This window comes from Amycolatopsis bartoniae, assembly GCF_014191255.1.
GTDB classification, from domain to species: Bacteria; Actinomycetota; Actinomycetes; order Mycobacteriales; family Pseudonocardiaceae; genus Amycolatopsis_E; species Amycolatopsis_E bartoniae.
In genome coordinates this window covers 392,275-504,117 of the sequence record NZ_JACHWH010000002.1, presented here as the reverse complement: position 1 = coordinate 504,117, position 111,843 = coordinate 392,275, and the positions used below count along the sequence as shown (strand labels likewise).

At 71.3% G+C, this 111,843-nt stretch carries 114 protein-coding genes and 1 riboswitch (2 of these 115 cut by a window edge); of the genes, 63 read left to right on the top strand and 51 right to left on the bottom strand.

Annotated elements, in window-relative coordinates; genetic code table 11:
• The 4 genes in view from FHX82_RS14295 to FHX82_RS14280 are tightly spaced (at most 33 nt apart) and all read right to left on the bottom strand, a layout consistent with a single transcriptional unit that may run on beyond the window.
• On the bottom strand, positions 1-40 hold the 5' end (the start) of the coding sequence (locus tag FHX82_RS14295; RefSeq protein ID WP_145936830.1) for an amidohydrolase family protein. Its footprint begins 1,106 nt before the window's first position; only the first 40 of its 1,146 coding nucleotides appear in the window; its start codon is at positions 38-40; its stop codon lies off the left edge, out of view.
• Positions 41-49: 9 nt separating this feature from the next.
• On the bottom strand, positions 50-469 hold the full coding sequence (locus tag FHX82_RS14290; protein WP_229880897.1) for a hypothetical protein: 420 nt from the start codon (positions 467-469) through the stop codon (positions 50-52).
• Positions 462-1,373 carry a DNA polymerase III subunit beta family protein gene (locus FHX82_RS14285; RefSeq protein WP_145936828.1) on the bottom strand — a complete coding sequence of 304 codons (912 nt, stop codon included), beginning with the start codon at positions 1,371-1,373 and terminating at the stop codon, positions 462-464. The genes FHX82_RS14290 and FHX82_RS14285 overlap by 8 nt, the downstream gene beginning before the upstream one ends.
• Before the next feature lie 33 nt (positions 1,374-1,406).
• The gene (locus tag FHX82_RS14280) at positions 1,407-2,426 is read right to left on the bottom strand and encodes a LacI family DNA-binding transcriptional regulator (RefSeq protein WP_145936827.1); all 1,020 of its coding nucleotides are present in this window, start codon (positions 2,424-2,426) and stop codon (positions 1,407-1,409) included.
• Between the two features lie 149 nt (positions 2,427-2,575).
• Here FHX82_RS14280 and FHX82_RS14275 point away from each other — a divergent pair, with 149 nt between their 5' ends.
• From FHX82_RS14275 to FHX82_RS14260, 4 genes are read left to right on the top strand one after another with little or no spacing between them, the layout of a single operon-like run.
• On the top strand, positions 2,576-3,850 hold the full coding sequence (locus tag FHX82_RS14275) for an ABC transporter substrate-binding protein (RefSeq protein ID WP_373308641.1): 1,275 nt from the start codon (positions 2,576-2,578) through the stop codon (positions 3,848-3,850).
• 17 nt (positions 3,851-3,867) lie between these two features.
• On the top strand, positions 3,868-4,836 hold the full coding sequence (locus FHX82_RS14270) for a carbohydrate ABC transporter permease (protein ID WP_145936825.1): 969 nt from the start codon (positions 3,868-3,870) through the stop codon (positions 4,834-4,836).
• Positions 4,833-5,660 carry a carbohydrate ABC transporter permease gene (locus FHX82_RS14265; RefSeq protein ID WP_145936824.1) on the top strand — a complete coding sequence of 276 codons (828 nt, stop codon included), beginning with the start codon at positions 4,833-4,835 and terminating at the stop codon, positions 5,658-5,660. Before FHX82_RS14270 ends, FHX82_RS14265 begins: the two co-directional genes overlap by 4 nt.
• A 2-nt stretch (positions 5,661-5,662) precedes the next feature.
• On the top strand, positions 5,663-7,036 hold the full coding sequence (locus FHX82_RS14260) for a GH1 family beta-glucosidase (protein ID WP_145936823.1): 1,374 nt from the start codon (positions 5,663-5,665) through the stop codon (positions 7,034-7,036).
• 37 nt (positions 7,037-7,073) lie between these two features.
• Here FHX82_RS14260 and FHX82_RS14255 read toward each other — a convergent pair whose 3' ends face one another.
• From FHX82_RS14255 to FHX82_RS14235, 5 genes are all read right to left on the bottom strand, one after another.
• Complete coding sequence (locus FHX82_RS14255; protein WP_145936822.1) at positions 7,074-7,775, bottom strand: PP2C family protein-serine/threonine phosphatase; 702 nt, start codon at positions 7,773-7,775, stop codon at positions 7,074-7,076.
• A gap of 83 nt (positions 7,776-7,858) precedes the next feature.
• The gene (locus tag FHX82_RS14250; RefSeq protein WP_145936821.1) at positions 7,859-9,700 is read right to left on the bottom strand and encodes a glycosyltransferase family 39 protein; all 1,842 of its coding nucleotides are present in this window, start codon (positions 9,698-9,700) and stop codon (positions 7,859-7,861) included.
• Positions 9,697-10,947 carry a bifunctional glycosyltransferase family 2/GtrA family protein gene (locus tag FHX82_RS14245; RefSeq protein ID WP_145936820.1) on the bottom strand — a complete coding sequence of 417 codons (1,251 nt, stop codon included), beginning with the start codon at positions 10,945-10,947 and terminating at the stop codon, positions 9,697-9,699. Before FHX82_RS14245 ends, FHX82_RS14250 begins: the two co-directional genes overlap by 4 nt.
• A gap of 122 nt (positions 10,948-11,069) precedes the next feature.
• Complete coding sequence (locus FHX82_RS14240) at positions 11,070-12,983, bottom strand: glycosyltransferase family 39 protein (protein WP_145936819.1); 1,914 nt, start codon at positions 12,981-12,983, stop codon at positions 11,070-11,072.
• Positions 12,980-14,479 (bottom strand): sensor histidine kinase, encoded by a 1,500-nt coding sequence (locus FHX82_RS14235; RefSeq protein WP_229880895.1) that lies wholly within the window; start codon positions 14,477-14,479, stop codon positions 12,980-12,982. Before FHX82_RS14235 ends, FHX82_RS14240 begins: the two co-directional genes overlap by 4 nt.
• 143 nt (positions 14,480-14,622) lie before the next feature.
• Here FHX82_RS14235 and FHX82_RS14230 point away from each other — a divergent pair, with 143 nt between their 5' ends.
• The 6 genes from FHX82_RS14230 (at position 14,623) to FHX82_RS14205 (ending at position 18,550) form a co-directional block, all read left to right on the top strand.
• Positions 14,623-15,162, top strand: a complete 540-nt coding sequence (locus tag FHX82_RS14230; RefSeq protein WP_145936818.1) for a hypothetical protein — start codon at positions 14,623-14,625, stop codon at positions 15,160-15,162.
• A 3-nt stretch (positions 15,163-15,165) separates the two neighbouring features.
• Positions 15,166-15,393, top strand: a complete 228-nt coding sequence (locus FHX82_RS14225) for a hypothetical protein (RefSeq protein ID WP_145936817.1) — start codon at positions 15,166-15,168, stop codon at positions 15,391-15,393.
• A complete protein-coding gene (locus FHX82_RS14220; protein WP_145936816.1) occupies positions 15,393-16,301 on the top strand; it encodes an FAD:protein FMN transferase in 909 nt (302 codons plus the stop codon). Before FHX82_RS14225 ends, FHX82_RS14220 begins: the two co-directional genes overlap by 1 nt.
• Before the next feature lie 298 nt (positions 16,302-16,599).
• Positions 16,600-17,163, top strand: coding sequence for a ferric reductase-like transmembrane domain-containing protein (locus tag FHX82_RS14215; protein ID WP_145939369.1), 564 nt, complete (start codon positions 16,600-16,602; stop codon positions 17,161-17,163).
• Positions 17,160-18,344: an NADH-ubiquinone oxidoreductase-F iron-sulfur binding region domain-containing protein gene (locus tag FHX82_RS14210; RefSeq protein ID WP_145939370.1), complete on the top strand. Its 1,185-nt coding sequence runs from the start codon at positions 17,160-17,162 to the stop codon at positions 18,342-18,344. Before FHX82_RS14215 ends, FHX82_RS14210 begins: the two co-directional genes overlap by 4 nt.
• A complete protein-coding gene (locus FHX82_RS14205) occupies positions 18,341-18,550 on the top strand; it encodes a ferredoxin (RefSeq protein ID WP_229880893.1) in 210 nt (69 codons plus the stop codon). Before FHX82_RS14210 ends, FHX82_RS14205 begins: the two co-directional genes overlap by 4 nt.
• 463 nt (positions 18,551-19,013) lie before the next feature.
• On the opposite strand, the gene FHX82_RS14200 is transcribed toward FHX82_RS14205, so the two are convergent.
• A complete protein-coding gene (locus tag FHX82_RS14200) occupies positions 19,014-20,615 on the bottom strand; it encodes an FAD-binding oxidoreductase (protein WP_229880890.1) in 1,602 nt (533 codons plus the stop codon).
• A 194-nt stretch (positions 20,616-20,809) separates the two neighbouring features.
• Between FHX82_RS14200 and tig the strand changes: the two genes are divergently transcribed.
• From tig to FHX82_RS14175, 5 genes are all read left to right on the top strand, one after another.
• A complete protein-coding gene (gene tig, locus FHX82_RS14195) occupies positions 20,810-22,207 on the top strand; it encodes a trigger factor (RefSeq protein ID WP_145938485.1) in 1,398 nt (465 codons plus the stop codon).
• Positions 22,208-22,228: 21 nt separating this feature from the next.
• Positions 22,229-22,963: a ClpP family protease gene (locus FHX82_RS14190; RefSeq protein WP_261377265.1), complete on the top strand. Its 735-nt coding sequence runs from the start codon at positions 22,229-22,231 to the stop codon at positions 22,961-22,963.
• A 27-nt stretch (positions 22,964-22,990) separates the two neighbouring features.
• Entirely contained in the window at positions 22,991-23,614 is a 624-nt protein-coding gene (locus FHX82_RS14185) for an ATP-dependent Clp protease proteolytic subunit (protein WP_145938487.1), read from the top strand.
• Positions 23,615-23,834: 220 nt separating this feature from the next.
• Positions 23,835-25,130: an ATP-dependent Clp protease ATP-binding subunit ClpX gene (clpX, locus tag FHX82_RS14180; RefSeq protein WP_145938488.1), complete on the top strand. Its 1,296-nt coding sequence runs from the start codon at positions 23,835-23,837 to the stop codon at positions 25,128-25,130.
• Positions 25,131-25,374: 244 nt separating this feature from the next.
• A complete protein-coding gene (locus FHX82_RS14175; RefSeq protein ID WP_145938489.1) occupies positions 25,375-25,773 on the top strand; it encodes a hypothetical protein in 399 nt (132 codons plus the stop codon).
• A gap of 6 nt (positions 25,774-25,779) precedes the next feature.
• Here the strand turns inward: FHX82_RS14175 and FHX82_RS14170 are convergent, their stop codons facing one another.
• Together FHX82_RS14170 and fdhD are read right to left on the bottom strand one after the other, a co-directional pair.
• On the bottom strand, positions 25,780-26,673 hold the full coding sequence (locus FHX82_RS14170; protein ID WP_229880888.1) for an alpha/beta hydrolase: 894 nt from the start codon (positions 26,671-26,673) through the stop codon (positions 25,780-25,782).
• A 38-nt stretch (positions 26,674-26,711) separates the two neighbouring features.
• Positions 26,712-27,554 (bottom strand): formate dehydrogenase accessory sulfurtransferase FdhD, encoded by an 843-nt coding sequence (gene fdhD / locus FHX82_RS14165; RefSeq protein ID WP_145938491.1) that lies wholly within the window; start codon positions 27,552-27,554, stop codon positions 26,712-26,714.
• Positions 27,555-27,663: 109 nt separating this feature from the next.
• On the opposite strand from fdhD, the gene FHX82_RS14160 reads away from it, so the two are divergent.
• The gene (locus FHX82_RS14160) at positions 27,664-29,031 is read left to right on the top strand and encodes an L-lactate MFS transporter (protein WP_145938492.1); all 1,368 of its coding nucleotides are present in this window, start codon (positions 27,664-27,666) and stop codon (positions 29,029-29,031) included.
• Positions 29,028-29,147 (top strand): MFS transporter small subunit, encoded by a 120-nt coding sequence (locus tag FHX82_RS38165; protein ID WP_444541923.1) that lies wholly within the window; start codon positions 29,028-29,030, stop codon positions 29,145-29,147. The genes FHX82_RS14160 and FHX82_RS38165 overlap by 4 nt, the downstream gene beginning before the upstream one ends.
• Before the next feature lie 760 nt (positions 29,148-29,907).
• Here FHX82_RS38165 and FHX82_RS14155 read toward each other — a convergent pair.
• Positions 29,908-30,567 (bottom strand): GntR family transcriptional regulator, encoded by a 660-nt coding sequence (locus tag FHX82_RS14155; RefSeq protein WP_145938493.1) that lies wholly within the window; start codon positions 30,565-30,567, stop codon positions 29,908-29,910.
• Positions 30,568-30,639: 72 nt separating this feature from the next.
• On the opposite strand from FHX82_RS14155, the gene FHX82_RS14150 reads away from it, so the two are divergent.
• A complete protein-coding gene (locus tag FHX82_RS14150; protein ID WP_145938494.1) occupies positions 30,640-31,059 on the top strand; it encodes a VOC family protein in 420 nt (139 codons plus the stop codon).
• Positions 31,056-31,814 carry an SDR family NAD(P)-dependent oxidoreductase gene (locus tag FHX82_RS14145; protein ID WP_145938495.1) on the top strand — a complete coding sequence of 253 codons (759 nt, stop codon included), beginning with the start codon at positions 31,056-31,058 and terminating at the stop codon, positions 31,812-31,814. The genes FHX82_RS14150 and FHX82_RS14145 overlap by 4 nt, the downstream gene beginning before the upstream one ends.
• On the opposite strand, the gene FHX82_RS14140 is transcribed toward FHX82_RS14145, so the two are convergent.
• From FHX82_RS14140 to FHX82_RS14110, 7 genes are all read right to left on the bottom strand, one after another.
• Positions 31,804-34,113 (bottom strand): FdhF/YdeP family oxidoreductase, encoded by a 2,310-nt coding sequence (locus tag FHX82_RS14140; RefSeq protein ID WP_145938496.1) that lies wholly within the window; start codon positions 34,111-34,113, stop codon positions 31,804-31,806. The genes FHX82_RS14145 and FHX82_RS14140 overlap by 11 nt on opposite strands.
• A gap of 4 nt (positions 34,114-34,117) precedes the next feature.
• Entirely contained in the window at positions 34,118-35,449 is a 1,332-nt protein-coding gene (locus FHX82_RS14135) for an MFS transporter (protein ID WP_229880946.1), read from the bottom strand.
• Between the two features lie 265 nt (positions 35,450-35,714).
• Complete coding sequence (locus tag FHX82_RS14130; protein ID WP_145938498.1) at positions 35,715-36,149, bottom strand: MarR family winged helix-turn-helix transcriptional regulator; 435 nt, start codon at positions 36,147-36,149, stop codon at positions 35,715-35,717.
• A 37-nt stretch (positions 36,150-36,186) separates the two neighbouring features.
• Positions 36,187-37,149: a hypothetical protein gene (locus FHX82_RS14125; protein WP_145938499.1), complete on the bottom strand. Its 963-nt coding sequence runs from the start codon at positions 37,147-37,149 to the stop codon at positions 36,187-36,189.
• Between the two features lie 423 nt (positions 37,150-37,572).
• Positions 37,573-38,439: an SGNH/GDSL hydrolase family protein gene (locus FHX82_RS14120; protein WP_145938500.1), complete on the bottom strand. Its 867-nt coding sequence runs from the start codon at positions 38,437-38,439 to the stop codon at positions 37,573-37,575.
• 61 nt (positions 38,440-38,500) lie between these two features.
• Complete coding sequence (locus FHX82_RS14115) at positions 38,501-39,667, bottom strand: acyl-CoA dehydrogenase family protein (protein ID WP_145938501.1); 1,167 nt, start codon at positions 39,665-39,667, stop codon at positions 38,501-38,503.
• A gap of 10 nt (positions 39,668-39,677) precedes the next feature.
• A complete protein-coding gene (locus tag FHX82_RS14110; protein ID WP_145938502.1) occupies positions 39,678-40,535 on the bottom strand; it encodes an oxidoreductase in 858 nt (285 codons plus the stop codon).
• 63 nt (positions 40,536-40,598) lie between these two features.
• Between FHX82_RS14110 and FHX82_RS14105 the strand changes: the two genes are divergently transcribed.
• Positions 40,599-41,177, top strand: a complete 579-nt coding sequence (locus FHX82_RS14105) for a TetR/AcrR family transcriptional regulator (RefSeq protein WP_145938503.1) — start codon at positions 40,599-40,601, stop codon at positions 41,175-41,177.
• On the opposite strand, the gene FHX82_RS14100 is transcribed toward FHX82_RS14105, so the two are convergent.
• A complete protein-coding gene (locus tag FHX82_RS14100) occupies positions 41,140-41,763 on the bottom strand; it encodes a class I SAM-dependent methyltransferase (protein WP_145938504.1) in 624 nt (207 codons plus the stop codon). The genes FHX82_RS14105 and FHX82_RS14100 overlap by 38 nt on opposite strands.
• Positions 41,764-41,805: 42 nt before the next feature.
• On the opposite strand from FHX82_RS14100, the gene folC reads away from it, so the two are divergent.
• The gene (gene folC, locus FHX82_RS14095) at positions 41,806-43,260 is read left to right on the top strand and encodes a bifunctional tetrahydrofolate synthase/dihydrofolate synthase (protein WP_229880887.1); all 1,455 of its coding nucleotides are present in this window, start codon (positions 41,806-41,808) and stop codon (positions 43,258-43,260) included.
• A 29-nt stretch (positions 43,261-43,289) separates the two neighbouring features.
• The gene (locus FHX82_RS14090) at positions 43,290-43,649 is read left to right on the top strand and encodes a DUF4233 domain-containing protein (RefSeq protein ID WP_145938512.1); all 360 of its coding nucleotides are present in this window, start codon (positions 43,290-43,292) and stop codon (positions 43,647-43,649) included.
• Here the strand turns inward: FHX82_RS14090 and FHX82_RS14085 are convergent.
• Positions 43,644-44,207, bottom strand: coding sequence for a TetR/AcrR family transcriptional regulator (locus FHX82_RS14085; RefSeq protein ID WP_145938506.1), 564 nt, complete (start codon positions 44,205-44,207; stop codon positions 43,644-43,646). The genes FHX82_RS14090 and FHX82_RS14085 overlap by 6 nt on opposite strands.
• A 122-nt stretch (positions 44,208-44,329) precedes the next feature.
• On the opposite strand from FHX82_RS14085, the gene FHX82_RS14080 reads away from it, so the two are divergent.
• From FHX82_RS14080 to FHX82_RS14055, 6 genes are all read left to right on the top strand, one after another.
• Positions 44,330-45,862 (top strand): alkaline phosphatase D family protein, encoded by a 1,533-nt coding sequence (locus FHX82_RS14080; RefSeq protein ID WP_145938507.1) that lies wholly within the window; start codon positions 44,330-44,332, stop codon positions 45,860-45,862.
• Between the two features lie 53 nt (positions 45,863-45,915).
• Positions 45,916-46,326 (top strand): nucleoside-diphosphate kinase, encoded by a 411-nt coding sequence (ndk, locus tag FHX82_RS14075; RefSeq protein ID WP_145938508.1) that lies wholly within the window; start codon positions 45,916-45,918, stop codon positions 46,324-46,326.
• A 59-nt stretch (positions 46,327-46,385) separates the two neighbouring features.
• The gene (locus FHX82_RS14070; protein WP_145938509.1) at positions 46,386-47,144 is read left to right on the top strand and encodes an IclR family transcriptional regulator; all 759 of its coding nucleotides are present in this window, start codon (positions 46,386-46,388) and stop codon (positions 47,142-47,144) included.
• Positions 47,145-47,204: 60 nt separating this feature from the next.
• The gene (locus FHX82_RS14065) at positions 47,205-48,116 is read left to right on the top strand and encodes an ABC transporter ATP-binding protein (RefSeq protein WP_145938513.1); all 912 of its coding nucleotides are present in this window, start codon (positions 47,205-47,207) and stop codon (positions 48,114-48,116) included.
• 1 nt (position 48,117) lies between these two features.
• Complete coding sequence (locus tag FHX82_RS14060; protein WP_145938510.1) at positions 48,118-48,918, top strand: ABC transporter permease; 801 nt, start codon at positions 48,118-48,120, stop codon at positions 48,916-48,918.
• 297 nt (positions 48,919-49,215) lie between these two features.
• The gene (locus FHX82_RS14055; RefSeq protein ID WP_145939024.1) at positions 49,216-50,037 is read left to right on the top strand and encodes an ABC transporter permease; all 822 of its coding nucleotides are present in this window, start codon (positions 49,216-49,218) and stop codon (positions 50,035-50,037) included.
• Here the strand turns inward: FHX82_RS14055 and FHX82_RS14050 are convergent.
• A complete protein-coding gene (locus FHX82_RS14050; protein ID WP_221216015.1) occupies positions 50,015-51,373 on the bottom strand; it encodes a S8 family peptidase in 1,359 nt (452 codons plus the stop codon). The genes FHX82_RS14055 and FHX82_RS14050 overlap by 23 nt on opposite strands.
• Positions 51,374-51,858: 485 nt before the next feature.
• On the opposite strand from FHX82_RS14050, the gene FHX82_RS14045 reads away from it, so the two are divergent.
• The 5 genes from FHX82_RS14045 (at position 51,859) to proB (ending at position 58,512) form a co-directional block, all read left to right on the top strand.
• Positions 51,859-55,095 (top strand): Rne/Rng family ribonuclease, encoded by a 3,237-nt coding sequence (locus tag FHX82_RS14045; protein ID WP_145939025.1) that lies wholly within the window; start codon positions 51,859-51,861, stop codon positions 55,093-55,095.
• Between the two features lie 154 nt (positions 55,096-55,249).
• Entirely contained in the window at positions 55,250-55,564 is a 315-nt protein-coding gene (gene rplU / locus FHX82_RS14040) for a 50S ribosomal protein L21 (RefSeq protein WP_145939026.1), read from the top strand.
• 15 nt (positions 55,565-55,579) lie between these two features.
• Complete coding sequence (rpmA, locus tag FHX82_RS14035; RefSeq protein WP_145939027.1) at positions 55,580-55,837, top strand: 50S ribosomal protein L27; 258 nt, start codon at positions 55,580-55,582, stop codon at positions 55,835-55,837.
• Between the two features lie 108 nt (positions 55,838-55,945).
• Positions 55,946-57,406, top strand: coding sequence for a GTPase ObgE (obgE, locus tag FHX82_RS14030; RefSeq protein WP_145939028.1), 1,461 nt, complete (start codon positions 55,946-55,948; stop codon positions 57,404-57,406).
• On the top strand, positions 57,403-58,512 hold the full coding sequence (proB, locus tag FHX82_RS14025) for a glutamate 5-kinase (protein ID WP_145939029.1): 1,110 nt from the start codon (positions 57,403-57,405) through the stop codon (positions 58,510-58,512). The genes obgE and proB overlap by 4 nt, the downstream gene beginning before the upstream one ends.
• A gap of 248 nt (positions 58,513-58,760) precedes the next feature.
• Here the strand turns inward: proB and FHX82_RS14020 are convergent, their stop codons facing one another.
• Both FHX82_RS14020 and FHX82_RS14015 read right to left on the bottom strand, forming a co-directional pair.
• Positions 58,761-60,050, bottom strand: a complete 1,290-nt coding sequence (locus tag FHX82_RS14020; protein ID WP_145939030.1) for an MFS transporter — start codon at positions 60,048-60,050, stop codon at positions 58,761-58,763.
• 342 nt (positions 60,051-60,392) lie between these two features.
• Complete coding sequence (locus tag FHX82_RS14015; RefSeq protein WP_145939031.1) at positions 60,393-62,498, bottom strand: RecQ family ATP-dependent DNA helicase; 2,106 nt, start codon at positions 62,496-62,498, stop codon at positions 60,393-60,395.
• Between the two features lie 261 nt (positions 62,499-62,759).
• On the opposite strand from FHX82_RS14015, the gene nadD reads away from it, so the two are divergent.
• The 7 genes from nadD to FHX82_RS13980 all read left to right on the top strand — a co-directional run bounded on the left by nadD (position 62,760) and on the right by FHX82_RS13980 (position 69,205).
• Complete coding sequence (gene nadD, locus FHX82_RS14010; RefSeq protein WP_145939032.1) at positions 62,760-63,353, top strand: nicotinate-nucleotide adenylyltransferase; 594 nt, start codon at positions 62,760-62,762, stop codon at positions 63,351-63,353.
• Between the two features lie 50 nt (positions 63,354-63,403).
• Positions 63,404-63,784, top strand: coding sequence for a ribosome silencing factor (gene rsfS, locus FHX82_RS14005; protein WP_145939033.1), 381 nt, complete (start codon positions 63,404-63,406; stop codon positions 63,782-63,784).
• A complete protein-coding gene (locus FHX82_RS14000; RefSeq protein ID WP_145939034.1) occupies positions 63,781-64,392 on the top strand; it encodes a histidine phosphatase family protein in 612 nt (203 codons plus the stop codon). Before rsfS ends, FHX82_RS14000 begins: the two co-directional genes overlap by 4 nt.
• A 2-nt stretch (positions 64,393-64,394) precedes the next feature.
• The gene (gene octT, locus FHX82_RS13995; RefSeq protein WP_145939035.1) at positions 64,395-65,129 is read left to right on the top strand and encodes a diglucosylglycerate octanoyltransferase; all 735 of its coding nucleotides are present in this window, start codon (positions 64,395-64,397) and stop codon (positions 65,127-65,129) included.
• Positions 65,130-65,138: 9 nt separating this feature from the next.
• Positions 65,139-65,996 (top strand): DegV family protein, encoded by an 858-nt coding sequence (locus FHX82_RS13990; RefSeq protein ID WP_145939036.1) that lies wholly within the window; start codon positions 65,139-65,141, stop codon positions 65,994-65,996.
• A 96-nt stretch (positions 65,997-66,092) separates the two neighbouring features.
• The gene (locus tag FHX82_RS13985; RefSeq protein ID WP_145936700.1) at positions 66,093-66,839 is read left to right on the top strand and encodes a ComEA family DNA-binding protein; all 747 of its coding nucleotides are present in this window, start codon (positions 66,093-66,095) and stop codon (positions 66,837-66,839) included.
• A complete protein-coding gene (locus FHX82_RS13980; protein ID WP_145936699.1) occupies positions 66,839-69,205 on the top strand; it encodes a ComEC/Rec2 family competence protein in 2,367 nt (788 codons plus the stop codon). Before FHX82_RS13985 ends, FHX82_RS13980 begins: the two co-directional genes overlap by 1 nt.
• 3 nt (positions 69,206-69,208) lie before the next feature.
• Here the strand turns inward: FHX82_RS13980 and thrC are convergent, their stop codons facing one another.
• The gene (gene thrC / locus FHX82_RS13975) at positions 69,209-70,468 is read right to left on the bottom strand and encodes a threonine synthase (protein WP_145936698.1); all 1,260 of its coding nucleotides are present in this window, start codon (positions 70,466-70,468) and stop codon (positions 69,209-69,211) included.
• A gap of 12 nt (positions 70,469-70,480) precedes the next feature.
• Positions 70,481-70,613: riboswitch (SAM riboswitch) on the bottom strand.
• Positions 70,614-70,728: 115 nt separating this feature from the next.
• Here thrC and holA point away from each other — a divergent pair.
• Positions 70,729-71,709 carry a DNA polymerase III subunit delta gene (holA, locus tag FHX82_RS13970; RefSeq protein WP_145936697.1) on the top strand — a complete coding sequence of 327 codons (981 nt, stop codon included), beginning with the start codon at positions 70,729-70,731 and terminating at the stop codon, positions 71,707-71,709.
• A gap of 265 nt (positions 71,710-71,974) precedes the next feature.
• Here the strand turns inward: holA and rpsT are convergent, their stop codons facing one another.
• A complete protein-coding gene (rpsT, locus tag FHX82_RS13965; RefSeq protein ID WP_145936696.1) occupies positions 71,975-72,235 on the bottom strand; it encodes a 30S ribosomal protein S20 in 261 nt (86 codons plus the stop codon).
• Positions 72,236-72,536: 301 nt separating this feature from the next.
• On the opposite strand from rpsT, the gene FHX82_RS13960 reads away from it, so the two are divergent.
• Entirely contained in the window at positions 72,537-73,538 is a 1,002-nt protein-coding gene (locus FHX82_RS13960) for an EamA family transporter (RefSeq protein WP_145936695.1), read from the top strand.
• 12 nt (positions 73,539-73,550) lie between these two features.
• Complete coding sequence (locus FHX82_RS13955) at positions 73,551-73,934, top strand: VOC family protein (RefSeq protein ID WP_145936694.1); 384 nt, start codon at positions 73,551-73,553, stop codon at positions 73,932-73,934.
• Here FHX82_RS13955 and FHX82_RS13950 read toward each other — a convergent pair.
• Entirely contained in the window at positions 73,931-74,509 is a 579-nt protein-coding gene (locus tag FHX82_RS13950) for a class I SAM-dependent methyltransferase (RefSeq protein ID WP_145936693.1), read from the bottom strand. The genes FHX82_RS13955 and FHX82_RS13950 overlap by 4 nt on opposite strands.
• 111 nt (positions 74,510-74,620) lie before the next feature.
• Between FHX82_RS13950 and lepA the strand changes: the two genes are divergently transcribed.
• The gene (gene lepA, locus FHX82_RS13945) at positions 74,621-76,468 is read left to right on the top strand and encodes a translation elongation factor 4 (protein ID WP_145936692.1); all 1,848 of its coding nucleotides are present in this window, start codon (positions 74,621-74,623) and stop codon (positions 76,466-76,468) included.
• A 234-nt stretch (positions 76,469-76,702) separates the two neighbouring features.
• Here lepA and FHX82_RS13940 read toward each other — a convergent pair whose 3' ends face one another.
• Positions 76,703-77,146 carry a pyridoxamine 5'-phosphate oxidase family protein gene (locus FHX82_RS13940; RefSeq protein WP_145936691.1) on the bottom strand — a complete coding sequence of 148 codons (444 nt, stop codon included), beginning with the start codon at positions 77,144-77,146 and terminating at the stop codon, positions 76,703-76,705.
• 34 nt (positions 77,147-77,180) lie between these two features.
• Between FHX82_RS13940 and FHX82_RS13935 the strand changes: the two genes are divergently transcribed.
• Positions 77,181-78,227 (top strand): NAD(P)H-dependent flavin oxidoreductase, encoded by a 1,047-nt coding sequence (locus tag FHX82_RS13935; protein ID WP_145936690.1) that lies wholly within the window; start codon positions 77,181-77,183, stop codon positions 78,225-78,227.
• A gap of 60 nt (positions 78,228-78,287) precedes the next feature.
• On the opposite strand, the gene FHX82_RS13930 is transcribed toward FHX82_RS13935, so the two are convergent.
• Both FHX82_RS13930 and FHX82_RS13925 read right to left on the bottom strand, forming a co-directional pair.
• On the bottom strand, positions 78,288-79,262 hold the full coding sequence (locus FHX82_RS13930) for an alpha/beta fold hydrolase (protein ID WP_145936689.1): 975 nt from the start codon (positions 79,260-79,262) through the stop codon (positions 78,288-78,290).
• 113 nt (positions 79,263-79,375) lie between these two features.
• On the bottom strand, positions 79,376-80,341 hold the full coding sequence (locus tag FHX82_RS13925) for a zinc-binding dehydrogenase (RefSeq protein ID WP_145936688.1): 966 nt from the start codon (positions 80,339-80,341) through the stop codon (positions 79,376-79,378).
• A gap of 43 nt (positions 80,342-80,384) precedes the next feature.
• Here FHX82_RS13925 and FHX82_RS13920 point away from each other — a divergent pair, with 43 nt between their 5' ends.
• The 3 genes from FHX82_RS13920 (at position 80,385) to FHX82_RS13910 (ending at position 81,571) form a co-directional block, all read left to right on the top strand.
• Positions 80,385-80,585: a hypothetical protein gene (locus tag FHX82_RS13920; protein WP_145936687.1), complete on the top strand. Its 201-nt coding sequence runs from the start codon at positions 80,385-80,387 to the stop codon at positions 80,583-80,585.
• 205 nt (positions 80,586-80,790) lie between these two features.
• The gene (locus FHX82_RS13915; RefSeq protein ID WP_145936686.1) at positions 80,791-81,195 is read left to right on the top strand and encodes a guanyl-specific ribonuclease; all 405 of its coding nucleotides are present in this window, start codon (positions 80,791-80,793) and stop codon (positions 81,193-81,195) included.
• 13 nt (positions 81,196-81,208) lie between these two features.
• Entirely contained in the window at positions 81,209-81,571 is a 363-nt protein-coding gene (locus FHX82_RS13910) for a barstar family protein (RefSeq protein ID WP_145936685.1), read from the top strand.
• Positions 81,572-81,573: 2 nt separating this feature from the next.
• On the opposite strand, the gene FHX82_RS13905 is transcribed toward FHX82_RS13910, so the two are convergent.
• From FHX82_RS13905 to FHX82_RS37980, 13 genes are all read right to left on the bottom strand, one after another.
• On the bottom strand, positions 81,574-82,347 hold the full coding sequence (locus FHX82_RS13905) for an enoyl-CoA hydratase family protein (RefSeq protein WP_145936684.1): 774 nt from the start codon (positions 82,345-82,347) through the stop codon (positions 81,574-81,576).
• Between the two features lie 51 nt (positions 82,348-82,398).
• On the bottom strand, positions 82,399-82,992 hold the full coding sequence (locus FHX82_RS13900; protein WP_145936683.1) for a Uma2 family endonuclease: 594 nt from the start codon (positions 82,990-82,992) through the stop codon (positions 82,399-82,401).
• Between the two features lie 100 nt (positions 82,993-83,092).
• The gene (locus FHX82_RS13895) at positions 83,093-83,923 is read right to left on the bottom strand and encodes a TIGR03854 family LLM class F420-dependent oxidoreductase (RefSeq protein ID WP_145936682.1); all 831 of its coding nucleotides are present in this window, start codon (positions 83,921-83,923) and stop codon (positions 83,093-83,095) included.
• On the bottom strand, positions 83,920-84,621 hold the full coding sequence (locus FHX82_RS13890; RefSeq protein ID WP_145936681.1) for a sirohydrochlorin chelatase: 702 nt from the start codon (positions 84,619-84,621) through the stop codon (positions 83,920-83,922). The genes FHX82_RS13895 and FHX82_RS13890 overlap by 4 nt, the downstream gene beginning before the upstream one ends.
• A complete protein-coding gene (locus FHX82_RS13885; protein ID WP_145936680.1) occupies positions 84,621-85,493 on the bottom strand; it encodes an ABC transporter permease in 873 nt (290 codons plus the stop codon). Before FHX82_RS13885 ends, FHX82_RS13890 begins: the two co-directional genes overlap by 1 nt.
• Positions 85,480-86,277 carry an ABC transporter ATP-binding protein gene (locus tag FHX82_RS13880; RefSeq protein WP_145936679.1) on the bottom strand — a complete coding sequence of 266 codons (798 nt, stop codon included), beginning with the start codon at positions 86,275-86,277 and terminating at the stop codon, positions 85,480-85,482. The genes FHX82_RS13885 and FHX82_RS13880 overlap by 14 nt, the downstream gene beginning before the upstream one ends.
• Positions 86,278-86,302: 25 nt before the next feature.
• Complete coding sequence (locus FHX82_RS13875) at positions 86,303-87,352, bottom strand: ABC transporter substrate-binding protein (protein WP_229880882.1); 1,050 nt, start codon at positions 87,350-87,352, stop codon at positions 86,303-86,305.
• A gap of 31 nt (positions 87,353-87,383) precedes the next feature.
• A complete protein-coding gene (locus FHX82_RS13870) occupies positions 87,384-88,685 on the bottom strand; it encodes a sulfate adenylyltransferase subunit 1 (RefSeq protein WP_145936677.1) in 1,302 nt (433 codons plus the stop codon).
• Positions 88,685-89,608 carry a sulfate adenylyltransferase subunit CysD gene (gene cysD / locus FHX82_RS13865; protein WP_145936676.1) on the bottom strand — a complete coding sequence of 308 codons (924 nt, stop codon included), beginning with the start codon at positions 89,606-89,608 and terminating at the stop codon, positions 88,685-88,687. The genes FHX82_RS13870 and cysD overlap by 1 nt, the downstream gene beginning before the upstream one ends.
• 9 nt (positions 89,609-89,617) lie before the next feature.
• Positions 89,618-90,322 carry a phosphoadenylyl-sulfate reductase gene (locus FHX82_RS13860; protein ID WP_145936675.1) on the bottom strand — a complete coding sequence of 235 codons (705 nt, stop codon included), beginning with the start codon at positions 90,320-90,322 and terminating at the stop codon, positions 89,618-89,620.
• Positions 90,319-90,471: an Insertion element protein gene (locus FHX82_RS36965; protein WP_145936674.1), complete on the bottom strand. Its 153-nt coding sequence runs from the start codon at positions 90,469-90,471 to the stop codon at positions 90,319-90,321. Before FHX82_RS36965 ends, FHX82_RS13860 begins: the two co-directional genes overlap by 4 nt.
• The gene (locus FHX82_RS13855) at positions 90,468-92,165 is read right to left on the bottom strand and encodes a nitrite/sulfite reductase (protein ID WP_145936673.1); all 1,698 of its coding nucleotides are present in this window, start codon (positions 92,163-92,165) and stop codon (positions 90,468-90,470) included. Before FHX82_RS13855 ends, FHX82_RS36965 begins: the two co-directional genes overlap by 4 nt.
• Before the next feature lie 124 nt (positions 92,166-92,289).
• Positions 92,290-92,490, bottom strand: coding sequence for a putative leader peptide (locus FHX82_RS37980; protein WP_145936672.1), 201 nt, complete (start codon positions 92,488-92,490; stop codon positions 92,290-92,292).
• Between FHX82_RS37980 and hemW the strand changes: the two genes are divergently transcribed.
• The 3 genes from hemW to FHX82_RS13840 are packed head-to-tail and all read left to right on the top strand — an operon-like array spanning position 92,452 to position 95,064.
• Complete coding sequence (hemW, locus tag FHX82_RS13850; RefSeq protein WP_145936671.1) at positions 92,452-93,600, top strand: radical SAM family heme chaperone HemW; 1,149 nt, start codon at positions 92,452-92,454, stop codon at positions 93,598-93,600. The two genes, FHX82_RS37980 and hemW, sit on opposite strands and share 39 nt — an antisense overlap.
• Positions 93,601-93,652: 52 nt before the next feature.
• Complete coding sequence (locus FHX82_RS13845) at positions 93,653-94,141, top strand: SigE family RNA polymerase sigma factor (protein ID WP_145936670.1); 489 nt, start codon at positions 93,653-93,655, stop codon at positions 94,139-94,141.
• Entirely contained in the window at positions 94,141-95,064 is a 924-nt protein-coding gene (locus FHX82_RS13840) for a hypothetical protein (protein ID WP_145936669.1), read from the top strand. The genes FHX82_RS13845 and FHX82_RS13840 overlap by 1 nt, the downstream gene beginning before the upstream one ends.
• A gap of 18 nt (positions 95,065-95,082) precedes the next feature.
• On the opposite strand, the gene FHX82_RS13835 is transcribed toward FHX82_RS13840, so the two are convergent.
• The 3 genes from FHX82_RS13835 to FHX82_RS13825 are packed head-to-tail and all read right to left on the bottom strand — an operon-like array spanning position 95,083 to position 96,684.
• Positions 95,083-95,391, bottom strand: a complete 309-nt coding sequence (locus FHX82_RS13835) for a HigA family addiction module antitoxin (protein WP_145936668.1) — start codon at positions 95,389-95,391, stop codon at positions 95,083-95,085.
• 22 nt (positions 95,392-95,413) lie between these two features.
• Positions 95,414-95,692: a type II toxin-antitoxin system RelE/ParE family toxin gene (locus FHX82_RS13830; protein ID WP_145936667.1), complete on the bottom strand. Its 279-nt coding sequence runs from the start codon at positions 95,690-95,692 to the stop codon at positions 95,414-95,416.
• A 56-nt stretch (positions 95,693-95,748) separates the two neighbouring features.
• Positions 95,749-96,684: a LysR family transcriptional regulator gene (locus FHX82_RS13825; RefSeq protein ID WP_145936666.1), complete on the bottom strand. Its 936-nt coding sequence runs from the start codon at positions 96,682-96,684 to the stop codon at positions 95,749-95,751.
• 102 nt (positions 96,685-96,786) lie between these two features.
• Between FHX82_RS13825 and FHX82_RS13820 the strand changes: the two genes are divergently transcribed.
• From FHX82_RS13820 to FHX82_RS13785, 8 genes are all read left to right on the top strand, one after another.
• Entirely contained in the window at positions 96,787-97,662 is an 876-nt protein-coding gene (locus FHX82_RS13820; RefSeq protein ID WP_145936665.1) for an FAD binding domain-containing protein, read from the top strand.
• Entirely contained in the window at positions 97,662-98,144 is a 483-nt protein-coding gene (locus FHX82_RS13815) for a (2Fe-2S)-binding protein (protein WP_145936704.1), read from the top strand. Before FHX82_RS13820 ends, FHX82_RS13815 begins: the two co-directional genes overlap by 1 nt.
• Positions 98,141-100,519: an aerobic carbon-monoxide dehydrogenase large subunit gene (locus FHX82_RS13810; RefSeq protein ID WP_145936664.1), complete on the top strand. Its 2,379-nt coding sequence runs from the start codon at positions 98,141-98,143 to the stop codon at positions 100,517-100,519. Before FHX82_RS13815 ends, FHX82_RS13810 begins: the two co-directional genes overlap by 4 nt.
• On the top strand, positions 100,516-101,397 hold the full coding sequence (locus FHX82_RS13805) for an XdhC family protein (protein ID WP_145936663.1): 882 nt from the start codon (positions 100,516-100,518) through the stop codon (positions 101,395-101,397). Before FHX82_RS13810 ends, FHX82_RS13805 begins: the two co-directional genes overlap by 4 nt.
• Positions 101,390-102,247 carry an AAA family ATPase gene (locus tag FHX82_RS13800; RefSeq protein ID WP_145936662.1) on the top strand — a complete coding sequence of 286 codons (858 nt, stop codon included), beginning with the start codon at positions 101,390-101,392 and terminating at the stop codon, positions 102,245-102,247. The genes FHX82_RS13805 and FHX82_RS13800 overlap by 8 nt, the downstream gene beginning before the upstream one ends.
• Positions 102,244-103,329 carry a vWA domain-containing protein gene (locus FHX82_RS13795; RefSeq protein WP_145936661.1) on the top strand — a complete coding sequence of 362 codons (1,086 nt, stop codon included), beginning with the start codon at positions 102,244-102,246 and terminating at the stop codon, positions 103,327-103,329. The genes FHX82_RS13800 and FHX82_RS13795 overlap by 4 nt, the downstream gene beginning before the upstream one ends.
• Positions 103,330-103,400: 71 nt before the next feature.
• Positions 103,401-104,144, top strand: a complete 744-nt coding sequence (locus FHX82_RS13790) for an ABC transporter ATP-binding protein (protein ID WP_145936660.1) — start codon at positions 103,401-103,403, stop codon at positions 104,142-104,144.
• 214 nt (positions 104,145-104,358) lie between these two features.
• Positions 104,359-106,140, top strand: coding sequence for an FtsX-like permease family protein (locus FHX82_RS13785; protein ID WP_145936659.1), 1,782 nt, complete (start codon positions 104,359-104,361; stop codon positions 106,138-106,140).
• A 24-nt stretch (positions 106,141-106,164) separates the two neighbouring features.
• On the opposite strand, the gene FHX82_RS13780 is transcribed toward FHX82_RS13785, so the two are convergent.
• Positions 106,165-106,980, bottom strand: coding sequence for a siderophore-interacting protein (locus FHX82_RS13780; RefSeq protein WP_145936658.1), 816 nt, complete (start codon positions 106,978-106,980; stop codon positions 106,165-106,167).
• Between the two features lie 97 nt (positions 106,981-107,077).
• Between FHX82_RS13780 and FHX82_RS13775 the strand changes: the two genes are divergently transcribed.
• A complete protein-coding gene (locus FHX82_RS13775; RefSeq protein ID WP_145936657.1) occupies positions 107,078-108,295 on the top strand; it encodes a serine hydrolase domain-containing protein in 1,218 nt (405 codons plus the stop codon).
• Here the strand turns inward: FHX82_RS13775 and FHX82_RS13770 are convergent, their stop codons facing one another.
• Positions 108,296-108,991, bottom strand: coding sequence for an SDR family oxidoreductase (locus FHX82_RS13770; RefSeq protein WP_145936656.1), 696 nt, complete (start codon positions 108,989-108,991; stop codon positions 108,296-108,298).
• Positions 108,992-109,073: 82 nt separating this feature from the next.
• On the opposite strand from FHX82_RS13770, the gene FHX82_RS13765 reads away from it, so the two are divergent.
• On the top strand, positions 109,074-110,090 hold the full coding sequence (locus FHX82_RS13765; protein WP_145936655.1) for an Lrp/AsnC family transcriptional regulator: 1,017 nt from the start codon (positions 109,074-109,076) through the stop codon (positions 110,088-110,090).
• A gap of 29 nt (positions 110,091-110,119) precedes the next feature.
• On the opposite strand, the gene FHX82_RS13760 is transcribed toward FHX82_RS13765, so the two are convergent.
• Positions 110,120-110,299 (bottom strand): hypothetical protein, encoded by a 180-nt coding sequence (locus FHX82_RS13760; RefSeq protein WP_229880881.1) that lies wholly within the window; start codon positions 110,297-110,299, stop codon positions 110,120-110,122.
• A 232-nt stretch (positions 110,300-110,531) separates the two neighbouring features.
• Here FHX82_RS13760 and FHX82_RS37690 point away from each other — a divergent pair, with 232 nt between their 5' ends.
• The gene (locus tag FHX82_RS37690) at positions 110,532-110,852 is read left to right on the top strand and encodes a winged helix-turn-helix transcriptional regulator (RefSeq protein WP_261377199.1); all 321 of its coding nucleotides are present in this window, start codon (positions 110,532-110,534) and stop codon (positions 110,850-110,852) included.
• Here FHX82_RS37690 and FHX82_RS13750 read toward each other — a convergent pair.
• Entirely contained in the window at positions 110,849-111,436 is a 588-nt protein-coding gene (locus tag FHX82_RS13750) for a TetR/AcrR family transcriptional regulator (protein ID WP_145936654.1), read from the bottom strand. The genes FHX82_RS37690 and FHX82_RS13750 overlap by 4 nt on opposite strands.
• A 44-nt stretch (positions 111,437-111,480) precedes the next feature.
• Between FHX82_RS13750 and FHX82_RS13745 the strand changes: the two genes are divergently transcribed.
• Positions 111,481-111,843, top strand: partial view of a class I SAM-dependent methyltransferase gene (locus tag FHX82_RS13745; protein ID WP_145936653.1) — the 5' end (the start) only. 432 nt of this gene lie beyond the right edge of the window; 363 of the gene's 795 nt are visible here — the first part of the coding sequence; the start codon lies at positions 111,481-111,483; the stop codon falls past the right edge of the window.

Below are 111,843 nucleotides of genomic sequence, written 5' to 3'. Positions count from 1 at the left end.
GCGCCGTCCCGTCGAAGAGTTTCGCCGCTCGCAGCCTCATCGGGAAATGCTACTCGCGAATCGCTCGTTCCACGTTCTCGATTCCGGTGCGGACTGTGGTGCCGTACGCGTCGTCGGCGAGTGCGTCCAGCCGCGCGCGGGCCTCCTCCAGATGCCGTCGGGCCGCGTCGATCGCGCCGAGCCTGCGGTAGTCCTCCGCCAGGTTCAGGTGCAGCGAGGGGTAGAAACCGCGCACCCGCAGCCCGTCGTGGTGGGCTCGCAGGCGTTCGTCGGTCAGCCGGCCGGCGGCGTCGAGGGCACGCACGTTCCACGCCAGTGACTCGGCGGGGTGCTCGCACAGGTCGGCGAGGTGGTGGGCCACCGTGCAGCGGTGCAGCGGGTCGCCGTCGGGTGTCCACAGCGCCGTCAACCGCTCCCGGTCGCCCGCCCGGACCGCTTCGGTGATCGCGAGCATCGTTTCGTCAGCCACGGCACGGCTCCAGTGGCATGGCCAGCGTGGTGGCGGTGCCATCGGTGGCGGAGCGGATCACGACGGGCAGGTCCGGCGCGGCGACCTCACACAGCAGCTCCGGGCCGACCGCGGTGGCGACCGCGTTCCGCAGGGTCGCGGCTTCGAAGGTCAGTCCCAGCGCGGCGACGTGGACCCGCCCTCCGGCTGCCTCCGGCAGCTCGTCACGGCGGAGCACGACCCTCCGGGAGGCCGGCGGCAACGCCGACAGCATCAGGCGGTAGTCCGGGAACGCGGGGTCGATCGTGGCGCAGCGGCGCCGTTCCGGGTCGGCCGACAGCGTGAGCGCGCCGGGGGTCAGTACCGGCGTCACCGACGGTTGCCCGGCGAGCCAGGGGAGGACCGCGGCGAGGCCGGATCGCGCCACCACGGCGGAGCCACGCTCGCCCTGCCGGATCGCCAGCGTGCGGGTGGCCAGCCGGTACCGGTCGGTGGCGGTCAGGGTGAGCTCGTCCGGAGCCAGTTCCACGAAGACCCCGGCCAGTCCGCCGGAATCCCCTGCCGCGGGCAGGACCTGCGCGAACGCGGCGGCCAGCGCCCTGCCGTCGACGACAGGGGCCAGCTGCCGTTTGATCGCGTCGGCGGCCTCGGCCGCGCGCGTGGCCCGCGCGGACAGCTCACGCACGTGCTCGTCGAGCAGCTCGTGTTCGCCGTCCAGGATGCGGGCCACCGCGTCCAGCGGCACGTCGATCTCGCGCAGCTGCCGGACGAGCCGGGCGCGGGCGCTCTGCTCCCGGCGGTAGTAGCGGTAACCGGTGGCCGGGTCGACCCGGGCGGGCACGAGCAGGCCGCAGTCGGCGTAGAAGCGCAGTGCGCCCGGGGTGAGGCCACTGGCCCGGGCGAGCGCTCCGATGGTGATCAGCACCCGCCCATCATGAAGTCTCGGGGAACCCGAAGGTCAAGCCGATTCCCGCAGCCGCAACGAGACCGGAAGCACGTGCCGCTGCGGGCGGACCGTCTCGCCGGCCAGCAGCGCCATCAGCGTGGCGACCATGTGCTGCACCTGCGCGGCCGGGTCCTGGTGCACCGTCGTCAGCGGCGGGTGCATCGCGGTGGCGAGTGCGGGGTGGTCGTCGAAACCGATCACCGCGACGTCGTCCGGCACGCGGCGGCCTGCTTCGTGCAGCGCGCGCAACGCACCGGCGGCCATGAGGTCGCTGGCCACGAACACCCCGTTCAGGAACGGGTCTCGCTTCAGCAGCCGGGTCATCGCGGCGCGTCCGCCCTCGAAGGTGAAGTCCGCTTCCTCGGACAGACCTGACATACCCGCGCGGATGAGGGTCTTGCGCCAGCCCTCCAGCCGGTGCACCGCGGCTGTCTGGTCCTGCGGGCCCGCGACCGTCGCGATCTGGAGTCTTCCACTGTCCATCAGGTGCTCCACAGCCAGTCGCGCGCCGTCGCAGTTGTCGAAGTCGACCACGTGCACCCCGCGCGTGATGTTGCCGGGCTGTCCGCCGTACACGATGGGGATCCGCAACAGCCGCAGCGCGCGGGGGAGGGGATCCGCCTTGTGCGGGGCGAACACGAGCGCGCCGTCCACGTGCCCGCCCTCCAGGAAGCGCAGCGTGCGGGCGTGGTCGTCGCGACCGTCGTTGAACATCAACACCATCTGGCTGCCCGACGCGGCCAGCTCCCGGTAGCCCGCGCGCATGACGGCGGTACGGTACGGGTCGCTCAGCACGACCTCCTCCGGCTCGGACAGCACCACCGCGACCGCGCCGGTCCGCCGCGTCACCAGCGAACGGGCCGCCTGGTTCGGGGAGTAGCCGAGATCGCGCGCGGCCGCCAGCACGGCGTCCCGGGCGCGGGAGCTGACGTTCGCGTCGCCGTTCAGGGCCCGCGAAGCGGTGGAACGGGAGACCCCGGCGAAGGCCGCCACGTCCTCCAGCGTCGGCCTCTCGTCCTGGCTGCTCGTCACTGTGCGTCCTTTCGCTGGGAGCGCTTCCAACCCTATCGCACCTTGACACCAACGGTGACAACGAACACACTGGGCCGCGTTCTGGGAGCGCTCCCAGTTTTCTCAGACCTCCAGAGCAAGGGGTTGACGTGCGACACCTTCACAAGGGCGTGAGCTTCGCGATCGGACTGGCGGTGCTCGGCGCGAGCCTGACCGCCTGCGGTGGCGGTGGCGGCTCGGCCGGAGCGGGGGACGCCGGTGGGCAGATCGAACTGACCATCGGCACGTTCACCGAGTTCGGCTACGAGAGCCTGCTGCCCGAGTACGAGCGGCTGCACCCGAACATCAAGATCACCCACCACAAGACCGGCGAGGGCGGTCCCTACCACCAGAACCTGATCACCAAGCTGGCGGCGGGTTCCGGGCTGGAGGACGTCGTCGCCGTGGAGGAGGGCCACTTCTCCGACATCGTCGACAAGGGCAGCAAGTTCAACGACCTCACCGAGATCGGCCCCAAGGACGCGAGCGCGGACCGGTGGCTCCCCTGGAAGTACGACGGCGGCAAGGACAAGGACGGCCGTCTCATCGGCTACGGCACGGACATCGGCCCGCTCGCCCTGTGCTACCGCAAGGACCTGCTGGCCGCGGCGAACCTGCCGTCGGACCCCGAGGGCGTGAAAGCGCTCTTCGCGAGCTGGGACACGTACTTCGCGGCCGGACAGTCCTATGTGGCCAAAACCGGGAAGCCGTGGTTCGACGCCTCCTCGCAGCTGTACAACTCGATGGTCAACCAGCTCGACGTCGGCTACTTCGACCGCAACGACAACCTGACGATCGACAGCAACCCGGGCATCAAGCAGGCGTGGGACCGCGTGACCACCGCGATCCAGCAGGGGCAGTCGGCCAAGCTGATCGCGTTCGGCAACGAGTGGAAGACCGGCTTCGCGCAGGGCGCCTTCGCCACCACCGTGTGCCCGTCGTGGATGCTCGGCGTGGTCAAGGAGGACGCAGGCCCGGCGAACGCGGGCAAGTGGGCGGTCACCGACGCGTTCCCCAACGGCGGCGGCAACTGGGGCGGCTCGTACCTGACGGTGCCGAAGCAGAGCAAGCACCCGAAGGAGGCCGCCGAGCTCGCGGCCTGGCTCACCGCGCCCGAGCAGCAGCTGAAGGCGTTCCAGGCCAAGGGAAACTTCCCGAGCCAGACGCAGGCGCTCACCTCACCGGAGCTGCTGAACGCCACGGACGACTACTTCGGCGGCGTCAAGGTCGGCGAGCTGTACGCCGAGCAGGCGCGCAAGGTCACGAAGGCGCAGTACAAGGGCCCCGGTGACGGCCAGATCCAGGAGAACGTCACGAGCCCGGCGCTGCAGGGCGTCGAACAGGGCAAGTCACCCGCCGAAGCCTGGCAACAGGTCGTCGACGGCGCGAAGAAGATCGCGAAGTAGGGATCGGGGGGGACAGGATGACGAGTACCGTGCTCGAACCGCGGCAGCGGGCGTCGCGGCCGGGGCCGGTCAAGCCGACGCTGCGGGAACGGCTCGCGCGGTGGGACGTGAAGGTTTCGCCGTACCTCTACATCGCGCCGTTCTTCGTGGTGTTCGGGATCGCCGGCCTGTTCCCCCTGCTCTACACGGCGTACGTGTCGCTGTTCGACTGGGAGGTCGGCGACGACCACCCGAAGTTCCTCGGCCTCGGCAACTACGTCGACCTGATGGGCGACGGGCAGTTCTGGCACGCGCTGGGCAACACGTTGTCCATCTTCGTGCTCTCCAGCGGCCCGCAGGTGGTGATCGCCGTGCTGCTGGCCGCCCTGCTGAACACCCGGCTGCGCTGGCCCACCGGCTGGCGCATCGGGGTCCTGCTGCCGTACGCGGCGAGCCTCGTGGCGCTGGGCATCATCTTCGCCAACCTGTTCGGGCCGAACTACGGGCTGGTCAACTCGATCCTCGAAGCATTCGGGCTGGACCGGGTCGACTGGCAGGCCAACCGGTTCGCCAGCCACGTCGCGATCGCGACGATGGTCAACTGGCGGTGGACGGGCTACAACGCGCTGATCGTGCTCGCCGCCATGCAGGCGCTGCCGAAGGAAGTGATGGAGGCGGCGGTGGTCGACGGCGCCGGCGCGATCCGCCGGTTCGTCAGCGTCACGCTGCCCATGCTGCGGCCCACGCTGGTGTTCGTGGTGATCACCTCGACCATCGGCGGGCTGCAGATCTTCACCGAGCCGAAGCTGTTCGACGCGATGCCGGGCTCGAACAACGGCGGCTCCTCGCACCAGTTCCAGACCGTGACGCTCTACCTGTACCAGTCCGGGTTCGAGAGCTTCGACCTCGGCTACGCGTCGGCGATCGCGTGGGTGCTGTTCCTGCTCATCATCGTCATCGCGTTGCTGAACTTCCTGCTCACCCGGCGGATGGGACGGATCCGATGATCGCCAGGCTCGGCCGCGCGAACCCGCTCGTCTACGTGGCGCTGGGCGTGTTCGTGCTCGTGTCGTTCTTCCCGTTCTACTGGCAGTTCCTGGTCGCCAGCCGGGACGCCTCGATGCTGTCCGACCACCTGCCGTCGCTGCTGCCGGGCGGGAACTTCTTCGCCAACGCGGCGCGGGTGTTCGACGTGGTGGCGTTCTGGAAGGCGCTCGGCAACAGCCTCATCGTGTCCGGCACGGTCACGCTGACCACGGTGCTGTTCTCGTCGCTGGCCGGGTTCGCGTTCGCCAAGCTGCGCTTCCGCGGCAGCAACCCGCTGTTCGTGTTCATCGTGGTGACGCTCGCGGTGCCGACCCAGCTCGGCGTGATCCCGCTGTTCATCGCGATGGCGAAGTTCGGCTGGGCCGGGCACCTGCAGGCGGTGATCGTGCCGAACCTGGTGACCGCGTTCGGCGTGTTCTGGATGCGACAGTACACAGTGGACGCCGTCCCGTACGAGCTGATCGAGGCGGCGCGGGTGGACGGCTGCAGCGTCTTCCGCACCTTCCTCAACGTGTGCCTGCCCGCAGTGCGCCCGGCCGCCGCGGTGCTGGCGATGTTCACGTTCATGATGTCCTGGAACGACTTCCTGTGGCCGCTCATCGTGCTCGACGCGGAGAACCCGACGGTGCAGCTCGCGTTGGAGCGGCTGCAGAGCGGCTACTACGTCGACTACTCACTGGTCCTGGCGGGCACGACGCTGGCCACGATCCCGATCCTCATCGTCTTCCTGCTGCTCGGCCGCCAGATCGTGGCCGGGATCATGCAGGGCGCTGTGAAAGGTTGAGCATGTCCGTACTCGGTGCACAGGTGGCGGCGGCGCTGGAGTTCCCGCCGGGGTTCCGGTGGGGCGCCAGCACCGCCGCGTTCCAGATCGAAGGCGCGACCGCGGAGGACGGGCGCACCGACTCGATCTGGGACGCCTTCTGCCGCCGTCCCGGCGCGGTCGCGGGCGGCGACACCGGCGAACCCGCGGCCGACCACTACCACCGCCCCACCGAGGACGTCGCGCTGATGCGGGAGCTCGGGTTCGGCGCCTACCGGTTCTCCGTCGCGTGGTCGCGCGTCCGTCCCGACGGCGGCGCGGCCAACCCGCGGGGCTTGGACTTCTACGACCGGCTGACCGACGAGCTGCTCGCCAACGGCATCGAGCCGTGGGCGACGCTGTACCACTTCGACCTGCCGCAGGCGCTGGAGGAGACCGGCGGCTGGGCGAACCGGGACACGGCGTACCGGTTCGCCGAATTCGCGGCCACGACGGTGGAACGGCTCGGCGACCGCATCCCGTTCTGGTCCACTTTGAACGAACCGTGGTGCTCGGCGTTCCTCGGCTACGGGTCGGGGGTGCACGCGCCGGGACGCCGGGAACCGGCCGCGGCCGCGGCGGCCGCGCACCACCTGCTGCTGGCGCACGGGCTCGCGATGCCGGAGCTGCGCCGGTACGCGCCGTCGGCGCAGTCGGGCATCACGCTGAACCTGTACCCGGTGTCGGGGGCGGACGAGGAAGCGGTGCGGCGGATCGACGGCCTGCAGAACCGGCTGTTCCTCGACCCCGTGCTGCTGGGCCGGTATCCGGACGACCTGCTGGCGGACCTGGCGCCGTTCGGTTTTCCGGTGCGCGACGGGGATGTGGAGCTGATCGGCGCCCCGATCGACGTGCTGGGCGTCAACTACTACCGCGGTTACGAGGTGACGCGCGACCCGGCGCTGGGCGAACCCGCGGGCCCGGAGTGGATCGGCGCGCGGGACGTGCGGTTCATCCCCGACCCGCACGCCGAACGCACGGACTCCGGGTGGCAGGTGGAGCCGGCGAAACTGACGGACACGCTGCTGCGCGTGCACCGCGACTATCCGGCGGTTCCCTTGTACATCACCGAAAACGGGGCGGCCTACCCGGACGCGGTGGGCCCGGACGGCGAGATCGCGGACACCGGCCGGATCGCGTTCCTGGAGAGCCACCTGCGCGCGGCCCACGCGGCGCTCGCGCAGGGCGTGGACCTGCGAGGGTTCTTCTACTGGTCGTTGCTGGACAACTTCGAATGGGCCGAGGGCTATGCGAAACGCTTCGGACTGGTGCACGTGGACTACGAATCCCAGCGGCGGACGCCGAAGCGCTCCGCCGCCTGGTACGCCCAGGTCATCGCGGCGAACGGACTGGGCTGAGCGGGCCGGGGCGGCGCGGGCCGGAGACCCGCGCCGCTCAGGCCGCCACGTGGAAGGGCACCGTCGCCACGTCCGCCGCCACCGGCGGGCACTCGACGAACAACGCCGTCGCGTTGTCCGAGCCGCCCTCGGCGAGGGCCGCCGCGGTGAGGGCGTCCGCCGAGTTGGCCGGGCGCCGCAGCAGTTCCGCCATCGCCGAGAGGCCCAGCGTCTTGTGCACGCCGTCACTGGTCAGCAGCAGTCCCGCCGGGCCGGGCACCTCCGCCGAGCCGAACTCGGCCGCGTCCGCCGTGCGGACGCTCGTCGTCACGAGGTGCTCCATGCGCGGGCTGGGCGCCTGCCCGTGGTCGCGGAAGTACTGCGCCACCGTGTGGTCACGGGTCACCTGGCGCAGGCACGTCCCGTCCCACGCGTACGCCCGGACGTCCCCGACCCACGCGACGCCGTAGCCGTGCTCGCCGGCCACCGCGACGACGAGCACGCAGTCACCCGCCGACGCGTCGGCGCGGACGGCCTCCTGCGCGGCGAGCAACGCGGCTTCGGGACCATCCGGATAAGGGGAACGGGTCGCCGCCGCGACGGCGATCCGGGCGGCGTGGGCGGCGCCGGGAGAGTCGCCCACGCCGTCGGCCAAGGCGAACACAGCCCGGCCGGGCGAGACGGCGACGGCGTCGACGTTCACGCCGCGCGGTCCCTGGACGCTGGCCGCGTGCCAGCCGGGGGCGGAAGTGCGGTTCATGCGGCCCTCCTTCGGCCTGTGGTGCCCAGTCTCACCCGCCGGGCTGTGCTCCGCCTGAGGAACGGGTGAAGTGATCCTGTGCTTCACCCGTTCAACACGTAGACGGTGGTGTTTCCTACCGTCGTCGCTGTGAAGTGCGCCTCGACCCACGACTGGATCTCGCTCGCGGACGAGTCGCTCCCACCCGTTCCGCCGCCCTGGCCGCCGGAGATGTAGTACGTGATCTCCCCGTCGGCGACGTAGGACTGGAACTGCGCGAGCGTCGGAGAGTCGTCGGTTCCGCTCCAGCCGCCGATCGCGATCACGGCCTTGCCGCTGGAAAGTTCCAGCTCCGCGGCGGTCTGCGAGCTGCTCACCGCGGCCGCCCACTGGGTCGTGGTGCCGGACAGCAGCGTCGAGAGTCCGGTACTGGAAGCGCTCCCACCCATGCCCGTGCCCATGCCGCCCATGGCGCTGGTCGACGGCCCGGAGGTGGGGATCGAGCCGGTGTGCGCGGTGCCCGCGGTGGTCACCGCGTAGGCCGTGCTGCCGAGCCCGAGCGTGAGCACGGTCGCGGTGAGCACCACCGCCGCCGCGCGCCGGAACTGGTGCACGCCCATCCCGATGCAGGTCGCCGCGAGCAGACCCAGCACGGCGACGACGAACTTGAGCCACGGCAGGTAGTCCGCGGTGCGCGCGAGCAGGATGTAGTCCCAGATCGCGGTCACGGCGACCATCGCGGCCAGCACGACGCGGGCGGGCAGGTGGTGGCGCCCGAGCCACAGCGCCCGGCCCGAAATCGCGACCAGCGCGGCGATCGCCGGGGCCAGCTGGACCGAGTAGTACGGGTGCACGGTGCCGCTCATGAAACTGAACACCAGCCCGGTGACCAGCAGCCAGCCGCCCCACACCACGAGAGCCAGCCGCGTCCGGTCGGTGCGCGGGGCGTGCCGGGTGAACCACAGTCCGGCGCCGAGACCGATCAACGCGGCGGGCAGCAGCCACGAAATCTCGGTGCCGAACGAGGAACCGAACATCCGGAACAGCCCGGTGCCGCCGCCGAAGCTCGTGTTCCCGCCACCGCCCGTACCGCCGCCACCGGCATTGCCCTCGCCACCGAAGATCCGGCCGAGGCCGTTGTAACCCAGCGCCAGCTCCAGCAGGCTGTTGTTCGTCGACCCGCCGATGTACGGCCTGCTGTCCGCGGGCCAGAGCTCCACGAGCGCGACGTACCACCCGGCGGAGACGACCACCGCGACCGCGGCGCCGAGCAGGTGCAGCAAACGCTTGCGCAGGCTCGTCGGTGCGACGATCAGGTACCCGATCGCGAACGCGGGCAGCACCAGGAACGCCTGCATCATCTTCGTCAGGAAGCCGAACCCGATCGCCACGCCGGCGAGCGCGAGCCACTTCCCGCTGGCCTTCTCCGCGGCCCGCACGGTGCAGTACGCGGCCGCGACGAGCAGCAGCACGAGGAACGCGTCCGGGTTGTCGAACCGGAACATCAGCACGGCCACCGGCGTCAGCGCGAGCGCCGCCCCGGCGACCAGTCCGGCCACCGGGCCGGAGGTGCGTTTGACGGTCGCGTAGAGGAGGCCGACCGAGCCGATGCCCATCAGCGCCTGCGGGGCCAGGACGGTGAAGCTGGAGAACCCGAAGGTCCGCGCGAACGCCACCGTCACCCACAGCGCGGCGGGCGGTTTGTCGACGGTGATCGAGTTGCCGGAGTCGAGCGAGCCGAACAGCCAGGCCTTCCAGTTCTCGGTACCGGCCTGGATCGCGGCGGCGTAGAAGCTGTTGCCGTAGCCGGAAGCCGTGAGGTCCCACAGGTACAGCACCGCGGTCAGGCCGAGCAGGGCGAACACGGCGGGCCGCTGCCACTTCGGCCTTGCGGGCGGCGCTTCGGCGCGGTGCTGCGCGACCGGTCGCGTGAGGACGCTGGTCATCGGTTGTCCCCGATCTTGACGTTCGCCTGGCGCCGCGGGTGGAACACCCAGCCACGCAGCAGGACGAAGCGGAGGATGGTGGCGGCCAGGTTGGCCACCACCAGTACGGTCAGTTCGAGCGCGACGTTCGCCGTGCTCAGCAACGCCAGCGAACCGCTCGTGAGCACGAGCCCGAGGCCGAACACGAGCAGGCCCTCGAACTGGTGCCGCACGGCCCCGGCGGACCCGCGGACGCCGAACGTGAGCCTGCGGTTCACGGCGGTGTTCGCGATCGCGGTGACCCCGAGCGCGAGGAAGTTCGCCGCCTGCGCGCCCATGCCCAGGCGCAGCAGGAGGAACAGCACGAGGTAGGCCAGCGTGCTGCCGGCACCGACGGCCGCGAACCGCACCAGCTGCGTGGCGAGTTTCGGCGGCACACCCGGGGTGGACACGCCGATCGGCGTACGGCCCAGCTGGGCCCGCAGCTCGGCGACTGGGAGCGCTCCCGTCGCGAAGCCGCGGATCATCCTGGCGACGCCCTTGAGGTCCGCGGTGGCCGTCGCGACGATGTCCACGGAGGAATCCGGATCGTCCACCCAGTCGACCGGAACCTCGTGCGTGCGCAGCCCCGCGCGCTGCGCCAGCACCAGCAGCTCGGTGTCGAAGAACCAGCCGGTGTCCTCGACGAGCGGCAGGAGCTGCTTCGCGACGTCGGCGCGGATCGCCTTGAACCCGCACTGCGCGTCGGAGAACTTCGCCGCCAGCGTGCCGCGCAGGATCAGGTTGTAGCAGCGGGAGATGAACTCCCGCTTGGGCCCGCGCACCACGCGTGCCCCGCGGGCGAGCCGGGAGCCGATGGCCAGGTCCGAGTGCCCGGAGACGAGCGGTGCGACGAGCGGTCCCAGCGCGGCGAGGTCGGTCGACAGGTCGACGTCCATGTAGGCCAGCACCGGAGCGTCCGAAGTGGACCAGACCGCTTTCAGTGCCCGCCCACGGCCCTTCTGGTCCAGGTGGTGCACCTCGACCTCGGCGAACTCGCGGGCCAGCCGTTCGGCGACGGGCAGGGTGGCGTCGGTGCTCGCGTTGTCGGCGATGGTGATCCGGAAGCGGTAGGGCAGCGTGGCCGACAAGTGTGCGTGCAGCCGGCGGATGCCCGGTTCCAGGTCGGTTTCCTCGTTGTACACGGGAATGACGACGTCGAGGACCGGGCCTGTGGTGCGCGTGTCGACCGGAGTCGTGCCCGGGCGGGGAATCATCGTGGCTGTCATGCCTCCACGGTTCCCGTCCGCGCTGGGGTGTCCTTGTGCTTGCCCTGTGGCGCTTCTGTGAGGGAAAAGAAGAAGGGCTCCTTCCGCGGGATGGCACGGAAGGAGCCCTTCGGGAACGGCGGTCAGGTGGTCAGGTCGTAGACGGTAGTACCGTCCACAGTGGTCGCCGTGAAGTTCTGCGCGACCCATTGCGCGATCTCCTGCGCGTCGTCACTGCCCGAGCTGCCGCCCATCTGCGAGCCCGAGCCGACGAAGTAGTGGATCTCCTTGTCCTTCACCAGTTCCTGGAACTGCGCGAGCGTCGGGGCGGGGTCGGTGCCGTTGAACCCGCCGACCGCCATCACGGGCACGTCCGCCGCGAGCTGGTAGCTGGCCGCGGGGTTCGACCCGACGGTCGCCGCCGCCCACCTGTACGAGCCGCTGTTCTGTTGCAGCAGGGAAACCAGCGCCTGGCTCGGCGTGGAGGTGGTGAGCAGGCTGCCGATACCGCCGCCGCGACCGCCACCCTGGCCACCACCCGGCATGCCGCCGGTGAAGTTCCCACGCGGCCCGCCGCCTCCGCCACCGCCGAAGCCGCTGCTGTTCGGCCCCGCGGACGGGATCGCACCGGTGTGCGAGGTGGCGGCGGTCGCCACTGTGTAACCCGCGGGACCGGCCAGCGCCGCGACGAGCGCGAGCACCGCGACGCCACGGGCCGCCGGGCGGGGGAGCCGGTCGGCGACCACCACGAGCGCCGCCGCCCCGAGACCGAGCACGAGCGCGAAGTACTTCAGCCAGGGCTGCCAGTCCGAGTTCAGCAGCACCAGGTACGCGGTCAGCCCGCTGAGCGCGACGCCGCTGGACAGCAGCCCGGCCGCGATGGGATGGGAGCGCTCCCGCCACAACCGGTCCGCCCCGGCACCCACGAGCGCCGCCACGGCCGGAGCCAGCGCGACCGTGTAGTACGGGTGGATGATGCCGCTCATGTAGCTGAACACGCCGCCGGTGATGACGAGCCAGCCGCCCCAGACGATCGCCGACGCCCGCGTCAGGTCGGTGCGCGGGGCACGCCACGTCAGCCAGATCAACGCACCCAGTGCGAGCACCGCCGCGGGCAGCAGCCACGCGATCCCGCCCGCCATCTCACTGCCGAACAGCCGCGCCCAGCTGCCGCTGCTCTGCGCGCCGCCGAGGCTGCCGACCTCGTCACCGGTGATGCGGCCGAAACCGTTGTAGCCGAAGGCGAGTTCGAGGATGCTGTTGGTCTGAGAACCGCCGATGAACGGGCGGCTCCACGTCGGCCACAGCTCGACGACGGCGATGTACCAGCCCGCGGAGACGAGCATCGCGACGAGCGCGCCGAACAGGTGCAGAAAGCGCTTTCCGAGCGATGCCGGCGCGGCAACCAGGTAGGCGAGGCCGAACGCGGGCAGCACGAGGAACGCCTGCAGCATCTTCGCGAGGAACCCGAACCCGACGGCGACCCCGGCGAGCGCGAGCCACTTCGGGCTCGCCTTCTCCGCGGCCCGCAGGGTCGCGTAGGCCCCCACGATGAGCAGCAGGACCATCAGCGCGTCCGGGTTGTTGAACCGGAACATCAACGCCGCCACGGGAGTCAGCGCCAGCACGCCGCCCGCGAGCAGCCCGGCCCGCGGCCCGCTGACCCGCCGCACCGTCACGTACAGCAGGCCCACCGACGCGACGCCCATCAGCGCCTCGGGCACCAGGATGCTCCACGAGCTGAGCCCGAAGATCCGCACCGACAGGCCCATGACCCACAGCGAGGCCGGGGTCTTGTCGACCGTGATCGCGTTCGACGGGTCGCTGGAGCCGAAGAACAACGCCTTCCAGCTCTCGCCGCCCGCCTGCGCCGCGGCCGAGTAGAACGCGTTCGCCCAGCCCGAGGAGCCCAGGCCCACCAGGTAGAGCAGCGCGGTGGCCGCCAGCAGCCCGAGCAGGACCGGCCGCACCCAGCGTGGGTCGCCGGGACGGCCGCGCAACGGGTGGCGGCGGGAGTTGGGAGGGCTCTCGGAAACGGGCCGGGCCAGTACTGTCATGAGCCCACCTTCTCGACCCGACCTTGGCCGTCCTTGTGCCGTTCCTGTGGAAAACCTGTGCGTGGCAGCCGCACCTCGAACTCCGTGCGGCCCGGCCTGCTCTGCACGTGCACCAGCCCGTGGTGGGCGCTCACGACGGCCGCGACGATCGCCATCCCGAGCCCGGTGCTCCCGGCCGCGCGCGAACGGGAGGAGTCGCCGCGCGCGAACCGTTCGAACACGTGCGGCAGCAGGTCGGGCGCGATGCCGGGACCGTTGTCGGTCACCGTGAGCACGGCGCTGCCGTCCGCCGAGACGGCCAGCCGCGTGGTGACCGTCGTGCCCGGCGGGGTGTGGGTGCGCCCGTTCGCGAGCAGGTTCGCGAGGACCTGGTGGAGCCGCTGCGCGTCGCCGGCCACGGCGACCGGTTCGTCCGGCAGCTCCAGCCGCCAGCGGTGCTGGGGACCGGCGATGTGCGCGTCGCCGACGGCGTCCGCGACCAGTCTCGCGAGGTCCACTTCGGACCGTTCGAGTGGTCGTCCGGCGTCGAGGCGGGCCAGCAGGAGCAGGTCGTCGACGAGCGTCGTCATCCGGGCGGCCTCGGACTCGACGCGGTTCATGGCGTGCGCGATCTCCGGTGGCACCCGGCCGTTCGAGCGGCGGGTCAGCTCGGCGTAGCCGCGGATCGCGGCCAGGGGAGTGCGCAGCTCGTGGCTGGCGTCGGCGACGAACTGCCGGACCCGCATCTCGCTCGCCTGCCGCGCGTCGAGCGCGTTGTCGATGTGCACGAGCATGCGGTTGAGCGCGTAACCGACCTGGCCGACCTCGGTCGTGGGATCGGTATCGGTCACCGGCACGCGGACCGACAACGCGACCTCACCGCGGTCGAGCGGCAGTTCCGTCACGCGCGAGGCCGCGGCGGCGACCCGGTCGAGCGGGCGCAGCGTGCGGCGGACGACGAACGCGCCGACGACACCCGCGCCCAGCACCGCGACGGCCGCGACCCCGCCGAGGATCAGCCCGACGGTGAGCAGGGTCGTGTTGGCTTGGTCCAGCGGCAGCCCGAACACCTCGACGCCGCTGTTCGTGGAGATCGCGAGGACGCGGTACTCGCCGTAGCTGAGCGAGACGGTTTGGGGACTGCCGCCCACGGCCACCTTGTCGAGCGTGGTCAGGTCGTCGTCGCCGAGCTCCTGCGGCACGGGCACGTGCGAACCCGGTGCGGTGTCGAGGATCTCGCCGTGCGGCTGGCTGCCGGAGACCCAGGCGTGCACCGTCCCGGCGGTGGTACCCGAGGCGTCGAGCGGGTCGCCGTGCTCGGGGCCGCCGTGGGTGAACACCTGCGACCGGTTCACCGCGTCCCGCAGCTGGTCGTCGACCTGCCGGGTGAGGAAGGCGTTCAGGGCGAACTCGCTGATCACGCCGATGACCAGGCACACCACGGTGAGCAACGCGACCAGCGCGGCGATGAGCCTCGTCCGCAGCGGCCGCACCCGGGCAGCTCTCGGCAGTTTCACAATGCCGACGATCGCCGGTGTTCGTGTGGGGTCCTTGTGCGCTTCCTGTGAGGCGGCTGTGTGATTGCCGGTACCGGACAACCACAGCAAGCCTTCATGCCGGCCACAGAAACCGCACAGACTGTGCTTGAAAGCTGAACGGCATGACTACCGAACAGCTTCCCCAGACCGAGCAGCAGTGGGGCGCCCCGCAACAGCGGCCCGCCCTGCGCTGGTCCCCGCGCAAGACCATCGCCGCCGTCGCGATCGCGGTCGGGGTGGCCGCCGCCGGCGGTGCCGCGATCTACGCCGCGAGCGGCTCGTCCGACGCCTCGACCTCGATGCAGGGCGGGCCGGGTGGTGGGCAGATGTCCGGACCGGGCGGGCAGTCATCGGCGCTCACCAGCGCGCTGCACGGCGAGTTCGTGGTGTCCGACGGCAACGGCGGCTACACCACCGAGCTGACGCAGACGGGCAAGGTGACGGCGATCAGCTCGACCTCCGTGACCACCCAGAGCAGCGACGGCTACAGCAAGACCTACACGATCGGCAGCGGCACGGCGGTCAGCGACATCACGACGGGCGACACGGTGACCGTGGTGGCCACGGTCTCCGGGAACAACGCCACCGTCGAGTCACTGACCGAAGGCACCGCGGCCGGCCAGCAGCAGGGCGCCCTGCCGCGCCGCGACGAGGAGAGCTGAGCCGTGGGGCTGCGGGAAACGGGGGTGCGGCGCATCGCGCTGGTGACCACTGGGATCGCTCTCACCGGCGTGGCGGGGGCGACGGTCGTGGCGATGGTGGTGGACGACAACGCGACGGCGTCGACGTCGTCTTCGTCTTCGTCCACATCGGACAGTCAGTCGGGTTTCAGCGACGACAGCGGCCTGTCGAGCGGCAGCGGCCCGGCGCACGGCTCGTCGGGAGGATCGTGATGAACGTTCTGCTGGAGGGGGACACGGTCGCGCAGTGGCCGGTGTGGAGCACGACGGCCTGGGTGGTCGTCACGGACCCGGCGGCGCTGGCGGACGCGCGGGAGCTGGTGGAGGTCGAGCTGGCGGCTGTGGACCGGGCGTGCAGCCGGTTCCGCCCGGACTCGGAGCTGGCGGCCGTCGAGCGCGCGGACGGGGAAGTCGAGGTCAGCACCCTGCTGGCGGACCTGATGGCCGCCGCACTGGAAGCGGCACACCGCACGGACGGCGACGTCGATCCGACGCTGGGCAACGCCCTGGTGCAGCTGGGCTACGACCGGGGTCTGCCGCCGGTTCCGGGCCCGCCGATCCCGGTGCAGGTCCGCCCGGCGCCGGGCTGGCGGCGGATCCGGCTGGCAGACCGCAGGCTGATGGTGCCTTCGGACGTGCACGTGGACCTGGGCGCGACGGCGAAGGCGTGGACGGCGGACCGCTGCGCGCGGCTCGTCGCGGGCGCGCTGGGTGTCGGAGTGCTGGTCGAACTGGGCGGCGACCTGGCCACGGCGGGCGCCGGTCCGGCCGAGGGGTGGCGGATCTTCGTGCGGGACCAGCCGGGCGATCCGGCGTGCGTGGTGACCGTGCCGAGCGGCGCCGCGATGGCGACGTCCAGCACGTCGAGCCGCACCTGGCGCAGCGGCGACCGGTTGTTGCACCACGTGCTCGACCCGCGCACCTGCCAGCCCGCCGACCGGGTGTGGCGCAGCGCGACGGTGGTGGCGGACCGCTGCGTGGACGCGAACACCTGGACAACGGCGGCGCTGGTCCGGGGCAAGGCCGCCCCGCCCTGGCTGGCGGACCTCGGAGTCCCCGCACGCCTCGTCGACCAGTCCGGCAAGGTCCACTCCCTGGGCGGCTGGCCGGAGGAGCCGTGAAGCACCACCCGGTCCCGCCACCCACCCGACGGCTGCCACCGACCTCCGGTGGCGCGCGAAGCCGCACCCGCCCAACCACCCGCCCAACCACCCGCCCAACCACCCGCCCAACCACCCGCCCAACCACCCGCCCGGCGGCCGCCCCGCGCCCTTTCGCGGCGACCGGAGGCTTCCACCCGCTTGCGGCAGCTGCGGATCACCGGCCGCCGCCTGGGCCGCCCCCCGATCCATACCGACCGCTGCTCCCACCCCACCTCGGCCGCCGCGAGCCACCACCCACCCCAATCCCGGAGGAGTCATGACCGCCACCGCACTGTGGGACTTCGGCCGGGCCACCGGCGTCGTCGCGCTCGTGTTGCTCACCTTGTCGATGGTGCTCGGCGTCGCGACGCGCTCCGGGCGGCCCGCGCCGTGGCTGCCGCGCTTCGCCGTCACCGAGGTGCACCGCAACGTCAGCCTCCTGTCCTCGGTCTTCCTCGCCCTGCACGTGGTCCTGCTGCTGTTCGACCCGTACGCGATGCTGCGCCTGTTCGACTTCGTCCTCCCGTTCGCCGGGAACTACCGCCCGTTCTGGCAGGGCCTCGGCACCGTCGCGCTCGACGTGCTCCTCGCGCTCGTCGTCACCAGCCTGCTGCGACACCGTCTCGGCCGGCGTACGTGGCGCGCCGTCCACTGGGCCGCGTACGCGCTCTGGCCGATCGCCCTCGCCCACGCCCTCGGCACGGGCACCGACAGCTTCTCCCCCTGGTTCCTCACCCTCGCGGTGCTCTGCGTCCTCGCGGTGGCCGGCGCGCTCTGCTGGCGCCTGTCCGCCCGCTTCGCCGAACGCCGCACCCCCGCCCGCCTGGAGACCGCCGTATGACCGCCGTTGTCACCGTCACCGGGCTGCTCGACGCGGCCGCCCCGGACCTGCCCGCGCACCTGGCCCGCAGCGGGCCCATCCCGTGGCGCCGCCCCCTCGTCGAGCACCTCCGGCAGGCGGGGCTCACCGGACGTGGTGGTGCCGGATTTCCCGTGTGGCGCAAGCTTTCCACCGTCGCCGAAGGGGCCTCGCCCGTCGTGGTCGCCAACGCCGCCGAGGGCGAACCCGCCAGTGCCAAGGACCACACGCTGCTCACCCGCGCCCCGCACCTCGTGCTCGACGGGCTGCAGCTCGCCGCCGAGGCCGTCCGCGCTGCGGAGGCATACCTCTATGTGCCGCGCGGCCCAGCCGCCGATGCTGTCCTGAGAGCGCTCCCAGAACGGTCAACTTGGGACGCCCTGCCCGTGACCGTCGTGACCGCGCCGGACTACTTCGTCGCGGGACAGGAGTCGGCCGTCGTCGCCGCGATCGAGGGCCGACCCGCGCTGCCCGCCGACCGGCTCGACCTCACCGCCCGTTCGGGTGTGCGCGGCAGGCCGACGCTCGTGCAGAACGTCGAGACCCTGGCGCACGTCGCGCAGATCGCGCGGTACGGGCCGGAATGGTTCCGGCAGCGCGGAACCGCCGCGGAACCGGGCACGTTCCTCGCCACCGTCAGCGGTGCCGTCCGGCAGGGCGGTGTGGTCGAGGCGCCCCTCGGCATCCCGCTCGACGACCTGCTCGCCCGTGCCGGTGGCCCGGCGCGGAACCTGCGGGCGGTGCTCGTCGGCGGCTACCACGGCACCTGGATCCCGGCGTCCGACGTCCGGATCCCGTTGTCCCGCGCGGCACTCGGCCCGCTCGGTGGTTCCGTCGGCGCCGGGGTCGTGGTGGCGCTGGACGACGGCCAGTGCGGACTGGAGGTGGCCACGGGGATCGTGACCTACCTCGCGAACCAGAGCGCCCGGCAGTGCGGGCCCTGCCTCAACGGCCTGCCCGCGCTGGCGCGGACCATGACGGCGCTCGTGCGCGGCGAGGGCCGGCCCGAGCAGGCCCACCGGCTCGCGGACCTCGTCGAACGGCGGGGCGCGTGCCACCACCCGGACGGCGCGGCGCGGTTCGTCCGCAGCAGCCTCGCCGTCTTCGGCGACGAGATCGCGTGCCACCTGCGGGGCGGCTGCGCGGCGAGGAGGACGGCGTGAAACTGCACATCGACTGGACCGCGTGCGACGGCCGCGGCCTCTGCACGGAACTGCTGCCGGAGACGCTCACCCGCGACCCGTGGGGCTACCCGGTGCCCCGCGACGGCGCCCGGGAGCCCGCGATCCACCCGGAGCTGCAGGCACACGCCGAACGAGCGGCCCGCCTCTGCCCGACGCTCGCCCTGCGCCTCCGGTCGGGGGAGTAGCCCACCCGGCCAGTGGACGACACGGCTTCGCGAGGCCGGGCCTGCACTCTCACCGGCCCCGCGACCCGGCTCGACCCGCCGCCGGTGGACGGCACGGCTCCACGACCCGCCGCCGTGCCCCGCCTCGTGGGATCCCGCGACCCGGCTCAACCCGCCGCCGCCGGTGGACGGCACCCGGCTCCACGACCCGCCGCCGTGCCTCGCCTCGTGGGATCCCGCGACCTGGCTCGATCCGCCGCCGGTGGACGGCACGGCTCCACGACCCGCCGGCGTGCCTCGCCTCGCGGGACCCCGCGACGCCGCTCGACCACCCGCCACCACCACCGGTGACGGCACCCGGCTTCGCGACCCGCCGCCGTGCCCCGCCTCCCGGGCCCCGCGCCCCGGCTCGACCCACCGCCGGTGGACGACACGGCTTCGCCAGTCGCTCCCGAAACAAAGGCACCCCGGCACAAGGCCCGGCTCACCCCGCCAGGTCGTGCGCCTCCGCCGGCACCGAGAACTCCTCGCTCCGTACCGCGGGCTCCGGCACGTGGTGCTCGGCCAGCACCGACCGCACCACGCGTGCCATCGGCCGCGGCGCGCACACCAGCCACTCGTCCACCTTGGCCGGGTGCAGGCGGCACGCCAGCAGCGCCCGCAGGCGCCGCGCGTCGAGGCCGCCCGCGTGGTAGCGCTCGAAGCAGATCGCCAGCGCCGAGCCGACGCTCTCGAACAGCCGGGCCGGGTGCGGCGACCGCAGGTCGGGGTCCTGCTCGTCGGTCCGGAAGTGCTCGATCCGCAGCCGTCCCTCGAACCGGCGGGCGAGCGCGGTCAGCTCGTCGGCGAACATCGTGCTCGTGCCGCAGCGGTTGGTGTACAGCAGCGTCGCCCGGCTCCTCGGCGACGTGGCCAGCTCGTGCGCCAGCATCGGCAGCAACGGCGCGATCCCGACGCCCGCCGCCACCGCCACCACGTGCTTCCCGCGCCGCGACGGCCCCAGCACGAACTGCCCCGCGGGCGGCCGCACCGCCAGCCGGTCACCGGCCCGCAGCTGCGTCGTCGCGTACGTCGACAGCTGACCGCCCGGCACCCGCTTGATCGCCACCCGCAGCTCCGCGTCACCGGGGCATGAGCTGATCGCATACGGCCGGGTGACGGGCTCTCCCTCGATGGTCGCGCGTAGCACCACGTGCTGTCCGGGGGTGAAGCGGAACTCCTCACCCAGATGAGCCGGCACGGTGAAACCGACCTCGACCGCCTGCTCCGTGAGCTGCCGCACGCTCGACACCACCAACGAGTGGAAGACGCCGGGGCAGGCCGGCGCCGGGGGAGCGCTGCGCGGCGGCTCGTGGTCGGCCCGCCACGCCTGCGGGTACAGGTAGAACGGCAGGTTCGGGTACCGGCTGTGCACCCGGTGGTAGCTGCGGGCGTCGGGCGGCAGGTTCCGCGGGAACCAGTCGAACCACCACGCGGACAGCCCGAGCGCGATCCGCTGCGGCAGCAGGTACACCACCACGAGCTCCCAGCCGTGCCCCGTCACGGCCACCGCGGCCAGCGTCCCGGGCACCAGCAGGAGCAGCCCCAGCGACTCGGCCACCTCCAGCTGCGGCCGGTCGGCGATGCGCTTGAAGTACGCCCACAGGTGCCACAGGTCGGTGACCATCCAGCGCAGCGGCAGCTGCCACGCCGGGCCGCGCACGTTCCACTGCGTCAGGTGCCCCTCGCTGCGCCGCCGGTGCTGCTCCAGGTGCAGGTACCGGCCCGAGGCGAACGCCCCGACGGCCGACACGAACGGCATCGCCAGCCGCCCCACCACGTCGTTGAGCCAGGTCAGCCGCCCGGCCGCGTGGTGGGCGCACTCGTGCACCACCACGAACATCGCGAACATGGCGGCGACGTGCAGCGGCACCGTGACCCACGGGGACGCCACGTGGGTGAGCGAGAGCCAGGCCACCGCCGCGCCGAGCGCGAGGGCGCCGGCGAACAGCAGGAGCGTGGGGGTGACCACGGCCGGCATCCGCACCCGGAGCCGGGGCAGTGGCACTGCGGCCGCGGAGGCCGGCACCGCCTGTACTCCAGTCACGACCGGCTCCTCGCCGATAGGGGGACCGTGCTGCTGGAAGAAGGTAGACAAAAGCAGGGGAGATGTAAACTTCCGCTTCGGTCCCGGCCCTGCTTGCAGGCCCGACCCCGGCCTGGCTGGTCGCTGGCCTAGACTCGGGACTTCGGGCACGCGTGTGTCCACCACCAACCCCTGTACGGCTCGAGGAGAACACGTTGAAGAGCACCGTCGAGCAGCTCAGCCCGACGCGAGTCAAGATCAATGTCGAGGTGCCGTTCGACGAACTCAAACCGAACTTCGACCGCGCCTACCGCAAGATCGCCCAGCAGGTGCGCATCCCGGGCTTCCGGCCCGGCAAGGCGCCCGCTCGCGTCCTGGAAAGCCGGATCGGCCGCGCGCCGGTGCTCGATGAGGTCGTCAACGAGGCCATCCCGGCCAAGTACCTGGAGGCCGTGCGCGCCGGCGAGGTGCGCACCCTCGGCCAGCCCGACTTCGAGGTCACCAAGCTCGAGGACCGCGAGGTGCTGGAGTTCACCGCCGAGGTGGACATCCGCCCGGAGATCGCGCTGCCCGAGCTGGACGGCCTCACCGTGTCGGTCGACGACGTCGAGGTCACCGACGAGGAGGTCGACGCCGAGCTGGACAACCTGCGCGCGCGCTTCGGCACCTTGACCGGCGTCGACCGCCCGGCGCAGGACGGCGACTTCGTGTCGATCGACCTGTCGGCCACCGTCGACGGTGAGGAGGTCGAGGAGGCCGCGACGCAGGGCCTGTCCTACGAGATCGGCTCCGGCCAGCTCGTCGAGGGCATCGACGACGCGATCATCGGCGCGAACGCGGGCGAGACCAAGACCTTCACCACCAAGCTGGTGGCGGGCCAGTTCGCCGGCCAGGACGCCGAGGTGTCGGTCACCGTGCAGAGCATCAAGCAGCGCGAGCTGCCCGAGGCCGACGACGAGTTCGCCCAGCTGGCCAGCGAGTTCGACACCATCGACGAGCTGAAGGCGGACCTGCGCGAGCGGCTCGCGAAGATGAAGAAGGTCCAGCAGGGCGTGCAGGCCCGCGACAAGATCCTCGAGCAGCTGCTCGAGAACGTCGAGGTGCCGCTGCCGGAGAAGGTCGTCGAGGCCGAGGTCGAGAGCCGCAAGCACGACGCCGTCCACGACCTGGACCACAGCGAGGAGGCGCTCGCCCAGCTGCTGGAGTCCCAGGGCCGCACCCTCGACGAGTTCAACGAGGAGGTGCGCGCGGAGTCCGAGAAGGCCGTGCGCACGCAGCTGCTGCTGGACACGATCGCCGACGCCGAGCAGACCAGCGTCAACGACGCCGAGCTGACCGAGCGGATCATCTACCAGGCGCAGCGCTTCGGCATCAGCCCCGACGAGTACGTGCAGCGGGCCCAGCAGTCCGGGCAGCTCTCGGCCATCTACGCGGACGTGCGCCGCGGCAAGGCGCTGGCCTCGGTCGTGCGCCGGGCGACGGTCACCGACGCCTCCGGCGCCGAGGTGGACCTCGAAGACCTGTTCGGCAGGGACGAGGACGAGGCGGCTCCCGAGACCCCGGCGAATGAGACCGAGGTCACCGAGGCCGCGGAGTCCGCGGACGAAAAGTAAAGCTCTGAGCGAACTCGGGCGGTGTCAGGACTTCTGCGCCGCCCGTGTTCGTTAGGGTCGAATGCAAGATCTCAAACTTCGAAGGACGTCCACAGTGGATCTCCGCGCCGGAGGTCCACGGCGGCGAAAAGGCAGGCAGACGTGACGCAGCACATGCCCGAGGCGCGGACCAGCACCGCGGGGCTCAACCTGACCGACTCGGTGTTCGAGCGGCTGCTCGCCGAGCGCATCGTGGTGCTCGGCTCCGAGGTCAACGACGAGGTCGCCAACCGGATCACCGCGCAGCTGCTGTTGCTGTCGGCGGAGGACTCCGAGTCCGACATCCGGTTCTACATCAACTCGCCCGGTGGCTCGGTCACCGCCGGCTTCGCCATCTACGACACGATGCAGCTCATCGAGCCGGACGTGGCGACGTACGCGATGGGCCTGGCCGCCTCGATGGGGCAGTTCCTGCTGTCCTCGGGCACGCCCGGCAAGCGGTACGCGCTGCCGCACGCCCGCATCCTGATGCACCAGCCCTCCGCGGGCGTCGGCGGCACCGCCTCCGACATCGCGATCCAGGCCGAGGTCTTCGGCAAGTGGAAGCAGGAGCTGGCGCGCATCACCGCCGAGCAGACCGGCCAGACGATCGAGCAGATCATCCGCGACGGCGACCGCGACCGCTGGTTCACCGCCGAAGAGGCCCGCGAGTACGGGTTCGTCGACCACGTGCTCAGCCGGGAGAACCAGCTTCCCTCGCCCAACGGCAGCCACTGACCGGGCGCGGACAAGGAGACAAGACAAATGAGCAACTTCCAGCTTCCGCAGTCCCGGTACATCCTGCCGTCGTACGTGGAGCGCACCAGCTACGGCATCAAGGAGTCGAACCCGTACAACAAGCTGTACGAGGAGCGGCAGATCATGCTCGGCGTGCAGGTGGACGACGCGTCGGCCAACGACGTGATGGCCCAGCTGCTGCACCTCGAGCACGAGGACCCGGACCGCGACATCACGATCTACATCAACTCGCCCGGTGGCTCCTTCACCGCGCTGATGGCGATCTACGACACGATGCAGTTCGTGCGCCCGGAGATCCAGACCGTCGTGCTGGGCCAGGCGGCCTCGGCGGCGGCGGTGCTGCTGGCGGCGGGCACCAAGGGCAAGCGGCTCGCGCTGCCCAACGCCCGCGTGCTGATCCACCAGCCCGCCACCGAGGGCACCTACGGTCAGGTCTCCGACCTGGAGATCCAGGCCAACGAGATCCAGCGCGTGCGGCGCCTGATGGAGACCACCCTCGCCCGCCACACCGGCAAGAGCGAGGAGGAGGTCCGCCGCGACGTCGAGCGCGACAAGATCCTCACCGCCGAGCAGGCCAAGGAGTACGGGATCATCGACGAGGTGCTCTCGTACCGCAAGCTCGCGGGCTGAGACGGGTCCCGGCGGCGGCCCGGTGCGTGTCCTTGCGACCCGGCACCGGTCCGCCGCACTAGGGTCCTTCGGGCGTGCCTCGGGGACCGATGGTCCTCCCGTCCGGGCCCCGAGGCGGGTACCGTCAGGGGCGAGGTTCGATTCCGCTGTCTCGGCGGCGAGGGCAGGTAGACGATTCAGGTGCGCCATCCGGTGCACCGGAGGGGACAGGTCAACGGTCATGGCACGGATCGGCGACGGCGGGGACCTGCTGAAGTGTTCTTTCTGCGGGAAGAGCCAGAAACAGGTGAAGAAGCTCATCGCCGGCCCCGGCGTGTACATCTGCGATGAGTGCATCGATCTGTGCAACGAGATCATCGAGGAGGAGCTGGCGGAAGCCGGCGAGGTGAAGCTCGACGAGCTGCCCAAGCCGCTCGACATCCACGAGTTCCTCGACCAGTACATCATCGGCCAGGCCGACGCCAAGCGGACGCTCGCGGTGGCGGTGTACAACCACTACAAGCGCATCCAGTCCGACGACAAGACCGGTCCCAAGGACTCCAAGGACGAGCCCGTCGAGCTCGCCAAGTCCAACATTCTGCTGCTGGGCCCCACCGGCTGCGGTAAGACGTACCTCGCGCAGACGCTGGCGAAGATGCTGAACGTGCCGTTCGCCATCGCCGACGCCACCGCGCTCACCGAGGCCGGGTACGTGGGCGAGGACGTCGAGAACATCCTGCTCAAGCTCATCCAGGCCGCCGACTACGACGTCAAGCGCGCCGAGACCGGCATCATCTACATCGACGAGGTCGACAAGATCGCCCGCAAGTCGGAGAACCCGTCGATCACCAGGGACGTCTCCGGTGAGGGCGTGCAGCAGGCGCTGCTGAAGATCCTCGAAGGCACCACTGCCTCGGTGCCGCCGCAGGGCGGGCGCAAGCACCCGCACCAGGAGTTCATCCAGATCGACACCACGAACGTGCTGTTCATCGTGGCGGGCGCGTTCGCGGGCCTGGAGAAGATCATCAACGACCGGATCGGCAAGCGCGGCATCGGTTTCGGCGCGGACATCCGCACCCGGACCGAGATCGAGGAGAGCGACATCTTCTCCGAGACCATGCCCGAGGACCTGATCAAGTTCGGGCTGATCCCGGAGTTCATCGGCCGGCTGCCGATCGTGGCGAACGTGACGCACCTGGACAAGGACTCGCTGGTGCGGATCCTCACCGAGCCGCGGAACGCGCTGGTCAAGCAGTACAAGAAGCTCTTCGAGATGGACAACGTCGAGCTGGAGTTCACCAAGACGGCGCTCGAGGCGATCGCGGACCAGGCGGTGCTGCGCGGCACCGGTGCCCGCGGGCTGCGCGCCATCATGGAGGAGGTCCTGCAGCCGGTGATGTACGACATCCCGAGCCGCAACGACGTCGCCAAGGTGGTCATCACCGAGCAGACCGTGCGGGAGAACGTGAACCCCACCATCGTGTCCCGGCAGCCGTCCCGCCGCCGCAGCACGGAGCGCGGCGAAAAGACGGCGTAGAGGCGAAACGAGTACCGGCTCGCGCTCGCTTCGCATCCCGCTCGCCGGGCTCGTTTCGCCTGTCTTCTGGGGTCGAACCCCAGGCCCCGCCGGGGGCAAGCCCCCTGGACCCCCGCCGTGGTTCCGTTGTGTAGGGAGCTGCGGCTGGGCACGGGGTGGCTGCGATCTAGGTTCTGATTGCCGTGCCGGTGCGTAATCGGCCGTTGCCCGAAAGGGTTTCCGGGCGGGCGGATAAGCTACTCGAATGAGCGTCGAGGGGGCAGGTCCCGGTCAGGGGACCGAAACCGCCACGGCCGGTACCGCGGACCCGGACACGGTCGTCCCGGAGGGCCGGGGAGATGTACGCGGGATCAGCGATCTCACGTACCGGATCATCACGCCGTACCTGAGCCACGCGCGCCTCCAGCGCGCTGTGCTGGTGGTGCTGGTCGTGCTCACCGCGGTGTGCCTGCTCGCCACCGGCGTGCGCTTGTCGCCGTTGCCGCTGCTGCCCATCCCGCTGTTCGGGTTCGGCTACTACGCCCTGCGCCGCGTCCGCGCCGCGGGCACCGCCGACCGGCCCCTGCTGCTCTGGTCGTCCCTCGTCCTGGCCGCGATCCTCGTCGGCTTCTGGGCGTTGTCGAGGGTGTCCAGCTGGCTCTGACGCCCGCTACACCCGCGGCACGTGCTTGCCGAGGAAGCTGATCACACTGGGCACCACGGTCCGGTTGAACGAGTCGCCGTGCTTGCCCCGTGCCGTGAACGCCACGGCGGGATGGGTCGCGGCGATGAACTGCCGCACCCCCTGGATGAACTGGTCCTCCGTGCCACACCACACGCCCGTCGGGACGGCGCTCGTCGCCGAGAGGTGCTTCAGCGGGTCCATCGAGGCCCAGTCCGCGTCGCTGTGGAACGCGTTCCGCTTCGACATCTCCTGCCACGACAGGATCAACGCGGGCGCCAGCAGCGCGAGCCCGCCCAGCGGCTGCCGCCGCTCGGCGCGGCGCCGCGCGTAGAGCAGCCCGCCGAACCCGCCCATCGACATGCCCAGCACCGCGAACGGCCTGCCGTCGGTCCCGCCGAGCCCGCGCCGCCGCAGCCACTGCGGCACCTCGTCGAGCAGCATCCGCATCGGGTCGTCGCCGGGCTGGTTCTCGTGCCAGTAGTTGTCCCCGCCGTCCACCGCGACCAGCCCGAACGGGGGCACCGCGTGCCGCGCGACCTGCCCGGCCAGCTCGGTCAGCGTGCCGGTGGGCGCGGCCGTGCGGGCCCGTCCGTGCAGGCCGTGCAGCACCAGCACCATCGGCAGGTTCCGTGGCGGCGACTTGCTCGGCAGCAGCGTGACGAAGTCGATCTCACGACCCCGCGCCGCCGACCACACGCGCTCCACCCGCGCGGACCCGACCTGGCTGACCGGCGTGGTCGACGTGACGCCGAGCGCCCGCTGCACGGCCTCGCTCACCGGCAGCACCCCGGTCGCCGTGCCCGCGGTGAACGCGGCCACCCCCAGCCCGGACGCGCCGGCGATCAGCAGCGACCGGCGGGTGAGGCGAGGCTTGTCCACTGGATCATTCAAGCGTACGGAACCGCCCACGGGAACGGTCAGGAGGCCGCGGCGGCCTTTTCGAGCACGCGCTGCTCACCGGTGTACAGGTTCATGCTCGCCCCGCGCAGGAACCCGACGAGCGTCATCCCGTTCTCCTCGGCCAGCTCCACCGCCAGCGACGACGGCGCCGACACCGCGGCCAGCAGCGGGATCCCGGCCATCGCGGCCTTCTGCACCAGCTCGAACGACGCGCGCCCGGACACCAGCAGCCCGGTGTCGCCCAGCGGCACGCGTCCCTCCAGCAGGGCCCAGCCCAGCACCTTGTCGACGGCGTTGTGCCTGCCCACGTCCTCGCGCACGGCGAGCAGCGTGCCGTCGGCGCGGAACAGGCCCGCCGCGTGCAGCCCACCGGTGCTGGCGAACACCTTCTGCTTCTCGCGCAGGGCGTCAGGCAGCTTCGACAGCACCTCCGGCGTCACCGCGAACCGTGACTGCCCGGGCGGGAACCGCGTCTTCAGTTTCACCGCATCGAGCGCCGCCTTGCCGCACACGCCGCACGACGAGGTGGTGTAGAAGTTGCGCTCCACCCCGGTCTCCGGTGGTGCGACACCCTCGGCGAGTGTCACATCCAACACGTTGTAAGTGTTGCGGCCCTGGTCGTCGACGCCGTCGCAGTAGCGGGCGCCGTACACGTCGTCCGGCGAGCCGAGCACACCCTCCGACAGCAGGAACCCGTGCGCCAGCTCGACGTCGTGGCCGGGTGTGCGCATGGTCACTGCCAGCGCTTTTCCGCCGACCCGGATCTCCAGCGGCTCCTCGGCGGCCAGCGAGTCCGGCCTGCGGCGTTGCCCGGTCTCGGTCAGCATGCGCACCGGCCGCCGCACGGTCACTCGGCCCATGATCCGTCACTCCCCGCCGGGTCTTGCCGAAAGTTCGACAATTAGTTGCTGCATCAACACACTTTCGGTACTACATTGCTGTCACCATCCAGCCTAGGGGAGCATTGCAGTGGCCGTCACCTTCCTGGACCGTTCACACACGGTTGCGCCCGCGAACTGGAGTCGCTGGCTCATCCCACCCGCCGCGCTCTCGGTGCACCTGTCGATCGGGCAGGCGTACGCGTGGAGCGTGTTCAAGCCGCCGCTCGAGAAAGCGCTTCACCTGTCGGGCACGCTGAGCGCGTTGCCGTTCCAGCTGGCGATCGTGATGCTGGGCCTGTCGGCCGCGTTCGGTGGCACACTGGTCGAGCGCAACGGGCCGCGCTGGGCGATGTTCGTGTCGACGAGCTGCTTCTCCGCCGGGTTCCTCATCTCCGCGCTCGGTGCCGCGACGTCCCAGTACTGGCTGATCGTGCTGGGCTACGGGCTGATCGGCGGGATCGGGCTGGGCATCGGCTACATCTCGCCGGTGTCGACGCTGATCAAGTGGTTCCCCGACCGGCCGGGCATGGCGACCGGGATCGCGATCATGGGCTTCGGTGGCGGTGCGCTCATCGCTTCACCGTGGTCGAGCCAGATGCTCGAGTCGTTCGGCGGTACGCCGGGCGGGATCGGCGCGTCGTTCCTGGTGCACGGCGTGGTGTACGCGGTGTTCATGTCGCTCGGCGTGTTCCTGATCCGCGTGCCCGCCGACGACTGGCGCCCGAAGGGCTGGACGCCGCCGCAGACGAACGGCAACGCGCTGATCACCACCGCCAACGTCTCGGCGGCGAACGCGCTCAAGACGCCGCAGTTCTGGTGCCTGTGGATCGTGTTGTGCTTCAACGTGACGGCGGGCATCGGCATCCTGGAGAAGGCGTCGCCGATGATCACGGACTTCTTCAAGGGCACGTCGGTGCCCGTGGGCGCCGCGGCGGCCGCCGGGTTCGTGGCGTTGCTGTCGCTGACCAACATGCTCGGCCGTTTCGTGTGGTCGTCCACTTCGGACTTGATCGGCCGCAAGAACATCTACCGCGGTTACCTCGGGATCGGCGCGGTGCTGTACCTGATCATCGCGCTGACCGGCAATTCGTCCAAAGTGGTCTTCATCCTGTGCGCGATGGTGATCCTTTCCTTCTACGGGGCGGGTTTCGCGACGCTGCCCGCGTACCTGAAGGATTTGTTCGGTACTTATCAGGTGGGTGCGATCCACGGCAGGCTGCTCACCGCCTGGTCGGTGGCCGGTGTGGCGGGGCCGCTGATCGTGAACGCGATCGCGGACAGCGAGAAGCAGGCGGGCAAGCAGGGTCCGGACCTCTACACGACGTCGTTCTACATCATGATCGCGCTGCTGGTGGTCGGTTTCGTCGCGAACGAGTTCGTGCGGCCGGTCAAGGAGCGCTACCACGAGCCGCCGGCCGAGCAGGCGGGCGTGGCGGCCGGAAAGGAAGCGGCATGACCGACGAAACCCGTCGCCCGTGGCTGATGACGCTGGCGTGGCTGTGGGTGGGGCTCCCCTTCGCCTACGGGGTGTACGAACTGATCCGCAAGGTGATCCAACTCTTCGGCGGCTGACGCCCGGGTGGGGTGGCTTTCGGTGGCTGGGGCGGCTTCCGGAGGCCGGGGCAGTTGTCGGTGGGGCTTCCGGTGGCCGGGGCGCTGCCTAGCTGCCTGCGGCGGGGCCGCTGCCCGGTGCGGCTTCTGGGGGCCGGGGCAGCTGCCGGTGGCGGGGCAGCTGCCGGTGGGGCTTTCGGTGGCCCGGGCAGCCACCGGTGGCTGGGATGGACGGTGAGCTGACAACTGCCGGTGGCAGGGATGGCCTGGTGGGGTTTCGGACGTCGAACCTGCCGCCGACTTCCGGTGGCCGGAGGAGATCTTCGGCGAAGGCGATGGCCGTAGTGACCGGTCACCGCCTCCGCTGAGGGATCGCCTCGGTGGCGGAAGCCCTGCGGCGACCGACGCCCCTCTGGTGGCTCTGCCGGGCCAAACCCTCCAGTCGCCGAGCGGAACCTTCCGGCCACCGAGCCAGTCCTCCGGCCACCGAGCTAACCCCTCTGGCCACCGAGCTAACCCCTCTGGCCACCGAGCCAGCCTTCCGGCCGCCGAGCCGAACCGTCCGGTCACCGAGCCAGCCCTCCGACCGCCGAGCCAACCCCTCCGGCCACCGAGCCAGCCCCTCTGGCCACCGAGCCAGCCTTCCGGCCGCCGAGCCGAACCGTCCGACCACCGGAGCCAGCCCTCCGACCACCGGAGCCAACCTTCCGGCTGCCGAGTCAGCCCCCCGCCGCCGTCGAGCCAGCCCCCCGCCTGCCGAGCCGAGCCCGCGGCCACCGAGTCAGCGCTTCGGGGGGCCGGTCAGCTTCTCGATCAGCGCCCGGCGTGCCGAGTGTGCGTGTTCCTCCGCAGCGTCGGCCAGGGGGCCCACATCACCGGAGCGGATGAGGGTTGCCAGCCTCTTGTGCTCGCCCCACGCGGCGGCCCGGTAGCGGTCCCTGCCGAGGCGGATGCGGTGCGACTGGAACAGGTGGACCTGCCACCGCACCGCGCGCCACGCGTCGAGCAGCCTGCGGTTGGCCGCCGCCTGGTAGATGAGCTCGTGGAACTCCAGGTCGAGGGCCAGCACCTGCCTCGCGTCGATCTCCCTGGCCATCCGGGCGACCAACCGGTCCAGCTCGTCCAGCTGCTCGGCGGTGGCCCGCACCGCCGCGGTGACCGCCGCGAGCCGGTCCAGTGCGGCGCGCACCGCGTAGACCTCTTCGACGTCGGCCACGGTCAGGCCGATCACGTGCGTGCCCTTGTGCCACACGCTTTGCACGAGCCCCTCACGCTCCAGCACCGCCAGGCCCTCACGGACCGAACCTCGGCTGACCTGCAGCAACTCCGCGAGCTCGACCTCGCGCAGCGGACTGCCCGGCTCGATCCGCCCCTCGAGGATCTCCTCGCGGATCCGGTCGGCCGCCTCGTCGGCGAGACCACGGCGCTGCGCTGGCTGCATGTTCTAAATGTTGACATTCGGAAGTTTCAAAGGTCAAGCTGAGGACATACGAACAAACCGAAGGAGCAGCCGATGACCCGCCCCGGCTTCCACCTCGCCATTCCGGTGGACGACCTCGCCCGCGCCCGCGAGTTCTACGGGGGTGTGCTCGGCCTGCCCGAGGGACGGTCGGACACGGCCTGGGTGGACTGGAACTTCCACGGCCACCAGGTGGTCACGCACGTCGTCCCCGGTGCACGCCCCGAGTCCGGGCGCAACCCCGTCGACGGGCACGACGTGCCGGTGCCGCACTTCGGGCTGATCCTGAGCGTCGAGGACTTCCACGAGCTGGCGGACAAGCTCCGCGCCGCGGGCACGCGGTTCGTGATCGAGCCGTACCAGCGGTTCGCGGGCGAGCCGGGGGAGCAGTGGACGATGTTCCTGCACGACCCGGCGGGCAACGCGCTGGAGTTCAAGGCCTTCCGCGACGAGTCCCAGTTGTTCGCCAAATGAGCCGCGGAATCCTCGTCACCGGTGCGGCGGCCGGCCTCGGGCGGGCAGTGGCGCGGGCGTTCGCCGAGCGGGGCGAACGCGTCGCCGTGCACTACAACTCGAACTCCGCCGACGCCGAAGCCACGCTGGAATCCTTGCCGGGCAACGGACACGTGCTCGTTCAAGGCGACATCACCGCCGAGCCCCAGCGCATCGCGGACACCGCGGAGGAGGCGCTCGGCGGCGTCGACGTGCTCGTGAACAACGCCGCCGTGGTCACCACGACCGCTACCGCACACCCGCCCGCGGAGACTACTTTCGAGCACTGGCAACAGGTGTGGCGCGACTCGGTGGCCGTCAACCTGCTCGGCGCCGCGGACGTGACGTTCTGCGTCGCGCGGCACATGATCGAGCGCGGCGCACGGGGACACATCGTGAACGTCGGTTCGCGCGGCGCGTTCCGCGGCGAGCCGGACCACCCCGCGTACGGCGCGACGAAGGCCGCGCTGCACGCGATGGGCCAGTCGCTTGCGGTGTCCCTTGCGCCGCACGGCATCTCGGTCGCCTCGGTGGCACCGGGCTTCATCGCGACCGAGCGGGTCGCCGACTGGCTGACCGGGGAGCGCGGCGACGCCCTGCGGGCGCAGAGCCCCTTCGGGCGCGTGGCGGAGCCGGGCGAGATCGCGGACGCCATCGTGTACCTCGCCGCGCCGGGCTCGACGTGGGCGTCCGGCGCGATCCTCGACCTCAACGGCGCCTCGTACCTCAGGACGTGACGCGCTTCTCCAACCGCACCACGACCGCCTTCGACACCGGCGTGTTGGACTTCTTCGCCACGGAACCCAGCGGTACCAAGGCGTTTGCCTCGGGGAAGTACGCGGCCGCGCAGCCGCGGGCCGTCGGGTACGCGACGAGGCGGAAGCGCTCCGCGCGGCGCTCGCCGTCCTCCCACTCCGACACCAGGTCCACCAGCTCGCCGTCCGCGAACCCCAGCTCCGCGAGGTCCTGCGCGTGCACCAGCACCACGCGCCGGCCGTTCTCGATGCCGCGGTAGCGGTCCGACAGGCCGTAAATCGTGGTGTTGTACTGGTCGTGGCTGCGCAGCGTCTGCAACAGCAGCCGCCCCTCGGGCACCCGTGGGAACTCCAGCTCGCTGACCGTGAAGTTCGCCTTGCCCGTGCCCGTGCGGAACTCGCGCGAGTCGCGCGGCGGGCGGGGGAGCACGAACCCGTCCGGCTGCCGCGCGCGCGCGTTGTAGTCGGCGCAACCCGGGACCACGCGGGCGATCCGGTCGCGGATCAGGTCGTAGTTCCCCTCGAACTCCGCCCACGGTACGGCGTGGTCCTCGCCGAACAACGCCCGCGCGAGGCGGCACACGATGGCCACCTCGGACAGCAGGTGCTCACTCGCCGGCTGCAGCCGCCCACGAGAGGCGTGCACGCACGACATCGAGTCCTCGACCGTGACGAACTGATGCCCGCTCGCCTGCACATCCCGTTCCGTGCGGCCGAGCGTCGGCAGGATCAGCGCCGTCTTTCCGGGCACAACGTGCGACCGGTTGAGCTTCGTCGACACGTGGACGGTCAGCTCGCACGCCCGCAGCGCGCGTTCGGTCAGCTCGGAATCCGGTGTGGCGGCGGCGAAGTTGCCGCCCATGCCGAGGAACACCTTGCCGCGCCCGTCGTTCATCGCGCGGATCGCGTCGACCGTATCGAACCCGTGCTTGCGCGGCACCGGAATGCCGAACTCCGTCTCCAGGCTGCGCAGGAACGTCTCGGGCATCTTCTCCCAGACGCCCATCGTCCGGTCGCCTTGCACGTTCGAGTGTCCGCGCACCGGGCACAGTCCCGCGCCCGGTTTGCCGATCATGCCGCGCAGCAGTGCGACGTTCGTGATCTCCTGGATCGTCGCGACGGCGTGCCGGTGCTGCGTCACGCCCATCGCCCAGCAGTACACCGTGCGCTGCGACTCGGCGATCATCCGCGCGATGCGCACGATCTGCTCACGGGACAAGCCCGTCGCCGCATCCATCGCCGCCCAGTCGATTTCGCGCAGGTGCTTGGCGTAGTCCTCGAAACCGTGCGAGGAACCTTCGATGAACTCGTGGTCGAGCACCGTGCCCGGCGCGGCCTCCTCCCACGACAGCAGCAGGTGTCCCACGGCCTGGAACAACGCGAGGTCGCCGCCGAGGCGGATCTGCGCGAACTCGTCGGCCAGCGCGGTGCCTTTGCCGAGCACGCCACGGGGGTTCTGCGGGTTCTTGAACCGCAGCAGACCCGCCTCCGGCAGCGGGTTCACGGCGATGACCTTCGCACCGCCGGCCTTCGCCTCCTCCAGCGCGGACAACATGCGCGGGTGGTTGGTGCCCGGGTTCTGCCCGACCACGACGATCAGGTCGGCGCGGTGGATGTCCGCCAGGCTCACCGAACCCTTGCCGATGCCGGTGGACTCGGTGAGCGCCGCGCCCGACGACTCGTGGCACATGTTGCTGCAGTCCGGCAGGTTGTTGGTGCCGAAGGAACGCACCAGCAGCTGGTACAGGAACGCGGCCTCGTTGCTGGTGCGGCCCGACGTGTAGAACACGGCTTCGTCCGGTGTGGACAGTGCGCGCAGCTTCTCGGCGATGAGTGAGAAAGCGCTTTCCCACTCGATCGGCTCGTAGTGCGTGCCGCCCTCGCGCAGCACCATCGGCTGGGTGAGGCGGCCCTGCTGGCCGAGCCAGTAGTCGGTCCGGTCCGCCAGCTCCGCGACGGGGTGCGCGGCGAAGAACTCGGGGCCCACGCGGCGTTTGGTGGCCTCCTCGGCGACGGCCTTCGCGCCGTTCTCGCAGAACTCCGCGAGCTTGCGGTGCTCGCCGTCGGCCTGCTGCGGCTCCGGCCACGCGCAGCCCGGGCAGTCGAAGCCCTGCCGCTGGTTGAGCAGCCGCAGCGCGCGGACCGTCCGGCCGGCGCCGAGCTGCTCGACACTGCGCAGCAGCGAAACCGCGACTCCGGGCACTCCGGCGGCCCAGTCCTTCGGCTTGGAGACTTCCAGCTGGGCCTCGTCGATGTCGGCCCTCGGTGCGTTGCGTGTCACACCGTCATCTTGCGTTCTTGGCCAGATCTTGACGAGACCGGGTGGCCCGAAGATCGCGGTCGAACGCGGTGACGGCGAACAGCACGACGCCGATCCCGACGAGCGCCCACGCCAGGTGGTGCAGCCCCGCCGACGTGGTCTGCGCGCCGAAACACAGCGCGATCAGCGTCGATGCGCCAATCGCCCCGAGGTACTGGGCGGTGCGGAACAGGCCGCTCGCCGTGCCCATCTGGTCCGCGGGCGCCTGGCCGTAGAGCGCTGTCTGGTTGGTCACACTCGTCAGTCCCTGGCCCAGCCCGAACACCGCGGCCAGCCCGACCAGCGCGACGAACCACGTGCCGGTGCCGACGAACAGCAGCAACGCGGACCCGGCGAGCAGCGCGAGCGAGTTGGTGATCAGCCGGCCGTAGATGCCGTCCGGCTTGCCCGACGCGGCGGCCGCGAGCACCGCGACGGCCGACATCGGCAGCAGCAGCACGCCCGCACCCTCCTCGCTCAGGTCACGGGCGGTCTCCAGCCACTGCACGTAGCCGAACATGATCGAGTACACGATGAGGAACGCCAGCGCCTGGCGCAGGTACGTCCGCAGCAGGGGAGTGTTGCCCGCCAGCATCCGCAGGTCGACGAAGGGCCGCCCGGTGCGCAGCTCGGTGCGGACGAAGACGGCGGCCAGCACCACCGCGACCCCCAGCAGGTACAGGTCGTCGAGGGCGGGTTCCATCACGAACAGCAGCGCCACGAGCAGGCTCGCCGAGAACAGGACGATGCCCGCGACGTCGATGCGTTCGTGGCTGAGGTTCGCGCGGTCGTCCTTCGGTACCCAGAACAACGCCAGCAGCAGGGAGATCCCGGCGAGCGGGATGTTGACCGCGAAGATCGCGGGCCAGCCGAACAGCCCGATCAGCGCGCCGCCGAGCGTCGGCCCGATCACCATGACCGTCTGCGAGGACATCGCGAGCACCGACAGCACGCGGCTCGGCACGCCCCGGCCCGCCGCGTCGGCCGTTCTGCGCAGGACCGCCATCGCGGCGGGGAAGCCGGCGCACGTCCCGACGCCGAGCACCGCGCGGACGGCGATCAGCCAGCCGAGGGAGAACGCCATCAGCCCGCCGATGCCCGCGAGCATCACGATGACCGCGCCGGTCAGCAGCACGCGCCGCGCGCCGAAGCGGTCGACGAACAACCCGACCACCGGCTGGCCGACGGCCGTCGCGAGGTACAGCGACGTGATCAGCCACGCCGTCTGCTCGGGGCGCGCGCCGAACGAGTGCGCGATCGGCACCAGCGCGACGGCGATCAGGGTCGAGTTGATGGGGTTGAGCACCGCGCTGGCCACCAGTGGGGTGACCAGCCTGGGGCCGAAAAGTCCCGGGGTTCGCGTCGCCGTCTGCGTCGCCGTCGTCCTCACCACTCCCAAAGCCACTGTTGATCGATTTGCGCACGGTGCGGGTAGCGGAACCTCAGACGCCTTCTCGCTCCGGGATCGCCTCCTCATGAATGCCAATTCACCACGTCGGCGCTGTCCTCGCGAGAAGACGTCTGAGAACCCGCGGCGGTGCGAGTTCCGTGCCCTCAAGCGGCTTCGCCGCCCAAAAACTTCTCTAGCTCTGTGCCAGGCGCTCCAGGAGGGGCAGCGCCCGGTCGATGGTTTCCCGTTCCTCTCTCGTGAAGCCCGCCAGCGCCGTTGCCAGCCACTCCTCGCGGTGCTGGTGCACGCCCCGCACCGTCCGGGTACCCAGGTCGGACAGTGAGATCACCGTCCGCCTGCCGTCGTGCGGGTCAGGCGTGCGCCGGAGGTAGCCGAGCTCGTCGAGCACGCCGAGCGTCGCCGCCATCGACTGCTGGCGGACGTGCTCGGCCGCGGCGAGCTGGGTCTGGGTGGCGGGCCCGTCCCGGTGCAGCCGCGAGAGCACGGCCGACTGGGACGGCGTCAGCACCCCGGCGTTGCCCACGTGGCGCAACCGCCGGTGCAACTGCCCGAGCACCCCGCGCAGCGCACCGGCGAGCCGCGCGACCTCGTTCGGAACGCGGGTCATATACACAGTCTAGCCTGTGAAGTCTGGCCTGTGCGAATCAGGAGCAGTTCCCCTGGGTGGGCGCGGGTTTCGCCGGGTCGTACTGCCCGGGATCCTGGCTGAGGGAAGGGCCGCCGAAGTCCTGCTCGCCGAACGCGGGGGCGATCCGGTTCTGCCTGGCGGGAGTGCACGCGATGTTGGAAAAGTAGCGGTCGGACCGGTCGACCCACACGCCCCGGTCGCCCTTGTCCCCGCCCGGGCGCACCACGTAGTCCGCGTCCACCCGCACGAAGGGCTCCATCTCGGCCGGGCCCTGGATGTCGCGGCTGCCGGGGTCGAAGGCGTACGCCACCACGTAGCTCGTGTGCACGACGAGTTCGCCCTTGTTCCCGGCCCGCGGAGTCAGCGCGCCCGTCATCCGTGGCGAGGCCGGGAGCAGGGGATAGCCGTCGGCCAGGTAGGTGACGAACTGGTCGGCCTGGCTCCGGATTTGGGAGCGCGCGTTCGGGGCCAGCGCTGTCAGGTACTTCTCCGGGTTGTGGCCCACCAGCGTCGCCTGGTCGAACTGTGCCGCCGCGATCACCTGCTTGACCTGCTCCAGCGCGGCGCCGACCTGCTCCTGGGAGAACCCGCCGACCTTCGTCGCGGGCGGCACCGTCAGGCCCGCGATGCCCTCGGCCCAGTTCTGGGCGGGCGTGTCGGCGAAGGGGTGGCTCGTGTCGACGGCGGCGAAGTCGGGCAGGACGCTCGGCGCCGGACCGGTCGTGGTGACGTCGGCCGGGACGGAGCCGCCCGTGGGAGCGCTTCCGGTGTAGTGCTCCGAGGTCGCCTTACCCCAGCGGTAGACCGCGAACCCCGTGCCGCCCAGCACGACGAGCACCACCGCGGTGATCGCGAGACGCCGGCCCAGCCTCGCGCGGCGGCGGGTGCGCCGGTAGTCGACCCAGGCCTCCTTCACCGCGTGCTTCTGCCAGTCCGGGTCTTTCAGGTCCGGATGGTTCTCGATGTCGTACTCGCCCACTGCCACTCCGTTCGGATAGATCAACGTCCGGGGATCGGCGAGGCGGTTGGTTCGTTACACCGTGCGCGGATCCGCAACCGTTTCGGGATGTAAGGCGTGAGGGCTGCGGGGTCCACAGTGGACTTGACAACGCGCCGACCACAGCGGGATGCTGCTGCCCGACTGGCGGCCGAGAGGCGCGGTATCCCGTGAAATTGATGGCCGGGCAGGCGCTCGACGAGGTCGCGGTGTCCTGGCACGGGCTGCCCGGAGACCGGCGGTGGGCGTTCCTGCGGGCGTCCGGGTGCTCAAGCTCGACCGCGGCACTTTCGACGCCCTGCCGGTGTCCCTGCTCACCACGGGTTCCGCGTTCGCCGGTTCCGGCCGAACGTCCTGATCGACGCCGCCGAACCCGAGGAGACGTGGGTCACCGTGGAATGAGCCTCAGGCCAGTGCCGCCTGGATGATCGCCGCCAGGCCCGTCATCCCCGCGAAGTTCGGGTGGTACGGGGCGGCGGTGAGCTTGAGGTCCTTGCCGTTGATCCACGCCGCCGCGCCCGCGCACGCGTCGTGGCCCAGCGACGGGCCGAAGGTGTCCACATAGGACGAACCGCTGTCCGCCGCGGCCTTCGCGACCGCCTGGTTCAGCGCCTCTTCCACGCTGTTGAGCCACGCGTAGTCGCCGTCGGCGAAGGGCAGCACGTTCGGGCAGGTGCCGCTCGGCGGGGCGATGCGCGGGTAGCCGATCGCGAGCACCTTCGCCTGCGGGGAGCGCCGGTGGATCTCCGTGAGCACGGCGGTGATGTTCCCCTGCGTCTGGGAGATCTTCGCCTTCATCGTGTCGACGCCGTCCACCGTGAACTGCCGCTGGCACGGGTTGCCCGTCGGGTCGCTCGCGCGCAGGCCGGGGCAGGTGCCGACGAGCGTGCCGAACACGCCGTAGTCGTTGCCGCCGATGCCGAGCGTCACCAGGTCCGTGTCCGCGCGCAGCGCGTCCAGCTGCGGCGGGTTGGTGCCCAGCGTCACCTGCTGCGGCGCCGTCATGTCGGTGGTGTCGGCGCCGCTGCAGCTGACGTCCGTGAACGACGGCACCAGCAGCCGCAGGGCCAGTTGCGCGGGGTAGTCGGAGGTGGAGCGCAGACACCCGAGCGGGTCGAGCCGTTGCAGCGGGATGAGGGGCCCCGCCGTGTAGGAGTCACCGAGGGCGACGTACCGCGAGTAGTGCTCCGTCTGCGCCGATGCGGTGAACGCGGAGACGAGCACGGTGCAGACGGACAGGACGGCCACGATGAGGCCCCGGCGAACGCGCATACCTCAGTGTCAGCCCTCGACACTGTTTCTCGATGCCGCCGAAGGAGTGGAACCACCCGGCTCAGCGATACGCGGACTGCCCGGTCAGCAGCTGGCCGAGCACGAGCGTGTGGATCTCCTCCGTGCCCTCGTACGTCAGCACCGACTCGAGGTTGTTGGCGTGCCGCATCACCGGGTACTCCAGGCTGATCCCGTTGGCCGCCAGGATCGTCCGCGCCGTGCGGGCGATGTCGATCGCCGTGCGCACGTTGTTCAGCTTGCCGAAGCTCACCAGCTCCGGCGGCAGCTCGCCGGAGTCCTTGCGGCGCCCCAGGTGCAGCGCCAGCAGCAGGCCCTTGTTGAGCTCCAGCGCCATCTGCACGAGCTTCTGCTGGGTGAGCTGGAAACCGCCGATGGGCTTGCCGAACTGCTCCCGGCTGGTGGCGTAGTCCAGCGCGGCCTCGTAGCAGGCGCGCCCGGCGCCGAGCGCGCCCCACAGGATCCCGTAGCGCGCCTCGGCGAGGCACGACAGCGGCCCGCGCAGGCCCTTGACGCCGGGCAGCACGGCGGACTCGGGCAGCCGCACGTCCTCCAGCACCAGCTCCGCCGTGGCCGACATGCGCAGCGACATCTTGTGCTCGATCTCGCGTGCGGTGAAGCCGGGCGTGTCCGTCGGCACGAGGAACCCGCGGATGCCCTCCTCGGCCCTCGCCCACACGACGGCGATGTCGGCGAGGGTGCCGTTGGTGATCCACATCTTCGCGCCGTTGAGCACCCAGTCCGAGCCGTCGCGCCGGGCCGTCGTGCGCATGTCGCCGGGGTCCGAGCCGCGGTCGGGCTCGGTGAGGCCGAAGCAGCCGATCTTCTCGCCGCGGGCCATGCCCGGCAGCCACTGCTCCTTCTGCTCCTCCGAGCCGTACTTCCAGATCGGGAACATCGCGAGCGACCCCTGCACGGACACGAAGCTGCGCAGCCCCGAGTCCCCGGCCTCCAGCTCCAGGCACGCGAGGCCGTAGGAGGTGGCGTTCACGCCCGCGCAGCCGTAGCCGGTGAGGTGCATGCCCAGCAGGCCCATGTCGCCGATGGCACCGATCAGGTGGCGCGGGAACTCCGCGTCCTCGAACCACCGGCCGGCGTGCTCGGCGACTTCCTTGCGGACGAAGGTCCGCACGGTGTCGGCGATTTCGCGCTCCTCGCCGGTGAGCAGGTCGCGGATGCCCAGGAGGTCACGGGGGTCAGGTTTGCTCATACGCCCCACACTAAGCCGCGAGCGGCGAGCGGACACCGGTGAGCTGCTCGGAGACGTCCCACAGGCGGCGGCCGAGCGCCTCGTCCCGGGCGGTGGCGGAGCGGTCGATGAGCTGCGGGGCGCCGCGCATGTGCGCGAGATGCTTGGGGCCCGCGAAGCTGTTGCCGGGGAGGTCGGCGACGGCGGCATAGAGCACCGGCAGTGCGCCGTGGTCGGAGTCCTGGCCCAGCAGCCGGACCGCGAGCGACCACACGGAGCCGCTGTCGTCGTAGATGTTCGTCTTGACCAGGCCGGGATGCGCGGCGTTCGCGCGCACGGCCGATCCCGCGGCGGTCAGCCGGCGCTGGAGCTCGGCGGTGAACAGCAGGTTCGCCAGCTTCGAGTCGTTGTAGGCGCGGGAGCGCTGGAAGGGCCTGCGCTCCCAGTTCAGGTCCTCGAAGTCGAGGCGGCCCATGCGCTCGGCCTGCGAGGAGACGGTCACGACGCGGCCGGTGAGGTGCGGCAGCAGCAGGTTGGTCAGTGCGAAGTGGCCGAGGTGGTTGACTCCCAGGTCCGCCTCGAACCCGTCGGCGGTGCGGGCGAGCTCCGGCGAGGAGATCCCCGCGTTGTTGATCAGCAGGTCGATCGGGCCGTCCCAGCCGCCGGCGAACGCCCGCACGGAGTCGAGGCTCGCGAGGTCGAGCTCGCGCACTTCGCCGGGAACGTTCGCCGCCTTGCCCTTTTCGGGATTCCGCACCGCCAGCACGACGTGCGCACCGGCGGAGGCGAGGGCACGAGCCGTGGACTGTCCGATCCCGCCGTTCGCTCCGGTCACGATCGCGGTCTTGCCGGTCAGGTCGGGGATGGTCACCCCGTGGAATGTCGTCATGGACAACAATGTAGTCAGTGACAACAAAGTAGTCAACGACAACATGAGTGTTAGGATGCCGTCATGCCCGATCGCTCGTACCACCACGGTCACCTGCGTGCGGCGCTGCTGGACCAGGCCGAGCGCACGCTGCGCGAGCAGGGCATCGAGGGGCTTTCGCTGCGGGATCTGGCGCGCCAGACGGGGGTCAGCCACGCGGCGCCACGACGGCACTTCCCCGATCGCCAGGCCCTGCTGGACGCCCTCGCCGAAGTGGGGTTCCTGCGGCTGGGCGACGCCTTGGCCGCGGTGCTCGACGAAGCCGGAGAGGACTACGAGAAGCGGCTGCGCGCGGTGGCGACCGGGTACGTGCGCTTCGCGACCGAGAACGCGGCCCTGCTCGACCTGATGTTCGCGACCAAGAACACCGGACCGTCCGACGCGGTCCGCGCGGCGTCGGCGCGCCTGTTCACCTCGGTCGGCGAGCTGATCGCCGAGGGGCAGCAGGCAGGTGTGCTGCCGCCCGGCGACCTCGAACGCCTGCGGCTGCTCCTCGTCGCCACGCTGCAGGGGATCGCCGCGCTCGTCACCTCCGGCCGGGCGCGCCCGGAGCAGACCGGTCCGCTCATCGCCGACGCCGCGGGGCTGTTCCTCCGGCGTTGACGTACACCAGCAGGTACCGCCAGAACACGAGCGGCCGGACGGTGCTGCCGGGCAGTAGCCGCGCCGACTCGCGGCGCACGTCGGTCATCGTCATGTCCCAGTCCCGCACCCGGACCGGGACCGTCCGATCCGGACCGCCGTTGAGCCGCTCCCCGGCAGCCACCACCGCGCGGGCAGCCAGGTTGAGCGGCGGACCGAGCACGAGCCACTTGCCGAAGTCCGCGGCGGACCGGGGTTTCGCCAGACCCAGCACCACGAGCACGCCGCCCGGGGTCAGTGCGTCACGCAGCCTCGTCACCGTGGAGAACGGCAGGTGGTGCAGCGACGCCAGGCAGGTGATGAGGTCGTAGCGCCCCAGCCCAGCCGCGGTGATGTCCTCCTGGCGGTAACGGATGTTCCCGCCGAGCGCCCGTGCCGCGGCGATGGCGTCACCGTCCGGATCGACGGCCTCCACCTCCAGACCCGCCCCGGCGAGCCGCCGCGCGAACCGTCCCGTGCCGCAGCCGACGTCGAGCGCGCGACGGGCGCCCGCGGGCATCTGACGCAGCAGCAACGGATGGTAGTGGTGGTTGTGGTCGAACGGCATGGGCCCAAGCTGCCAGAAAGTTGGCGCCCTAGACTTGACAACGTGGAAGAGGACTACCCAGCCGAGCTGTCCACCGGCGACAACTTCGTGGCCGGGCCTCTGCCCGACGACCCCGAGGAGATCCGGCCCGAGGACGCCGAGGAGATCGAGCGCCGGGCGCGCCAGGAGCTGCTCAAGGTCGAGGCCGAGCTGAACACCCGCTGGCCGGAGACGAAGATCGAGCCCTCGCTCGATCGCATCAAGGCGCTCATGACCGTGCTCGGCGACCCCCAGAAGACGTACCCGGTGCTGCACGTCGCCGGCACCAACGGCAAGGGGTCCACCGTCCGCATGATCGACGCGCTGCTCACCCGCATGGGTCTGCGCGTCGGTCGGTACACGAGCCCGCACCTGCAGCTGGTCACCGAGCGGATCGCGGTCGACGGCGCGCCCATCCCGGCGTCGAAGTACGTCGACATCTACTCCGACATCGCCCCCTACGTGGCGATGGTCGACGGCGCGGGCGGCCCGCCGATGAGCAAGTTCGAGGTGCTCACCGGCATGGCGTTCGCGGCGTTCGCGGACGCGCCGGTGGAGATCGCGGTCGTGGAGACCGGGCTGGGTGGCCGCTGGGACGCCACGAATATCGCCGACGGGCAGGTCGCGGTGATCACGCCCGTCGGCATCGACCACGTCGAGTACCTGGGCAGCGACCTCGCGGGGATCGCGGGGGAGAAGGCCGGGATCATCAAGCCGGGCAGCGTCGCGGTCCTCGCGGAGCAGGACCCGGCGGCCCAGCGCGTGCTGCTGGAGCGCACGGTCGAGGTCGACGCCACCGTGGCGCGGGCGGGCAGCGAGTTCGCCGTGTTGCGCCGGGAGATCGCGGTCGGCGGTCAGATGCTCACGCTGCAGGGCCTCGGCGGCGTGTACGACGAGATCTTCCTGCCGCTGCACGGGGTGCACCAGGCGCAGAACGCGGTGCTCGCGCTGGCCGCGGTCGAGGCGTTCTTCGGCGCGGGCAAGGACCGGCAGCTGGTGATCGACGCGGTGCGTGAGGCGTTCGCCGAGGTCGAGATGCCGGGACGGCTCGAACGCGTCCGCGCGGCCCCGACGGTCCTGCTCGACGCGGCCCACAACCCGCACGGCGCGCGGGCGCTGGCGACGACGATCAGCGAGGAGTTCGCGTTCCGGCGTCTCGCCGCTGTGGTGAGCGTGATGGCCGACAAGGACGCGCGGGGCATCCTCGAAGCGCTGGAGCCGGTGGTGTCGGAGGTCGTGGTGACCCGCAACAACTCCGAGCGCGCGATGCCCCTGGACGAGCTGAACGACGTGGCGCTGTCGATCTTCGGTGAGGACCGGGTGGTCGCGGAGCCGACGCTCGACGCGGCCATCGAGACCGCGGTGGCGCTGGTGGAGGAGATCGAGGACGAGCCGCTGGCCGGTGGCGGCGTGCTGGTCACCGGTTCGGTCGTGACCGCGGGCGAGGCCCGGACGCTGTTCGGAAAGGAACCCGCGTGAGCGAGGTCGAGCCGCCCGCGAAGGACCCGATGAAGTCCTTCCGCGGCGTGATGTCCGGCACGCTCGTGTGCGAGGCGATCACGGTGGGCCTGGCGCTCCCGGTGGTCGCCCGGCTCGGCGGCGGCGTCGGCACGGTCAAGGGCTGGACGGTCATCGCGATCGCGATCCTGCTGCTGGTGTGCTGCGGTCTGGTGCGGCGGCCGTGGGTCGTGCCGGTGATTCTGGTGCTGCAGCTCGCGCTGGTGGCGTTCCTGTTCTCGATCACCGCGATCGGCGTGATCGGCCTGCTGTTCCTCGCCTTCTGGCTGTGGGCGTTCTGGCTGCGCCGCGACGTCGCCCGCCGGATGGCCGCCGGGACGCTGCCCAGCCAGCAGCAACCCCCGTCATGACAGGCCCTCGCGCAGCTCGGTGAGGGCCTGACGCAGGAGTTCTCCGGGACGGCCGGGCGTTTCGGCGTGCAGCCAGTGTTCGAGCGCGATCCGCTGGGCGAGGCTGACCGCCCCCGCGACGAGCCGGGGACGCATGTCCCGCTGCACGTCGGTGCCCGTGCGCTCCGCGATCGCGGCCGCCAGTTCCCGCTCCGCCGCGTGGTAGGTCTTGAGGAACTCGCCCCGCAGTGCGGGGTCCCGCAGGATCCGCCGCACCCCGTCCGCGGGCGCCTCCACGGGCTGGGCCAGCACGGCGTTCGTCACCGCCTCCCACAGCGGTTCGTCCGCGGGGCGTTCCCGCAGCAGGTCCGCGGCGCCGGTGGTGTGCCGCACCGCGCGCCACGCGATGGCCTCCTGCTTGCTGGAGAAGTAGTTGTTGAACGTGCGGGGTGAGACGTTCGCCGCCGCGGCGATGTCCTCGACGAGCACGTGCTCCAGACCCCGCTCGACGGCGAGGTGCAGCGCGGCGTCGCTCAGCGCCCGCCGGGTCTCCTGCTTCTTCCTCTCCCGCAGCCCCATGGTTCCCACGCTAAAGCGAACTTGCGGGTCACGCAGCTTTGCTCGTGGAGCAAGTTCGCCGTTCACCCGGCGGCCAGCGGAAGTTGGCCCACCCGCCCCCGGCGCCGGATAGAAAGCCGGACATGACCGAACAGACCCGCCGTTCCCTGCTGAAAACGGGTGCTCTCACCGCCGGTGCCCTCGCCGCCGGAGCGCTGACCGCGCCCACGGCCTCCGCCGCTGCTCTCGTCCGCCGCGACCGGCCGGTGCTCACGCACGGCATCCAGTCCGGCGACGTGACCGCGGACTCCGCCACCGTCTGGACCCGCGCCGACCGCCCGTCGCGGCTGGTCGTCGAGGTCTCCCGCGACCCGTCGTTCCGGGGCGCCCGCACCTACCGCGGCCCGCTGCTCACGCCGGACACCGGCGGCACCGGCAAGGTGCGGGTCACCGGCCTGCCCGCGGGCACCGAGCTGCACTACCGCGTCACCGCGGACGACGGCCGCACCACCAGCGAGCCGCTCACCGGCCGGTTCCGCACCGTCCCGCTCGGCCGCAGCGACACGCGGATCCTGTGGTCCGGCGACGTCGTGGGCCAGGGCTGGGGGATCAACCCGGACATCGGCGGCATGACCCCGTTCGCCGCGATGGCCGCGCGCAGGCCGGACCTGTTCCTGCACAGCGGCGACACGGTGTACTCCGACGGCCCGCTGACGGAGTCGGTAACCCTGCCCGACGGGCGCGTGTGGCGCAACGTCGTCACGCCGGAGAAGTCCAAGGTCGCCGAGACGCTCGACGAGTACCGCGGCCAGCACGCGTACAACCGCCTCGACGAGAACTTCAAGGCGTTCACCGCCGCTGTTGCCAGTTACGTCCAGTGGGACGACCACGAGGTGCTCAACAACTGGTACCCCGGTGAGATCCTCGACCTGGCCGAATACACCGAGAAGCGCGTCGACGTGCTCAAGCAGCGCGCTTTCCAGGCGTTCCACGAGTGGCACCCGATCGACGCGAAGCGCGCCGTCGACGGCCGCGTGTACCGCAGCTTCCGCTACGGCAGGCACGTCGAGATCTTCGTGCTCGACATGCGCACCTACAAGGACGCCAACACCGCCGACCAGACCCGGCCGGGCCACATCCTCGGCGACAAGCAGGCGAAGTGGCTGGTGGACGGGCTGAACCGCAGCACCGCGACGTGGAAGATCGTGCAGGCCGACCTGCCGATCGGGCTCGTCGTGCCGGACGGCAGCGGCATCGAGGGCGTCGCGAACGCCCTGCCGGGCGCGCCCGCGGGCCGCGAGGCGGAACTCGCGTGGGTGCTGCACCGGATCCGCGCCGTCGCGAACGTCGTGTGGCTGACCGCGGACGTGCACTACACGGCAGCCCACCACTATTCGCCGGACCGCGCCGCGTTCGCCGATTTCTCGCCGTTCTGGGAATTCGTTTCCGGACCGTTGCACGCGGGCGCGTTCGGGCCGAACACCCTCGACCCGACGTTCGGCCCCGAGGCGGTTTTCGTGCACGCCCCGCCGGTCGCCAACACCTCGCCGCTGGGAGGTTTCCAGCATTTCGGGGAGCTGAACGTCGATGGCGCCAGCGGTGCGCTGACGGTCGATCTGCGTGACGGCAAGGGCACTTCGCTGTGGTCGAAGACCCTCGCCCCGGAGCGTGGCTGAGCCGCCGATAAGCTCTGCGCACCGCAAGAATTGATAAAAGGAGCAACAGAGTCGTGAGTGAGCGCACGCTGGTTCTGGTCAAGCCCGATGGCGTGAAGCGCGGCCTCGTCGGCGAGGTCGTTTCGCGCATCGAGCGCAAGGGCCTGAGCCTGGCCGCACTGGAACTGCGCACCGTCGAGCGTTCGATCGCCGAGGAGCACTACGCCGAGCACAAGGAGAAGCCGTTCTTCGGCGAGCTGCTGGAGTTCATCACCTCCGGCCCGGTCGTGGCGATCGCGGTCGAGGGCCCGCGGGCGATCACCGCGTTCCGCCAGCTCGCCGGTGGCACCGACCCGGTCGAGAAGGCCACCCCGGGCACCCTGCGCGGCGACTTCGCGCTGGAGACCCAGTTCAACCTGGTGCACGGCTCGGACTCCCCGGAGTCGGCCGAGCGCGAGCTGAAGCTGTGGTTCCCCGACCTGTGAGGTGATCTCCCCGGCCCGGGACCATTGCGTCCCGGGCCGGTTCGGGCCACGATCGGCCCATGACCGCCAGTGTCGGCGATTTGCCCACCTCTGTGCTCGCGCGCGGGTTGTTGCTGCTGGACGCGTTCGAAGCCACCGACACCGAGCTGAACCTCGCCGAGCTGGTGCACCGGACCGGGCTGCCGAAGGCCACCGCGCACCGCCTGGCCGGCGAGCTGGTCCGCTGGGGCGGGCTGGAGCGCGTGGGGCAGTGCTACCGGCTGGGCATCAAGCTCTTCGAGCTGGGCCAGCGGGTGCCCCGCCGCCGCGACCTGCGTGAAGCGGCGTTGCCGTACCTGCAGGACCTGTACGAGTCCACGCACGAGAACATCCACCTGGCCGTGCCGCACGGGGCGCACACCCTGTTCCTGGAGAAGGTGACCGGCCACCGCTCGACGCCCATCATGTCCCGCGTGGGCTCGCGGCTGCCGGTGCACTGCACGGCGACCGGCAAGATCTTCCTGGCGCTCGGGCCGCCCGGCTATTTCTCCCGCGTCGCCGAGGCCGGGCTGGCCCGCAGGACTCCCCGCACGATCGTCGCGCCGGGCCTGCTGCGCCACGAGCTGGACCGCGCGTCCAAGCGGGGGTACAGCGTCAACCACGAGGAGTCGGAAGTCGGCGTCGCGGCGGTCGCGGCACCGGTGTTCGACTCGCACCGGAAGCTGCTCGCCGCCATCTCCATCACCGGCAGCGCGGAGCGGCTGGACGTCGAGCGCCTCGCGCCCGCGGTCCGCACCGCGGCCTTCGCGTTGTCGCGGGAGCTGGCGGGCTCGCGGTAATACGGTCGAAAACTGTCGGTGCCCCCGCCTAGTGTTCTCGGTGTGGACGAAGCACCGACCATGGTCCAGGCCAAGGCGCTCACCAAGCGCTTCGGCGAGTTCGAGGCTGTCCGGGGGATCGACGTCGAGGTGCGCCGGGGCGAGGCGTTCGGCTTCCTCGGGCCCAACGGCGCGGGCAAGTCCTCCACCATGCGCATGATCGCCAGCGTCTCCCCGCGCACGGACGGCGACCTGAAGGTGCTGGGCCTCGACCCGGACACCGACGGCCCGCGCATCCGCGCGCGGCTGGGTGTGGTGCCGCAGCAGGACAACCTGGACAACGAGCTGACAGTGCGGCAGAACCTGCAGGTGTACGGCCGGTACTTCGGGCTGTCGCGGGCGGAGACGCGGCGGAAGGCGGTGGAGCTGCTGGAGTTCGCGCAGCTGACGGACAGGGCCGAGGCCGAGGTGGAGCCGTTGTCCGGCGGCATGAAGCGGCGCCTGACCATCGCGCGGTCGCTCGTCAACGACCCGGAGCTGCTGCTGCTCGACGAGCCGACCACGGGGCTCGACCCGCAGGCGCGGCATCTGTTGTGGGACAGGCTGTTCCGGCTGAAGGCGCAGGGCGTCACGCTCATCGTCACCACGCACTACATGGACGAAGCGGAGCAGCTGTGCGACAGGCTCGTCGTCATGGACGGCGGCCGCATCGTGGCCGAGGGTTCCCCGGCGCAGCTGATCTCCCGGTACTCCACCCGGGAGGTGCTGGAGCTGCGTTTCCCGCCGGGGCAGGAGTTTCCGCCCGAGCACTTCGCGGATCTCGCCGAACGCGTGGAGCCGTTGCCGGACCGCATCCTGCTGTACACGGCCACGGGTGAGGCCGCGCTGGAGCAGGTGCACGCGCGCGGGTTGCGGCCGCTGTCGAGCCTGGTGCGGCGCAGCACGCTGGAGGACGTGTTCCTGCGCCTCACCGGACGGACGCTGGTGGACTGAGATGGTCGTTTCCACGGGCAGGGTCGTCGGTTCCTGGCACGCGGCGTGGTTGCGCGTCGAGGGCAGCTGGGCGTGGTACCGGCGATACTGGAAGTCCAATCTGTACTCGTCCGGGTTGCAGCCGCTGCTGTTCCTGGTCGCGATGGGGCTGGGCTTCGGTTCGCAGGTGCGGGCCGGGCCCGCGACGGGAGGTCTGCCGTACCTGCAGTACATCGCGCCCGCGCTGCTGGTGTCGGCGGCGATGCAGAACGCGGTGGGGGAGTCGACGTACCCGGTGTTGTCGGGGTTCAAGTGGCAGAAGGACTATTTGGCGGTCACGGCCACGCCGATCAGCCCGGGACAGCTGCTGGGCGGTCACTTCCTGTGGGTCGCGCTGCGCTTGTCGCTGGCCAGTGCGGTGTACGCGCTGATCGCCGTGCCGTTCGGCGGGTGGCTCAACGCGGGCGCGGTCGTGGTGGTGCTGGTGGGGGTCGGCACGGGCCTCGCGTGCGCCGCGCCGGTCACGGCGTTCGCCGCGAGCACCTACGACGAGGGCGTGCGGTTCAACGCCCTGTTCCGGTTCGTGGTGATGCCGATGACCCTGTTCGCGGGCACGTTCTTCCCGATCGGGCAGATCCCGCTCGCGCTGCGCTGGCTGGCGTGGATTTCCCCGCTGTGGCACGGAAACCAGCTGGCCCGGGGCGCGACCCTCGGCGGCGTCCCGGGGTGGGAGATGCTCGGCCACGTGGCGTTCCTGCTGGCCCTGTTCGCGGTCGGCGCGTACTTCGCCCGCAGGTCCTTCTACCGCAGGCTGGTGGTGTGAGATGCCGGTCGCCCACGCCCGGCTGGTCCCGCGTCGGAGCGGCCGTGCAGGGTGCCACCGCCTTCCGGCCGAGTCGTGCCTGCGATTCCGGTTCGCGCCCCGCATCCCAGCCTCCCCGCCGGGCAGTGCCTGGCACGCCGTCCGCGACTGCCTTCGGCCTGAGTCGTGCCTGCGATTCCGGTTCGCGCCCCGCATCCCAGCCTCCCCGCTCGCCACCCCCCGCACCTCGTCCGGAACCGCCGCTCATGCCCGGCCCCACCGCCAGCCGCCCCCACGACCCCGGATCGGTGACCCGACATGACCACGCTCGACCAGCGCTCCGGCGTCCTGCTGCGCATCCTGCCGCCGGGCCTGTACGCCGGGCGCGCGAGCAAGCTTGTCGAGCGCTCGGTCCTCGCCTACTCCCGCATGTGGCTCGTCTTCGTCTCGGGCGTGTTCGAGCCGCTGTTCTACCTGGTGGCCTTCCAGATCGGCTTCGGCAAGCTCGTCAGCGAGGTCACCGGCCCGGACGGGCGCCCGATGAGCTACGTCGCCTTCGTCGCGCCGGCGCTGCTCGCGTCGTCGGCGATGAACGGCGCGGTCCTCGACAGCACGTTCAACGTCTTCTTCAAGTTCCGCTACGCCAAGACGTACGAGGCGATGCTCGCCACCCCCATCGGCCCGCTCGACATCGCGGTCGGCGAGATCTCGTGGGCGGTCCTGCGCGGCGGGATCTACGCCGTGGCGTTCTTCGGCGTCATGCTCGCGATGGGCCTGGTCGCCTCACCGTGGGCGGTGCTGCTGGTCCCGGTCGCGCTGCTGGTCGCGTTCGCCTTCGCCGCCATCGGCATGACGTGTGCGACGTTCCTGCGTTCGCCGTCGCAGTTCGACTTCGTCCAGCTGGCCGTGATGCCGATGTTCCTGTTCTCCACCACGTTCTACCCGCTGAGCGTGTACCCGCCCGCGCTTCAGGTCCTGGTGCAGTGCTTCCCGCTGTACCACGGCGTCGAGCTGATGCGGAAGCTCTCGATCGGCGTGCTCGACGTCGGCATGCTGGGCCATCTTGCGTACCTGGTCGCGCTCGCGGTCCTCGGCGTCTGGGGCGCGTCGCGGCGGCTCACCCGCCTGCTGCTGCGGTGAGCGCTCCGGCCGCGTCCACCTCACCGTGCCCGTAGAAGCCGTTGTAGCCGGTGTACCCCGTGCAGAAGGCTTCCTGGTGCCCGTCGCCGGTGAGGTCGTAGTCGTCGGGGCAGGACACGGGCCGGGCGCCCCGGAACAGCGCGGACCGCAGCTGGCGCGGCCCGAAGTCCGGGTGCGCCGACGCGACGAGCGCGGCCACCCCGGCGGCGTGCGGCGCGGCCATCGACGTCCCGCACAACGACGTGTACCCGCCCGGCACAGTCGAAAGCACGCAGTCCCCGCGGTCCCCGCCGGGCGCGGTGAGGTCCACCACGCCCAAGCCGTAGGAGCTGTAGCCCGCCTTCACCCCGTCGCGGCCCACGGCTGACACCGTCACGGCGTTGCGCAATCCGGCAGGCAGCTCTTCGCATCCCGAGGGCGACACGCCCGGGCGCGAGGGGGAGAGGTTCACCGCGTCGTTCGTCGCGGCCGCGACCGTGAGCGTGCCCTGGCTCGTCGCGTAGTCCAGCGCCCGCGCCACCGCCTCCCGCACCACGGCGAACCCGGGCCGCCGCACGCACGACACGCCCCACGGATCCACCGAGAAACTTGCGTTGACCACCCGCAACCGCTGGGCCGCCGCCCACATCAGCCCGCACACGGCGGCCTCGGGATCCACGTAACCGCGGTCGTCGAGCACCTTCACCGACGCCACCCGCACCCCGGGCGCGACGCCGGTGGTGCCCTTGCCGTCGTCCGCGGCGGCGACGATGCCCGCCACGTGCGTGCCGTGCACGGACGTGGTCGGTTCCCACGCCCCGGGGGAGGTGTCCGGCGCGCCGGTCAGGCAACCCGCCGACGAGGCGCGGTCGAGGGCCCGCGCGAGGTCGGGCTGCGCCGGATCGATCCCCGAGTCGAGCACGCCCACCACCACATCCGGGCTACCGGGCCGCGGCGCGCCGACCGCGGCCAGGTCCCATTGCTCGCCGCTGCGGTCGCGCTCCGGCGCCTCCGAGACCGCGGGCAGCGCGCGCCGCTTCGCGTCGTCCTGCCGCACCTGCTGCGCGCTGAACGCGCGACCGGGCCCGAGCCGGGCGGCGAAGTCCGGCGCCACCGAGGTGGCCACGCCGACGCTGATCTGCGGGTAGTAGACCTTCGTCGCGCCGCACGCCGCGCCGACCTGGCCCCTCGCTGCGTCCTCGGGTGTGCCGCGGTCGAAGACCACCAGGTAGCGCAGCGACCGGCCGGAGCCGGGGCAGCCGGGACCGGACTGGTCGGCGAACGCGGCCGGAAGCGGCGTCGCGGCCAGCAGCACGGCGCACGTGCCGAGCACGAGTGACCGTCCCAACCCGGACAACCGAACCTCCACCGGACCTGCGGTATCAGGCGACGCTAGGACACCGCCGGACCGGCGACAAGCGGAACGGGCAAGTTCGCCCGGCCGGGCGGGCACGCCGCTCTGAGAAGGGAAGCGCGCGGCTGTGGCGCCCCGGTGTGGGATACTCGGGGTGGCCGCCGAGCCGGGACGCCCGTCAACCGCGGTGCGAACCGGCGCCGATGGCCCGGTGACGTGCGGGAAGAGCGCCAGGTCGTCGCCACCTGATGGGGTGGCTGGACGAACGTGGAGGCGGAGCGGGAAGCCGCCGGTTCTCCCCGGCACGTGATCGAGCAGACCTGCCTTCGGCGGCTGCCGGACCTCCGGCGTGCCGTCGGAGCTTGGAGAGGCACAGGATTCCCGTCGGCGGTGACCACCGCGGCGGAACAGGACAGGAAGGTGGCCCCTGCGCGGCCGCGTCCTTCCAGCGACCAGCTGGCAGACGCGCCCGGGGGCGGAGGAGACAGATGACGAACGCGGACACACCCGCCGACAACACCGGCGGGGACACCGCCACACCCATCGGCCCGCTGGGCGAGCTGCCCGCCCGGGTGCGAGTGCACGCACTGGCGAGGCTGCTCGGCTCCAACAGCCGGGACGTGCTGGCGAAGCTGACCGAACTGGGCGAGACAGCCCGTAGCGCGCAGTCGAGCGTGCCGAAGGACGTGGCGATCCGGGTGGCCGAGGCCTTCGCGGCCGACCCGGCCGAGCAGAGCGCGGCCGAACCCGGCCCTGCCGAACCCGCTCCCGTCGAGGCGGCGCCTCCCGAGGTGGCGGTCGCCGAGGAGCCGGAGCCGGTGCGCCCGCGGGCGCACGTCCCGGTGTTCGCGGCGCCGTCCCCGGTGTTCCTGCCGCCGGAGGCCCCCGTGACCCGGCCGTCCCAGCCTGCGAAGCAGCAGGAGGAGCCGGCCGAGGAGGAGCAGGCCGAGGCGCCGGAGCAGGACAGGGACGAGGACAGCGACGAGGCCGCCAGTCGCCGTCGCCGCCGCCGGGGCCGTCGCGGCCGCGGGCGCGGCAAGGGCGGCGAGGACAACGCCGGCGAGGACGAGAACTCCGACCAGCCGGAGCAGGCCGAGGAGGCCAGGTCCGAAGAGGCGAAGCCCGACGCGGACGCCGACAGCGACGACGAGGACTCCGACGAGTCGGAGAGCACCAGCCGCAGGCGTCGCCGTCGCCGCCGCCGCAAGGTGTCGGACGACGACAACGGCGAGCCCACCACGGGTGACGACCCGCCGAACACCGTCGTGCACGTCCGCGAAAGCAAGCCCGAGGCGGACAAGCAGCCCGCCAAGGAGGGCAAGGAGAAGGGCGACGGCGTCCGCAGCGTCCGCGGTTCGACGCGGCTGGAGGCCAAGCGCCAGCGCCGCCGCGACGGCCGCGAGGCGGGCCGCCGCCGTGTGCCGATCCTGTCCGAGGCCGAGTTCCTGGCGCGTCGCGAGGCCGTCGAGCGCACGATGGTCGTGGCCGAGCGCGGCGACCACACGCAGATCGGCGTGCTCGAGGACGGCGTGCTGGTCGAGCACTTCGTGACGTCGCAGGGCAGCGGGTCGATCGTCGGCAACGTGTACCTGGGCCGCGTGCAGAACGTGCTGCCATCGATGGAGGCGGCGTTCGTCGACATCGGCCGCGGCCGCAACGCGGTGCTCTACGCCGGTGAGGTCGACTGGGACGCCGCCGGCCTGGAGGGCAAGTCCCGCAAGATCGAGCAGGCGCTGTCCACCGGCGACAACGTGCTGGTGCAGGTCACCAAGGACCCGGTGGGCCACAAGGGTGCCCGGCTGACCACGCAGATCTCGCTGCCCGGCCGGTTCCTGGTGTACGTCCCGGCGGGCGGGGCCACGGGCATCTCGCGCAAGCTGCCGGAGAACGAGCGCCGCCGGCTCAAGGACATCCTCAAGCGCATCGTTCCCGAGGACGCGGGCGTGATCATCCGCACCGCCTCGGAGGGCATCAGCGAGGAGGAGCTGGAGCGTGACGTCCGCCGCCTGAAGGCCCAGTGGGAGGTCATCAAGGAGAAGGCGGACGCGGCGTCGGGCGGCAAGAAGTCCGCCGGGCCGACCATGCTCTACGAGGAGCCGGACCTGCTGGTCAAGGTGGTCCGTGACCTGTTCACCGAGGACTTCGCGAAGCTGGAGGTCCAGGGTGACACGGCATGGGAGACCATCAACGCCTACGTCAACCACGTCGCGCCCGACCTGGCCGGGCGGCTCAAGCGGTACGTCGGCACGGGTGACGTGTTCAGCGAGTACCGGATCGACGAGCAGATCATGAAGGCGCTGGACCGCAAGGTGTGGCTGCCCTCGGGCGGGTACCTGGTCATCGACCGCACCGAGGCGATGACGGTGATCGACGTCAACACCGGCAAGTTCACCGGATCGGGTGGAAACCTCGAAGAGACGGTGACCCGCAACAACCTCGAGTCCGCCGAGGAGATCGTCCGCCAGCTGCGGCTGCGCGACATCGGCGGCATCATCGTGATCGACTTCATCGACATGGTGCTGGAGTCCAACCGGGAGCTGGTGCTGCGGCGGCTGACCGAGTGCCTCGGCCGCGACCGGACCCGGCACCAGGTGGCGGAGGTGACGTCGCTGGGGCTGGTGCAGATGACCCGGAAGAAGGTCGGCACCGGCCTGATCGAGGCGTTCTCCACCACGTGTGAGCACTGCAAGGGCCGCGGCGTCATCGTCACGACCGACCTGCAGCGCTCCGGTGGCGGCAACAACGGCTCGAACGGCAACGGCCACCAGCACGGCGGCTCGCGCCGGTCGCGGGGCCGGGGCAAGCCGGAGGAGCAGCAGCCGGCCGCCGAGCGCACCGAGCAGAAGGCCCAGCCGGAGCGGCGGGAGTCCGTGGTGTCGGCCGTTCAGGCGATGGCCCACGCGGCGAAGCTCGCTTCGTCGGGCAAGCCGGAGGGCGAGGCCGAGAAGGCCGCGGAGGAGACCGCGGAGCAGGTCGTTTCGGCCGCTCTGAACGGCCGCCACCGCGCCGAGGCGCCGGAGGTGGAACCGGAACCGGCCGCCGAAGCCCCGGAGACCCCGGAGGACACCGCCCAGGAGCCCACGCTGGCCCAGGACCCGGTCGCCCCGCTCGACGAGACCCCGTCGAGTGACGAGCCCACCGGCTCGGTCACGGCCTCCACTGCGGACGCCACCGAGGCTCCGGCCCATGGCGCGACGGAGACCGCTACCTCGACCGCTCCCGCCTCCGCGGATGCCGCCGGATCCCCCGCGGAAGACGCAGCCGCCGCCCCCTCCGCCGAAGCCACCGGTGACGCGGGCACCACCCAGGCGTCGTCGTCCGCCGGAGCCACGGGCAACGCAGGCATTGCCGAGCCCACCGGGACCACCGCTGACTCGGCCGCCACGTCCGCCGAAGCAACGTCGTCCACCGGAGTGACCGGTGACCCGGCAGCCACCGAGGCGCCGTCCACCGGCACCGCGGCCACCACCGAGCCCACCGCCTCCACCGAGGCGACCGGCCAGCCCGGATCGACCACGGAGCACGCAGGCTCGCCCGAGCCCGCCACGGCATCCGTGCCGGAGAGCCGGCCGACGGAGCCGGAGGCCGCCGCAGCCGAGCCCACCGAGCAGGCCGAACCCGAGGTGGACGTGCCGACCCCGGCCGTGCGCACCGCTCGCCGGCGCCCCCGCCGCGCGGCCTCGCGCCCGGCCGGTCCGCCGGTGCACGCCTCGGACCAGAGCTGAGCGGGAAAAACGCCCCCCGGTGCACGCCAGCACCGGGGGGCCACGTAATCTAGACAACGGTCCGCCCCCGTGCGGGCCATGGCGCGATCAGCGGGCCGCCCGAGCGGGCCGTGTCGCAAGCCCTCACCCATTGTCGAGTAAGCAGGAGACTTCCGTGTCGGCGTACGCGATCGTCAAGACCGGCGGCAAGCAGTACAAGGTGGCCGTCGGCGACGTCGTCGAGGTCGAGAAGCTCGAGGGCGAGCCGGGCACCGAGCACACCTTCCCCGCCGTGTTGTACGTCGACGGCGGCGAGGTCACTACGGACGCCGACGCGTTGGCGAAGGTCTCGGTCACCGGCAGGGTCGTCGAGCAGACCAAGGGTCCGAAGATCCGGATCCACAAGTTCAAGAACAAGACCGGCTACCACAAGCGCCAGGGTCACCGGCAGAAGCTGACCCGCGTCGAGGTCACCGGAATCAGCAAGTAAAGGAGCTGAGCAGGCATGGCACACAAGAAGGGTGCTTCCAGCTCCCGCAACGGTCGTGACTCCAACCCGCAGTACCTCGGCGTCAAGCGCTTCGGCGGCCAGGTCGTCAAGGCGGGCGAGATCATCGTCCGCCAGCGGGGCACCAAGTTCCACCCCGGCGTGAACGTCGGCCGTGGCGGTGACGACACGCTGTTCGCGCTCGCCGCCGGTGCGGTCGAGTTCGGCGCGAAGCGTGGCCGCAAGACCGTCAACATCGTCCCGACCGAGGCCTGAGGCCCGCGAGACGCACAGCACCTCCCACGAGGGGCGGGCCCGGAACAAATTCGGGTCCGCCCCTCGTTTTTGTCTGAAGCAGTTCTGAATAGACCCGAAAGGCATGACATGGCGTCCCGGTTCGTTGACCGTGCGGTGATCCAGGTGGCCGCCGGCGACGGCGGGAACGGCTGCGCCTCGGTGCACCGCGAGAAGTTCAAGCCGCTCGGCGGCCCCGACGGGGGCAACGGCGGCAACGGCGGCGACGTGCTGCTGGTCGTGGACCAGAACGTGCACACGCTGCTCGACTTCCACTTCCGTCCGCACGCCAGCGCGGGCAACGGCAAGCAGGGGCAGGGCAGCCACCGAGCCGGTGCCGCGGGGCAGACGCTGGAGCTGAAGGTTCCGGCGGGCACGGTCGTCCTGACCGAGGACGGCGAGGTGCTCGCGGACCTCACCACCCCGGGCACCACGTTCGTCGCCGCCCAGGGTGGTCGCGGCGGGCTGGGCAACGCGGCGCTCGCGTCCAGGGCCCGCAAGGCGCCCGGGTTCGCCCTGCTCGGCGAGCCGGGTGAGGCGCGTTCGCTCGTGCTGGAGCTGCGGTCGGTCGCGGACGTCGGGCTCGTCGGCTTCCCGTCGGCGGGCAAGTCGTCGCTGATCTCCGTGTTGTCCGCGGCGAAGCCGAAGATCGCCGACTACCCGTTCACCACACTGGTGCCGAACCTCGGCGTCGTCACGGCGGGCGAGACGGTGTTCACGATGGCCGACGTGCCGGGCCTGATCCCGGGTGCGAGTGAAGGCAAGGGCCTGGGCCTGGACTTCCTCCGGCACATCGAGCGTTGCGCGGTGCTGGTGCACGTCGTCGACTGCGCGACGTACGACCCGGGCCGCGACCCGTTGTCCGATGTGGACGCGCTGGAGGAGGAGCTCGCCCGCTACACGCCGGGGCTGGGCGGCGAGCTGGCCGACCGTCCGCGGGTGGTGGTGCTGAACAAGGTCGACGTGCCCGAGGCGGCGGAGCTCGCGGAGATGGTGCGTCCCGAGCTGGAAGCGCGGGGCATGCCGGTGTTCGAGGTGTCGACGGCGACGCGGCACGGGCTGCGCGAGCTGACGTACGCGCTCGGCCGCATCGTCGAGCAGTATCGGGCCGAGCAGCCGGCCCCGGCCGCGGAGCGGATCGTGCTGCGGCCGCAGGCCGTCGACGACGCGGGCTTCACCGTGGAGCCGGACCCGGAGGAGCCAGGCGGTTTCATCGTGCGTGGCGCGCGTCCGGAGCGCTGGATCCGGCAGACGCACTTCGGCAACGACGAGGCTGTCGGCTACCTGGCCGACAGGCTCAACCGGCTCGGCGTGGAAGACGAGCTCGCGCGCCAGGGGGCGAAGCCGGGTTGCCCGGTCACGATCGGCGGTGTCACGTTCGACTGGCAGCCGTCCACGCCGGGCGCGGTGACGCACCTGTCGGGACGGGGCACGGACGTGCGGCTGGAAGACCACAGCCGGGTGACGGCCGCGCAGCGCAAGGAGGCCCGGCGGATCCGCCGGGACGGTGTGCCCGACGACGCGCAGGACTACGAGCTGGACGACGAATGAGCGTCACCCGGAAGGCCGTCGCGGGCGCGGAGCGCCTGGTCGTGAAGGTGGGTTCGTCGGCGCTGACCACGGCCGGGAGCGGTCTGGACGTCGAGCGGCTGAACGCTCTGGTGGACGCGATCGCGGCCCGGATCGGACAGGGCAGTCAGCTGGTGCTGGTGTCGTCGGGTGCGATCGGTGCCGGCCTGGCGCCGCTGGCGCTGGGCAAGCGCCCGAGGGACCTGGCGACGCAGCAGGCCGCGGCGAGCGTCGGGCAGTTGCAGTTGGCGCACGCGTATGCGGAGTCGTTCGGCCGGTACTCGCTGACCGTGGGGCAGGTGCTGCTCACCTCGGACGACGTCGTGCGGCGGTCGCACTACCGCAACGCGCAGCGCACCCTGTCCCGGTTGCTGGCGCTGGGGGCGGTGCCGGTGGTGAACGAGAACGACACGGTGGCCACGGAGGAAATCCGCTTCGGCGACAACGATCGCCTGGCAGCGCTGGTGGCGCACCTCATTGGCGCGGACGCGCTGGTCCTGTTGTCTGATGTGGACGGTCTGTACGACGGCGATCCCCGTGACGGTGCGACCCGCAGGATTCCGGAGGTCGCGGACGATTCGGACGTCGCGGGCATCACCGTGGGCATGTCGAGTTCGGGCCTGGGCACCGGCGGCATGGTGTCCAAACTGGCGGCAGCCCGAACAGCCGCAGCTGCGGGTATCCCGGTATTGCTGGCGGCGGCGAGCGAGGCGGCACGAGCCCTGAGCACGGCGGAGGTGGGCACAGCCTTCGCGGCGGCGGACTCGCGCTTGTCGGCCCGGCGCTTCTGGCTGGCCTACGCGGCAGGCCCGACGGGCCGCCTGCAACTCGACGAGGGCGCGGTCACGGCCGTCGTCCGCCGCCGCCGCTCACTGCTGGCGGCCGGCGTGACGGGCGTGAGCGGCGATTTCCAGGCAGGGGACGTCGTCGAGCTGACCGACCCGGCGCAGCGCGTGGTGGCCCGCGGGGTGGTCGCCTTCGACGCGACGGAGCTGCCCGAGCTGATCGGCCGCTCGACCCACGAGCTTCCTCCGGAACAACGCAGAGAAGTAGTCCACGCCGACGACCTCGTGCCGCTACGCCGCTGAGCGCTTGGGGCGGCCGTGAGGGCGCCGCGCGCCGCGCCGAGTTGTCGGGTCCTTCTGGCCGTCGTAAGTGCGGTCCGGCATCGCGCCGAGTTGTCGGGTCCTTCTGGCCGTCGCAAGTGCGGCCCGGCGCCGCGGAGTTGTCGGGCTCTTCTGGCCGCCGCAAGTGCGGCCCGATGCCACGCCGAATCGGCGGGACCCGAGCGCGGCCCATCACCAGGCTCGTGGCCGCCGCGTAGGCATCGGTGCGGTCAGCGCAGCTCGGTAGCCCGCGTTTCCGGGAACGTCAGCAGCACCACGAAGGTGAGCACCGCCGCTCCGGCGACGTACCAGAAGAACACGATCGACAGGTTCGCCGCCGCCAGTGCGCTGATCACCAGCGGAGCGGTGCCACCGAACAGCGCGACGGTGAGGTTGTACCAGGCGCCGATGCCCAGCCCCCGCAACGAGGTCGGGAACAGCTCGCTCATGATCGCCGGCGCCAGTGACGACAGCGCCGCGTACAGTCCGAGCCCCACGCAGAACACCACGAGCAGTCCACCCAGCCCCGGCCGCACCAAAGTGGACAGTGGCACGATCAGGACGGCCGTCGCCGCAGACCACACGTACAGCTGTGGCTTGCGCCCGATGCGGTCCGACAGCATCCCGTACGGGTACTGCAGCACGACGAACAACGCCGTGCCGACAGACAGCGCCAGGAACACGTCCACGTCGCTCGCGTGCCGGGTCTTCACCGCGAATGGGGTCAACGCGCTGAAGAACGTGTAGTAGCACAACGTCGACAACATCGTGATCCCGACGAGCTGCCCGACGGCCTTCGGGTGGTCTCGCAAGGTTGCGAGCAACGGCCGGTGCACCCGCCGCGCGGTGACCTTGTTCTGCTCGAAGTGCTCGGTCTCGGCGATGCTGCGCCGCAGCCACAGCCCGATGACACCCAGTACCCCGCCCAGCAGGAACGGGATCCGCCACCCGTACGAGTTCAGGTCCGCCTTGTCCAGGGTCCGCGCGAGCACGAACCCGAGGACCGAAGCGAGCAGGACCGCCGAACCCGTCGAGATGTAGAAGAACGACGAATACCGGCCCCGCCACTTCGGCGGCGCGATCTCACCGAGGTACGCCGACGCGTTCGACACCTCGCCGCCCAGCGACAGCCCCTGAGTGATCCGGGCCAGCAGGAGCAGCACCGGAGCCAGCCAGCCGACGAGGGAGAACGTCGGCAGGATGCCGATGACCACCGATCCTCCCGCCATCAGGCTGATGGTGAGGATCATCGCCGGCTTGCGCCCACGCACGTCGGCGAACCTGCCGAGCAGGAACCCGCCCAGCGGCCGGAAGAAGAACGCCAGTGCGTAGGTGGCGAAGGTGTTGATCTGCGCCAGTGCGTCGTTGCCCGATGGGAAGAACGCTGTTGCGAAGTAGATGCTGAACGTCGCGTAGATGGTCCAGTCGAACCACTCGAGCGCATTGCCGACACTCGCCGCGAACAGCTTGCGTATCGGCAACCGGTGCCGGACCTCGGACTCGATCTTCGATTCCGCCATGGGTGCCTCCACCGCGTCGCCCGATTGGTGGAGATTGCCACACCGCTGCCCGTTTCGGAAGACCTGACCCGGGAGCAGGCCGTGGTCCGCCTCGGGTGACGTGGGAAGTGCATCCCGCCGCACTGTCGTCGCGCACCTCGGCCGGAACCGGAGGCAGGGGCCGCAACGGCACGCTCACCGCTCAGTTTGGCCGAACCGTCGCGATCGTCACCGCGGATGGGGACTGCCGCTATCCCCGCCGCGCTGCCAACCGAGACCGTCCCAACGGCGCCAGATCGCCCTGTTCGAGCCACAGGTCCCTTCGCGCTCCCGCATCACCTCCTCGTCGTCAAAATCCAGCAATCAGTTCGTCGCCGCGAGGGCGAAAGGGAGAACGGCAGGCGCACCTCCCTTCAGCAGCAGCCTGGCTGCCATCGTCATCGTCCAGCCGGACTCGACGAGGTCGTCCACGAGCAGCACTGGCCCGTCTACTGTGGACAACTCCGCGGCCAGTTCCTCCGGCAGGACGAGGCGATGCCACAGGTCCGCCACTCGTTGCGCGCTGTTGGCCCGCCGGGGCGCTGGCCCGTGCGCTCCGAGCGTGCCGAGGAAACGCAGCTTGCCGACCTCGGCGAAGCGGGCGGCGAGACTTTGGGTGAGCCGCGGCCTGCGATCCGACGGCATCGCCACGACCGCGACCGGCCGCCGCCTCCAGTCCCACGCCGCGAGCACCGCCACACAGGCCTGGAACACCGGTGCCGGCACCTCGGTGTCCGGCGCCGAGGTGCCGACCAGCTCCCGCAAGCGGTTTCCCCACCCCACGTCGGTCAACCGGCCGAGCGCTCGTCCCGGCTGGGCCTGGTGCTCCTCCGGAATCCGGCCCGACAACGGCACATCAAGCGTCTTCATCCCGGTGGGCCACTGCCGCCGTGGAGCCAACTCGATACCAGGACGCCGCAACCGGCTGCTCGTCGCCTCGATCACTTCCGCGGAGATCGCCGTGTCACGGACGTTGCCCGTGCAGTTGTCGCAGCGCCCGCAAGGCTCCGCGTACGAATCGTCCAGCTGGCGCAGCAGGAACTCCATCCGGCAGCCTTCGGTCTCCTGGTAGTCCAGCATGGCCTGCTGTTCGGCGTTCCGGGCTTCGCTCACCCGGCCGTACCGCCCGGCGTCGTACTGCCAGTCCTCTCCCGTCGACTCCCAGCCGCCACGGACCCGCCGGACCGCGCCATCGACGTCGAGCACCTTGAGCACCATTTCAAGGCGTGACCGGGACAACTCGACCATCGGCTCGAGTGCGGCTGTCGAGAGTGGACGGTCGGCCTGCGCCAACGCGTCGAGCACCTGTGTCACTCGACGCTCGTCAGGGAACGCCAGAGAGCTGAAGTAGTTCCAGATCTCCCTGTCCTCCGTACCCGGCAGCAAGATCACCTCGGCCCGGCGCACGCCACGACCGGCACGCCCGACCTGCTGGTAGTACGCGATCGGCGACGACGGCGCGCCCAAGTGCACGACGAACCCGAGATCGGGCTTGTCGAACCCCATGCCCAGCGCGGAGGTGGCCACGAGCGCTTTGACCCGGTTGCCCAGCAGATCGTCCTCGGCGGCCTCCCGTTCGGCCGGATCCGTCTTGCCCGTGTACGCGGCCACCTCGTACCCGCGCTCTCGCAGCAGCCCCGCCACGTCGTGCGCCGCCGCGACCGTCAGGGTGTAGATGATCCCGGACCCGGGCAGCTCGGCCAGATGCTCGGCCAGCCACGCGATGCGCGCCTCCGAGGTCGGCAGCTTCGCCACCGACAGGTGCAGGCTCTCCCTGTCGAGCGGGCCGCGCAGCACCAGCGTGTCCGAGCTCGTGCCGAGCCCCAGCTGCTCGGCGACATCGGTGACCACCCGGTTGTTCGCGGTCGCCGTGGTGGCCAGTACCGGCACGCCGTCCGGCAGGTCGGCGAGCAGCGTGCGCAGTCGCCGGTAGTCCGGCCGGAAGTCGTGCCCCCAGTCGGAGATGCAGTGCGCCTCGTCGACCACGAGCAGACCGGCCGTGGTGGTGAGCTTGGGCAGCACGGTGTCGCGGAACTCGGGGTTGTTGAGCCGTTCCGGGCTCACGAGCAGGACGTCGATCTCGCCGCTCGCGATCCGCGCCTGCACTTCGTCCCACTCCTGTGGGTTGGCGGAGTTCATGGTCGCCGCCGCGATACCGGCCCTGGCCGCCGCCGAGATCTGGTTGCGCATCAGCGCGAGCAGTGGCGAGATGATCACTGTGGGCCCGGCGCCCTGTTGCCGCAGCAGTGCGGTGGCCAGGAAGTACACCGCCGACTTGCCCCAGCCCGTGCGCTGCACGACGAGCGCGCGCCGGTGTTCGGCGACCAGCGCCCGGATCGCCGTCCACTGGTCTTCGCGCAACGTGGCACCGTCGCCGGCCAGTGCTCGCAGCAGGGTGTCGGCGCGTTCACGTAGTTCCTGGATTTCCACGGGTCCACGTGTACCCCATGCCTCCGACAAAGGCTGCTCGGAAACCGCACGACTGGCCCACTCGTGCCCACTGTGACCGGGAACACCCCGATTGAGGACGTCATACGAGTGACGCGGACGCGTTTCCTCCTCGTCCCGCCCGGGGAGGGGCGGAGCGTCACCGGAGGTTCCCCTCGGATCGCCGGCGACGCGGCGGAGGTGTGTGGGCCGCGACGCGCGTCAGCGGCCCACACATCGGCCCGCGATCTATACGCTTCGTTCATGTCACCACGGCGTCTCGGGGTCATGGGCGGAACCTTCGATCCCATCCACCACGGTCACCTCGTCGCGGCCAGCGAGGTGCAGTCCCGGTTCGAGCTCGACGAAGTGATCTTCGTGCCGACGGGCCAGCCGTGGCAGAAGACCGGCCGCACCGTCACGAAGGCCGAGGACCGGTACCTGATGACGGTGATCGCGACGGCGTCGAACCCCAAGTTCTCCGTCAGCAGGGTGGACATCGACCGCGGCGGCGAGACCTACACCGTCGACACGCTGCGCGACCTGCACGCGGAGTACCCCGAGGCCGAACTGTTCTTCATCACCGGTGCCGACGCCCTGGAACAGATCCTGACCTGGCACAACGCCGACGAGCTGTTCGACTACGCGCACTTCATCGGCGTCACGCGGCCCGGTTACCGGCTCAACGACCACCACCTGCCCAGCGGCAAGGTGACCCTGGTCGAGGTCACGGCCATGGCCATCTCGTCCACCGGCTGCCGCGAGCGCGCCCAGCGGAACGAACCGGTCTGGTACCTCGTGCCGGACGGTGTCGTGAGATACATCGACAAGAGAAACCTGTACCGCAAGCAGGAGTGAGCCGCCAGGTACCCTCGATCCGGCAGGATGCCCAGTAAGAGGGAGCAGGAGTGGCAGCGACGTCCCAAGCCCGGGAGATGGCGAACGTGGCAGCCCACGCGGCTGCCGACAAGAAGGCCACCGATGTCGTGGTGCTGGACGTCTCCGAACAGCTCGTGATCACCGACGTGTTCCTCATCGCGTCCGCGCCCAACGAGCGGCAGGTGGGCGCCATCGTCGACAGCGTCGAGGAGAAGCTGCGGTTGGCGGGCCACAAGCCCGTGCGCCGTGAAGGCGCCCGTGAGGGCCGCTGGGTGCTGCTCGACTTCGTCGACCTGGTGGTCCACGTCCAGCACGACGAGGAACGTGCCTTCTACGGCCTGGAGCGGCTGTGGAAGGACTGCCCGCGCATCGAGGTGGCGGGCCTCGCCGACGGCGAGGGCGGCGAGTGACCTTGCGGCGCCTCGTGCTCTGGCGGCACGGGGAGACCGACTACAACGCGGCGGGCCGGATGCAGGGGCACCTCGACTCGGCGCTCACCGAGGTGGGCTGGAACCAGGCGCGGTTCGCCGTACCCGCGCTCGCCCGGTTCGAACTCGAGCTGGTCATCGCCTCCGACCTGCGGCGAGCCACCGACACGGCGACCGTGCTGACCGAGGCCATCGGGGTGCCGCTGCGCATCGACAAGCGGCTGCGCGAGACGCACCTCGGCGAGTGGCAGGGCCTGACGGGCGCGGAGGTGGACGCCGCGTATCCCGGCGATCGCGACCGCTGGCGCGTCGACGCCACGTGGGCGCCGCCGGGCGGTGAGTCGAGGGTGGAGGTCGCGGAGCGCGCCGCTGAGGTGGTCGGCGACCTGGTGGCGAGCGACGAGCCGCTGGAGACGGTGCTGCTCGCCGCGCACGGCGGCCTGATCACGGCCCTCACCGCCGGGTTGTTGTCGCTGCCCGTGGAGGCGTGGCCGCAGCTGGGCGGTATCCGCAACTGCCACTGGGTGGAGCTGAGCCGTCGTGACGGGGCGTGGCGGCTCAACGCCTACAACGCGGGCATGTACGGCTGACCGTGCCGCGCCTGCTGGTCTTCGGCGATTCGCTGAGCTTCCACGGTCCGGAGGGGCCCTGTGCCGCCGACGAGCCACGGCTGTGGCCGAACGTGGCGGCCGGAGTGCTCGGCGGGCCGGCTGACCTCGTCGCGGGCATGGGCTGGACGGCCCGGGACATGTGGTGGTCCCTCATCGGCGACCCGCGCGTGTGGGCTGACCTGCACCACGTCGACGTGGTGGTGCTCGCGGTGGGCAGCATGGACACGCTTCCGTCGCCGTTGCCCACGTACCTGCGCACCGGCCTGCGATACCTCCGCCCGGAAGGATTGCGCCGCGTCGCCCGCAAGGCGTATCTCGCCGCGCAGCCGAAACTCTCCGTGGCACTGCGGGGTCGCCCGACAGTGTTGCCGACGCGGTTGACCGTTCACTACCTGGACACGGCCGTCGGTGCCCTGCGCATCCTGCGGCCGGCCTTGCCGATCGTCGGCGTGTTGCCCAGCGTCCACCGGGCCGACTCCTACGGCCGCGTGCACACCGCCCGCGCCCAGGCGGAAGCCGCCGTCCGGGAATGGGGCGCGCGGGCTGACGTTCCCCTGCTCGACCTGCCCGCCGTCGTGGGGGAGCACGTGCTCGGCGGACGGGGCAACCCGGACGGGATGCACTGGGGCTGGGAGGGCCACGCGTCCGTCGGCAAGGCGATGGCGGCGCTGATCGGTCCGCTGCTGGTCCCGGACTCCGAGCCCGGCGCCCCGTAGGCTTGCGGCGTGCCGGTCGCCGTCATCACCGACTCCACCGCCCACCTGCCCGAGGGGTTCGCCGAACGGTTCGCCATCCGGGTGGTGCCGCTGCACGTCCTCATCGACGGCGAAGCGGCGTTGGATGGCGTCGACGTCGGGCCCGTCGCGCTCGCGGAAGCGCTGGGGCAACGGCGCATCGTGACCACTTCGCGGCCGACGCCGGCGGAGTTCGCGGCCGTGTTCCGGGCAGCCCTGGACGAGGGCGCGGACGAAGTCGTGTCGCTGCACCTGTCGAGCGAGATCTCGGGGACCTGGGAGTCGGCGGTGCTGGCCGCGCAGCAGGTCGGGCCGGACGTGGTGCGGGTCGTGGACTCGCGCGGGACGGCGATGGGCCTCGGTTTCGCGGCTCTGCACGCCGCGCGGGCGGCGAAGGCGGGCGGGTCGGCGAAGGAGGTCGAGGAAGCCGCGATGTCGGCTGTCCGGGCTTCCAAAACGCTGTTCGTGGTCGAGACCCTGGAGTACCTGCGCCGGGGCGGGCGGATCGGCGCCGCGGCGGCGTTGCTGGGCACGGCGCTCGCGGTGAAACCGGTGCTGCACATGGACGACGGACGGATCCAACCGCTGGAGAAGGTGCGGACGATGAACCGCGCCGTGGTTCGGCTGGTGGACCTGGCGGCGGCCGCGGCGGGGGACGAGCCGGTCGAGGTCGCGGTGCACCACCTGGCGTCGGCGGAACGGGCGGCTGAGCTGGCCAACCTGCTGGAGGAGCGGCTGGTGGTGCCGGAGGGGTGTCTGGTTTCGGAGCTCGGCGCGGTCATCGGCGCGCACACGGGGCCGGGCGTGGTCGGCGTGGTGGTGCAGCGGAACCCGGTCGGCTACCGCTGACCTCTCGTGGGGGAGTTATCCACATACCCCCACTTGTCCACAGCCGCCCCAATTCCCACTTTCCCGCCCCGGGCCACCCCTCCTAGCGTCGAATGGGTGTTCGAACAAGCCTTTCCCCAGACCCCCGAGTCCCCGGCCCGCAACCGGCTGCGACAGCTCGCCGACCAGGCGCTCGCCTCGGAGCGTGAACCTCCGCTCATCGGCAAGCTCGTCGAACGCTGGGTACCGCCCGGGCTCACCCGAAGTCCCTCGCGTCGCCGGCTCACGGCCGTCGTCGCGGCCCTCGCCGCGGTGCTGGTCCTCATCGGCGGTTCGATCGTGCTGCTGGGCGGCAGCCCGCCACCCGAGCGTCCGCCGGTGCTGCCCGCGGCTCAGGACAGGCCGCCCACGTCCACGGTCGCTCAGTCGAAGGCCGCCGAGAGTTCGTTGGTGGTCAGCGTCGTCGGCAAGGTGCGCTCGCCCGGGCTCGTCACCGTGCCGAGCGGTGCCCGGGTCGCCGACGCGTTGAGCGCGGCCGGTGGTGTCTTCGACGGTACGGACATCACGGCGTTGAACCTCGCCCGCAAGCTGACGGACGGCGAGCAGGTCTACGTCGGCATCCCGGCGCCGCCGTCGGCCATACCCCAGCAGGCCGATCCGTCCGCGGCGCCGGGCAAGGTCAACCTGAACAGCGCGACGGCCGAGCAGCTCGACTCGCTGCCCGGCGTCGGCGAGGTCACCGCGAAGCGGATCATCGACTGGCGTACGGAGCATGGCTCCTTCACCTCGATCGACCAGCTGCAAGAGGTCGACGGCATCGGCACGGCGAAGTTCGCCAAGCTCCGGGACCAGGTGACCGTCTGATGCTCACGGACATCCGGACGCCCGCCTGGCACGACTGCCGTCTCGTCCCGGCCGCGCTGGTCCTCTGGCTCGGTGTGCTGGTCGCGCTGCTGTGGAGCTGGTGGGCCGCGCTGGTCGTGGGTTCGGCCGCCGTGGTGGTCGCCGTCGTCCTGCTCTGGCGCTGGCGAAAGAGCCGCCCACGCTGGTTCGCGGGCGCGGGTGCGTTACTGCTGGCCGGAGTCCTGTTGGCCGGTCCGCTGGCCGGGGTGGTGTTCAGCGCGCAGCACGATCCGTTGGGGGCACTGGCCGTTCGAGGTGCTGCCGTCAAGCTGCGCGTGGTAGTGGCTGAGCGGCCGAAGCCGATCCAGACAGCCGGCTATGCGGGGCAACAGGCAGGTGCGCGGCTCGTCGTCATCCCGGCGACCGTCGAGCGAGCCGAAGCCGCGCGGGCTCCGATCGACTCCACGGGACGGGTCGTGCTTCTCACGCCCTTCCCAGCGTGGTCGGAGTTGCTGCCGGGCCAGGAAGTCACCGTGCAGGGCAAGCTCGCTCCGCCGCGGGACGCCGACCTCACAGTGGCCGCTGTCTACGTCCGTGGGCCGCCGGGCGAGGTGGGGGACGCGTCCTGGTGGCAGAAGGCCGCGGAGTCCGTTCGAGCCGCGCTCAGGCAGGCGTGTTCTGTCCTCTCGGAGGATGCGGCGGGTCTGCTGCCCGGGCTGGTGGTGGGAGACACCAGCGGAGTCTCCGCGCAGGTGCAGCGCGAGTTCACCGACGCCGGACTGTCGCACTTGATGGCCGTCAGCGGGAGCAATCTGGCCGTCGTGGCCGGCGCGGTGCTGTTGCTCCTCAGGGCGCTGCGGGTCGGCCCCCGGCTGTCAGCACTCGTGGCGGGGCTGGCGCTGGTCGGGTTCGTGATCCTCACCGGTGGCGAACCGAGTGTCCTGCGGGCGGGGGTGATGGGTGCGGTCGGGCTACTGGCCCTGGCACTCGGACGACACCGGTCGGTCCTGCCCGCATTGGCCGCGGCCGTGTGTGTGCTGGTGGTCTACGACCCGGCGATGGCGGTCAGCCTCGGCTTCGCGCTGTCTGCCCTCGCCACGGCCGGGCTCGTGCTGCTGGCGCCGCACTGGGTCGAGGCGATGAGCAGGCGCGGTGTGCCGCCGGGGATCGCGGAGGGGCTGGCCGTCCCGCTCGCCGCGTTCCTCGTCACCGCGCCCGTGATCGCGGGTATGGCCGGGCAGGTCAGCGTGGTGTCGATCGCCGCGAACGTCCTCGCCGCACCGGTGGTCGCCCCGGCGACGGTACTGGGCGTGGTGACCGCCGTGCTGGCCACGTTCTGGCCGGCCGCGGCCAAGCTGCCGGCACTCGCGGCGGGGCCGGAGGTGCACTGGCTCCTCGTGGTCGCGCGTCACGCCTCGCGAATCCCGGGCGCGGTGGTGCCCTGGCCCGGTGGCTGGTGGGGCGGCGTGCTGGCGTTGGTCGCCGTGGCGGTGCTGGTGGTGCTGTTGCGGCGGCCACGCCTGCGGGTCGGGTTGGCGCTCGTGCTGGTGTGCGTCCTGCTGGTCGTCGTGCCGGTGCGGGTCATCGCGCCGGGATGGCCGCCGGCGGGATGGGCGATGGTCGCGTGCGATGTGGGGCAGGGCGATGCGGAGGTGCTGGCGACCACCGACCCGGGGCGGGCAGTTGTCGTGGACACCGGGCCGGAGCCGGGGCCCGTCGACGAATGCCTGTCCCGGCTCGGCGTGGACCGGGTGCCGCTGGTCGTGCTGAGCCACCTGCACGCCGACCACATCAGCGGGCTGGACTCGGTGTTCGACGGCCGGTCGGTCGGGGCGGTCGCGGTGGGGCCCGGACGGCTGCCCGACTGGGCGTGGCGGCAGGTGGCCGGGGTCGCCGCGCGGCACGGCGTGCCCTTGCTGGAACTGGAACTCGGTCAGCGACTCGACTGGCCCGGACTGTCCATGGAGGTGATCGGACCGCGTTACGTCGGCTCGCAGCAGCAGGAAGACGACGCCGACGGAACGAACATCAACAACACGTCGGTCGTCCTGCGGGCGTTCACGCCGGCCGGACGGGTGCTGCTCACGGGCGACGTCGAACTGCTGGCGCAGGGCGACCTGCTCGCCGATGGCACGGACCTGCACGCGGAGGTGTTGAAAGTGCCCCACCACGGAAGCCGCTTCTCACTGCCCACGTTCCTCGCCGCGGTCGCGCCCCGGCTCGCGCTCATCAGTGTCGGTGCGGGCAACAGCTACGGCCATCCCAGCAAGTCCACAGTGGACGAACTGGTGGCGGACGGGGCGTTGGTCGCCCGCACCGACACCGACGGCGACACGGCCGTGGTCACGGACGACGGAGAACCGGCGGTGGTGCGTAGAGGGAGGTGAAACTCAGCTCTGGAGGGCCTGGCGCACCGCGTCGGCGTTCGGCGGGACCGTCGCCTTCGGACCGATCCGGCCTTCGACGGCGTCCAGGGTCTTGAGCCCGTCACCGGTGATGAGCAGGACGGTCTCGGCTTCGGGGTCGAGCTTGCCGGTCTCGATGAGCTTCTTCGTCGTCGCCACGGTGACGCCGCCGGCGGTTTCGGTGAAGATGCCTTCGGTCCTGGCGAGCAGCCGGATGCCCTCGACGACCTCCTCGTCGGAGACGTCCTCGATCGCACCTCCGGTGCGGTTGACGACGTCGAGCACGTAGGGGCCGTCCGCGGGGTTGCCGATGGCCAGGGACCGGGCGATGGTGTCCGGCTTGACCGGCTGCACCACGTCGTAGCCGTTGCGGAACGCCGTCGAAACCGGGGAGCAGCCCGTGGCCTGGGCGCCGAAGACCTTGTACGGGGTCTCCTCGACCAGGCCGAGGGTGCCCAGCTCGCGGAAGCCCTTGTCCACCTTGGTCAGCTGCGAGCCCGAGGCGATCGGCACCACGATCTGCTCCGGCAGACGCCAGCCGAGCTGCTCGGCGACCTCGTAGCCCAGGGTCTTCGAGCCCTCGGAGTAGTACGGCCGGACGTTGACGTTCACGAACGCCCACGTCTCGTTCTCGGCGGCGAGCTGGGTCGCGAGCCGGTTGACGTCGTCGTAGTTGCCGTCGACGGCGATGAGGTTGCCGTCGTAGACGGCGGTGGTGAGGATCTTGGCGCGCTCGAGGGAGGAGGGGATCAACACGACGGACTGCCAGCCGGCGCGGGCGGCGGCCGCGGCGACGGCGTTGGCGAGGTTGCCGGTCGAGGGGCAGGCGAGGGTGTCGAAGCCGAACTCACGGGCCGCGGCGAGCGCGACGGCGACCACGCGGTCCTTGAAGGAGTGGGTGGGGTTGCCGGTGTCGTCCTTGACCCAGAGCCGCTTGAGGCCCAGGGCCTTCGCGAGGCGGTCGGCGCGCACCAGCCGGGTACAGCCCGGCTCGGTGTTCGGGATCTCCTCGACGTTGGAGGGCACGGGCAGCAGCTTCTTGTAGCGCCAGATGTTGCGCGGGCCGGCTTCGATGTCCTCACGGCGGACACGGCCGAAGTCGTAGGCGACCTCGAGCGGCGAGAAGTCCTCGGCGGAGACGAACTCCGGGGCCAGCGGCTGGCGGTGGCCCTCCTCCTTCGAGACGAGCTCCACGGCGGGGCCCAGGTCAAGGGAGCGCTTGGTGGGGGTGACGGCTGCAGTCATCGCGAGGTCCTTTCCTCATCTGTCCCGCTGACGCGGGCCGGAATTGGCACCGTGGTCGTCAGCTACCTCGCGGAATCGAGATGACAGGCTGACGCCGGTTGCCGGGGCTTCGTCGGGCCGTTCCCTCTGCCCCTCTGGATGAGCGGTATTCGATTGTGGGCCGCGCACCGAAAGCGCACTGCGGCTGTCACAAACATACGACACCGTCCCGGCCCGACGCCATGCCCCTGCGGGCTTCGTCACCGTGGGAGGATCGGAGAGTGACCGCGCCAGCCACCACCACCGCGCCGCTGCACCTCGTCCTCGGTGAGGAAGAGCTGCTCGTGGAACGTGCCGTCCGGGCCGCGCTCGACTCGGCGCGCCTGGTCGACCCGACCACGGACATGACCAGGGTGCGGGTGTCCGACCTCACGGCGCCCGCGCTGGCCGAGCTCGTGAGCCCGTCGCTGTTCAGCGAGGGGCGGGTGATCGTGCTCGACGCGGCGCAGGACATCTCGCAGGAGCTGTCGGACGCCGTCGTCTCGTACCTGAAAGCACCCGCCGACGGGGTGGTGCTGGTCGTGGTGCACACCGGCGGTGGCCGCAGCAAGGCCGCGAAAGCCCTGCCCGCCGCGCTGAAGAAGGCGGGGGCGGTGATCACGGAGTGCGCGAAGATCACCAAACCTGGGGAGCGGGAGGCGTTCGTCCGCAACGAGATCCGGCAGGCCGGCGGCCGGATCGACGCCACGGCGGTCGCGGCGCTCATCGACGCGGTCGGCTCGGACCTGCGGGAGCTCGCCTCCGCGGCAGCGCAGCTCGTCGCGGACTCAGGCGGCAAGGTCGACGAGGACGCGGTGCGCCGCTACCACCGGGGCCGGGCCGACGTGACGGGCTTCGCGGTGGCGGAAAAGGCCGTCGCGGGCGACCGGGCGGCGGCGCTGGAGTCGATGCGGTGGGCGATGCAGATCGGCGTGCCGCACGTCCTGGTGGCCGACGCACTGGCCGACGCGGTCCGGACCATCGCGCGGGTGTCCGCGGCGGGGCGCGGCAATCCGAACCAGATGGCCGGGTCGCTGGGCATGCCGCCGTGGAAGATCCGCAAGGCGCAGGGACAGGCGCGAGGCTGGGGCGCGGCGGGGCTGAACAAGGCGATGGCGATCGTCGCGCGCGTCAACGCGGAGGTGAAGGGCGCTGCCGCCGACCCCACCTACGCGCTCGAACGAGCGGTCCTCGACATCGCCGATGCCCGCGATCTCCGCTGATCCCAGTCCGCAGCACGCGGGAGGTCACCCTTGGCCTGACAGCATCGTCGCTGGGGGCCCAGGGTTCAGGCGTTCGTGATCGGCACCGCGCCCTGCCGGTGAGAAAATGAAGGCGCACCAACGAAACGCGTGGCGGCATCGTCGCTGGGATCGAGAGCCCAGGCCCTCGCGACGCGGGCATGTCAATCTGCCCGTGAAAAACGAAGGCCCGCCAACGGAAACCGTGGCGGGCCTTCGGGAAGTTGCGAACTGAGGCGCTGTCAGCTCAGAGCTGGTTGGCGCGCTTCGCGAGCGCGGACTTCTTGTTCGCGGCCTGGTTCGGGTGGATGACACCCTTGCTGGCGGCCTTGTCCAGCTTCTTGGCGGCGGCCTTCTGCAGCTCGATCGCCTTGTCCTTGTCGCCGGCCTCGGCGGCCTCGCGGAACTTGCGGATCGCGGTCTTCACCGAGGACTTGATCGACTGGTTGCGCTGGCGCGCCTTCTCGTTCGTCTGGATACGCTTGATCTGGGACTTGATGTTGGCCACGCGGGCGCTCCTTGGTCGTTCGGCGGATTTCGCTGCCGCGTCTTCGTGACCCCGGCGAACCGGGTTTCCTCCCTGGCGGAATGCCACGCGGCAACGATCGACAAGGTTACCAGCCGGAGTAGAGTGCCCCTCGTAGTGCCTAGGGTTCCGCCGCCGCCCGACCCCAGTCCCACAACCAGGAGCGGCGGGTCCGGTCCGAGCGGCACCCGCCCCCGGGGGAAGGGCCCCGGGGGTACACCTGACAGGGGAAAAGCCTAGAGGGCCTGGTCCTTCGCGCCCGCGAACGGCCGGAAAGGCCCTGGTGAACGGCACCGCCCTGTCCCTCGTCCTCGTCGCCGCCGTGGTGCACGCCGGCTGGAACCTCGCCGCCAAGCGGGTGACCGGCGGGGGCGCCCGGTTCGTGTTCCTCTACTACACCGTGAGCGCCGTCGTCTGCGTGCCGCTCGCCGTCGTGGCACTCGTGCTGGAGCCGCAGCGTCCGCAGTGGACCTGGCTGCTCGCCGCCCCGCTCACGGCGGTCTTCCACGTCCTCTACGGCGTCGTGCTGCAACGGGGGTACGCCGTCGGGGACCTGTCCGTCGTCTACCCGCTCGCGCGCGGCAGCGGGCCGCTGTTGTCGGTCTTCACGGCCGTCGTACTGCTGGGGGAGCGGCCCGGAGTGCTGGGCCTCGTCGGGGCGGTGCTCATCGTCGGCGGGGTGCTGCTCATCGGCACCGGCTCCGGTGGCGGCCCCCAGAGCGACGCGCCTGACAGTGGAGGCGGCGGCGCCGGGCGCGGCATTGCCGACGGCACTGGTCCCGATGGCGGCATGCCCGATGGCGACGGCGACAGCACCGGGCGCAGCACACCTCAAGGCACAGGCGCTCGCCCCGGGGCTGGCCGCCGGCGGGCTGGGGTCGCCTACGGGCTGCTGACCGGGCTCACCATTGCCGCATACACGTTGTGGGACGACCACTCCGTCACCGCGCTCGGGGTGCCGCCGCTGGTCTACTTCAGCGCCGGGGCGCTGCTTCAGAGCGTGTTCCTCGCGCCGATCGCGGTGCGGCAGGGCGACGTCCGCGGGCTGTGGCGCGTCCACCGGCGGGAGATCCTGCTCGTGGGCCTGCTCTCACCCGTCGCGTACCTGCTCGTCCTCTACGCCATGCGCATCGCGCCCGTCAGCCTCGTCGCGCCCGCCCGCGAGGTCAGCATCGTGCTGGGCGGGTTCGCCGCGTGGCTGTGGCTCGGCGAAGCCAACCCCGTCCGGCGGCTCGTCGGCTCCCTCGTCGTGCTGGCCGGGATTGCGGCGATTGCAGCTTCCTGATTTGGTGCACCCATGGAGGTCTTGAGCAGCCGGATCCTGGTGCGGCCCGCCGATCCCGGAAAGACGACCGCGTTCTACCGCGACGTGCTCGGGCTGGCGATCTACCGGACGTTCCCTGGCGGCACCGTGTTCTTCCTCGGCCAGGGGCTGCTGGAGGTCTCCGGGCACGGCGACGGCGGCACGCCCGCGGGCCTCGCCATCTGGGTGCAGGTCCGCGACCTCGAAGCGGCCGTGGCCGACCTCGCCGAGCACGGCGTGCGCCCCGACCGCGAGCCCCGGCTGGAGCCGTGGGGTCTGCGCGAGGCGTGGATCTCCGACCCGGACGGGTTGCGCATCGTGCTCGTCGAAGTGCCCGAGGACCATCCCATCCGTACCGACACCCGTCCGGCCGGCTAAAGCCGCCGCGCCCGTAGTTCCGCTGCCGTGGAGGCGAAACCGGGCGGCTCCCACGTCCACGTCTGCAGGTCGGTGAACCCCGCGGCGGCCACCTCCGCCGCCAGTTCGTGGCGCGACACCGGCAGCCACTTCTCCGGCGCCGACAGCACCAGACGGCCGCCCGGCCGCAGCACCCGCCGCAGCTCGGCGAACCCCGCCGCGCGGTCGGGCCACAGCTGGACGTTGTTCACGCTCAGCACGACGTCCGCCGACTCGTCGGACTGACCCGTGTCGGCCGCCGTTCCCCGGCTCAGGCGGGCGTCCGGGCAGCGGGCCCTGGCCAGCGCGAGCATGGCCTCCGCCGGATCGACGCCCGTGACCTGCGGCGTTCTGGTCAACGCGGCCTCGACACCCACCCCGGGCCCGTGGCCGACGACCAGCACGGCCTCCCCGGGAGTGAGCCTCGCCACGTCCACCACGTGCCGTTCGGTGGGGCCGTTCACCGACGCCATCACCGCCGCGCCGATCCTGCCCAGCAGGCCGCGGGGTCGCCCGAAGGCCCGGTCCAGAACTGCCTCGAAGGCCGTCGTGCTCATACCTCCAGGTCAGCACGCGCGGCGGCGGGCGGCATCGGGGATGACCCGGAAATGCCCCTGCACCGGGCATGGGAGACTGGAGGCGCACCCACGACCGAGCCGAGGAAATCAGTGACCTTCGCCGACACCACGTTCACGCCGCCGGAGCTGATCCGGAACTTCTGCATCATCGCGCACATCGACCACGGCAAGTCCACGCTGGCCGACCGCATGCTGCAGCTCACGGGCGTGGTCGAGGAGCGGGCCATGCGCGCCCAGTACCTCGACCGGATGGACATCGAGCGCGAGCGCGGCATCACGATCAAGGCGCAGAACGTCCGGCTGCCGTGGCGGGTCGGGGACACCGACCACGTCCTGCACCTCATCGACACCCCCGGCCACGTCGACTTCACCTACGAGGTCTCCCGTGCGCTGGAGGCGTGCGAGGGCGCGATCCTGCTGGTCGACGCGGCGCAGGGGATCGAGGCGCAGACCCTGGCGAACCTGTACCTGGCGCTCGACAAGGACCTGCACATCATCCCGGTCCTCAACAAGATCGACCTGCCCGCCGCCGACCCGGACAAGTACGCCGCCGAGCTGGCGCACATCATCGGCTGCGAGCCGACCGACGTGCTGCGCGTGTCGGCCAAGACCGGTGAGGGGGTCCGGGAGCTGCTCGACGAGGTCGTGCGCCAGGTGCCCGCCCCGCAGGGCGAGCCGGACGCCCCGGCCCGCGCGATGATCTTCGACTCCGTGTACGACACCTACCGCGGGGTCGTCACGTACATCCGCGTCGTCGACGGCAAGATCACGCCACGCGAGCGGATCCGGATGATGTCCACCGGCGCCACGCACGAGCTGCTCGAGGTCGGCATCATCTCGCCCGAGCCCAAGCCCAGCGACGGCCTCGGCGTCGGCGAGGTGGGGTACCTGATCACCGGCGTGAAGGACGTGCGCCAGTCGCGCGTCGGTGACACCGTCACCAGCGAGCGCAAGGGCGCGACCCAGCCGCTGACCGGGTACCGCGAGCCGAAGCCGATGGTCTACTCCGGGCTGTACCCGGTGGACGGTTCGGACTACCCGGAGCTGCGCGAGGCGCTGGAGAAGCTGCAGCTCAACGACGCGGCGCTGACGTTCGAGCCGGAGACGTCGGTGGCGCTCGGGTTCGGGTTCCGCTGCGGGTTCCTCGGCCTGCTGCACCTGGAGATCACGCGGGACCGGCTGGAGCGCGAGTTCGGCCTCGACCTGATCTCGACCGCGCCGAACGTGGTGTACCGCGTGGTGCTGGAGGACGGCAGCGAGCACACGGTGACCAACCCGTCCGACTGGCCGACCGGGTACAAGATCGCCGAGGTGCACGAGCCGCTGTCGAAGGTCACGGTGATCGCGCCGGCCGAGTTCATCGGCGCGATCATGGAGCTGTGCCAGAGCAAGCGCGGTCAGCTGCTGGGCATGGACTACCTGTCCGAGGACCGCGTCGAGCTGCGCTACCACCTGCCGCTCGCGGAGATCATCTTCGACTTCTTCGACTCGCTGAAGTCACGCACCCGCGGGTATGCCTCGCTGGACTACGAGGAGGCCGGTGAGCAGGTCGCGGACCTGGTGAAGGTCGACATCCTGCTGCAGGGCGAGCCGGTGGACGCGTTCTCCGCGATCGTGCACAAGGACGCGTCCTTCAGCTACGGCAACCGGATGGCGACGCGGCTGCGCGAGCTGATCCCGCGGCAGCAGTTCGAGGTGCCGATCCAGGCGGCGGTCGGCTCGCGGATCATCGCGCGCGAGACCATCCGCGCGATCCGCAAGGACGTGCTGGCCAAGTGCTACGGCGGTGACATCTCGCGGAAGCGGAAGCTGCTGGAGAAGCAGAAGGAGGGCAAGAAGCGGATGAAGAACATCGGGCGGGTGGAGGTCCCGCAGGAGGCCTTCGTCGCGGCGCTGTCCACCACCGAACCGAGTGACAAGGGCGGCAAGAAGAAGTAGGGGCCGCGGGGTCGGCCGGCGCCCGGGAGCGCGGTTTCGGCCCTGGTGGCCTGAGCATGAGGTGCCGGAAGAGGCTGGTAGGCCTCGGGTGACGTCGCGTTGGGGGTGGCGGAGGCTGGCTGCCGGGCCGGGGCGCGGTGGCGGCGGGGCTTGGCTGCCTGGCAGGGGACATCGGGCTCCTGGCAGGGGCCGTTCGACCACGGCGGCGAAGCCGACAGCAGGCAGCGACCGCCGTCAGGGGTTGCCGTAGAGGCGTTGTGCCTCGATGAACACCGCGCAGCGGCGTTCGGCCGCCATGACCCTGTCGTACTCCTCCCAGTCGTCGTGGCTGCCCGTCGCCGCGACGAACACCTCGCGCAGCAGCCGGGGCAGGTTCGCGGGGTCGAAGGCGGGATCGACGTCGTCCGGGCCCAGCAGGCGTGCCGTGCCCTCGACGGACGCCCACTCCCAGCCGCGGCGGAAGACAATCGTGCCGGAGCCGCGTTCACGCAACAGGGTGAGCTTGCGCGTGCCGCCCCTGGCGACGAAGCCCGCGCTCATCCGGCCCGTCACCGGATCGGGGAGGAGGCCGGCGTTGACCACGGACGCGTGCACGCTGCCGTCGGCGCGGGCGACCGCGATGGTGGCGAGGCCGTGCTCGGCGTATGCGAGCTTGCGCACTCGGGTCAAGTCGATCATGCCGGGAACGGTAACCCCTTTCTAAGCTGAGCACATGTTCGAAGACTTGCGTTTCCCGGTGCTGGTGGCGCCGATGGCGGGCGGCCCGACCACGCCCGAGCTCGTGGCGGCCGTGGTCGAAGCCGGTGGTTCGGGGTTCGTCGCCGCGGGATACCTGCAGGCGGACGCCCTCGCCGAGCGTATCGCGAAGACACGGGAGCTGACGAACGGCACCTTCGGGGTGAACCTGTTCGTGCCCGGCTCACGGTCCACTGTGGACCTCGGCGGATACGTCGAACGGATCCGGGCCGAAGCCGGACGGTACGGGGCCGAGCCCGGTGAACCGCGCTGGGACGACGACCACTACGCGGCGAAAGTCGACCTCGTGGTGGCCGAGCGGATCCCCTTCGTGTCCTTCACCTTCGGCCTGCCCGCACCCGAGGACGTGACGCGGCTGCACGACGCAGGCAGCCAGGTCATCGCCACCGTGACCAATCCAGCCGAAGCCACCCGCGCCGCGGCGCTCGGCGTGGATGCGTTGTGCGTCCAGGGGTTCGAGGCCGGGGCGCACCGCGGTCTGCTGGCGGACGACCCGGCCGATCCCGCGGGCGGACCGACGTACGGGCTGCTCGCGTTGCTGCGGCTCGTTTCGGCCGCAACCGAACTGCCGCTGATCGCCACCGGGGGACTGGTGCACGGCGCGGACGTGGCGGCCGTCCTCACGGCGGGCGCGGTCGCCGCGCAGCTCGGCACGGCGTTCCTGCGGGCCGACGAGGCAGGCACGCAACCGGCGCACCGCCGGGCGCTGGCCGAGGGCGGCCGGGAAACGACGTTCACGCGGGCCTTCAGCGGGCGCACCGCGCGGGGCATGGTGAACAGGTTCCTGAGCGAGCACTCCGCGACCGCCCCGGCCGCCTATCCGCAGGTGCACCACCTCACCCGCCCCGTCCGTGCGGCGGCGGGCAAGGCGGGTGACGCGGAGGGGCTGAACCTGTGGGCCGGGCAGACGTACCCGGTCGCGCCCGAGGGCCCGGCGGCGGAGATCTTCGCCCGCCTCCGGACCGAGGCGAAGGAGGCCGTACGGCGCGTGCGGCTGGACTGAACCAGGGGTGGCTGGGCCTGCCCGACCTGCCGCAGGACAGGCCCAGCCTGGGCGGAACGCTCAGCCGGCGGCGGCGACCTCTTCCGTCTCGGCCACCCGCTGGCGCCGCGGCTTGCGTTTCCGCGTCGCCCCAGCGATGAAGTACGACATGAGTTCCGCGACGGTGGTCGGGTCGTCGAGCTGCGGGCAGTGCCCCCAGTCCTCGCGCACGACCAGCCTGCTGTGCGGGACGAGCGAGTGCAGGCGCCGCCCGGACGCCGCGTCCACGAGCCGGTCCTTGCCGCACGCGACGACGAGCAGGGGCACCTCGATGTCCTCCAGCCCCTCGTACGCCTCCGCCAGCTCCTCGACCAGCTGCCGGGCCTGCTCCAGCCGGTCCTTCGTGGACCGGTAGTCGGGGAAGAGCTCCGTGAAGCGCCGGACGTGCTCCGCCGCCGCGACGCCGTGGTCGGCGTACAGCAGGCGCGGGACGACGTACTCGGCGATGGTCCGGACCAGGAACCCGGGCACCGGCAGCGGCAGGGCCGCCCACAGGCGCAGCGGCGCCGTGCCGACCGCGCGCACCAGCCACGAGTCCACGAAACCCGGTGCGGCGATGGAGATCACACCCGCGATGGCGTGCCGGGAGGTCGCGGCCGCCCGCAGGCTCATCGTGCCGCCGAGCGAGTTGCCCGCGAGCACCACCTTGCCGTGCTTGGTCTGTTCCCGGAGCACCGCGTCGACGAACCTGTCGAGCTGCGGCAGCATCGGGCCGGACCGCAGCGCGTCGGCGTCACCGAAACCGGGCAGATCCACCGCCACCGCGCAGATCCCCGCCTCGGCGAGCTGCTGCAGCACCGGGCGCCAGGTGTCCGCGCTGTCGCAGTAGCCGTGCAGGAGTACGAGCCGGGGAGCGCCCCGGAACAACCGCTTGGGACCGACTTCGAGCACACGTGTGCGGATACCGGCGTAGCTGCGCTGGCCGACCCGGATGAGCCCCGGGTCGGCCGGTAGGGACGCCGGCGTCTCTCGCTTTCCCCGCTCCATTGCGGTCATATACCCAGATTAGCGAGGAAATCTCACCTTCCCCGGGAAAGTTGTGGGCACGAAGCAGTGTCGGAGCGGTGTCGGTCCCGCGTCTGCGCAGCTCAGGCGCTGAAGCGGGAGTGTTAGCGAGTGAAAACGATTTTGCCCGCGGTGGCGCCGTCCATCATGTTCCGGAAGCCCTGCTCGGCCTCGGTCATGGGCAGCTCGGCGCCGATCTGCGGCTTGATCCCGGCCAGCGAGACGTACTCCAGCAGGCTCTCCAGCTCGTCGCGGGTGCCCATCGTGGAGCCGACGACACGCAGCTGCAGGAAGAACACGCGCTGCAGGTCGGCGCTGGGGTCCGGACCACTGGTCGAACCGGAGACCACCACGGTCCCGCCCGGCTTGAGCGACTTCAGCGAGTGCCCCCACGTGGCCTTGCCCACCGTCTCGAACACCGCGTCCACCCGCTCCGGCAGCCGCGCGCCGGACTCGAACGTCGCGTGCGCGCCCAGCTGCTCGGCCAGTGCGCGTTTCTCCTCCGTGCGCCCGGTGACCCACACCCGGAACCCGGCGGCGCGGCCGAGCTGCACCAGAGCCGTCGACACACCACCGGAGGCGCCCTGCACGAGCATGGTCTGACCGGGACGAAGGCCCGACTTCACGAACAGCATCCGGTACGCCGTCAGCCAGGCCGTGCCCATCGTCGCGGCCTCGGTGAACGACAGGTTCTGCGGCTTCGGGATCGCGTTGCGGGCGGGCACGACGACGTAGTCGGCGAAGGTGCCCTGGTACTTCTCGGTGAGCAGGGTGCGCTTCGGGTCGAGAGTGTCGTCACCCTGCCAGCCGGGGGCGTTCACCACCGAGTGCAGCACGACCTCGGTGCCGTCCTCCAGCACGCCGGCGCCGTCGCAGCCGACGATCATCGGGAACTGCTCGGCCTTGATGCCCACGCCGCGCAGGGTCCAGATGTCGTGCATGTTGAGGCTGGCGGCGCGGACCGCCACCTTCACCCAGCCGTCGGGGACCTCGGGCTCGGGCCGCTCGCCTACGACGAGTGCGTCCAGCGGGTTGTCGTGGTTGGCTTCTTCGGCATACACGGCGAACATGCCAGCAACCTACCTCGGGGCGACCCCGCGTACCCTGTGATCCGTGTTCGCGGGACTGGCCAACTGGTGGGACAACGCCGAGCTGTGGCTCGCGCAGCTGTGGTTCCCGCTGCAGTTCCTGCTGGTCATCGCCGTGCTCGGGCCGCTGTGCCTCGGCGTGGGATGGCTGATCGACCGGATCGTCGACCGCGTGGCGGCGTGGTTGCGCCCGTCCCGTGACGAGGACTGCCCGCCGCGGTCCTAGAAGAAGCACTTTTGAGCGGCGGAGCCGCTTGCTGTGGGCTGTCAGCTCGCGCCGCCGCGGGTTCTGAGGGGTCTTCTCGCGAGGACAGCGCCGACGTGGTGACCTGGGGGTCATGAGGAGGCGATCCCGGAGCGAGAAGGCCCCTCAGGTTCCGCCACCCGCACCGCTACACGAACGGGTTCGGACAGTCTCTAGAGTTGCGCGGGTGTCTAGCAGAAGGCGGATCACCGTTGCGCTGATCGGGCTCCTGGTGCTCGTCCTCGGGGGATGGCTGGTCAAGGACCTCGGCAGTGGCAGCGGTACCAGCGGGGACACCGGTTCCGGCATGGCCACGAAGGCGTTGTCGGCGTTGCCGCCCGAGGCCGGGCAGACGTGGCGGCTCATCCAGCGCGGCGGCCCGTTCCCGTACCCCCGCAACGACGGCGTGGTGTTCGACAACCGGGAGAAACGCCTGCCGGTGAAGCAGTCCGGTTACTACCATGAGTACACCGTGCCCACGCCGGGCAGCTCGGACCGCGGGTCGCGGCGGCTGATCACCGGCGAGTCACGGGAGCTGTACTACACCGGTGACCACTACGCGTCCTTTGTCATCGTCGATCCCACCAAATAGCAAGTTGAAGGTCATGGAGCATTCCACCGTCAAGACCATCACGGACCGGGCGCGGGCCCGTGGCGCCTACCTGCACGTGCTGCCGGGCAGCCCGGCGGACAAGCTGTCCACTCTGGACGCGATCGCCGAGGCGCTGTCGTTTCCGGACTGGTTCGGCCGGAACCTCGACGCCCTCTACGACTGCCTCACCGACCTGTCCTGGCTGCCCCGGGGCGAGCACGTGCTGCTGTGGCAGGGTTCGGACGCGCTGAAGCAGGCCGACCCACGTGGCTACCTGGCGATTCGCAGCGTGCTGTCGGACGCCGAGCGGGCGCTCGCGCCGGACGGCGGCAGTCCCGACAGCCGCCGCCTGACGCTCGCGCTCGCCGACGACTGAGGTCAGTCCGCGGGCACCCAGTTCGGCTTGCGCTTCTGGGCGAACGCGACGATCCCCTCCTGGCCCTCCTCGCTCGCGAAGAACCGTGCGGACAGGGCGTTCATCGCCTGGAAACCCGCGGACGGCGTCGGCGGGCGGGGACTCGCCAGCAGTTCCTTGGTGGCGGCGAGGGCGTTCGGGCCGCCGAGCGTGAGAGCGCGCACGTAGCGGTCGGTCTCGTCGTCGAGCTTCTCGGCGTCGACGGCGGCGGTGATGAGCCCGATCTCGGCGGCGCGCGCGGCGTCGAACACCTCGCCGGTGAGCATCAGCTCCTGCGCGGCGCGCGGGGCGATGCGGGGGAGCACGACGAGCGAGATCACCGCCGGGACCACGCCGATGCGCACCTCGGAGAAGGCGAACGTGGCCTCCTTCGCGGCGACGACGATGTCGGCGGCGGCGACCATCCCGACGCCCCCGGCGCGCGCCGGCCCAGCCAGCTTCGCGACGACCGGCTTCGGGCTGCTCCAGATCTGCTGGAGGATCTCGGGGAACTCGTTGACGCCCTGGTCGGACGCGTCCGCGCCGCGCGCCTCCTTGAGGTCCATGCCGGCGCAGAACACGGGACCGGTGTGGGTGAGCACGATGACGCGGACGTCCGTGTCGCCGCCGGCCTTGGCGAGCGCGGCACGCAGCTCGCGGCGCAGCTGGGCGGACAGGGCGTTGCGGTTGTGCGGGGAGTCCAGCGTGATCGTCGCGGCGCCACTCCGCACCGAGTAGTGGACGAGTTCGTCAGCCATGGCTGACACCTTGCCACGACCGGCGGTGAACCACTGTTGCGCGGGCCACAGTCAGCCGCGGAGGCGGGCGAGGTCCAGCTCGACGGGGAAGGGCTCGCGGGTGGTGAAGCGGCGGGTCTCGGCGGGGGCGTCCTGGTAGCCGAACTCACCGGCGAGGTGGCAGGCGACGAGCGAGGTGGGCTCGTCGAGGTCGACGATCCAGTAGAAGGGGATACCGGCGTCCGCGTACTCGTCGTGCTTGACGACGGTGTCCATGCGGTGCGAGCCGGGAGAGACGATCTCGATCACGACGAGCACCTGAGTGGCGCGGATCAGGCCGCCATCGCGCTCGACGCGGGCGATCTCGTCACGGTCGACGACGATCAGGTCGGGGCGGCGGGAAAAGCCGGGCTGGTCCGGGGGGACGAGTTCCAGGTCGATGTCGATGTCCTGGATGACTCTGAATTGCTCGGGTAGCTGTGGCAGGAGTTGGTAAAAGATCCAACCCGATGCGATGTTGTGCGCGGGGCGGGGGCTCGGCGACTTCAGCAGGCGGCCTTCCTGAAGCTCGGTGTAACCAGGCTCGGTCTCGCCGAGCGCCGCATACTCCGCGACCGTCAGCAGATGGGGCTCACCATCCACCTGGGGCTGTGGAAGCGCAGTCACAGACTTCTCCTTACGCCGCCGCCCACTATCGCAAGAGCCTTTACCTGCGAAAACCGCGGTCTTCCACGTCCATCCGCGGTTATCGCCGCTCCATCATCCCTCAGTTCTGGCGGGGCAGCAGTTCCCGGGCGAAGGCGTCCGCGAACTCGTCCCACGGTTGCGGGCCCCGGTGGTACACGACGAACTTCGTGAGGCCCGCCGCGAGGTAGCCGTCCAGCAGGCGGTGCAGTTCCGGCCAGCTGCCGGCCACCAGGGACGACGGGTCGGCGTCCGGGCGGCGGGCCCGGGCCGCCGCGGCCAGTTCCGGCGGCACGCCGCCGTCCGCGAGGAGCACGCTCATGCCGTAGTGGTCGGGTTCGATCTCGCGGCCGGCCGAAGCCGCGGCGGCCGCGATGGCCTCGCGCGCCGGCCCGGCGTCCGACGGCGGCAGGAAGCTGCCCAGCCAGCCGTCGCCGTAACGGCCGATCCGGTCGAACGCCGCCGGCACCGCGCCGCCCAGCCAGATGTCCAGTCGCGGCACCGGGCCGAACGATCCGTCCGTCAGTGCCTCGCGCAGCTGCCGCAGCGAGTCGTCGAACGCTGTGGCCCGGCTGCCGGGTACCTCGAACAGGTTCCACTCCTGCCGCCGCGCCGGGCGCAGGCCGAACACCGGCAGCACCCGTTTCGGGGCGAGCGCGGCCAGCGACGCCAGCTGCTTCGCCACCAGCACCGGCTGCCGTCCCGGCAGGACCGCCACCGACGTGCCCACCTTCAACCGCCGGGTGCGGGCGAGCGCGTGCGCCATACCGATGAACGGGTCGACCGCCGCCGAGTACACGTGCTCCGACAGCCACAGCGAGTCGATGCCCGCCGTCTCCAGCCGGTCCGCCACCTCGGGCAGCCGCGACGCGGGCGTCTCCGCACCCAACCCCACGCCGAACCGGACCTTCATGCGGCCCGCTCCAGCGCCGTCGAATACCGGGCGAGCACCAGTTCACCGATCCGCGGATCGGGCGCCAGCGAATCGGCCAGCACGACGTCCGGCGAGGCCTCGCGCGCCAGCCGCGCGATGCGGTCCGGCAGCAGGCCCGGCGCCAGGAACCACGACGCCACCGCGAACCGGCGGGCGCCGAGCGCGCGCAGGCGAGCCATCGCGGCGGGCACATCGGGTTTCGTGGCGCTCGCGAAGGCCGGCACCACCCGCATCGGGTACCGCGCGTTCCACCGCCGTGCCAACCGCACGACCGCCTCGTTCGCCGGGGCGTGCGACGAACCGACCGCGGACAGCACAACACCGAGCGAGGGGTCCTCCAGCGAGGCCCCCGCTGACACCAGCCTGTCCAGCGCCACCGACTCCAGCCCCGGGTCGACACCCAGAACGTCCGCAATGGACACTCGCAGCCGCGGCACCTCGCGCACGAGCGTGGGCAGGTCGACCCGCGCGTGGTAGGCACGGCCGAGCAGCAACGGCACGACCACCGCCGAACGGTGCCCCTGCGCGTACAGGTCGCGGAGCACGTCCGTCAGCAGCGGTTCCGACAGGTCCAAAAAGGACACCTGGGCGCCGATCGGCTCGACCAGGGCGCGGATCGTCGCGGCGGACCGGGGATCCCGGCTGCCGTGGGCGACCACCACCAGCGGAGCGTTCACTACACCGACCCGGTCAGTCCGCGCGTGCGCAGCACCGTCCGCTCCAGCGGCCGGAACACCAGCAGCTCGATGCCCACGCCCACCAGCAGGATCAGCACGATCGCCGAGATCACCGTGGGCATGTCCGACAGGGTGCGGCCGTCGTCGAGGTACGCGCCCAAGCCCTTGCCCAGCAACGGCGAAGTCGCGATGATCTCCGCCGCCATCAGCGAACGCCACGAGAACGCCCAGCCCTGCTTGAGCCCGGCGAGGTAACCCGGCAGCGCGGCGGGCAGCAGGATGTGCCGCGACGCGGCCAGCCGTCCTGCGCCGAGCACCTTGCCGACGCGCGGCAGGATCGGCGGGATCTGGTCGATCCCGGCCACCAGCCCGTTCGCGATCGACGGCACGCTGCCCAGCAGCAGCACCGCGTACATCGCCGTGGGCGTGATCCCGAACCACAGCACCGCCGCGGGCACCCAGGCGACCGACGGCAGGCTCTGCAACCCGGACAGGAACGGCCCGATCGCCGACCGCACCACCCGCACCTTCGCGACGAGCAGGCCCAGCGGGGTCGCGATCACGATCGCGACGAGGAACCCGAGCACCGCGCGGTGCACCGAGGTCCAGATGAACCCCAGCGCCTGCGCGTCGCTGATCCGGGCCCACAGCTCGTCCCACACCGCGAGCGGCGCGGGCAGCTGGTACTCGGGCCAGAACGCCGCCGCCCACAGCACCTGCCACAGCACGACCGCGAGCACGAGGAACGCGACCGGCGGCAACACGGCCCACAGAATCCGCCGCGTCCGGCTCGGACCGGTGTCCTGCGGCGGGGTGTCGAGGGCGTCGAGGCCCGCTTCGACGGCCGCGTCGAGGTCGTCAAGCCGCGGCATGACTGGAGATCACCTCACGCAGCCGCTGGTTGATCACCGCGATGGCGTCCAGCTCCTCGGGCCCGGACAGGTCGCCGACCTGCCACTCCTGCACGACCTTCCCCGGTCGCGAGGACAGCAGCACGACCCGCTGGCCCAGGCGCACGGCCTCGCGCACGTCGTGCGTCACGAACACCACTGCCGCGCCGGTGGAGCGCCACACCCGCAACAGCTCGCTCTGCAGCACGTCACGCGTGATCGCGTCGAGCGCCGAGAACGGCTCGTCCATCAGCAACAGCGGCGGAAGGCTGCCATCCGACGTGTGCAGCGCCGACGCCAGCGCCCGCGCGAGCGCGACACGCTGGCGCATCCCGCCGGACAGCTCGTGCGGCCGCTTGCCGCCGACACCGTCGAGCCGCACCAGCTCCAGCAGCTCCGCTGTCCGGCTCCGGCGCTCGCCGCGGGACACCCCGGCCAGGCGCAGCGGCAGCTCGACGTTCGCGGCCGCGGTGAGCCACGGCATCAGCGCGGCCTCCTGGAACATCACCGCCGGGCGCGAGCTGTTCAGCTCCAGCTCGCCCGCCGACGGCTTGTCCAGCCCCGCCACGATGTTGAGCAGCGTGGTCTTGCCACAGCCGGAGGCCCCGAGCAGGCAGACGAACTCGCCCGGCGCCACTTCGAGGTCGACGCCGGCCAGGGCCGCGACGCCACGAGCACCTTGGCCGAAGGTCTTGTGCACCCCGGTCAGGCGCACGGCGTACTCGGTGGTGGGCCGCACGGACGCGTCCTCGAGAGTGGCGGTCATCGGGTTCGCCTGCCTTCCTCGGTCGTCATTTCTGGTCGAGGCCGTCCGCGCTCACCGCGGGCTTGCCCGCCGCCGTCAGGACGGCGTTGAGCGGGGCGAGGTCGAAGAAGCCCTTGACCTCCGGCGCGGACTTCGCGATGCCCGCGGTGACCTGGTCCTGCGCCAGCTGCGGGAACCGCGACGCCAGCGGGTCGGTGGTCAGCTCGATGTTCGCGAACGCGCCGTCGAGCACCGGCTGCGACAGCGCCGAACCGGTCAGGGACTTGAGCTGGCGGTTCACCGCTGCCTTGGCCTCGGTGGGGTCGCTCGCCGCGAAGTTGTTCGCGTCGAGGACGGCCTTGAGCACCGCCTGCACGGTCTGCGGGTGCTCGTTGAGGAACTGCGTGCGCACGACCACGACCGTCGTCGGGAAGCGGCCGTCGGGCCACAGGGTCTTCTCGTCGACGAGCACCTTCGCCCCGGCCTCGGCGACCAGGCGCGCCGACCACGGCTGCGGCAGCCAGGCCGCCTGCACGGCGCCCTTGCGGAACTGGTCGAGCGTGACGGAGTTGTCCTCGCTCTGGACGTTGACGCCGGTCAGCTTCTGGTCGGCGATCCACTTCTTGAGCGCGACGTCCTGGGTGTTGCCCGCCTGCGGGTCGGCCACGACCTTGCCCTGCAGGTCCTGCGGGGTGTTGATCTCCGGCTTCACCACGAGCTGCGCGCCGCCCGACGTGGCGCCCGAGACCAGCCGCACCGCGTCACCGCCGGACTTGGAGAAGGCGTTGATCGCCGGCCCCGAGCCGATGAAGCCGATGTCGACGGAACCGCCCAGCAGCGCCGAGACCTCGTCCGGGCCCGCGTTGAACTTGGTCGGGGTGAGCTTCGTGCCGCTGCCCAGCTCCTGCGTGAAGTAGCCCTTGTCGAGGCCGATGAGCGCCGACGCGTGCGTGACGTTCGGGAAGTACGCCAGCCGCACCTCGGTGGCGGGGGTGCCACCGGTGCTCGCGGCGGGCGCCGAGCTGTCGCCGCGGTCGGCGCGGGAACACGCCGTGGCGAAAGCCAGCAACGACAGCGTCACAGCCAGGACACGCACAGTCCTTCTCACGGGCAGGGCCTTTCTCAGGTCAGGGGCCGGGGGAAACCACGTCGCGGTCGGACCGGAGCACCGGCAGCGGTGCGCCGACCAGACCGGCCGCCAGCGTGGTGCCGTCGCCCGCGTCGATGACCAGGAAGGACCCGGTGCGGCGGTTGACGGCGTAGTCGTCGACGGGCAGCGGCTCGGCCGTGCGGAGCCGCACCTGGCCGATCTCGTTGAGCTGCAACGCCTCGGGCGAATCCACAGTGGACAGCTTCTGCTCGTCGAAGCGTGTGGACAGCTCCTCGACGAACGCCTGTACGGTCCGGGTGCCGTGCTTCACGAGCACGCGCGCGCCGGGGCGCAGGGGCTTTTCGGACAGCCACGCGAGCGTCGCGCCCAGCTCGTCCGTGGGCACGGGCGCGTCGTCCGCGGCGGCGATGACGTCCCCGCGCGAGATGTCGAGGTCGTCGGCCAGCAGCAGGGTGACGCTCCGGCCCGCCGCGGCCTCTTCGAGCTCGCCGTCTGCGGTGTCGATGCGCTCGACCGTGCTGCGCAGCCCCGCGGGCAGCACGACGACCTGGTCCCCGCGGCGCACGGTGCCCGCCGCGACCTGTCCGGCGTACCCGCGGTAGTCCGGGTGCTCGGGCGTGCGCGGGCGGATCACGTACTGCACGGGGAACCGGAACGCCGCGTCGTGCGGGTCCGGCGCGACGGGCACGGTCTCCAGGTGTTCCAGCAGCGTCGGGCCCTCGTACCACGGGGTCTTGCCGGAGTGCTCCACGACGTTGTCGCCCACCAGCGCGGACACCGGGATCGACAGCACCGAGCCCGCCGGATAGCCCAGCGACGTGGCGTGGTCGGTGAACTCCTTGGCGATGACGGTGAACGTCTCCTCGTCGTAGTCGACGAGGTCGATCTTGTTCACCGCCAGCACCAGGCGCGGCACGCCGAGCAGCGCGAGCACCGCGGCGTGCCGCCGGGTCTGCTCGATCACGCCCTTGCGCGCGTCCACCAGCAGGATCGCCAGCTGCGCGGTGGACGCGCCGGTGACGGTGTTGCGGGTGTACTGCACGTGCCCGGGGGTGTCGGCGAGCACGAACGTGCGCCTGGGCGTGGCGAAGTAGCGGTACGCCACGTCGATCGTGATGCCCTGCTCACGCTCCGAGCGCAGCCCGTCGACGAGCAGCGAAAGGTCCGGAGTGGACAGTCCGCGGTCCACGCTGGCGCGGGTGACCGCGTCGAGCTGGTCGGCCAGCACGGACTTGGTGTCGTAGAGCAGGCGGCCCACGAGCGTGGACTTGCCGTCGTCCACGCTGCCCGCGGTGGCCAGCCTCAGCAAGCTGCTCATCAGAAGTAGCCCTCTCGCTTGCGGTCCTCCATGGCGGCCTCCGAGAGCCGGTCGTCGGCCCTGGTCGCGCCGCGCTCGGTGAGCCTGCTGGCGAGCACCTCGGCGATGACCTCCTCGACCGTGGTGGCGGTGGACTCGACCGCGCCGGTGCACGAGCCGTCACCGACCGTGCGGTAGCGCACGCTCAGCTCCTGGACCTCTTCGCCCTCGCGGGGACCGCCCCACGGGCCTTCGGTGAGCCACATGCCGTCCCGCCGGTAGACCTCGCGCCGGTGCGCGTAGTAGATCGAGGGCAGCTCGACCCGTTCGCGGGCGATGTAGTGCCACACGTCGGCTTCGGTCCAGTTGGACAGCGGGAACACGCGCACATGTTCCCCCGGACGGTGCCTGCCGTTGTACAGGTTCCACAATTCGGGACGCTGGCGGCGCGGGTCCCACTGACCGAACGCGTTGCGCAGGCTGAAAATGCGTTCCTTCGCCCGCGCGCGCTCCTCGTCGCGGCGTCCGCCGCCGAACACGGCGTCGAACCTGTGCTCGGTGATCGTGTCCAGCAGCGGCTGGGTCTGCAGCGGGTTGCGGGTGCCGTCGGGCCGTTCGGTCAGGCGCCCGTCGTCGATCCAGTCCTGTACGTGGGCGACGATCAGCCGCAGGCCGTGCTTCTCGACGACCGCATCACGGAAGGCGATGACCTCGTCGAAGTTGTGCCCGGTGTCGACGTGCAGCAGCGGGAACGGCACGGGCGCGGGCCAGAACGCCTTGATCGCCAGGTGCAGCAGCAGGGTGGAGTCCTTGCCACCGGAGAACAGGATCACCGGCCGGTCGAACTCACCCGCCACCTCGCGGAAGATGTGAATGGCCTCGGATTCCAGAGCCGCGAGGTGATCGGTGGCGGCGTCCGTTGCGGGGATTTCGAGAGTGGTCATCGCTTCCTCTCAGCCGTGCAGGCCGCACTCGGTCTTGGACTTGCCGGCCCAGCGGCCGCTGCGGGGGTCGGCGCCCGGCGCGACCTTCGCGGTGCACGGGGCGCAGCCGATGGACAGGTAGCCCTCCGACACCAGCGGGTTCTCCAGGATTCCGCGGGAGTCGATGTACGCCCGGAACTCCTCGTCGGTCCACGGGGCGATCGGGTTGACCTTCACCAGCCCGTTGCGCTCGTCCCACGTGACGATCGGCGTGTTCGCCCGCGTCGGCGCGTCCACCCGGCGCACCCCGGTGACCCACGCCTTGTAATTCGCCAGCGTGTTCCGCAGCGGCACCACCTTGCGCAGGAAGCAGCACTGGTTCGGGTCGCGCTCGTACAGCTTCGGGCCGTACTCGGCGTCCTGCTCGGCGACCGACTGCGCGGCCTGCGCGTCGACGATCCGCACGTCCGGGTACACCGTCTCGACCGCGTCCCGCGTGCCGATGGTCTCGGCGAAGTGGTACCCGGTCTGCAGGAACAAAACGTCCACATCGGACTTCACCCGGGTGGCCAGGTCGATCAGCACCGCGTCCTGCATGTTCGAGGCAACGATGAAGTCGTTCCCGAAAGTTCCCGCGGTCCATTCGAGCGCTTCGAGCGCGGTGGCGTCCGCCAGTTCCACAGATGCCTTGTCCGCCAGCGCTTTCAGGTCCTCGTCAGCCGTGACCGCGGTCATTTCGCTCCCTCCGGTAGCCGGATTCCCAGGAAATTCACAGTGAAGACGCGACGGCAGGCCCCGCACAGCCAGGCCCGCTCCTCGTCCGCGGGACGCAGGTCCTCGTCGCCGCAAAAGGGGCAGTAGAACGGCGTCGCCCGTTCGCTCATCGCAGGTCCGCTTCGTCGGCGCGCGCGACCCACTGGGCGAACCGCTCGCCCTCGGCGCGCTGGGCGTGGTAGTTGCGCACGACCCGCTCGACGTAATCGATCAGCTCGTCGCCGGTCACCTTGTGCCCGCGCAGCTTCCGGCCGAACCCGGTGTCGAGCCCGAGCCCGCCGCCAAGGTGCACCTGGAAGCCCTCGACCTGGTTGCCGTCGTCGTCGGTGACGATCTGCCCCTTGAGCCCGATGTCGGCGGTCTGGATGCGGGCACAGGAGTTCGGGCAGCCGTTGAGGTGCACGGAGACCGGGGTGTCCACACCGGACTGGATGTCGGCCAGCCGCTCCTCCAGCGCGGTCACCAGCTCCTTGGCGCGCGCCTTGGTCTCGACGATCGCGAGCTTGCAGAACTCGATGCCGGTGCAGGCCATCACGCCCCGCCGCCACGGGCTCGGCTCGGTCGGCAGGCCCAGCTCGGCCAGTTCCGCCTGCAGGCCCTCGACCTCGGCCTCCGGCACGTCCAGCACCACGAGCTTCTGCAGCGGGGTGAGCCGGACCCGGCCGGAGCCCGCGCGCTCGGCGGCCTTCGCGACCGCGATCAGCAGGGAACCGGACACGCGGCCGGCGATGGGCGCGGCGCCGACGTAGTAGTTGCCGTCCTTCTGCCGGTGCACGCCCACGTGGTCGTGCTGCACCCGCGGCACCTCGGGCGCCGGGCCGTCGGCGAGCTTGCGCTTGAGGTACTCGTTTTCGAGGACTTCGCGGAATTTCTCCGCGCCCCAGTCCTTGACCAGGAACTTCAGCCGTGCCCGCGAACGCAGCCGCCGGTAGCCGTAGTCGCGGAACACCGCCACCACGCCCGCCCACACCTCGTGCACCTCGTCGCGCGGCACCCACGCGCCCAGGCGCTGCCCGAACATCGGATTGGTGGACAGGCCGCCGCCGACCCACACGTCGAAACCGGGACCGTGCTCGGGGTGGTGCACGCCGACGAACGCCACGTCGTGGATCTCGTGCGTCACGTCGGGCAGGCCGGACACCGCGGTCTTGAACTTCCGCGGCAGGTTCGAGTACTCGGGCTTGCCGAGGTAGTTGCGCTTGATGTCCTCGATCGCCGGCGTGGCGTCGATCACCTCGTCCTCGGCGATGCCCGCCAGCGGCGAGCCGAGGATGACGCGCGGGCTGTCGCCGCACGCGGTCATCGTGGTGAGCCCGGCGGCCTCCAGCTTCTCCCAGATCGTGGGCACGTCCTCGATCCGGATCCAGTGGTACTGCACGTTCTGCCGGTCGGTGATGTCCGCCGTGTCCCGCGCGTAGGTCTGCGACAGCTCGCCCACCAGCGCGAGCTGCTCGGTGGTCAGCGCCCCGCCGTCGATGCGCACCCGGAGCATGAAGTACTCGTCGTCCAGCTCCTCCGGTTCGAGCGTGGCCGTGCGGCCGCCGTCGATACCGGGCTTGCGCTGCGTGTACAGGCCGTACCAGCGGAAGCGGCCACGCAGGTCACCCGGGTCGATGGAGGAGAACCCGCCCTTGGCGTAGATGTTCTCGACGCGCGGGCGGACGTTGAGCGGGTGGTCGTCCTTCTTCGAGCGTTCGTTCGGGTTGAGCGGCTCGCGGTAGCCGAGCGCCCACTGGCCCTCGCCGCGCCGCTGCCGGGAGCGCGGGGTGCGGCTGGGGGGAGTTTCGCGCGTCGGCGAAGCCATGGGATCCTCCGGGTCCTCGGAGGGCACCGGCGCGCGCGAGGGTCCCCTGGTGCGTCCTGGGGAAGGGAGTCCGCGGCGTCCGGCGCCCGCTGTCCGAAATTCGTGGTGGTGACAGAGAGCGGCGTCAGCAGGACGGGCGGCACAGCGCGCTGGCGACACGCCGGAGGTCGACGTGGCGGCGCGCCACGAGGAGAACACCGGCAGAAGTCACGTTTTCAGCGTGCCACGTGCCCAGAGTGTGGTCCAGCAGTGTCCGGATGCTGGGAGGATCATCACGCGGGTTGACATGGGGGACACTGGAGGGGTGTTCGGCGTCTACATCCATGTCCCCTTCTGCGCGACCCGGTGCGGGTACTGCGACTTCAACACCTACACCGCGGGCGAGCTCGGGTCCGCGGCGTCACCCGCGTCCTGGCTGGAAGGGCTGAAGCGCGAGCTGGAGCTCGGTGTCCGGCAGCTGGGCCCGCGCCCGGCCGAGACCGTTTTCGTGGGCGGTGGCACGCCGTCGCTGCTGGGCGCGGACGGGCTGGCGTCGGTGCTGGACGCGGTCCGCGGCAGCTTCGGGCTCGCGCCCGGCGCGGAGGTGACCACCGAGTCGAACCCCGAGTCCACCTCGCCGGAGTTCTTCGCGGGTCTGCGCGAGGCCGGGTATACGCGCGTGTCGCTGGGCATGCAGTCCGCGGCGCGGCACGTGCTCAAGGTGCTCGACCGCGTGCACACCCCGGGCCGTCCGGTCGCGGCGGCGAAGGAGGCGCGGGCGGCGGGTTTCGAGCACGTGAACCTCGACGTGATCTACGGCACGCCCGGTGAGCGGGTGGAGGACCTGCAGGCGTCGCTCGACGCGGTGCTGTCCGCGGGTGTCGACCACGTGTCGGCGTACTCGCTGATCGTCGAGGACGGCACCGCGATGGCGCGGCGGGTGCGGCGCGGCGAGCTGCCGATGCCGGACGAGGACGTGCTGGCGGAGTACTACGAGCTGATCGACGCGAAGCTGAGCGCCGCGGGCCTGACCTGGTACGAGGTGTCGAACTGGGCGGCGTCGGACGACGCGCGGTGCCGGCACAACCTCGGCTACTGGCAGGGCGGCGACTGGTGGGGCGCCGGGCCGGGCGCGCACAGCCACGTCGGCGGCGTGCGGTGGTGGAACGTGAAACACCCCGCCCGGTACGCGGCGCTGCTGGCGGAGGGCCGTTCGCCGGAGGCCGGGCGCGAGGAGCTGACGGACGAGGACCGGCACCTGGAACGGATCATGCTGGAGCTGCGGCTGGCCGAAGGGCTGCCGCTGGAGGCGCTCGACGCCGACGGGCTCAGCGAGTCCTCGGCCGCCGCCCAGGAGGGGCTGCTCGACGCCGGATGGCTGCGCGAGGGCCGTGCGGTGCTGACCGACCGGGGCCGCCTGCTGGCCGACGCGGTGGTGCGCCGGCTGGCGGCCTGACCTTTTTCCCGCGGACTGCAACCACCGGGTGGGGTAGCGGCATCTGCTTGATGTGCACTTCGAGGAGTTCTCCCGCGAACACCTGCCGGGGCTGGTGCGGTTCGCGGCCGTGCTGACCGGGGACCGCGACCTCGCGCAGGACGTCGTGCAGGACGCGCTCGTGCGGGCCCACCAGCGCTGGCGGCGGGTGTCGGCGACCGACCGGCCCGACCTGTACCTACGCAAGATGGTGGTCAACGGCTACCTGTCGTGGCGGCGGCGCTGGTACCAGCGGTCGGTGCGGCCCGCCGACGACGTCACGCGGCTGCGGGAGGTGGCCACGCCGGACCCGGCGCTGCGCATCGCCGACGCCGACCAGCTCGCCGTCCTGCTGGCCGGGCTGAGCCGGCCGCAGCAGGCCGCGATCGTGCTGCGGTTCTACGAGGACCGGGACGACGGCGAGATCGCCGAAGTACTCGGCTGCGCGGTCGGCACCGTGCGCAGCCACATCTCGCGCGGGCTGGCGATTCTGCGCGGGCGGATGACCATGGAGGTGGCCTGATGTCGGAACCGCAGCTGCGCGCGGCCCTGCGGGCCCGCGAACCGCTGGCCCCCGATCCCGAGGCGGTTCTGGGTGGTGCGCGGCGGAAGATCCGGCGGCGCCGGATGGCGAGCGTGGCGGCGGCCGTCGTGGTGACGGTCGGGGGACTGGGGGTGGCGGCGACGACGTTGCGGCCTCCCGCCGAGGAGCCCCGGTTGCCGGTCGCCGCGCCGTCGTCCGCCGCGGTGTCCGCGCCGGACCTGCCGTTCCGGTTCGACGTGCGGGGCTACACGCTCGTGAGCTGGCGGCTGGACTCCGGCGGCACACAGGCGGACTACGCCGCCACGGGCTCGGTCGTCACGATCACCGCGTCGGACACGGACCCGGACGTGGCGGAGGAGCCGAACGGGAGGACCGTCGTGCACGGTGTCGCGGCGACCACGGGGGAGTCCGGCTCCGGGGTTTCGCGGGTGTCGTGGCAGGTTTCGCCGGGGAAGTGGTTGCAGGTGCGGGGCGAGGGCTCGGCGCCGGAGATGGCGGCGCTGGCGGAGGACGTCGTGGCCGGACCGGTGCCCGCGCCGGCGGAGCTGAAGTCGTTGCAGGCACCGGCCGGGCTGCGGCTGGTGTCGTGGGACCACGCGGCGGAGTACGACGTGGCGCAGCTGTGCCCCGAGGCGGCGGACGACCCGCTCTGCGTGACGGTGACGGTGTCGTTGGTGCAGGTGCCGTCGGTCTCGTCGCGGCCGTCCCTGCGGTCGTCGGCGAAACCGTCGGCGACCACCGCGGCGTCGTCGCCCGAGCTGCCGAAAGCCACGACGCAGGCGCCGGCGCAGACGGAGGCACCCGTGACGCGGCGGATCGGGGCGTACCAGGTGGAGGTCACCTCGGCGGCGACGGACCGGTCGGTGCTGACCGCGATCGCGGCCTCGGTGGTGCTGGGCTGAGGCCGCGGCGCGGCGGCCTCAGGCGTTCGCCAGGGTCTCGTCGAGGGGCTGTATCTCATCGAGGGCCGAACCGAGGTGGTCGTGCTCCCGTTCGAGGTCGTAGCGAGCCTGCAACGCCACCCAGAACTGCGCCGTGGTGCCGAAGAACCGCGCCAGCCGAAGGGCGGTATCGGCGGTGATCGCCCGCTTGCCGTGCACGATCTCGTTGATCCGCCGCGGCGGTACGTGGAGCCGGGTGGCCAGTTTGTGCTGGGTCAGCCCGAGCGGGGCCAGGAACTCCTCGGCAAGGATCTCGCCGGGGTGAATGGGTGGCAGCTTGTCGCTCATGTCTCGCGCCCTCCAGTGCGGGCTAGTGGTAGTCGCAGATCTCCACGTCCTCCGGACCTGCGTCCGTCCATCGGAAGCAAACTCGGTACTGGTCGTTGATCCGGATGCTGTGCTGTCCGGCACGGTCCCCGCGAAGGGCTTCCAAGCGGTTGCCGGGAGGCGCGGCCAGGTCGGTCAGGATGGCGGCGGCGTTGACCATTTCGAGTTTGCGCTGAGCCGCTCGTTCGAAGGACTCGAAGCGTTTGACTCGCTGTCGTTGCCACAGCTTGTCGGTGTCCTTGTCTGCGAACGACCTGATCATGACCAAGTGTAACGCGATGCGTTAATAACGGCAAACGTTATGCTCCCCGAACCCGCTCAGCTCCAGATCGTCACGTAGACCGGCGGCCGGAAGCGGGACGGTGGGACGCCCGCGCCGGGGGAGCGCATCACCTGCATCGCCGCCGGGGTGGTCAGGAAGTGGCGCAGTGCGGCCGCCGCCGTGGAGAGGCGGTCCGGCGGCAGCGTGCTCAGGTGCCAGCACTGCGTCGCGGGGGTGGCGGGGGTCGGGACCACCGCGAGCTCACCCCGGCGCACCTGCGGCGCCACGAGGTGCTCGATCGCGACCGACACCCCCTTACCACTCGCCGCCGCGGACCAGGCCGCCGTCTGGTTCGGGAACACGCTGATCTCGCTGTCCGGCACGCCCAGCCGCTGCAGCAGCTGCGCCGTGTCGCTGTCCGGGTCCGCGCCCGACGGGCCCACGAGCCACGGCCACTTCGCCGGGCTGCCCCGGTAGCGCGCCCGCGGCGCGGCCACCGCGACGAGCGCGCAGCGGAAGACCGGCACGCTGGCCAGGCCGCCGTCGAGGCGAGGACCCAGCGCGGCGTCCGCGAGCCTGCTGCCCACCAGCACCGGCATCTCCGCCGTCCGCGCGAGCCCCGCCGACGCGTCGACCGGCAACCCGGACCGCGCGCCGAACGCCTCCAGCAACGGGTTCGCCACGAACTCCGCCAGCGTGCTCGTCACCGCCACCTGCAACCGTTCCGCGCGGCCGTTCGCCTCCCGCACCGCGGCGTCGGCGTCCGCGCCCAGCGCGACCATCTGCGAGGCGATCGGCAGCAGGCGGCTGCCACCCGGCGTGAGCGTCATCCCGCCGCCGGTGCGCACGATGAGCTTGTCGCCGTGGTGGTTGCGCAGCGCGGCGAGCGCCTGCGACACCGCCGGTTCGCTCACCCCCATCGCCCTCGCGGCGTCGGTCACCGAACCGAGCCTGGCGACCAGGACGAAAGCACTCAGCTGTCCGAGCGTCACGCCGGCCGATTCTAGGGGCGGACACTGGCGGTGATCAGCGTTCATAATGGAACCCTTATCGGGCCGTTGCCGGATCACTCGTCCGGCGCAACGCTGCTACGCATGCAGGTACCCGCGCAGTTCCAGTACGAGAGGGCGACCAGCGTCGAGCACGCGCTGAGCCTGCTGGGCAAATACGGGCCGGAATCGCGGATCGTGGCCGGTGGCCACAGCCTGATCCCGATGATGAAACTCCGGCTCGCACAACCCCAGGCCCTGGTCGACATCAACGAGATCGCCGAGCTGGCGCGCATCAGCGTCGACGGGCAGCTGCTGTGCATCGGCGCCATGGCGCGGCACGCGGACCTGCTCGCCTCCGCACTCGCCGGTGAGCATTTCCCGATCTTCCACGACGCCGAGAAACTGATTGCCGACCCGGTGGTGCGAAATCGCGGCACGGTCGGCGGATCGCTGTGCCAGGCCGACCCTTCCGAAGATCTTTCCGCGGCCTTCGCGGCGGTGCGCGCGGAGGCGGTGATCCAGGGCGAGAACGGACAACGTGTCGTGCCGATCCGGGAATTCTTCACCGGCCCTTACGAAACCGCGGTCGGCGACGGGGAACTGCTCGTGCAGGTCCGCGTGCCGATCCGGTCGTCGGCGTCGGCGTACCGGAAGGTCGAACGCCGCGCGGGTGATTGGGCGGTCGCCGCGGCGGGCGCGGAACTGCGGCTGGAGGACGGGGTGATCGCCGAGGCGGGCATCGGGCTCACCGCGGTCGGCGCGGCGAACTTCCACGCGCCGGAGGCCGAGGAGTTCCTCGTCGGCGGGCCCGCGACGGCCGAACGCTTCGAGCGGGCCGGTGCGATCGCGGCCGAGCACTGCGCGCCGGTCGCCGACCAGCGTGGCCCGGTGGACTACAAACGCCACCTCGCCGCCACCCTCACCGCCCGCGCGCTGGCGGCCGCCGCCGCGCGCTGGCACGGCAGGCAGGAGGCATGATGGAGATCAACGTGACCGTCAACGGCACCGAGTACCAGCGGGACGTGGAGCCGCGCCTGCTGCTCGTGCATTTCCTGCGTGACGAGCTGCGCCTGACCGGGACGCATTGGGGCTGCGACACGTCGAACTGCGGCACGTGCGTGGTGTGGCTGGACGAGGTGCCGGTCAAGTCCTGCACCGTCCTCGCGGTGATGGCCGACGGGCACCGCGTGCGCACGGTCGAGGGGCTCGCGAACGGCAGTGAGCTCGACCCGGTCCAGCAGGGCTTCCGCGAGTGTCACGGCCTGCAGTGCGGTTTCTGCACGCCGGGCATGATGCTGACCGCCCGCTGGCTGCTCGACCGCGATCCCGATCCGTCCGAAGAGGACATTCGCGAGGCGATCTCCGGGCAGCTGTGCCGTTGCACGGGATACGAGAACATCGTGCGGTCGGTCCGCTGGGCCGCCGAGCACGAGGCGGCCCAGGAGGAGGTGCAGGCATGACCGCCACCGAAGAGGTGCCGATGGGGTTCGGGCGGATGCACCGCAAGGAGGACGCGCGGTTCCTGCGCGGGCGCGGCAACTACGTCGACGACGTGGTGCTGCCCGGCATGTTGCACGGTGCGGTTCTCCGCAGTCCCTACGCGCACGCGAAGATCCTGTCGGTCGACACGAGCGCGGCCGAGGCGCATCCAAAGGTGCGGGCGGTGATCACGGGCGAGACGCTCGCGGGGCTGGACCTGGCGTGGATGCCGACGCTGTCCGGTGACGTGCAGGCGGTGCTGGCCACCGACAAGGTGCGGTTCCAGGGCCAGGAGGTGGCGTTCGTCGTCGCCGAGGACCGGTACTCCGCGCGGGACGCGCTGGAGCTGATCGACGTCGAGTACGAGCCGCTCGCCCCGGTGGTGGACGCGCGCAAGGCCCTCGACGCCGGCGCCCCGGTGATCCGGGACGACCTGGAAGGCCGTGCGGACAACCACATCTTCGACTGGGAGACCGGCGACAAGGCACGCACGGACGAGGTGTTCGCGAACGCCGAAGTCGTCGCGGTGCAGGACATGCTGTACCCCCGGGTGCACCCGGCGCCGATGGAGACCTGCGGTTCAGTCGCGGACATGGACCCCGTCACGGGCAAGCTCACGATCTGGACCACCACGCAGGCCCCGCACGCGCACCGCACGGTGTACGCGCTGGTCGCGGGGTTGCCCGAGCACAAGATCCGCGTGATCTCGCCGGACATCGGCGGCGGCTTCGGCAACAAGGTCGGCATCTACCCCGGTTATGTGTGCTCCATCGTCGGTTCCATCCTCACCGGCAAACCCGTGAAGTGGATGGAGGACCGCTCGGAGAACCTGATGAGCACCTCCTTCGCCCGCGACTACCACATGCACGGCGAGATCGCGTCCACAAAGGACGGGAAGATCCTCGGTGTCCGGGTCAAGGTGCTCGCCGACCACGGCGCGTTCAACGGCACCGCGCAGCCGACGAAGTACCCCGCCGGGTTCTTCGGCGTCTTCACCGGCTCGTACGACATCGAGGCCGCGCACGCGGAGGTCACCGGCGTCTACACGAACAAGGCGCCCGGAGGCGTCGCGTACGCGTGCTCGTTCCGCATCACCGAGGCGGTGTACCTCGTCGAGCGGCTGGTCGACGTGCTCGCCCACGACCTCGGCCTGGACCCGGCCGAGCTGCGCCTGCGGAACCTGCTGCGGCCCGAGCAGTTCCCGTACCAGAGCAAGACGGGCTGGGAGTACGACTCCGGCGACTACCCGCGCGCACTGCGGCTGGCGCTGGACATGGTCGGCTACGAGAAGCTGCGCGAGGAGCAGGCGAAGCGGCGCGAGGCGGGTGGCGAGCAGCTGATGGGCATCGGCATGGCGTTCTTCACCGAGGCCGTCGGCGCCGGGCCCCGCAAGCACATGGACATCCTCGGGCTGGGCATGGCCGACGGCGCCGAGCTGCGCGTGCACCCGACGGGCAAGGCAGTGCTGCGGCTGTCCGTGCAGAGCCAGGGGCAGGGGCACGAGACGACGTTCGCGCAGATCGTCGCCGAGGAGCTGGGCATTTCGCCCGAGGACATCGACGTCGTGCACGGCGACACCGACCAGACGCCGTTCGGGCTCGGCACTTACGGCTCCCGCTCGACGCCGGTGTCCGGGGCGGCGACGGCCGTGGTCGCGCGGAAGGTCCGCGAGCGCGCGAAGATCGTCGCGGCCGCGATGCTCGAAGTGAGCGCGGACGACCTGGAGTGGGAGAAGGGCCGCTGGTTCGTCAAGGGCGATCGGGCGGCCGGGAAGTCCATTCAGGACATCGCGATGGCCGCGCACTCGAACCTCGAACTGCCCGAAGGTGTCGAAGGGCATCTGGACGCCACCTGCGTCTACAACCCGCCGAACCTCACCTATCCTTTCGGCGCCTACGTGTGCGTGGTCGACGTGGACGCGGGAACGGGACAGGTGAAGGTGCGGCGGTTCGTCGCCGTCGACGACTGCGGCGTGCGCATCAACCCGATGATCGTCGAGGGCCAGGTGCATGGCGGGCTGGCCGACGGCGTGGGCATGGCGCTGATGCAGGGCATGGCGTTCGACGAGGACGGCAACCATCTCGGCGGGTCCTTTATGGACTATCTACTCCCGACGTCGATGGAGTGCCCGTCGTGGGAGCTGGGCGAGACGGTCACGCCGTCGCCGCACCACCCGATCGGCGCGAAGGGCGTCGGCGAGTCCGCGACCGTCGGATCTCCGGCCGCGGTGGTCAACGCCGTGCTCGACGCCCTGAAACCACACGGCGTGCGCCACGCCGACATGCCGCTCACGCCCGCCGCGGTGTGGTGCGCGCTGCAGGGCAGGCCGATCCGCACCGACCTGGCGATTCCGTGACGTCCAGGCTGGCGCTGCTCGCGCAGGCCGACTCGCTGCGGGCGAGCCGGCGGCCCTTCGTGCTGGCCACGGTCGTCCGCGCGCAGCGGCCGACCAGCGCCAAACCGGGCGACTGCGCGCTGGTCCTGCCCGACGGCACGATCGAGGGGTTCGTCGGCGGTGACTGTGCCGAGTCCACGGTGCGGCTGCAGGGGATCCGGCTGCTCGGCACCGGGGAGTCGACCCTGCTGCGCATCACGCCGGAGGCCGGGCCGGGCGAACGAGTCGAAGAAGGTGTCGTGACGGTGGGAAACCCGTGCCTGTCCGGCGGTGCGCTGGAGATCTTCCTGGAGGCGCAGCTGCCCCCGGTGCTCGTCGTGGTGCACGGTGACGCGCCGGTGGCACGCGCGCTCGTTTCGGTGGGCCGGGCACTCGGGTACGACGTGCGGACGGAGGCCGACCCGTTGCCGGAGGACGCGAACGCGGTCCTCGTCGCGTCCCACGGCCGCGGCGAGGACACGGTGCTGAAGGCGGCCGCCGCGGCGGGGATCGACTACATCGGCCTCATCGCGAGCCATCGCCGCGGCACCGCCGTGCTCGACGGCCTGCAGCTCGACGCGGACGTGGTGCACACCCCGGCCGGGTTCGATATCGGGGCGCGGACCCCGGAGGAGATCGCGGTCTCGGTGTACGCCGAGATGATCGCCGCGCGGCCGCGGGAACCGGGGCACGCCTTCGACGTCGAGCCCGCCGAGGCGGTGGATCCGGTGTGCGGCATGAACGTGGCGCTGACCGCCGACGCGCTGCGGCTCACGCACGACGGGCGGCCGTACCACTTCTGCGGCCCCGGCTGCCATCAGGCGTTCGCGGACGACCCCGGCAGGTACGTGCATGCGTGACGCCGTGGCGCGGCTCGCCGCCGAGCTGGAGGACGCGGGTTACCTCACCGACGAGGCTCTGGCGACCGCGTTGTTCCTGGCAGTCGAGCTGCGGCAGCCGATCCTGCTCGAAGGCGAACCCGGAGTCGGCAAGACCGAGGCCGCGAAAGCGCTTTCCCGGGCGCTGGACACGAAGCTGATCCGGTTGCAGTGCTACGAAGGGCTCTCGTCCGCGGATGCGCTGTACGAGTGGAACTATCCACGGCAGTTGTTGGGCATCCGGCTCGCCGAAGTACGTGGGGAAGCACTGTCCGAAGCGGACTTGTTCTCCGACGATTATCTTCTGGCCCGGCCGTTGCTGGCGGCGATCGAGCACCCGGGCCCGCGTCCGGCCGTGCTGTTGATCGACGAGGTCGACCGCGCGGACGACGAGTTCGAGGCGTTCCTGCTCGAACTGCTCGCGGAGGCCACCGTCAGCATTCCCGAGCTGGGTACGCGGCGGGCCGTGGTGCCGCCGATCGCCGTACTGACGTCGAACCGCACCCGTGAGCTGCACGACGCGCTCAAGCGGCGTTGTCTGTACCAGTGGATAGCGCATCCGGATGCCGGCCGGGTGGCGGCGATCATCCGCCTGCGGGTGCCCGCCGCGGAGGACTGGCTGGCCGAGCGCGTGGCGCGGTCGGTGCAGCGGTTGCGCGGGCTCGACCTGGCCAAGCCACCGGGCGTGGCGGAGGCGATCGACTGGGCCGCGGCGCTGCACGCGCTCGGTGTGCGGGAGCTCGACGGAACCGCGGCCCGGCACACCGTCAGCGCGGTGCTCAAGTACGAGGAGGACCGGGCGGTCGCCGAGGCGGCCGGAGGCTGGTGGTGAGCGACCTCGCGGTGCTCGCCGCCCGGTTCGGCGAGGCGTTGCGGCGCGAGGGAGTGGCGGTCGGGGCCGACCGGTCGGCCCGCTTCGCGCAGGCCCTCGTCGCGGTCGACGCCCAGCGGATCCGGGAGGTCTACTGGTGCGCGCTGGCCACGCTGGTGTCCACTTCGGACGAAGTTGCCGTGCTGGACCGCGTGTTCGAGGCCGTGTTCGGTGACGGCTTCGACCCGGCGGACTTCCGTGGCGACCGTCCTGATGAGACACTGACCGCCGGTCAGTTCACCGCTGGTGGTACGACGGCGGGAAAGGAACGCGAGGTTCCGCTGGCGACTCTCGGCAGCGCTGCGGAACGCTTGGCGTCACGCGATTTCACGGATCTCGAACCCGGCGAGCTGGAGCAGCTTCGTGAGCTGATGCGACGGTTCCGGCTGGCGACGCCTACGCGGCGATCCCGGCGGAAGCGGGCCGCGGCAGGCGGTCGACGTGTCGACATGCGGGAGACGCTACGCCGGGCACGGCGCAGCGGCGGGGAACCGGCGGTGTTGCGGCGCTGGGTTCCGCGGGAGAAACCGCGACGGCTCGTGGTGCTGTGCGACATCTCCGGCTCGATGGAGGCGCACGCCCGCGCGATGCTCCAGCTGCTGGTGTCCGCGAACCTCGGCGCGAAGGCGGAGGTGTTCACGTTCGCGACCCGGCTGACGCGCCTGACGCGGGTGCTCGCCCACGACCCCGCTGCGGCGATGCGCCGGGCCGGGACGGAGGCGCCCGACTGGTCCGGTGGCACGAGGATCGGCGCGGCGCTGCGCGAGTTCCTCGACACCTTCGGCGCGCGGGGCATGGCGCGCGGCGCGGTGGTGGTGATCATTTCCGACGGCTGGGAGACCGGCGATCCCGCCCCACTGGCGGCACAGATGGCGAGGTTGTCGCGGCTGGCGTTCCGCGTGGTGTGGGTGAACCCGCGCACCGCGCAACCCGGCTACCGCCCGCTCGTCGGCGGCATGGCCGCGGTGTGGCCGTACTGCGACGCGGTGGTGAGCGCACACCGCCTCGACGCGCTGGACGCACTGCTCGACGCCGTCGGGTAGGGGAGGCCCTACCGTCGACCGGGGTGTGCGCGGTCGTGTTCCCGGCGGCCGCCGCTGGTTGTGTGGTCGGCATGACGATCCAGCTGCAGCGGGCCACGGCCGCGGAGCTCCGCGACGTGACGCGGGAGTACGGCGGCAAGCACGCCCGGGTACGGGCGCTCGACGGGGTGAGTGTGGCCTTTCCGAGGGGGTCCTGGACGGCGGTGATGGGACCGTCCGGCTCCGGCAAGTCCACGCTGTTGCAGTGCGCGGCGGGGCTGGAGCAGGTGAGCGGCGGGCAGGTGCTCCTCGGCGGGCGGGACATCACGAACGCGGCGGACCGGGAGCTGACCGCGCTGCGGCGCGAGCAGGTCGGGTTCGTGTTCCAGAGCTTCAACCTCATCGGTTCGCTGACGGCGGAGCAGAACGTGGCGCTGCCGCTGAAGCTCGCCGGGCGCCGGGTGTCCACAAGGGACGTTCGCGCGGTGCTGGGGAGCGTGGGGCTGGCGGACCGGTTGCGGCACCGTCCGCGTGAGCTGTCCGGCGGGCAGCAGCAGCGGGTCGCGATCGCGCGGGCGATGGTGACACGGCCGGAGGTGCTGTTCGCGGACGAGCCGACCGGGGCGCTGGACTCGAAGTCGGCCCGCACGGTACTGGACCTGCTGCGGCGGCTGGTCGACGCGGCGGGCCAGACGATCGTGATGGTCACCCACGACCCGGCGGCCGCGGCCCGCGCGGACGCGGTGGTGTTCCTGTCGGACGGCCGGGTGGTGGACCGCGCGGTCTCCCCGTCCGCGCGCGAGGTAGCGGACCGGCTCGCGGCTCTGGAGTCGTGATGGTGGCGTGGTTTTCCCGGCGGCGCGGTCCGGCACGCGTGTTCGCGGCAGCGGCTTGTGCCGGTGCGGCGGCGGATGGGCTTGCGGGCGCGGGGGTGCGATGGCAGCGAGGCTGGCCGGGGGTCGCTTCGCCGCATGATCCGATGCCCGCGGCCCGCGCGGCCGCGGTGGTTTCGCCGTCCGCACCGGACCGGCTCGCGGCTTTGGAGGCGTGATGTTCACCTTGTCCTTGTCCACCTTCCGGGAGCGCTGGCCGTTGTTCGTCGGCGCGATCGTCACCGTCGTGCTGGGCGTGGCGCTGGTGCAGTCGTCCCTGCTGGTGCTGCTGTCCGCGACGGCCCACGTCGAGGCGATCACGCTGGTGAGCATGACGCTGGGCATCGCCGCGTTCCTGGCCGTGTTCATCGTGTCCTCGACGTTCGCTTTCACCATCGCGCAACGACGGCGCGACCTCGCTCTGCTGCGGTTGGTCGGCGGCAGCAGACGCCAGCTACGACGGCTGCTGCTGTCGGAAGCGTTCCTGCTGGGCCTGGTCGGGACCGCGCTCGGCGCACCGCTGGGACTGGTCACGATGCGCGTGCAGGCGTGGCTGCTGACCGACCTCGGGTTCGTGCCCGCCCCGTTCCCCGTGCGCTGGCACGACTGGATCCTCGCGGTCTCGGCGGGCATCGGGCTCGGGGTCTCCCAACTGGGCGTGCTGGCCGCGTCCCGGCGCGCCTCGCGGGTGCGGCCACTGGAGGCGTTGCGCGACAACGGTGACGCGGCACGCGTGATGACCCCGGCGCGGTGGTTCTTCGGGCTGCTGTTCCTCGCCGGCTCCATCGCGCTCGCGATCGTCTCGCGGTTCGCCGGTCCGGACGGCGCGATCGCGCTGTCGGTGAACGTCGCGTTGACCGGCGCGGTCGCCCTCAGCGCGCTCAGCCCGCTGGTCGTGCCGCCCGCGGCCCGGCTGTTCGGGCTGGTGCTGGGCCGCACTCCGCTCGGCGGACTGGCCCGCGCGAACCTGCGCGACGGCGTCCGCCGCAGCGCGTCGACCGCGGCGCCGTTGCTCGTGCTGGTCGCGCTCGTGGTCGGCATGTCGGGCACGCTGACGACACTGTCCGAAGCGGGACACCGCCGGCTGGCCGACGACCTCCGCGGCGACTTCGTGGTGCCCTCGGCGGTCAGCCCACCGCTCGGGGCCACGGCGTCCACCGAATACACCGTCCCGGTCACCATCCAGAGCGACGACGACTCCGACGAAGACGAGGCCCTCGTCGTGGATGAAAGCGCTTACCGACAGGCACACCGCCTGGCGCCGTTGAGCGGCTCACTGACGGACCTGCACGGCCTCACCGTCGCCGGACCGGGGCTGACGATGGGGGAGACGCTGCGGATGAGCGTCGGAGGAAAGGACATCCGGCCACGCGTGGTCGCGGTGCTGCCGGACGACTTCAGCGGCGGCCCGGCCTACCTGCTGCCACGCGAACTGGTGCCGCCCGAGGTGCTCGCGCAGTCACCCGCGCGCACCATCATCGACGTGGCGCCCGGCACGGATCCCGCCGCGCTGCCTCAACCGGCGTCCACTGTGGACGAATGGATCACGAACACCGCCACGAAGCAGGACACCGTGAACACCGGCATCATGACCGTCCTCATGGGACTTGCCGGGCTGTACGCGCTGGTGGCCGTGATCAACGCGGTGGTCATCGCGGCGGCCGAACGGAAGTCCGAGTTCGCGGCGGCCCGCGTGACCGGACTGGACCGCGCGCAGGTGGTGCGGATGGCGTTGCTGGAGGCCGAGGTGGTCGCGGGCACCGGTGTGCTGCTGGGGCTGCTCGCCGCCGCGGGGAGCGTCGCGGGCCTCGGCTCCGCGGTGGGGCTGGTGGTGGTGCCGTGGACCGTGGCGGTACTCGTCGCGGCCGGGGCGTTCCTGGTGGTCGGGGTGACGAGCGTGTGGACGAGCCTGTCCGCGACCCGCCCGGCCCCGGTCAGCCTGGTGGGGGCGCGGGAGTAGCCGCCCCCACCAGGGCGCCGGACGTCAGCGGCCGCCTTGTTCCGCCGCTCGTTCCGCGGCCTTCTCCGCGCGCCACTGCTCGTCCGTCGCTCCGCGGCGCCAGTAGCCGGAGATCGACAGGAGGTCCTTGCGCACCCCGCGTTCGTCGAGCAGGTACCGGCGCAGCTCCCGCACGAACCCGGCCTCCCCGTGCACGAACGCCTGCACCGTGCCCTCCGGGAAGTCCAGCTCCCGCACCGCCGTCACGAGGTCCTCGCCCGCCGACCGGTGGACCCAGCGCACCTGTGCGTCGCCCTTGGTGGCCAGCGGCTGCTCCTCGCTCGCGTCCTCGATCTCGACGAACACGCGCACCGGCACCCCGGCGGGCATGGCTTCGAGCGTCAGCGCGATCGCGGGCAGCGCGCTCTCGTCGCCGGCCAGCAGGTGCCAGTCGGCCTCGTCGCCCGGCGCGTACGCCCCGCCGGGCCCGTTCAGCAGCAGGTCGTCGCCCGGCTGCACGCGCCGCGCCCACGGTCCGGCGATCCCCTCGTCGCCGTGGTGCACGAAGTCGATCGCCAGCTCCCGTGCGTCCGCGTCGTAGTGGCGCACCGTGTAGCTGCGCATCACCGGCCACTGCTCCCGCGGGTACTCCGCCCGGATGACGCCCATGTCGAACGGCTCCGGATACGTGACACCCGGCTGCGGGAACAGCACCTTGACGTACGCGTCGGTGAACTCGTTGGGCCGGAACGCGGCGAACCCGTCGCCGCCGGCCACGATCCGGATCATGTGCGGGGTGAGCTGCTGCTTCCGCAGCACCCGCAGCTTGACCGCCGGGCCTCCTCTGCGCCTGTCCGCCATGTGTGAACTCCTCAATCTCGTCCCAGTGCTGTTAGGCTACCCTAAGAATGCGGTTCCACGCCTTGACGGAACCGGGTCCCGCGGAAAAGATCGGCGGATGGTTCTGGAACCGACCGCCGGCGCGGGCTTCGACGCGGACCGCCTCCAGCGCATCGACAGGCACTTCGCCCGTTACGTCGACGAAGGCCTGTTGCCGGGCTGGCAGATCGTGCTCACCCGGCGCGGCGAGGTGGTGCACCATTCGCGGTACGGACACCGGGACGTCGAAGCCGGGAAACCGGTCGAACCCGACACGTTGTGGCGCATCTTCTCGATGACGAAACCGGTCACGTCGGTCGCCGCGATGATCCTCTTCGAGGAGGGCGCCTTCGACCTCACGGACCCGATTTCCCGCTGGCTGCCCGAGTTCGCCGAGCCACGCGTGTACGTGAAGGGCTCCGCGGTCAACCCGGTCACCGAACCCGCCACCGAACCCATCCGCGTCTGGCACCTGCTCACGCACACCTCCGGCCTGACCTACGGTTTCCACCACGCCCACCCGGTCGACGCCATCTACCGGCAGGCCGGCTTCGAATGGGGCACGCCGCCGGGCATGGACCTGGCCGCCGTGTCGGAGGCGTGGGCGCGGCTGCCACTGGTGTTCCAGCCCGGCAGCGAGTGGAACTACTCCGTCTCCACCGACGTCCTCGGCAGGCTCGTCGAGGCCGTGTCGGGCAAGCCGCTCGACGAGTTCTTCGCCGAGCGCATCTTCACCCCGCTGGGCATGACCGACACGTCCTTCGGCACCGACGACACCGACCGCCTCGCCGCGCTGTACGTGCCGGAACCGGGCTCCCGCAAGGCAATCCGCAACGAAGCCTTCGGCCGGACCGGCGTCGGCAGGCCCGACTGCTTCTCCGGAGGCGGCGGCCTGGTGTCGACGGCCGCGGACTACCACCGGTTCACCCAGTTCCTGTTGCGTGGCGGCGAGCTCGACGGCGTGCGCCTGCTCAGCCCGCGCACCGTGGCACACATGGCGAGCAACCACCTGCCCGGCGACGTGGACCTGGAAGCCTACGGGCGTCCGCTGTTCGCCGAGATGCCGTTCGACGGCTTCGGTTTCGGGCTCGGCTTCTCCGTGCTCAAGGACCCGGTGAAGGCGAAAACCCTGTCCAGTCCCGGTGAATACGCGTGGGGTGGCGCGGCGAGCACGGCGTTCTGGGTCGACCCGGCGGAGGAGCTCACCGCGTTGTTCTTCACCCAGCTCCTGCCGTCGAGCACGCACCCGATCCGCCAGCGCCTGCGGCAGCTCGTCTACCAGGCACTCGTGGAGTAGTCACCACGGTACGGTTTCGCCGAAGCGGTCGAGGAACTCCAGGCCGGGTTTGCCCAGCCGCGACAGCAGGACGTCCACCACCCGCGGCACGGTCTCCTCGATGGTGAACGGCGCGTCCGGCCCGCCCAGTGCCGTGCGGATCCAGCCGGGCGCCATGAGGACGAACGCGCGCCCGGTCTCGGACGGCCGGGCCGCGTAGCTGCGCATGAACATGTTCAGCGCCGCCTTGCTGCCGCGGTAGAGCTCGCGCGAGCCGGTGGTGTTGTTGGTGATGCTGCCCTGCCCGGAGGACATCACCCCGATGAGCCCGGCCGGCGCCACGAGGTCTTCGAGCGCCTCGATGACGCGCAGGGGGCTCAGCGCGTTGGTGACCATCACGTCGACGAAGTCAGCCGTCGACACGGCGCCGATCGGGGTGTCCACCGCGTTGTTCGTGGTGCCCGCGTTGACGAAGAGCACGTCGAGTTCCCGGTGCGCGAGGCGCTCGTGCAGGGCTGCCAGCTGGGTCGGTTCGTTGATGTCGAGGTGCTCGACCTGGACGCGGCCGCCGGAGCGGTCGGCCAGGTCGTGCAGGGGCGTGCGAGCCGTGGTGTCGCGGACGGTGCCGATGACGTGCCATCCCCGGTCGTGGAGTTCGGTCGCGATCGCGTGCCCGAGGCCGCGGGACGCGCCGACGATGAGAGCGGTTGAAGTCATGCTCCGAGTCTTTCCGCTGTTCGATCTTCGGAGCACGCCCGGAGCCCCGTTTTGTAGGATTGCCTCTGTGGGAGACCCGTTCATGGTTGAATCCGTCACTGCGCAGCCCGAGGACGTGCGTCTCATTCGCGCGCTCCAGATCGCGCCACGGGCCTCGTTCGCCTCGATCGCGGCCGCGCTCGGCGTGACTGAGAGCGCTCTCGGTCGCCGGTACCGCCGGTTGCGGGCGGCCGGCGTCATCCGGGTCGCCGGGGTCGTCAACCCGGGGGCGTTGGGGCAGAGCAGGTGGCTGGTGCGGCTGCGCTGCCGTCCCGGAAGCGTCGCGGCGATCGCCGACGCGCTCGCGAAGCGCCCGGACGTCAGCTGGGTGGCCCTGTGCGCGGCGGGTTCCGAGATCACCTGCGCGGTGCGGTCGCGGACCCAGGAACAACGCGATGACCTGCTCGGTCACCGGCTTCCGCGCACTGCTGCCGTCCTCGACCTCAACGCGTTCGCGATGCTCCGCCAGTTCGTCGGCGGTCGCGGCCACTACTGGGTCGCGCTGCGTGGCACGCTGACGCCGGAGGAGGAAGCGGCCCTCGGCAGCGACGGCACCCCGTTCAAGGAAGCGCCGGTCGTCGCTGCGGATCCCGTGCAGTTGACGCCCGAGGACGAGAAGATGCTGGACGTGCTCGCCGCGGACGGCCGCGCCGGTCTCGTGGACCTCGCCGCCGCGGCGGACCTCACGCCCGGGCGCGCCGCCCGCCGCCTCGAACTCCTGCTCGCGCGTGGTGTCGTGCACATCGACGTCGAGCTCTCCGCGGTGGCGCTGGGGCTGCACGCCCGGGCGAACCTCTGGCTGCGCGTGCACCCGTCCGCGGTCAAGAGCGTCGGCCGCGCGCTCGCGCAGGAGCCCGAAATCGGTTTCGCCGCAGCGGTTTCCGGCCCGTACAACCTGCACGCCGTCGCGGTCTGCCGGAATCTCGACGAGCTGTTCGAGTTCACCTCGGACCGCATCGGTTCCCTGCCCGGACTGCAGAGCATGGAGGTCAGCCCGCTGCTCAGGCACGTCAAGCAGTCCGGCACGCTCGTGTCGGGTGACCGGTTAGTGGGTGTCTGAGCCACCGACGTCACCCGGTCTGCTGGTGCCTACGGCAGGGCAGCGACGCTTCGCATGAGCGACTCCAGATCGCGCTCGCCCGCCGGGGTCTGCGCACCGTGCTCCAGAGCCTTCCCCATGAGTCGTGCCGGAAGGTCTCCGCTCACCAGCTCGGCGCAGGCGTCGTTTTCCGCTCGCAGGCCGTCGGTCAGGTCCTTCGGAGGGACCAACTGCTTGACAGCTGCGATGAGCTCAGGTGCGGTTCGCGGTCTCCCGCAGCGCCCGAGGGCGTCGTGCAGCTCGCGGATCAGGGTTCCGCTCAGCGCGTTGACAGGGGGACGTCCAAGGCGATCGCGCGACTCCGGCGTCGGTGGTGACTCCGAGCGTCGTGTACTGATCCAGGTTCATGAGTGTCCCTCGCGCGGCACTCCGCGGTTCGCCGCCGATTGCCCGAGCCGGCCGATCCTCGATCAGATCGCCGACAAGTGGTCGATGATGGTCATGGCGGTCCTGGAGCGACCGACCCGGTTCAACGAGATCAAGCGGCAACTGGAGGGCGTCACGCAGCGAGTACTGACCCAGACGCTGCGCAAACTCGAACGCAACGGCATGATCCGGCGCCGGGTGCTGGAGACCTCTCCGCTCGGCGTGGAGTACTCCATCACGCCCCTCGGTGAGTCGTTCCGGGATCCCTTCACGCGCCTGTACGAGTGGACGGTCGAGCACAGCGATGACGTCCTGTCGGCGCAACACGAATACGACGCGCGCCGGGCGACCGGCTAGTCGCGGGCCAGCACCCCGGCGAGGGTGGTCGTCACCATGCGGTGCACGGCTTCCGGCTCGGGCGGGGTGCCTTTCCGGTCGGCGAACAGCAGGTGCGCGGCGCCGATGAGCGTGGGCGCGAGCGTGTGCACGTCGGCGTTCTCCTTGAGGCGGCCTCGGTCGCGTTCGGCGGTCAGGTAGTCGGCGACCATCGCCGTCGCCTCGGTGAGCAGTGGAACTCCCGTCGGGTGGGTCCGGCGCAGGCGCGCCCGCAGCTCGTCGCGGAAGGTGATGAGGCTGACCATCGCGACGGCGACCGAGGTGAACAGCGAGGTCAGCGCCTCGGTGAGGTTGTCCGCGACCGTGCCGGTGCCCGCGGACTCGCGCAGCGCGGTGTGCCCGAGCCGCGCGATCCGGTCCTCGACCAGTTCGGCGAGGAAGCCGTCGAAGTCGGGAAAGTGCCGGTGCAGCACGCCTTTCGCGCAGCCCGCCTCCGTGGTGACCGCGCGGCTGGTCAGCTCGCTCGGCCCGTCGCGGAGCAGGACGCGTTCGGCCGCGTCGAACAGCTGCTCGCGCACGTCACGCAGGTGGACCCCGGTCGGCATCGTGCTCCTTGCTCTAGTGGGCGCTTGCCCACTACGGTGGGCACATGCCCACTTTACCTTCCGAACCCCACCAGCAGCGCCAGGTGGCGGAGTCCTTCGGGGCCGACGCCGAGCGCTACGACCGTTCCCGGCCCCGGTATCCGGACGCGATGGTGGAGCGGATCGTCGCCGCGAGCCCCGGACGCGACTTTCTCGATGTCGGCATCGGCACGGGCATCGCGGCACGGCAGTTCCAGGCGGCGGGCTGCCGCGTGACGGGGATCGACCCGGACGCGCGGATGGCCGAGTGGGCGCGGCGGTCCGGGTTCGAGGTCGAGGTGGCGAAGATCGAGGACTGGGACCCGGCGGGCCGGACGTTCGACGCCGTGGTCGCGGGACAGGCGTGGCACTGGGTGGATCTGGTGGCG

Coding starts and splice junctions, on each gene's coding strand:
- proB (WP_145939029.1), top strand. CDS start 57,403: ATGAGCGTCACCCGGAAGGCCGTCGCGGGCGCGGAGCGCCTGGTCGTG.
- FHX82_RS14220 (WP_145936816.1), top strand. CDS start 15,393: ATGAACGTTCTGCTGGAGGGGGACACGGTCGCGCAGTGGCCGGTGTGG.
- FHX82_RS14110 (WP_145938502.1), bottom strand. CDS start 40,535: ATGACGACATTCCACGGGGTGACCATCCCCGACCTGACCGGCAAGACC.
- FHX82_RS13935 (WP_145936690.1), top strand. CDS start 77,181: ATGTTCGAAGACTTGCGTTTCCCGGTGCTGGTGGCGCCGATGGCGGGC.
- clpX (WP_145938488.1), top strand. CDS start 23,835: ATGGCACGGATCGGCGACGGCGGGGACCTGCTGAAGTGTTCTTTCTGC.
- FHX82_RS13770 (WP_145936656.1), bottom strand. CDS start 108,991: ATGACTTCAACCGCTCTCATCGTCGGCGCGTCCCGCGGCCTCGGGCAC.
- FHX82_RS13750 (WP_145936654.1), bottom strand. CDS start 111,436: ATGCCGACCGGGGTCCACCTGCGTGACGTGCGCGAGCAGCTGTTCGAC.
- FHX82_RS14250 (WP_145936821.1), bottom strand. CDS start 9,700: ATGACCAGCGTCCTCACGCGACCGGTCGCGCAGCACCGCGCCGAAGCG.
- FHX82_RS13980 (WP_145936699.1), top strand. CDS start 66,839: ATGCTCACGGACATCCGGACGCCCGCCTGGCACGACTGCCGTCTCGTC.
- FHX82_RS14210 (WP_145939370.1), top strand. CDS start 17,160: ATGACCGCCGTTGTCACCGTCACCGGGCTGCTCGACGCGGCCGCCCCG.
- FHX82_RS14070 (WP_145938509.1), top strand. CDS start 46,386: ATGACCGCCAGTGTCGGCGATTTGCCCACCTCTGTGCTCGCGCGCGGG.
- FHX82_RS14270 (WP_145936825.1), top strand. CDS start 3,868: ATGACGAGTACCGTGCTCGAACCGCGGCAGCGGGCGTCGCGGCCGGGG.
- FHX82_RS14185 (WP_145938487.1), top strand. CDS start 22,991: ATGAGCAACTTCCAGCTTCCGCAGTCCCGGTACATCCTGCCGTCGTAC.
- FHX82_RS13940 (WP_145936691.1), bottom strand. CDS start 77,146: ATGATCGACTTGACCCGAGTGCGCAAGCTCGCATACGCCGAGCACGGC.
- FHX82_RS13790 (WP_145936660.1), top strand. CDS start 103,401: ATGACGATCCAGCTGCAGCGGGCCACGGCCGCGGAGCTCCGCGACGTG.
- FHX82_RS14260 (WP_145936823.1), top strand. CDS start 5,663: ATGTCCGTACTCGGTGCACAGGTGGCGGCGGCGCTGGAGTTCCCGCCG.
- FHX82_RS13955 (WP_145936694.1), top strand. CDS start 73,551: ATGGAGGTCTTGAGCAGCCGGATCCTGGTGCGGCCCGCCGATCCCGGA.
- FHX82_RS14145 (WP_145938495.1), top strand. CDS start 31,056: ATGAGCCGCGGAATCCTCGTCACCGGTGCGGCGGCCGGCCTCGGGCGG.
- FHX82_RS14175 (WP_145938489.1), top strand. CDS start 25,375: ATGAGCGTCGAGGGGGCAGGTCCCGGTCAGGGGACCGAAACCGCCACG.
- FHX82_RS13785 (WP_145936659.1), top strand. CDS start 104,359: ATGTTCACCTTGTCCTTGTCCACCTTCCGGGAGCGCTGGCCGTTGTTC.
- FHX82_RS13820 (WP_145936665.1), top strand. CDS start 96,787: ATGCAGGTACCCGCGCAGTTCCAGTACGAGAGGGCGACCAGCGTCGAG.
- FHX82_RS13815 (WP_145936704.1), top strand. CDS start 97,662: ATGGAGATCAACGTGACCGTCAACGGCACCGAGTACCAGCGGGACGTG.
- FHX82_RS13840 (WP_145936669.1), top strand. CDS start 94,141: ATGTCGGAACCGCAGCTGCGCGCGGCCCTGCGGGCCCGCGAACCGCTG.
- FHX82_RS14065 (WP_145938513.1), top strand. CDS start 47,205: ATGGTCCAGGCCAAGGCGCTCACCAAGCGCTTCGGCGAGTTCGAGGCT.
- FHX82_RS14240 (WP_145936819.1), bottom strand. CDS start 12,983: ATGACAGTACTGGCCCGGCCCGTTTCCGAGAGCCCTCCCAACTCCCGC.
- FHX82_RS13855 (WP_145936673.1), bottom strand. CDS start 92,165: ATGGCTTCGCCGACGCGCGAAACTCCCCCCAGCCGCACCCCGCGCTCC.
- FHX82_RS13870 (WP_145936677.1), bottom strand. CDS start 88,685: ATGAGCAGCTTGCTGAGGCTGGCCACCGCGGGCAGCGTGGACGACGGC.
- FHX82_RS13910 (WP_145936685.1), top strand. CDS start 81,209: ATGGAGCATTCCACCGTCAAGACCATCACGGACCGGGCGCGGGCCCGT.
- FHX82_RS13765 (WP_145936655.1), top strand. CDS start 109,074: ATGGTTGAATCCGTCACTGCGCAGCCCGAGGACGTGCGTCTCATTCGC.
- FHX82_RS14100 (WP_145938504.1), bottom strand. CDS start 41,763: ATGCCGTTCGACCACAACCACCACTACCATCCGTTGCTGCTGCGTCAG.
- FHX82_RS14020 (WP_145939030.1), bottom strand. CDS start 60,050: ATGGCGGAATCGAAGATCGAGTCCGAGGTCCGGCACCGGTTGCCGATA.
- FHX82_RS14155 (WP_145938493.1), bottom strand. CDS start 30,567: ATGCAGCCAGCGCAGCGCCGTGGTCTCGCCGACGAGGCGGCCGACCGG.
- cysD (WP_145936676.1), bottom strand. CDS start 89,608: ATGACCACTCTCGAAATCCCCGCAACGGACGCCGCCACCGATCACCTC.
- nadD (WP_145939032.1), top strand. CDS start 62,760: ATGTCACCACGGCGTCTCGGGGTCATGGGCGGAACCTTCGATCCCATC.
- FHX82_RS13925 (WP_145936688.1), bottom strand. CDS start 80,341: ATGTTCGCCGTGTATGCCGAAGAAGCCAACCACGACAACCCGCTGGAC.
- FHX82_RS14115 (WP_145938501.1), bottom strand. CDS start 39,667: ATGAGCAAACCTGACCCCCGTGACCTCCTGGGCATCCGCGACCTGCTC.
- FHX82_RS13885 (WP_145936680.1), bottom strand. CDS start 85,493: ATGCCGCGGCTTGACGACCTCGACGCGGCCGTCGAAGCGGGCCTCGAC.
- FHX82_RS13800 (WP_145936662.1), top strand. CDS start 101,390: ATGCGTGACGCCGTGGCGCGGCTCGCCGCCGAGCTGGAGGACGCGGGT.
- FHX82_RS14215 (WP_145939369.1), top strand. CDS start 16,600: ATGACCGCCACCGCACTGTGGGACTTCGGCCGGGCCACCGGCGTCGTC.
- FHX82_RS13895 (WP_145936682.1), bottom strand. CDS start 83,923: ATGAAGGTCCGGTTCGGCGTGGGGTTGGGTGCGGAGACGCCCGCGTCG.
- FHX82_RS37980 (WP_145936672.1), bottom strand. CDS start 92,490: ATGGATGTAGACGCCGAACACCCCTCCAGTGTCCCCCATGTCAACCCG.
- FHX82_RS13830 (WP_145936667.1), bottom strand. CDS start 95,692: ATGATCAGGTCGTTCGCAGACAAGGACACCGACAAGCTGTGGCAACGA.
- fdhD (WP_145938491.1), bottom strand. CDS start 27,554: ATGGGCCGAGTGACCGTGCGGCGGCCGGTGCGCATGCTGACCGAGACC.
- FHX82_RS13930 (WP_145936689.1), bottom strand. CDS start 79,262: ATGACCGCAATGGAGCGGGGAAAGCGAGAGACGCCGGCGTCCCTACCG.
- rpmA (WP_145939027.1), top strand. CDS start 55,580: ATGGCACACAAGAAGGGTGCTTCCAGCTCCCGCAACGGTCGTGACTCC.
- obgE (WP_145939028.1), top strand. CDS start 55,946: ATGGCGTCCCGGTTCGTTGACCGTGCGGTGATCCAGGTGGCCGCCGGC.
- FHX82_RS14120 (WP_145938500.1), bottom strand. CDS start 38,439: ATGCGCGTTCGCCGGGGCCTCATCGTGGCCGTCCTGTCCGTCTGCACC.
- FHX82_RS36965 (WP_145936674.1), bottom strand. CDS start 90,471: ATGAGCGAACGGGCGACGCCGTTCTACTGCCCCTTTTGCGGCGACGAG.
- FHX82_RS38165 (WP_444541923.1), top strand. CDS start 29,028: ATGACCGACGAAACCCGTCGCCCGTGGCTGATGACGCTGGCGTGGCTG.
- FHX82_RS13860 (WP_145936675.1), bottom strand. CDS start 90,322: ATGACCGCGGTCACGGCTGACGAGGACCTGAAAGCGCTGGCGGACAAG.
- hemW (WP_145936671.1), top strand. CDS start 92,452: ATGGGGGACACTGGAGGGGTGTTCGGCGTCTACATCCATGTCCCCTTC.
- FHX82_RS14255 (WP_145936822.1), bottom strand. CDS start 7,775: ATGAACCGCACTTCCGCCCCCGGCTGGCACGCGGCCAGCGTCCAGGGA.
- FHX82_RS14150 (WP_145938494.1), top strand. CDS start 30,640: ATGACCCGCCCCGGCTTCCACCTCGCCATTCCGGTGGACGACCTCGCC.
- FHX82_RS14130 (WP_145938498.1), bottom strand. CDS start 36,149: ATGACCCGCGTTCCGAACGAGGTCGCGCGGCTCGCCGGTGCGCTGCGC.
- FHX82_RS13780 (WP_145936658.1), bottom strand. CDS start 106,980: ATGGCGGACAGGCGCAGAGGAGGCCCGGCGGTCAAGCTGCGGGTGCTG.
- FHX82_RS13950 (WP_145936693.1), bottom strand. CDS start 74,509: ATGAGCACGACGGCCTTCGAGGCAGTTCTGGACCGGGCCTTCGGGCGA.
- FHX82_RS14230 (WP_145936818.1), top strand. CDS start 14,623: ATGACTACCGAACAGCTTCCCCAGACCGAGCAGCAGTGGGGCGCCCCG.
- FHX82_RS13835 (WP_145936668.1), bottom strand. CDS start 95,391: ATGAGCGACAAGCTGCCACCCATTCACCCCGGCGAGATCCTTGCCGAG.
- FHX82_RS14245 (WP_145936820.1), bottom strand. CDS start 10,947: ATGACAGCCACGATGATTCCCCGCCCGGGCACGACTCCGGTCGACACG.
- FHX82_RS14085 (WP_145938506.1), bottom strand. CDS start 44,207: ATGGGGCTGCGGGAGAGGAAGAAGCAGGAGACCCGGCGGGCGCTGAGC.
- FHX82_RS14105 (WP_145938503.1), top strand. CDS start 40,599: ATGCCCGATCGCTCGTACCACCACGGTCACCTGCGTGCGGCGCTGCTG.
- FHX82_RS13775 (WP_145936657.1), top strand. CDS start 107,078: ATGGTTCTGGAACCGACCGCCGGCGCGGGCTTCGACGCGGACCGCCTC.
- FHX82_RS13905 (WP_145936684.1), bottom strand. CDS start 82,347: ATGGCTGACGAACTCGTCCACTACTCGGTGCGGAGTGGCGCCGCGACG.
- FHX82_RS14080 (WP_145938507.1), top strand. CDS start 44,330: ATGACCGAACAGACCCGCCGTTCCCTGCTGAAAACGGGTGCTCTCACC.
- FHX82_RS14265 (WP_145936824.1), top strand. CDS start 4,833: ATGATCGCCAGGCTCGGCCGCGCGAACCCGCTCGTCTACGTGGCGCTG.
- FHX82_RS14090 (WP_145938512.1), top strand. CDS start 43,290: ATGAAGTCCTTCCGCGGCGTGATGTCCGGCACGCTCGTGTGCGAGGCG.
- FHX82_RS13810 (WP_145936664.1), top strand. CDS start 98,141: ATGACCGCCACCGAAGAGGTGCCGATGGGGTTCGGGCGGATGCACCGC.
- FHX82_RS14060 (WP_145938510.1), top strand. CDS start 48,118: ATGGTCGTTTCCACGGGCAGGGTCGTCGGTTCCTGGCACGCGGCGTGG.
- thrC (WP_145936698.1), bottom strand. CDS start 70,468: ATGACTGCAGCCGTCACCCCCACCAAGCGCTCCCTTGACCTGGGCCCC.
- FHX82_RS13880 (WP_145936679.1), bottom strand. CDS start 86,277: ATGACCGCCACTCTCGAGGACGCGTCCGTGCGGCCCACCACCGAGTAC.
- FHX82_RS14045 (WP_145939025.1), top strand. CDS start 51,859: ATGACGAACGCGGACACACCCGCCGACAACACCGGCGGGGACACCGCC.
- FHX82_RS14055 (WP_145939024.1), top strand. CDS start 49,216: ATGACCACGCTCGACCAGCGCTCCGGCGTCCTGCTGCGCATCCTGCCG.